This is a genomic window from Rhizobium beringeri (assembly GCF_004306515.1).
GTDB lineage: Bacteria > Pseudomonadota > Alphaproteobacteria > Rhizobiales > Rhizobiaceae > Rhizobium > Rhizobium beringeri.
Window position 1 is genome coordinate 3,156,276 of sequence record NZ_SILG01000001.1, and the last position, 113,793, is coordinate 3,270,068.

At 59.2% G+C, this 113,793-nt stretch carries 108 protein-coding genes and 4 pseudogenes (1 of these 112 cut by a window edge); 66 read left to right on the forward strand and 46 right to left on the reverse strand.

Annotated elements, in window-relative coordinates; all coding sequences use genetic code 11:
* The first annotated feature begins 138 nt into the window (after positions 1 to 138).
* A pseudogene (locus tag ELH03_RS15920) lies at positions 139 to 1,141 on the forward strand (tyrosine-type recombinase/integrase).
* A 250-nt stretch (positions 1,142 to 1,391) separates the two neighbouring features.
* Here the strand turns inward: ELH03_RS15920 and ELH03_RS15930 are convergent.
* Together ELH03_RS15930 and ELH03_RS15935 are read right to left on the reverse strand one after the other, a co-directional pair.
* Complete coding sequence (locus ELH03_RS15930; RefSeq protein ID WP_128401205.1) at positions 1,392 to 1,841, reverse strand: hypothetical protein; 450 nt, start codon at positions 1,839 to 1,841, stop codon at positions 1,392 to 1,394.
* A 202-nt stretch (positions 1,842 to 2,043) separates the two neighbouring features.
* Positions 2,044 to 2,232, reverse strand: a pseudogene (locus tag ELH03_RS15935) (IS481 family transposase); the annotation flags it as partial.
* Positions 2,233 to 2,416: 184 nt separating this feature from the next.
* Between ELH03_RS15935 and ELH03_RS15940 the strand changes: the two are divergent.
* The 7 genes from ELH03_RS15940 (at position 2,417) to ELH03_RS15975 (ending at position 13,936) form a co-directional block, all read left to right on the forward strand.
* A complete protein-coding gene (locus ELH03_RS15940) occupies positions 2,417 to 3,793 on the forward strand; it encodes a peptidoglycan L,D-endopeptidase MepK (protein WP_245504880.1) in 1,377 nt (458 codons plus the stop codon).
* Positions 3,794 to 4,776: 983 nt separating this feature from the next.
* The gene (locus ELH03_RS15950) at positions 4,777 to 5,733 is read left to right on the forward strand and encodes an NAD-dependent epimerase/dehydratase family protein (protein WP_128401202.1); all 957 of its coding nucleotides are present in this window, start codon (positions 4,777 to 4,779) and stop codon (positions 5,731 to 5,733) included.
* A gap of 31 nt (positions 5,734 to 5,764) precedes the next feature.
* Entirely contained in the window at positions 5,765 to 6,985 is a 1,221-nt protein-coding gene (locus ELH03_RS15955; RefSeq protein WP_128411219.1) for a glycosyltransferase family 2 protein, read from the forward strand.
* A complete protein-coding gene (locus ELH03_RS15960) occupies positions 6,979 to 9,981 on the forward strand; it encodes a trifunctional glycosyltransferase/class I SAM-dependent methyltransferase/polysaccharide deacetylase (protein ID WP_128411218.1) in 3,003 nt (1,000 codons plus the stop codon). Before ELH03_RS15955 ends, ELH03_RS15960 begins: the two co-directional genes overlap by 7 nt.
* A 7-nt stretch (positions 9,982 to 9,988) precedes the next feature.
* Complete coding sequence (locus ELH03_RS15965) at positions 9,989 to 11,068, forward strand: glycosyltransferase family 2 protein (RefSeq protein ID WP_128411217.1); 1,080 nt, start codon at positions 9,989 to 9,991, stop codon at positions 11,066 to 11,068.
* Complete coding sequence (locus ELH03_RS15970; RefSeq protein WP_128411216.1) at positions 11,061 to 12,815, forward strand: ABC transporter ATP-binding protein; 1,755 nt, start codon at positions 11,061 to 11,063, stop codon at positions 12,813 to 12,815. Before ELH03_RS15965 ends, ELH03_RS15970 begins: the two co-directional genes overlap by 8 nt.
* Complete coding sequence (locus tag ELH03_RS15975; protein WP_130766503.1) at positions 12,812 to 13,936, forward strand: glycosyltransferase family 2 protein; 1,125 nt, start codon at positions 12,812 to 12,814, stop codon at positions 13,934 to 13,936. Before ELH03_RS15970 ends, ELH03_RS15975 begins: the two co-directional genes overlap by 4 nt.
* Positions 13,937 to 14,692: 756 nt before the next feature.
* Here ELH03_RS15975 and ELH03_RS15980 read toward each other — a convergent pair.
* On the reverse strand, positions 14,693 to 14,992 hold the full coding sequence (locus ELH03_RS15980) for a hypothetical protein (RefSeq protein WP_130766504.1): 300 nt from the start codon (positions 14,990 to 14,992) through the stop codon (positions 14,693 to 14,695).
* A 237-nt stretch (positions 14,993 to 15,229) separates the two neighbouring features.
* On the opposite strand from ELH03_RS15980, the gene ELH03_RS15985 reads away from it, so the two are divergent.
* The gene (locus tag ELH03_RS15985; protein WP_032980530.1) at positions 15,230 to 15,436 is read left to right on the forward strand and encodes a hypothetical protein; all 207 of its coding nucleotides are present in this window, start codon (positions 15,230 to 15,232) and stop codon (positions 15,434 to 15,436) included.
* Positions 15,437 to 15,702: 266 nt separating this feature from the next.
* Here ELH03_RS15985 and ELH03_RS15990 read toward each other — a convergent pair whose 3' ends face one another.
* From ELH03_RS15990 to ELH03_RS16020, 7 genes are all read right to left on the reverse strand, one after another.
* A complete protein-coding gene (locus tag ELH03_RS15990) occupies positions 15,703 to 15,951 on the reverse strand; it encodes a hypothetical protein (protein ID WP_128401196.1) in 249 nt (82 codons plus the stop codon).
* A gap of 103 nt (positions 15,952 to 16,054) precedes the next feature.
* On the reverse strand, positions 16,055 to 16,762 hold the full coding sequence (locus ELH03_RS15995; protein ID WP_128411214.1) for a TfuA-like protein: 708 nt from the start codon (positions 16,760 to 16,762) through the stop codon (positions 16,055 to 16,057).
* Positions 16,759 to 17,952 (reverse strand): YcaO-like family protein, encoded by a 1,194-nt coding sequence (locus ELH03_RS16000; RefSeq protein ID WP_128411223.1) that lies wholly within the window; start codon positions 17,950 to 17,952, stop codon positions 16,759 to 16,761. Before ELH03_RS16000 ends, ELH03_RS15995 begins: the two co-directional genes overlap by 4 nt.
* 42 nt (positions 17,953 to 17,994) lie before the next feature.
* Positions 17,995 to 18,207 carry a hypothetical protein gene (locus ELH03_RS16005; RefSeq protein ID WP_128401193.1) on the reverse strand — a complete coding sequence of 71 codons (213 nt, stop codon included), beginning with the start codon at positions 18,205 to 18,207 and terminating at the stop codon, positions 17,995 to 17,997.
* Positions 18,208 to 18,227: 20 nt separating this feature from the next.
* Positions 18,228 to 20,075: a peptide antibiotic resistance protein gene (locus tag ELH03_RS16010; RefSeq protein WP_128401192.1), complete on the reverse strand. Its 1,848-nt coding sequence runs from the start codon at positions 20,073 to 20,075 to the stop codon at positions 18,228 to 18,230.
* A gap of 9 nt (positions 20,076 to 20,084) precedes the next feature.
* Positions 20,085 to 20,510: a helix-turn-helix domain-containing protein gene (locus tag ELH03_RS16015; RefSeq protein ID WP_105007079.1), complete on the reverse strand. Its 426-nt coding sequence runs from the start codon at positions 20,508 to 20,510 to the stop codon at positions 20,085 to 20,087.
* 171 nt (positions 20,511 to 20,681) lie between these two features.
* Positions 20,682 to 21,374, reverse strand: coding sequence for a class I SAM-dependent methyltransferase (locus tag ELH03_RS16020; protein WP_130766505.1), 693 nt, complete (start codon positions 21,372 to 21,374; stop codon positions 20,682 to 20,684).
* Positions 21,375 to 22,012: 638 nt separating this feature from the next.
* On the opposite strand from ELH03_RS16020, the gene ELH03_RS16025 reads away from it, so the two are divergent.
* Positions 22,013 to 22,903 carry a DUF6030 family protein gene (locus ELH03_RS16025; protein WP_128400032.1) on the forward strand — a complete coding sequence of 297 codons (891 nt, stop codon included), beginning with the start codon at positions 22,013 to 22,015 and terminating at the stop codon, positions 22,901 to 22,903.
* 114 nt (positions 22,904 to 23,017) lie between these two features.
* Here ELH03_RS16025 and ELH03_RS16030 read toward each other — a convergent pair whose 3' ends face one another.
* On the reverse strand, positions 23,018 to 23,395 hold the full coding sequence (locus tag ELH03_RS16030) for a hypothetical protein (RefSeq protein WP_233942475.1): 378 nt from the start codon (positions 23,393 to 23,395) through the stop codon (positions 23,018 to 23,020).
* A gap of 205 nt (positions 23,396 to 23,600) precedes the next feature.
* Between ELH03_RS16030 and ELH03_RS16035 the strand changes: the two genes are divergently transcribed.
* From ELH03_RS16035 to ELH03_RS16095, 13 genes are all read left to right on the forward strand, one after another.
* Positions 23,601 to 24,674 carry an endo-1,4-beta-xylanase gene (locus tag ELH03_RS16035; protein WP_128400031.1) on the forward strand — a complete coding sequence of 358 codons (1,074 nt, stop codon included), beginning with the start codon at positions 23,601 to 23,603 and terminating at the stop codon, positions 24,672 to 24,674.
* A gap of 31 nt (positions 24,675 to 24,705) precedes the next feature.
* Complete coding sequence (locus ELH03_RS16040; protein WP_128400030.1) at positions 24,706 to 25,857, forward strand: glycosyltransferase; 1,152 nt, start codon at positions 24,706 to 24,708, stop codon at positions 25,855 to 25,857.
* Positions 25,857 to 26,363, forward strand: coding sequence for an acyltransferase (locus tag ELH03_RS16045; protein ID WP_018481602.1), 507 nt, complete (start codon positions 25,857 to 25,859; stop codon positions 26,361 to 26,363). Before ELH03_RS16040 ends, ELH03_RS16045 begins: the two co-directional genes overlap by 1 nt.
* Positions 26,360 to 27,262, forward strand: coding sequence for an exopolysaccharide glucosyl ketal-pyruvate-transferase (gene pssM, locus ELH03_RS16050; protein ID WP_128400029.1), 903 nt, complete (start codon positions 26,360 to 26,362; stop codon positions 27,260 to 27,262). Before ELH03_RS16045 ends, pssM begins: the two co-directional genes overlap by 4 nt.
* A 150-nt stretch (positions 27,263 to 27,412) precedes the next feature.
* Positions 27,413 to 28,915, forward strand: coding sequence for a lipopolysaccharide biosynthesis protein (locus ELH03_RS16055; RefSeq protein ID WP_128400028.1), 1,503 nt, complete (start codon positions 27,413 to 27,415; stop codon positions 28,913 to 28,915).
* 30 nt (positions 28,916 to 28,945) lie between these two features.
* A complete protein-coding gene (locus ELH03_RS16060; protein ID WP_105007086.1) occupies positions 28,946 to 29,977 on the forward strand; it encodes a polysaccharide pyruvyl transferase family protein in 1,032 nt (343 codons plus the stop codon).
* Positions 29,978 to 29,988: 11 nt separating this feature from the next.
* Positions 29,989 to 30,810 (forward strand): galactosyl transferase, encoded by an 822-nt coding sequence (locus tag ELH03_RS16065; RefSeq protein ID WP_128400027.1) that lies wholly within the window; start codon positions 29,989 to 29,991, stop codon positions 30,808 to 30,810.
* A gap of 82 nt (positions 30,811 to 30,892) precedes the next feature.
* A complete protein-coding gene (locus ELH03_RS16070; protein ID WP_128400026.1) occupies positions 30,893 to 31,837 on the forward strand; it encodes a glycosyltransferase family 2 protein in 945 nt (314 codons plus the stop codon).
* A 24-nt stretch (positions 31,838 to 31,861) separates the two neighbouring features.
* Complete coding sequence (locus ELH03_RS16075) at positions 31,862 to 32,746, forward strand: glycosyltransferase family 2 protein (RefSeq protein WP_128400025.1); 885 nt, start codon at positions 31,862 to 31,864, stop codon at positions 32,744 to 32,746.
* Entirely contained in the window at positions 32,743 to 33,723 is a 981-nt protein-coding gene (locus ELH03_RS16080) for a glycosyltransferase family A protein (RefSeq protein ID WP_128400024.1), read from the forward strand. The genes ELH03_RS16075 and ELH03_RS16080 overlap by 4 nt, the downstream gene beginning before the upstream one ends.
* On the forward strand, positions 33,710 to 33,922 hold the full coding sequence (locus tag ELH03_RS16085) for a hypothetical protein (RefSeq protein ID WP_128400023.1): 213 nt from the start codon (positions 33,710 to 33,712) through the stop codon (positions 33,920 to 33,922). Before ELH03_RS16080 ends, ELH03_RS16085 begins: the two co-directional genes overlap by 14 nt.
* Before the next feature lie 13 nt (positions 33,923 to 33,935).
* Positions 33,936 to 34,394, forward strand: a complete 459-nt coding sequence (locus ELH03_RS16090; RefSeq protein WP_027683437.1) for a glycosyltransferase family protein — start codon at positions 33,936 to 33,938, stop codon at positions 34,392 to 34,394.
* Positions 34,391 to 34,867, forward strand: coding sequence for a glycosyltransferase (locus ELH03_RS16095; RefSeq protein WP_128400022.1), 477 nt, complete (start codon positions 34,391 to 34,393; stop codon positions 34,865 to 34,867). Before ELH03_RS16090 ends, ELH03_RS16095 begins: the two co-directional genes overlap by 4 nt.
* A 43-nt stretch (positions 34,868 to 34,910) precedes the next feature.
* Here the strand turns inward: ELH03_RS16095 and ELH03_RS16100 are convergent, their stop codons facing one another.
* The 4 genes from ELH03_RS16100 to ELH03_RS16115 all read right to left on the reverse strand — a co-directional run bounded on the left by ELH03_RS16100 (position 34,911) and on the right by ELH03_RS16115 (position 40,944).
* Entirely contained in the window at positions 34,911 to 35,606 is a 696-nt protein-coding gene (locus ELH03_RS16100; RefSeq protein WP_128400021.1) for an SGNH/GDSL hydrolase family protein, read from the reverse strand.
* 143 nt (positions 35,607 to 35,749) lie between these two features.
* A complete protein-coding gene (locus ELH03_RS16105) occupies positions 35,750 to 37,057 on the reverse strand; it encodes an HlyD family type I secretion periplasmic adaptor subunit (RefSeq protein WP_128400020.1) in 1,308 nt (435 codons plus the stop codon).
* Between the two features lie 15 nt (positions 37,058 to 37,072).
* A complete protein-coding gene (locus ELH03_RS16110; protein ID WP_128400019.1) occupies positions 37,073 to 38,839 on the reverse strand; it encodes a type I secretion system permease/ATPase in 1,767 nt (588 codons plus the stop codon).
* Between the two features lie 482 nt (positions 38,840 to 39,321).
* Positions 39,322 to 40,944, reverse strand: coding sequence for a right-handed parallel beta-helix repeat-containing protein (locus ELH03_RS16115; RefSeq protein WP_128400018.1), 1,623 nt, complete (start codon positions 40,942 to 40,944; stop codon positions 39,322 to 39,324).
* 689 nt (positions 40,945 to 41,633) lie between these two features.
* Here ELH03_RS16115 and rapA2 point away from each other — a divergent pair.
* Complete coding sequence (rapA2, locus tag ELH03_RS16120) at positions 41,634 to 42,332, forward strand: calcium-binding lectin RapA2 (protein ID WP_128400017.1); 699 nt, start codon at positions 41,634 to 41,636, stop codon at positions 42,330 to 42,332.
* A 234-nt stretch (positions 42,333 to 42,566) separates the two neighbouring features.
* On the opposite strand, the gene ELH03_RS16125 is transcribed toward rapA2, so the two are convergent.
* The 5 genes from ELH03_RS16125 to ELH03_RS16145 all read right to left on the reverse strand — a co-directional run bounded on the left by ELH03_RS16125 (position 42,567) and on the right by ELH03_RS16145 (position 49,257).
* The gene (locus ELH03_RS16125) at positions 42,567 to 43,271 is read right to left on the reverse strand and encodes a hypothetical protein (protein WP_128400016.1); all 705 of its coding nucleotides are present in this window, start codon (positions 43,269 to 43,271) and stop codon (positions 42,567 to 42,569) included.
* On the reverse strand, positions 43,271 to 45,547 hold the full coding sequence (locus ELH03_RS16130) for a polysaccharide biosynthesis tyrosine autokinase (RefSeq protein WP_128400015.1): 2,277 nt from the start codon (positions 45,545 to 45,547) through the stop codon (positions 43,271 to 43,273). Before ELH03_RS16130 ends, ELH03_RS16125 begins: the two co-directional genes overlap by 1 nt.
* A 54-nt stretch (positions 45,548 to 45,601) precedes the next feature.
* Positions 45,602 to 46,258 (reverse strand): sugar transporter, encoded by a 657-nt coding sequence (locus tag ELH03_RS16135; RefSeq protein ID WP_128400014.1) that lies wholly within the window; start codon positions 46,256 to 46,258, stop codon positions 45,602 to 45,604.
* Positions 46,259 to 46,331: 73 nt separating this feature from the next.
* Entirely contained in the window at positions 46,332 to 47,543 is a 1,212-nt protein-coding gene (locus tag ELH03_RS16140) for an SLBB domain-containing protein (protein WP_128412698.1), read from the reverse strand.
* 289 nt (positions 47,544 to 47,832) lie between these two features.
* The gene (locus tag ELH03_RS16145; protein ID WP_128412696.1) at positions 47,833 to 49,257 is read right to left on the reverse strand and encodes an O-antigen ligase family protein; all 1,425 of its coding nucleotides are present in this window, start codon (positions 49,255 to 49,257) and stop codon (positions 47,833 to 47,835) included.
* A 309-nt stretch (positions 49,258 to 49,566) separates the two neighbouring features.
* Here ELH03_RS16145 and ELH03_RS16150 point away from each other — a divergent pair, with 309 nt between their 5' ends.
* Positions 49,567 to 50,166: a transglutaminase-like cysteine peptidase gene (locus ELH03_RS16150; protein WP_128405630.1), complete on the forward strand. Its 600-nt coding sequence runs from the start codon at positions 49,567 to 49,569 to the stop codon at positions 50,164 to 50,166.
* Between the two features lie 267 nt (positions 50,167 to 50,433).
* Entirely contained in the window at positions 50,434 to 51,762 is a 1,329-nt protein-coding gene (locus ELH03_RS16155; protein ID WP_128412695.1) for a UDP-glucose dehydrogenase family protein, read from the forward strand.
* A gap of 126 nt (positions 51,763 to 51,888) precedes the next feature.
* Here the strand turns inward: ELH03_RS16155 and ELH03_RS16160 are convergent, their stop codons facing one another.
* Both ELH03_RS16160 and ELH03_RS16165 read right to left on the reverse strand, forming a co-directional pair.
* Positions 51,889 to 52,680 carry a metallophosphoesterase family protein gene (locus ELH03_RS16160; protein ID WP_128400973.1) on the reverse strand — a complete coding sequence of 264 codons (792 nt, stop codon included), beginning with the start codon at positions 52,678 to 52,680 and terminating at the stop codon, positions 51,889 to 51,891.
* A pseudogene (locus ELH03_RS16165) lies at positions 52,681 to 53,180 on the reverse strand (TolC family protein); the annotation flags it as partial.
* Positions 53,181 to 53,520: 340 nt separating this feature from the next.
* Here ELH03_RS16165 and ELH03_RS16170 point away from each other — a divergent pair.
* Positions 53,521 to 53,772, forward strand: a complete 252-nt coding sequence (locus ELH03_RS16170) for a KTSC domain-containing protein (RefSeq protein WP_128400972.1) — start codon at positions 53,521 to 53,523, stop codon at positions 53,770 to 53,772.
* A 103-nt stretch (positions 53,773 to 53,875) separates the two neighbouring features.
* On the opposite strand, the gene ELH03_RS16175 is transcribed toward ELH03_RS16170, so the two are convergent.
* From ELH03_RS16175 to ung, 3 genes are all read right to left on the reverse strand, one after another.
* Entirely contained in the window at positions 53,876 to 54,481 is a 606-nt protein-coding gene (locus tag ELH03_RS16175; protein WP_130766506.1) for an alpha/beta hydrolase, read from the reverse strand.
* 11 nt (positions 54,482 to 54,492) lie between these two features.
* A complete protein-coding gene (locus ELH03_RS16180) occupies positions 54,493 to 55,425 on the reverse strand; it encodes a VOC family protein (RefSeq protein WP_128400970.1) in 933 nt (310 codons plus the stop codon).
* A gap of 239 nt (positions 55,426 to 55,664) precedes the next feature.
* Positions 55,665 to 56,366, reverse strand: a complete 702-nt coding sequence (gene ung, locus ELH03_RS16185; RefSeq protein ID WP_128400969.1) for a uracil-DNA glycosylase — start codon at positions 56,364 to 56,366, stop codon at positions 55,665 to 55,667.
* 239 nt (positions 56,367 to 56,605) lie between these two features.
* Between ung and ELH03_RS37755 the strand changes: the two are divergent.
* The 3 genes and pseudogenes from ELH03_RS37755 to ELH03_RS16195 form a co-directional block, all read left to right on the forward strand.
* Positions 56,606 to 58,027, forward strand: a pseudogene (locus tag ELH03_RS37755) (phosphomannomutase); the annotation flags it as partial.
* Between the two features lie 42 nt (positions 58,028 to 58,069).
* Entirely contained in the window at positions 58,070 to 59,497 is a 1,428-nt protein-coding gene (locus tag ELH03_RS37760; protein WP_197727791.1) for a mannose-1-phosphate guanylyltransferase/mannose-6-phosphate isomerase, read from the forward strand.
* A 119-nt stretch (positions 59,498 to 59,616) separates the two neighbouring features.
* Entirely contained in the window at positions 59,617 to 59,922 is a 306-nt protein-coding gene (locus tag ELH03_RS16195; protein ID WP_128400976.1) for a hypothetical protein, read from the forward strand.
* A gap of 54 nt (positions 59,923 to 59,976) precedes the next feature.
* Here ELH03_RS16195 and ELH03_RS16200 read toward each other — a convergent pair whose 3' ends face one another.
* A complete protein-coding gene (locus ELH03_RS16200) occupies positions 59,977 to 60,933 on the reverse strand; it encodes an endonuclease/exonuclease/phosphatase family protein (protein ID WP_128412694.1) in 957 nt (318 codons plus the stop codon).
* 281 nt (positions 60,934 to 61,214) lie between these two features.
* Here ELH03_RS16200 and ELH03_RS16205 point away from each other — a divergent pair, with 281 nt between their 5' ends.
* The gene (locus tag ELH03_RS16205; protein ID WP_128400966.1) at positions 61,215 to 62,231 is read left to right on the forward strand and encodes an NAD-dependent epimerase/dehydratase family protein; all 1,017 of its coding nucleotides are present in this window, start codon (positions 61,215 to 61,217) and stop codon (positions 62,229 to 62,231) included.
* A 147-nt stretch (positions 62,232 to 62,378) separates the two neighbouring features.
* On the opposite strand, the gene ELH03_RS16210 is transcribed toward ELH03_RS16205, so the two are convergent.
* Together ELH03_RS16210 and ELH03_RS37440 are read right to left on the reverse strand one after the other, a co-directional pair.
* Complete coding sequence (locus ELH03_RS16210) at positions 62,379 to 62,765, reverse strand: hypothetical protein (RefSeq protein WP_128412693.1); 387 nt, start codon at positions 62,763 to 62,765, stop codon at positions 62,379 to 62,381.
* 193 nt (positions 62,766 to 62,958) lie between these two features.
* Positions 62,959 to 63,111, reverse strand: a complete 153-nt coding sequence (locus ELH03_RS37440; RefSeq protein WP_018243232.1) for a hypothetical protein — start codon at positions 63,109 to 63,111, stop codon at positions 62,959 to 62,961.
* Positions 63,112 to 63,630: 519 nt separating this feature from the next.
* On the opposite strand from ELH03_RS37440, the gene ELH03_RS16215 reads away from it, so the two are divergent.
* From ELH03_RS16215 to ELH03_RS16245, 7 genes are all read left to right on the forward strand, one after another.
* Positions 63,631 to 65,721: a phospholipase D-like domain-containing protein gene (locus ELH03_RS16215; protein WP_130806699.1), complete on the forward strand. Its 2,091-nt coding sequence runs from the start codon at positions 63,631 to 63,633 to the stop codon at positions 65,719 to 65,721.
* Between the two features lie 126 nt (positions 65,722 to 65,847).
* Positions 65,848 to 66,549: a CerR family C-terminal domain-containing protein gene (locus ELH03_RS16220; RefSeq protein ID WP_130766508.1), complete on the forward strand. Its 702-nt coding sequence runs from the start codon at positions 65,848 to 65,850 to the stop codon at positions 66,547 to 66,549.
* The gene (hlyD, locus tag ELH03_RS16225; protein WP_130766509.1) at positions 66,546 to 67,559 is read left to right on the forward strand and encodes a secretion protein HlyD; all 1,014 of its coding nucleotides are present in this window, start codon (positions 66,546 to 66,548) and stop codon (positions 67,557 to 67,559) included. The genes ELH03_RS16220 and hlyD overlap by 4 nt, the downstream gene beginning before the upstream one ends.
* Positions 67,556 to 69,301 carry an ATP-binding cassette domain-containing protein gene (locus ELH03_RS16230; protein ID WP_130766510.1) on the forward strand — a complete coding sequence of 582 codons (1,746 nt, stop codon included), beginning with the start codon at positions 67,556 to 67,558 and terminating at the stop codon, positions 69,299 to 69,301. Before hlyD ends, ELH03_RS16230 begins: the two co-directional genes overlap by 4 nt.
* A complete protein-coding gene (locus ELH03_RS16235) occupies positions 69,298 to 70,425 on the forward strand; it encodes an ABC transporter permease (protein WP_130659233.1) in 1,128 nt (375 codons plus the stop codon). Before ELH03_RS16230 ends, ELH03_RS16235 begins: the two co-directional genes overlap by 4 nt.
* Position 70,426: 1 nt before the next feature.
* On the forward strand, positions 70,427 to 71,536 hold the full coding sequence (locus ELH03_RS16240) for an ABC transporter permease (protein WP_128400959.1): 1,110 nt from the start codon (positions 70,427 to 70,429) through the stop codon (positions 71,534 to 71,536).
* Between the two features lie 129 nt (positions 71,537 to 71,665).
* On the forward strand, positions 71,666 to 72,061 hold the full coding sequence (locus ELH03_RS16245; RefSeq protein ID WP_028758591.1) for a DUF1236 domain-containing protein: 396 nt from the start codon (positions 71,666 to 71,668) through the stop codon (positions 72,059 to 72,061).
* Here ELH03_RS16245 and ELH03_RS16250 read toward each other — a convergent pair whose 3' ends face one another.
* The 6 genes from ELH03_RS16250 to ELH03_RS16275 all read right to left on the reverse strand — a co-directional run bounded on the left by ELH03_RS16250 (position 72,062) and on the right by ELH03_RS16275 (position 76,963).
* Entirely contained in the window at positions 72,062 to 72,274 is a 213-nt protein-coding gene (locus ELH03_RS16250; protein WP_128400958.1) for a hypothetical protein, read from the reverse strand.
* A gap of 98 nt (positions 72,275 to 72,372) precedes the next feature.
* Positions 72,373 to 73,908 carry a winged helix-turn-helix domain-containing protein gene (locus tag ELH03_RS16255; protein WP_130766511.1) on the reverse strand — a complete coding sequence of 512 codons (1,536 nt, stop codon included), beginning with the start codon at positions 73,906 to 73,908 and terminating at the stop codon, positions 72,373 to 72,375.
* 101 nt (positions 73,909 to 74,009) lie between these two features.
* The gene (locus ELH03_RS16260; RefSeq protein WP_018481653.1) at positions 74,010 to 75,053 is read right to left on the reverse strand and encodes a Gfo/Idh/MocA family protein; all 1,044 of its coding nucleotides are present in this window, start codon (positions 75,051 to 75,053) and stop codon (positions 74,010 to 74,012) included.
* 9 nt (positions 75,054 to 75,062) lie between these two features.
* On the reverse strand, positions 75,063 to 75,848 hold the full coding sequence (locus ELH03_RS16265; RefSeq protein WP_128400957.1) for a ThuA domain-containing protein: 786 nt from the start codon (positions 75,846 to 75,848) through the stop codon (positions 75,063 to 75,065).
* A 191-nt stretch (positions 75,849 to 76,039) separates the two neighbouring features.
* On the reverse strand, positions 76,040 to 76,381 hold the full coding sequence (locus tag ELH03_RS16270; RefSeq protein WP_128400956.1) for a DMT family transporter: 342 nt from the start codon (positions 76,379 to 76,381) through the stop codon (positions 76,040 to 76,042).
* A gap of 18 nt (positions 76,382 to 76,399) precedes the next feature.
* Positions 76,400 to 76,963 (reverse strand): TetR/AcrR family transcriptional regulator, encoded by a 564-nt coding sequence (locus tag ELH03_RS16275; protein WP_128412556.1) that lies wholly within the window; start codon positions 76,961 to 76,963, stop codon positions 76,400 to 76,402.
* Between the two features lie 165 nt (positions 76,964 to 77,128).
* Here ELH03_RS16275 and ELH03_RS16280 point away from each other — a divergent pair, with 165 nt between their 5' ends.
* Together ELH03_RS16280 and ELH03_RS16285 are read left to right on the forward strand one after the other, a co-directional pair.
* On the forward strand, positions 77,129 to 77,539 hold the full coding sequence (locus ELH03_RS16280) for a group II truncated hemoglobin (RefSeq protein ID WP_128400954.1): 411 nt from the start codon (positions 77,129 to 77,131) through the stop codon (positions 77,537 to 77,539).
* A complete protein-coding gene (locus tag ELH03_RS16285) occupies positions 77,536 to 77,907 on the forward strand; it encodes a DUF423 domain-containing protein (protein ID WP_130766512.1) in 372 nt (123 codons plus the stop codon). Before ELH03_RS16280 ends, ELH03_RS16285 begins: the two co-directional genes overlap by 4 nt.
* 95 nt (positions 77,908 to 78,002) lie before the next feature.
* Here the strand turns inward: ELH03_RS16285 and ELH03_RS16290 are convergent, their stop codons facing one another.
* From ELH03_RS16290 to ELH03_RS16315, 6 genes are all read right to left on the reverse strand, one after another.
* Positions 78,003 to 78,374: a bleomycin resistance protein gene (locus ELH03_RS16290; RefSeq protein ID WP_128400952.1), complete on the reverse strand. Its 372-nt coding sequence runs from the start codon at positions 78,372 to 78,374 to the stop codon at positions 78,003 to 78,005.
* Positions 78,371 to 78,685: a heme-degrading protein HmuQ gene (gene hmuQ / locus ELH03_RS16295; RefSeq protein WP_130766513.1), complete on the reverse strand. Its 315-nt coding sequence runs from the start codon at positions 78,683 to 78,685 to the stop codon at positions 78,371 to 78,373. The genes ELH03_RS16290 and hmuQ overlap by 4 nt, the downstream gene beginning before the upstream one ends.
* 9 nt (positions 78,686 to 78,694) lie before the next feature.
* Complete coding sequence (locus tag ELH03_RS16300) at positions 78,695 to 78,967, reverse strand: hypothetical protein (protein WP_128400951.1); 273 nt, start codon at positions 78,965 to 78,967, stop codon at positions 78,695 to 78,697.
* Positions 78,964 to 79,371, reverse strand: a complete 408-nt coding sequence (locus tag ELH03_RS16305) for a DUF2325 domain-containing protein (protein ID WP_128400950.1) — start codon at positions 79,369 to 79,371, stop codon at positions 78,964 to 78,966. Before ELH03_RS16305 ends, ELH03_RS16300 begins: the two co-directional genes overlap by 4 nt.
* A 108-nt stretch (positions 79,372 to 79,479) precedes the next feature.
* Positions 79,480 to 80,862, reverse strand: a complete 1,383-nt coding sequence (locus tag ELH03_RS16310) for a TonB family protein (protein WP_130766514.1) — start codon at positions 80,860 to 80,862, stop codon at positions 79,480 to 79,482.
* 56 nt (positions 80,863 to 80,918) lie between these two features.
* Complete coding sequence (locus ELH03_RS16315; protein ID WP_128400948.1) at positions 80,919 to 81,341, reverse strand: hypothetical protein; 423 nt, start codon at positions 81,339 to 81,341, stop codon at positions 80,919 to 80,921.
* Between the two features lie 176 nt (positions 81,342 to 81,517).
* Here ELH03_RS16315 and hemP point away from each other — a divergent pair, with 176 nt between their 5' ends.
* The 7 genes from hemP to ELH03_RS16350 all read left to right on the forward strand — a co-directional run bounded on the left by hemP (position 81,518) and on the right by ELH03_RS16350 (position 86,549).
* A complete protein-coding gene (gene hemP, locus ELH03_RS16320; RefSeq protein ID WP_012758649.1) occupies positions 81,518 to 81,700 on the forward strand; it encodes a hemin uptake protein HemP in 183 nt (60 codons plus the stop codon).
* Positions 81,701 to 81,708: 8 nt separating this feature from the next.
* Positions 81,709 to 82,758 (forward strand): hemin-degrading factor, encoded by a 1,050-nt coding sequence (locus ELH03_RS16325; protein ID WP_128400947.1) that lies wholly within the window; start codon positions 81,709 to 81,711, stop codon positions 82,756 to 82,758.
* An 11-nt stretch (positions 82,759 to 82,769) separates the two neighbouring features.
* Positions 82,770 to 83,699, forward strand: a complete 930-nt coding sequence (locus ELH03_RS16330) for a heme/hemin ABC transporter substrate-binding protein (RefSeq protein WP_130766515.1) — start codon at positions 82,770 to 82,772, stop codon at positions 83,697 to 83,699.
* Positions 83,700 to 83,701: 2 nt separating this feature from the next.
* Complete coding sequence (locus tag ELH03_RS16335) at positions 83,702 to 84,814, forward strand: FecCD family ABC transporter permease (protein WP_130766516.1); 1,113 nt, start codon at positions 83,702 to 83,704, stop codon at positions 84,812 to 84,814.
* Positions 84,815 to 84,851: 37 nt separating this feature from the next.
* On the forward strand, positions 84,852 to 85,646 hold the full coding sequence (locus tag ELH03_RS16340; protein ID WP_130766720.1) for a heme ABC transporter ATP-binding protein: 795 nt from the start codon (positions 84,852 to 84,854) through the stop codon (positions 85,644 to 85,646).
* 147 nt (positions 85,647 to 85,793) lie between these two features.
* A complete protein-coding gene (locus tag ELH03_RS16345) occupies positions 85,794 to 86,138 on the forward strand; it encodes a DUF883 family protein (protein WP_128400944.1) in 345 nt (114 codons plus the stop codon).
* A gap of 9 nt (positions 86,139 to 86,147) precedes the next feature.
* A complete protein-coding gene (locus ELH03_RS16350) occupies positions 86,148 to 86,549 on the forward strand; it encodes a hypothetical protein (RefSeq protein WP_128412562.1) in 402 nt (133 codons plus the stop codon).
* A gap of 259 nt (positions 86,550 to 86,808) precedes the next feature.
* Here the strand turns inward: ELH03_RS16350 and ELH03_RS16355 are convergent, their stop codons facing one another.
* Entirely contained in the window at positions 86,809 to 87,366 is a 558-nt protein-coding gene (locus tag ELH03_RS16355; protein ID WP_003542247.1) for an RNA polymerase sigma factor, read from the reverse strand.
* 9 nt (positions 87,367 to 87,375) lie between these two features.
* Positions 87,376 to 87,582, reverse strand: a complete 207-nt coding sequence (locus ELH03_RS16360; protein WP_024319398.1) for a NepR family anti-sigma factor — start codon at positions 87,580 to 87,582, stop codon at positions 87,376 to 87,378.
* 203 nt (positions 87,583 to 87,785) lie between these two features.
* Between ELH03_RS16360 and ELH03_RS38505 the strand changes: the two genes are divergently transcribed.
* The 5 genes from ELH03_RS38505 to preA all read left to right on the forward strand — a co-directional run bounded on the left by ELH03_RS38505 (position 87,786) and on the right by preA (position 93,033).
* Positions 87,786 to 87,920 (forward strand): hypothetical protein, encoded by a 135-nt coding sequence (locus tag ELH03_RS38505; protein WP_261319383.1) that lies wholly within the window; start codon positions 87,786 to 87,788, stop codon positions 87,918 to 87,920.
* 32 nt (positions 87,921 to 87,952) lie between these two features.
* Complete coding sequence (locus tag ELH03_RS16365) at positions 87,953 to 88,747, forward strand: response regulator (protein WP_128400942.1); 795 nt, start codon at positions 87,953 to 87,955, stop codon at positions 88,745 to 88,747.
* 192 nt (positions 88,748 to 88,939) lie between these two features.
* A complete protein-coding gene (locus tag ELH03_RS16370; RefSeq protein ID WP_197730009.1) occupies positions 88,940 to 89,935 on the forward strand; it encodes a sensor histidine kinase in 996 nt (331 codons plus the stop codon).
* Between the two features lie 407 nt (positions 89,936 to 90,342).
* Positions 90,343 to 91,704 (forward strand): NAD(P)-dependent oxidoreductase, encoded by a 1,362-nt coding sequence (locus ELH03_RS16375; RefSeq protein WP_128400941.1) that lies wholly within the window; start codon positions 90,343 to 90,345, stop codon positions 91,702 to 91,704.
* 15 nt (positions 91,705 to 91,719) lie between these two features.
* The gene (preA, locus tag ELH03_RS16380) at positions 91,720 to 93,033 is read left to right on the forward strand and encodes an NAD-dependent dihydropyrimidine dehydrogenase subunit PreA (protein WP_128400940.1); all 1,314 of its coding nucleotides are present in this window, start codon (positions 91,720 to 91,722) and stop codon (positions 93,031 to 93,033) included.
* A gap of 76 nt (positions 93,034 to 93,109) precedes the next feature.
* Here preA and ftrA read toward each other — a convergent pair whose 3' ends face one another.
* Positions 93,110 to 94,111 (reverse strand): transcriptional regulator FtrA, encoded by a 1,002-nt coding sequence (gene ftrA / locus ELH03_RS16385; protein ID WP_128400939.1) that lies wholly within the window; start codon positions 94,109 to 94,111, stop codon positions 93,110 to 93,112.
* Positions 94,112 to 94,178: 67 nt separating this feature from the next.
* Between ftrA and ELH03_RS16390 the strand changes: the two genes are divergently transcribed.
* Positions 94,179 to 94,589, forward strand: coding sequence for a rhodanese-like domain-containing protein (locus tag ELH03_RS16390; RefSeq protein ID WP_128400938.1), 411 nt, complete (start codon positions 94,179 to 94,181; stop codon positions 94,587 to 94,589).
* 82 nt (positions 94,590 to 94,671) lie between these two features.
* Here ELH03_RS16390 and ELH03_RS16395 read toward each other — a convergent pair whose 3' ends face one another.
* Entirely contained in the window at positions 94,672 to 95,694 is a 1,023-nt protein-coding gene (locus tag ELH03_RS16395) for a zinc-dependent alcohol dehydrogenase family protein (RefSeq protein ID WP_128405540.1), read from the reverse strand.
* Between the two features lie 102 nt (positions 95,695 to 95,796).
* Here ELH03_RS16395 and ELH03_RS16400 point away from each other — a divergent pair, with 102 nt between their 5' ends.
* From ELH03_RS16400 to ELH03_RS16410, 3 genes are all read left to right on the forward strand, one after another.
* Positions 95,797 to 96,696 (forward strand): LysR family transcriptional regulator, encoded by a 900-nt coding sequence (locus tag ELH03_RS16400; RefSeq protein ID WP_128405539.1) that lies wholly within the window; start codon positions 95,797 to 95,799, stop codon positions 96,694 to 96,696.
* Between the two features lie 141 nt (positions 96,697 to 96,837).
* On the forward strand, positions 96,838 to 97,374 hold the full coding sequence (locus tag ELH03_RS16405) for a biliverdin-producing heme oxygenase (RefSeq protein WP_128405491.1): 537 nt from the start codon (positions 96,838 to 96,840) through the stop codon (positions 97,372 to 97,374).
* A complete protein-coding gene (locus ELH03_RS16410) occupies positions 97,371 to 99,938 on the forward strand; it encodes an HWE histidine kinase domain-containing protein (RefSeq protein ID WP_128405492.1) in 2,568 nt (855 codons plus the stop codon). Before ELH03_RS16405 ends, ELH03_RS16410 begins: the two co-directional genes overlap by 4 nt.
* 5 nt (positions 99,939 to 99,943) lie before the next feature.
* On the opposite strand, the gene ELH03_RS16415 is transcribed toward ELH03_RS16410, so the two are convergent.
* On the reverse strand, positions 99,944 to 100,621 hold the full coding sequence (locus ELH03_RS16415; RefSeq protein ID WP_128405493.1) for a TetR family transcriptional regulator C-terminal domain-containing protein: 678 nt from the start codon (positions 100,619 to 100,621) through the stop codon (positions 99,944 to 99,946).
* 276 nt (positions 100,622 to 100,897) lie between these two features.
* Here ELH03_RS16415 and ELH03_RS16420 point away from each other — a divergent pair, with 276 nt between their 5' ends.
* The 3 genes from ELH03_RS16420 to hydA are packed head-to-tail and all read left to right on the forward strand — an operon-like array spanning position 100,898 to position 103,880.
* Positions 100,898 to 102,151 carry a Zn-dependent hydrolase gene (locus ELH03_RS16420; protein ID WP_128405494.1) on the forward strand — a complete coding sequence of 418 codons (1,254 nt, stop codon included), beginning with the start codon at positions 100,898 to 100,900 and terminating at the stop codon, positions 102,149 to 102,151.
* The gene (locus ELH03_RS16425) at positions 102,148 to 102,429 is read left to right on the forward strand and encodes a hypothetical protein (RefSeq protein WP_128405495.1); all 282 of its coding nucleotides are present in this window, start codon (positions 102,148 to 102,150) and stop codon (positions 102,427 to 102,429) included. The genes ELH03_RS16420 and ELH03_RS16425 overlap by 4 nt, the downstream gene beginning before the upstream one ends.
* Positions 102,426 to 103,880: a dihydropyrimidinase gene (hydA, locus tag ELH03_RS16430; protein WP_128405496.1), complete on the forward strand. Its 1,455-nt coding sequence runs from the start codon at positions 102,426 to 102,428 to the stop codon at positions 103,878 to 103,880. The genes ELH03_RS16425 and hydA overlap by 4 nt, the downstream gene beginning before the upstream one ends.
* A gap of 58 nt (positions 103,881 to 103,938) precedes the next feature.
* Here hydA and ELH03_RS16435 read toward each other — a convergent pair whose 3' ends face one another.
* Positions 103,939 to 104,352 carry a cupin domain-containing protein gene (locus ELH03_RS16435; RefSeq protein WP_128405497.1) on the reverse strand — a complete coding sequence of 138 codons (414 nt, stop codon included), beginning with the start codon at positions 104,350 to 104,352 and terminating at the stop codon, positions 103,939 to 103,941.
* A 94-nt stretch (positions 104,353 to 104,446) separates the two neighbouring features.
* Here ELH03_RS16435 and ELH03_RS16440 point away from each other — a divergent pair, with 94 nt between their 5' ends.
* The 7 genes from ELH03_RS16440 to ELH03_RS16475 form a co-directional block, all read left to right on the forward strand.
* The gene (locus ELH03_RS16440; protein WP_128405498.1) at positions 104,447 to 105,223 is read left to right on the forward strand and encodes an ABC transporter ATP-binding protein; all 777 of its coding nucleotides are present in this window, start codon (positions 104,447 to 104,449) and stop codon (positions 105,221 to 105,223) included.
* A 58-nt stretch (positions 105,224 to 105,281) separates the two neighbouring features.
* Complete coding sequence (locus ELH03_RS16445; protein ID WP_027683377.1) at positions 105,282 to 106,211, forward strand: ABC transporter permease; 930 nt, start codon at positions 105,282 to 105,284, stop codon at positions 106,209 to 106,211.
* Positions 106,208 to 107,335: an ABC transporter permease gene (locus ELH03_RS16450; RefSeq protein ID WP_128405499.1), complete on the forward strand. Its 1,128-nt coding sequence runs from the start codon at positions 106,208 to 106,210 to the stop codon at positions 107,333 to 107,335. Before ELH03_RS16445 ends, ELH03_RS16450 begins: the two co-directional genes overlap by 4 nt.
* Before the next feature lie 58 nt (positions 107,336 to 107,393).
* Complete coding sequence (locus ELH03_RS16455) at positions 107,394 to 108,365, forward strand: ABC transporter substrate-binding protein (protein ID WP_018243277.1); 972 nt, start codon at positions 107,394 to 107,396, stop codon at positions 108,363 to 108,365.
* 510 nt (positions 108,366 to 108,875) lie between these two features.
* Complete coding sequence (locus tag ELH03_RS16465) at positions 108,876 to 110,066, forward strand: efflux RND transporter periplasmic adaptor subunit (protein ID WP_130766517.1); 1,191 nt, start codon at positions 108,876 to 108,878, stop codon at positions 110,064 to 110,066.
* 12 nt (positions 110,067 to 110,078) lie between these two features.
* A complete protein-coding gene (locus ELH03_RS16470) occupies positions 110,079 to 113,402 on the forward strand; it encodes an efflux RND transporter permease subunit (protein WP_128405502.1) in 3,324 nt (1,107 codons plus the stop codon).
* Between the two features lie 167 nt (positions 113,403 to 113,569).
* Positions 113,570 to 113,793, forward strand: partial view of a Crp/Fnr family transcriptional regulator gene (locus ELH03_RS16475; RefSeq protein WP_128405503.1) — the start only. It continues 460 nt past the right edge of the window; only the first 224 of its 684 coding nucleotides appear in the window; it begins with the start codon at positions 113,570 to 113,572; its stop codon lies beyond the right edge, outside the window.

A 113,793-nucleotide genomic window follows, 5' to 3' on the forward strand; every position in this document is an offset into this window, starting at 1 on the left:
TGTGGAACGCGAGCTGCCCGTTCTCTCAACCTTCCTCGGCCATGCCAATGTTCGCGACACCTATTGGTATCTGTCGGCCACGCCGGAACTGATGAACCATGCCGTACGGCGATTGGATAAGCGTTGGGAGGTCCGGTCATGAGACACACGAACGACCTGCCCGTGCTAATCGAGCGGTGGTTTACGGATCGGCTTATGAAGCATCGAGGTGTAAGTTCCAATACCATCGCCTCCTATCGCGACACCTTCAGGCTCCTGTTTGCTTTCGCACAGACGCGCATTGGGAGATCCCCATCCCAGTTGACGCTGCGGGATTTGGACGCTCCTTTCATCGGCGCATTCCTGGAGGATCTTGAGACGCAGAGATCCGCCTCGGTGCGGACCCGGAATCTCCGCCTCACAGCCATCCGCTCTTTCTTCCGATATGCGGCGTTTGAGGAGCCGGCACACAGCGCCCACATTCAGCGTGTGCTCGCGATCCCCAGCAAGCGATGCGACAAGCGGCAGCTTCAGTTCCTAACCAGGCCCGAGATTGAAGCGATCCTGGACTGTACGGATCGAAACACGTGGCTGGGACGCCGCGATTACACTCTGCTATTGCTGGCCGCGCAAACGGGGCTGCGGGTCTCGGAGATCATCGACCTCGACCGAGACTCGGTAGTGCTCGGCCGCGGTGCGCATGTGCAATGCGTCGGCAAGGGCCGCAAAGAGCGAAGTACGCCGCTCACGAAGGTTGCACAGCAAGCCCTCCAGCGGTGGCTCAGGGAGCCAGGGAAGCGGGGGCGCAACGGCTCTCTTTCCGAATATGCACGGTGGCAGGCTCAGCGCGGACGGCGTGCAGGCGCTGCTGAACAAATATGTCGCCAAAGCACGTGAGCACTGCATCTCCCTTCGCTCAAAGCGGGTCTCGCCCCATGTCTTGCGGCACTCTGCTGCCATGGAGTTGCTGCAGGCGGGCGTCGACTGCTCCGTAATTGCCCTGTGGTTGGGCCACGAAGCGATGGAAACGACGTTGACCTATCTTCATGCACATCTCGAACTGAAGGAATCTGCACTCGCAAAGCTGAAGCCGTACGAACGCGCCAAGGCCGAGCGATTTCGACCAAGCGACCGGCTTCTGGAATTCCTGAACGCCCTCTGAGCATGAGAACTATGCCGAGTGCCAAACAACAGCGACCCGCCGAACGGGCCGGGAACGCACGGTTTGCTGCAAACAATAGAAGAGACACTCGGCATAGTTCGACGGTCGGCATAAACATGCTTATGCCGCGCGCGGCATAAGCAGGTCTCGATGAGCGAAGCGATGGTCGCCCTGTTCTCCTGCCCCTGCCCTCGCCTTCAAATCGAACGTAGAACGGTCGCGCGCGTGAGCAACACGTCTTCGAGCAAGGTCAATCCTGGTTTGGTAACGGCTTACCCTCGTAGCGCACGCGAAAATTCCTCCTGTGAAAATCCTGCTCGAAGCAGACGAAGACGAGTTCCAGGTCATTGGCGCTGTCGAGCTTCCCAAGGAGACTGAGCGTGACAACGATAACGCCGCTGTATCCGCGCGTCAGGCGGAATGCCGCGTTGCGGATGTCAGTCCCTTCTGGATCCTTCCGGTCTTCGCGGCGCTCATAGATGACCCAGAAGCGGGCAGCATCCCAAGTCTGCCGTAGGATTTGGCTGACCTCTGCCTTGAACTCTTCGGCATGCATTGCCGGACCCCAAGACAATGCCGTTTCGCCCACATCGCTAACGACATTGAGGTAACCGTCATATTGGTAGGCGCCTGACAGTGACCGTTCGATCATCTCGAATGCCGAGTTTTCGCTGATTGTTGTTTTGAAGAGAATGGCCATCGAATCGCTGCGTTCACTAACGACCTGTCGGTGAGACGCCGAGACTACAGGGCGTCGCCTGGGCGAGCAACGGCGACTTATTTGTCGGGTATCCGAGTCCGCCGCATCGTTCAGGAAATCTGCCTGTCCATACCGGAGACATAGGTAACAGAACGTCCCTAAGACATGGGTGACAACCTTGTGCCGAACGGTTGTCGATGGTTTACAAAGTCCTCTGCTCCAGATCGATATATCCGAGATCATAGCGCATGAAGCTGACGAGCCAAACGCCGTCATCGACCTCCTCGATGTCGAGCCTCTGGCCGGCCATGACTGTGAAGATATTGATCCTCTTGCGGTACATGCATATGTGGCTGCAATCGGTCACCAGTAAGTCACAGTCGTGGAAGCGGATTCGTGCTTGGCTCCCATGAATGGGCGCAGGGGCGCGATTTCGCCTCGGGTTGGGGCCTGCATCCTCAATTCGCCAAGCTTACGCATCCCCTCGTTAGCAATTTGTTGACCATAAGCTGGCTTTACTAAGCGTGATGGATGCGGAGTTCCCGCCCGTCGTCGAGTGTTTGGTGTGGGCGGGATTGTTCGTGTTGAAGTATCCAGTGCAAGGATTATCGGGCGGGGCCTTGGGCGGAATTGCCACGCTCCTGTCGCGTGCGGAACGGTTGGTCGCTCAGACCATTCTGCCGGCTCTGTTTGCGCTGCCGGCACTTGTCGGCTCTGCATCATTTGCCTCGGCGGAAGATCGTGCCCTGAAGCTGTTCTTTACCCATACGGGCGAGAGGGCCACGATTACCTATAAGCGCGACGGAAAGTTCGATCCAAAGGGCCTCGCCCAGATCAATCGGTTTCTGCGCGACTGGCGAAGGAACGAGCCGACCCGGATGGATCCCCGGCTGCTCGATCTGGTCTGGGAGGTGTACAAGCGCAGCGGCGGCAAGGACTACATCCACATCGTCTCCGCCTATCGTTCGCCAACCACCAATAACATGCTCCGCAACCGCTCGCGCAGCACCGGTGTCGCCAAGAAGAGCCAGCACATGCTGGGCAAGGCGATGGACTTCTACGTTCCCGGCGTGAAGCTTTCGACGCTGCGTGCGCTTGCAATGCAGATGCAGGTCGGCGGTGTCGGATATTATCCGACCTCGGGATCGCCCTTCGTGCATCTCGACGTCGGCAATGTCAGGGCCTGGCCCCGCATGTCCCGGCAAGAACTCGCTCGACTATTCCCGAATGGGCAGACGATGCATCTCCCGGCCGACGGCCGGCCGCTGCCGGGATACAATCAGGCGATTGCGAACTACAAGAAGCGCGTCGGCCCCACCTCGATCCAGATCGCCAGCACCGCTGGAGAAGACGAAGACGCAGGAGCCTCGACCAGGCCGAGCGGCAATACCGCTGACAGTAACCTCCTGACGGCGCTTCTGCCCCCATCCCGAAGCCGGGCATTAAATGCGCTGGCGCTGCAGACCGGCGCGGTCGAGCGGGATGACAAACGGTCCGCTCCAGATGTCTCATCTTTGCCAATTCCGATACCGGCTATGCGGCCGCCTGCCCGTGAGCACGACGCGGGCGCGGACGACAAACTGGAGACTGCATCGATCGGCCCAATTGATGTCCTTCCGGACAGGCCGGCGCCTGCATTGCCGGGCTACGCGCGCTTCGAACCCCTCCGTGTTGCACACCAGGCCTCCAAGCAGGGCGCTGATATGATCGCCTCCCTGCCAATGACCGCGTCCTGGGAGGAAGCATATTTCTTTGAATCGACGTCCGACGCGGCGCTGATGAAATGGGCGCTGCATTCTCCCGGCGAGGTGATGGAATTGAACGCGCCTCGCGTTTCCCCCCGCACGGTTCATCGGGAGGTCAATGCCGCGATAGCAGGTAAGGATATCATTCCGGTCGCCGCCACAGACCTGTTCGACGCGAGCCGGTTTGCGTCGCCCCCGGAGGGCTGACCTCAATGATCAAGGCCTGATGCGCAGCACGAAGCCGGTCAGAAGCGCCAGAACGACCGTATGATAACCGGGTTGGCGGTCCCGAGAAACCAGCGTCGCAGGCCAGTCCCAGAAGCCTTTCGGGGAAGACGGCGTTATCGCTCGATGCGACCATCGCGAGGCTGCGCGCCACCAATAGCCGAGCTCACCACGACGGCGGGAAATTCCATGTATCAGCGTTAGAATGGAGGACCGCACCGCGGCCGACCAGTATTTTTTAGAATCTCATAAATAATTGCCGCACCTTACAGGCGGTGCTCGCGCATCGGCCCGCAAATCGGAATCGATCCTCGGGAAAAGCAAGGTAGATCCAATGTGTTAAGGCCTTATCCATGAGCCTGAAAAGACGCGCAGGCGCCATAGGTTTGGGTAATCGAATGACGGCGGCGGTCGTTTTCCGCGCGCTCGACATTCAGACCAAAGTCCGATCAACCCTCGGACTTCGTGCCCATACAAAACCGTCGCTCACTGTAATAACAATAATATATTCTCAAGTAACGAGGCGAGACGATGTGAGAAACGGGGTCGACTTCATTGGATCGCATTTTTGTGACGCCTTCTACTTCGAAAATGATACCCAGAAACTGGTTGTTGTTGACAATATTTGCACCGGACCTTTCGAAAATATTGCACACATTCGGGATGCCCGTTTCCACCGCGCGACATGTTTTTCGATGAGGCAACCTCAGCTCTCTGGTCTCTTGGAACGGATAGTCGAGATTGGGCGGGGCGTGATGATGTGCAATGAGCATCTCTGTAGTATCCAGTCCGGCGCGACTATTCGTCATCGAGCGCGGCATCGGCAGAAACACCTTAAAGTAGGTACTTTTAACAATTAACATTAATAAGTGAGTATTTCTTAGAACTCTTCTAAGTAATTGTCATGCATTACAGGCGATGCTAATAAACAAGTAGCTTAATCTCAAGTCACGAGGCACGAAGCAATGAAAAGCGTATTGATTTCTGGCGGGGCTGGCTTCATCGGATCCCACATGTGTGATCGACTTTTGCTGAGGACGGACATTCAGAAGCTGGTCGTTGTCGACAACCTCTGGACCGGGCTTTTCGAAAATATCGCCCACATCAGGGACCCCCGTTTCCACTTCGTGAAATCCGACGTCGAGACGCTGCAGACCTCGGATAAATTCGACGAAATCTATCACCTTGCATCCCCCGCCTCACCGCCGTGGTACATGAAGGAGCCGAAGCGGACGATCTCCGCCAATCTTCTCGGGGCGTTCCGGTTGCTCGACTTGCTGAAGAAGGGCGGACGTTTCGGTTTCACCTCGTCTTCCGAAGTCTATGGCGATCCTCTAGTGTCGCCACAGCCGGAATCCTACAAAGGCCAGGTCGACTGCACCGGACCGCGCTCATCCTACGACGAGAGCAAAAGGTGCACGGAGTCGCTGCTGTTCGAGATGCAGCGCACCCAGGGGCTCGACGTCAAGATCGTTCGCCCCTTCAACATCTACGGTCCCCGGACACGTTCCGACGATGGTCGCGCGGTCTCCAACTTCATCACCCAGGCGCTTTCGGGCCGGCCGATTACCGTGTTCGGCGACGGCCTTCAGTCACGCAGCTGGGGCTATGTCGATGACGTTGTCGATGGTTTCGCACGATATTTCTGGATGAATAAAACCGACTATAAGGGGCCTCTGAACGTCGGCAATGATCGCGAGATTTCGGTTCTCGAGGTTGCGCAATATGTCTCCAGACTCGTTGGCGGCGTGCCGATCGTCTTCGAGCCGTCACCGCCGCAGGACCCGACGAACAGACGGCCGGATCTCACCAACGCGCACTACGTCATGCCGGAATGGTCGTGCAAAATCACCTACGAACAGGGTGTGGCAATGACGCTCGACTGGTTCAGGGACCAAATGAAGGCGCACGCTGCAGAATAAACCATAATGACTTTCGAGGCTCGCGTCCTGGGTGCAGTTGGCGTATGTTCACGGTGCGATTGAGAGAGTGATGATGCGAGACCCAATTCCGTCCGATCTGAAGGATATACGTTTTCCCATACCGATTCACTATCTCGATCTCGCCACCTCTCACCTCGATGCCGTTTCGCCCCCGGTCTCCGATGGGCTCGTGGTCTTTCTGTCGGATGGTCTTCCCGTAGGTCAAGCCTATATCGAAAGGCCCGAGACGGCGGCGGCACTCGCCGAGCGTGTCGTGCGGCCCGAGACGCTCGAGCATGCGCGCCAAGTCGCGCAAACTCCCATGCGCAACCGCGACGTCAGCATTCTGATTTGCACAAAGGACCGGCCGGAGGAACTACGCCGTTGCCTGGCCTCGATTCCCAAACAGTCGCTCAGCCCCGTCGCGATCATCGTGGTGGATAATGCCTCTGCAGGCGAGGCAACGCGTCGCGTGGTAGAGGAATCGGGCGCAACCTATGTCCGCGAAGATCGGGTCGGGCTGGATTATGCGCGTAATGCGGCGGTTCGTGCGGCGAGAACCGAATTCGTCGCATTTACGGACGATGACGTCGTCCTCCACGAGCGATGGCTGGAGAACCTGATGAAGGGGTTCGATCTGCCTGAGATCGCCTGCGTAACCGGGTTGGTCCTTCCCGGAGAACTCGCAACGCCGGCACAGTTTATCTTCGAAAAGCATTGGGGTTTCGGCCGGGGCTATCTGCGGCAGGATTTCAATCAGGACTTCTATACCAGGGATACACGTTACGGCGCTCCGGTCTGGACGATAGGAGCCGGCGCAAGTCAGGCCATCCGCCGCAAGGTCTTCGACGAGATCGGCCTGTTCGATGTCCGCCTGGACATGGGCGCTGCCGGATGCTCAGGCGATTCCGAATACTGGAACCGGCTCCTCCATCATGGCCATGTCTGCCGCTACGAGCCGACGGCGGTCGCCTGGCACTTTCATCGCAAGGATATGAAGGGGCTCGCCAAACAAATCTACCAATATATGAGTGGCCATGTCGCAGCCCTGCTGGTCCAGTATCAGAACACGGGAAATAACGCCAATCTGCGGCGCATCCTGCTCTCGTTTCCGAAATATTACGCCGGAAGACTCCGAAGACGGCTTCGCAAAGGCACGACGTCGCACGACGTCTTCCTGAAGCAGGAGATGCTCGGAAGCGTAAATGGCGCTCTCTACGTTCTGCGGCGATGGAAGAGGCCCGCATGGTGATCGCCGCAACGCCTGACATTTCATTCCTCATCCCCGCCTACAATGCAGCCGATACGCTAGCCGAATGTCTTGCCAGCCTGCAGCAGCAGTCGCGATCGAACTGGCAGGCCGTCGTTGTCGATGACGGCTCGACCGACCGCACCTGGGAGGTTCTCGAGAGCATCGCAAACACGGACAGCCGCATTCTCCCCGCCCGTCAGCCGAATGCGGGTGCGGCCGCGGCGCGAAACCACGCCGCACGCCTCGCGGTCACTCCCCTGCTCTGCATGCTGGATGCCGACGACTGGCTGGATCCGACCTTCATCGAAAACATGCAGCCAGTGGCGGAGAATTCATCTCCAGCAGTTATCGCCTATTGCGCCTTCCGCCGCGTCGCCCCGGACGGCAGGCTTATGCAGGTAGAACAACCTCCCATCTTGACGGGAGACGTCGCCAAGCGTGAGTTCTCCTCTTTTTGTGCACTCGCCATCCATACGGTTGTCTTTCCCAGAAGCCTTTTTGAGCTCGTGGGAGGCATGGATGAGACCTTGCAGACCTGCGAGGACTGGGATCTCTGGCTTCGCATGGCCTTTTCCGGCGCCGAATTTCGTCGCGTCGACCAATGCCTCGCTTTCTATCGCATGAAGGTGGACTCGCTCTCCGGCGATCCGACCAAAATGGTGCGTGACGCCATTCGCGTGACATCGAAGGCGCAAGCGCTGCAGACGCAGCAAGGCTTGTCGGCCGAGGGGCCGGAGACAGGCTGGATCACGCCCCCCGTCAGCCAGCTGCGCATGCTCGCCTGGGTCGTGTCGGCCGGGCTCGACCCGAAGGTGGATATTGCAGCCCTTGCAGCGCTTCTGCCTGAGATGCCGGACGCTGGGGGCTACGAAAACTTTCTTGCCGGTGTAATCCTGCATGGCCTGCAGACCGGGCTCTCTATGGATCGCGCCGACGATCTCGTTGATGTGCTCGACAAATGGCGGCCGGCGTTCCTTTTGCTCATCCAGCTGATTGAGAAAAATTCCCTGCCTGGCACTGGGCGCAAGATCATTGAGGCCGTGTCTTGGCACATATCCGCCGCAAACCCTTTGCGATCATTCGCGCTTGGCAATGTCCAAGTGGTCAGTGCCGCGCTCGAAACGCTTTCGCGAATCCCCAAGGCCGAGCCAGCCGACACGCTCGTCATGCACGCCCTGTCCGGCGGACAGCACGTCGGCACCTTTGTCGGGCCGCTCTGGGGCGATCTATCGATCCGGGCGCAGATCAGGCTGATCATGCATGAGATGCAGGCCGAAGAGCATCTGCAAACCCCGCCCACGCTCGCCTATATCAGTTCCTGGACAAGGGAGGCGCTACGCGGATACAGAGCCTTCGGCGGCCTCATCATCCGGAATGGCCGTCGGCGAGGACGTCTCGAACGGCTTTTGGCGCATCTCGGACGCAAGGCTCTCCTTGCCTCCGCGCCAAGCGACAAACAAGACAACGACGCCCGACTGTCCGACATCCTCCGGAATCTCGAGCGAGATCCAGCCCCACTGTTTTCAGACCCCTCTGGCCCGCAGCCGGAGGAAAGAAACGCCACTCCCCCCGTTCGCTCGGAAGAAGAGTACTGGGAACATATCTTCGAACGTCCCGATCCATGGAACTACGTCTCGGTCTATGAGCAGGTTAAATATGAGCAGACGTTGAACCTGATCCCGGAAGGGATCGAGAAGGCCCTGGAACTCGCCTGCGCCGAAGGGATTTTCACCGAAAAGCTGGCGCGAAGGGTCGGCCGGCTGACGGCCACCGATATTTCCCAGCGGGCAATAGACAGGGCGGTCGAGCGCTGCCGTGACCATCGAAACGTCGAGCTTCGCGTTCTCGATTTCGTCAGACAAGATCTCCCGCCCGAACAGGATCTCGTCGTCTGCTCCGAAGTCCTTTATTACATGAAGGACGAGGAGATGCTTGCGGCCGCCTGCCTGAAGATGGCGGCAGCGTTGAAGCCAAACGGCTATCTGATTACCGCTCATGCGCATATCCGAGAGGACGAACCCGCCCGGACGGGCTTCGACTGGGGCAATCCCTTCGGTGTCGGGACGATCAAACAGGTTCTGGCCGCACAAGCTGATCTGGCCCTGGAAGAGACGATCGAGACCGAACTCTACGCCATCCACCGGTTCCGAAAGGGGCCCGTTGCCGATCCCGTCCTGCGCATCGAGGGTCATGGAACCCCACTGGACGCGGATGTGGCGAAACACATCATCTGGGGGCCGGCTGGCGTCAACCGCGAGGTAGCATGGACGACGGAAGTCACGACCTCGGTTCCCATCCTCATGTATCACAGGATCGCAGAGCAAGGACCCGCGGCACTCCGACGCTTCCGCACCCCGCCGGAAATCTTCCGCAAGCAGATGCAGTTCCTTCGGCGACAGGGTTTTTATACCCTAACGGCGCAGACCCTGGCGGATCTTCTGCGCAGCGGCAAGCCGATCCAGGGCCGGCCTGTCATGCTGACCTTCGACGACGCTTACCTGGATTTCCTGACGGACGCCTTCCCGATCCTTGCCGAGAATGATTTCAGCGCCGAGGTGTTCGTCGTGACCGACAAAACCGGCGGCCGGTCGGACTGGGATTCGGCCTATGGAGAGCCTGCGCCACTGATGTCGTGGTCGAACATTCAGGAGCTGCAGAAGAAGGGCATCTGCTTTGGCTCCCACCTCGCATCCCACACACCAGCCAGTGCGATGGACAACGAAGTCTTTCTGGCCGAAGCCATGCTGTCGCGCAATGCGCTGCAGAGCCGACTGGGCACCGCCGTGGAATCAATAGCGCTTCCCTATGGCGCGACGGACTTCAGGGTTCCAGGTATTCTGGCGCATGCCGGCTACGGGGTCGGCTTCACCACACGGCCGGCGAAAGCCACCTTCTCCGATAATCTTTTCGGTCTGCCACGCCTCGAAGTCCGCGGCGATCACCCTCTTGAAGCCTTCCCTGAACTTATGGGCCTCCCGGGAGCTTATATCGGATGACAATACCATGACTGGCGTTGCGGCCCCTCTCATCACCGTCGTCATACCGGCTTACAACGCCGAGAATACGCTTGCCGAAACATTGCAAAGCGTCTCCAGCCAGTCCTACGACAAGCTCGAAATCCTTGTGGTCGACGACGGGTCGCGGGATAGTACGTTCGAACTTGCCAGCGACTATGGCCTGACCGATCGCCGTGTACGGGTTCTCCGCCAGGAGAATGGAGGGGTTGCGCGCGCGCGCAACCGCGGCATCCAGGAGGCCCGCGGCCCCTACATCGCCCCGGTTGATGCCGATGACACATGGCATCCCAGCAAGATCGAGCTCCAGCTTCAGGCGCTGCGGAAATTTCCCGACGGACAGGGGGTCGCCTACAACTGGTATGCGGCGATCGACGAGAACGGAATCATTTTCGGCCATTCACGGCCGGTGATGCATCAAGGAAACATCTTCGAACCCCTGCTGAGGGAAAACTTCATCGGCAATGGCAGCACACCCCTGATGCCGCGCGTGGAGATTCTTCGCTGCGGCGGCTACGATGCCGGCCTGCGCGACAACGGCGCCGAGGGATGTGAAGATCTGAAACTTTATCTGGCCTTGGCCGAGACGCTGCCCTTCGCATTGGTCCCCGATTTCCTGACCGGTTATCGCTTCACCAAGGGAAACATGTCCAGCAACGCCTACCGGATGCTGAAGTCCCACGCCCTGGTGATGGCCCCGATCATCGAACGCTATCCGCAGCTTGCGCGCGATATCCGGACAGCGGAATTCAACACGGCGAGCTGGTATTTCAAGAAGGCGTTTCTTGGCAACGATTATGCGCAAGTCAACAAGCTGGCGCCGATGATGGTAAGAAAATACTCCTTACAGCTAATCGTCCATGGCGTGCAGCAAGGCTGGCGCCAGGCGAAACGCAACGCCAGGGGTATAGCAAAGCGCGCGCTCGGCAAACCTCCGGCCCGGCCAAAAACCCGCTTCGCCGGCGCGATCATTCCGCAACCCGGAACAGCATTTAGCGATCGTTTCACGGCCATGCCTGCCAGGGAAGCAACTGGCCTGACCTCTTCGCGGATGGTCAACAATGAATAGGTTTCGAAAGCCGCCTTCCGCCATGCCCGCAAGAGCCTACAACCTGGTCGTTGCGTCTCGATTTCGCGAGCTTCTGCAACTCGTACCGGCGCTGCGGCTCAAGATGACGGTGATGATCGTCCTGGGAATTCTCACAGGGTTCTCGGAAATGGTCGGCATCACCTTTCTGGTCAGCCTCGTCTTTCTTCTCGGGCAGCAAGGTCCCGTTTCCGGCTCCGCCGTCGCATGGCTTCCAGCGATTTTTGGCGGCATCGACCTCAGTCTTTCGAAGCCTGTCCTGATCGGCATCCTCATCGGCTCCATCCTGTTCCGGATTTTATTGGGATGCGCCAATTCGCTCATTGCAAGCGCAGTGAACCACCGAATTAGCGACCGCATGCGAGACCGCCTCTACGCCAAGGTCTTGACCATGCCCTTCCAGCGCTTTCAAGACTATGAGCGCAGCGACCTGATCAACGTCATCGCGACCGAATCCTATGCGGTATCGTCGGCGCATGCCAGTCTGGTACGGCTGGGGGTGAATTTCGGTACGATTGTGATTTTCGGCGTCGGCATGCTGATAATGGCCTGGCCGATCGCGTTGCTGGCACTCGCCTTCGGCTTCATCCATAATTTTGTATTGGGTTTCTTTGCTGGTGCCTACCGCCGTCTCGGTGCCTCTGCTCTGGCTGCGGTGGAAGCCTTGACACAGTTGAGCTGGACAACGCTGCAGACTTTGAAGGCCGTCAAAAGCTTCGGCATGGAAAAGCGCCACCAACAACTCTTCGAGGCGCTTTCCAACGACGTCGGCCAGACCTGGCGCCGGTCGGACGGGATGGGAGCGATAACCTCGCTTCTCAGCGAAATGCTGACTTTCGGGGTCATCCTGACGATCATTCTGTCCTCCGAATTCCTTCCGGTCGATTTCAAGGCGGCGCTCTCGGCCACGATCCTTCTCTACAGGCTTCAGCCGCATATCAAGGGATTTGATTCCCAGATTCTCAGCCTTTACGAGATGGAAGCGTCCCTGCAAAACGTCCTGGCCCTGCTTGCGGAGAAGGATGACATCAAGCAGGCATCGCAAGGGGAGAAGGTAAGCCGCCTGGCGGAGGCGATTGTCTTCCACAACGTCTCATTCGCCTATGAGCGATCGAACGCCCCGGCGGTTCACCATCTCAGCTTCGCAATCAGAGCAGGCGAGACGACGGCTCTGACGGGGCCGAGTGGCTCCGGCAAAACCACGATCCTCAATATGATTCTCGATCTCAACCCGCCGACCCAGGGGCTGATCACAGTCGACGGCAGGGATCTGACAACCATCGACCGTTCCAGCTGGCTGCAACTGCTCTCCGTGTCGGGCCAGGACGTTGAACTGATGGAAGGCACGGTCCTCGACAACATCCGGTTTCGTCGCGATATCTCGGAGCAGGATATCCGCTGGGCGGCCGATGTGGCCTGCGCAACGGAATTCATCAAAGATCTGCCGTATGGCTTTGATGAATGGCTGGGCGACGAGGCGATCCGGCTTTCGGGCGGACAAAGGCAGCGCATAGGTCTGGCGCGTGCGCTCGCCGGCCGGCCTCAGATCCTGCTGCTGGACGAAGCAACAAGCGCACTCGACGAAGAGACAGAAATGCGGGTGTTTTCGGCGATGAAAGAAGACACCGGCAGAACGCTGATCGTCGTTAGCCATCGGCCCGCTGTGGCCAGGCTGATGAAGAACCGGATCGATCTCCGCCCCCCCACCCCCACATCCAAGCTCGGGTGACAGCGATGGAGATGCCAACCACATCCCGCATTCAAGTGGCCGTCATTATCCCTGCTTATAACGCCAGCCGCTACCTTGCCCACACGCTTCAGTCGGTCAGCAACCAGACCCACAAGGCACTGGAAATCGTCATCATCGACGACGGTTCGACGGACGACACGGTCTCGATCTGTCGCCGCTTCGCCGCGGGCGACCCAAGGATGCGGATTCTGTCGACCGAAAACCGTGGCGTCGCTGCGGCCCGCAATACCGGAATAAAAGCATCGAAATCCGCCTATATCGCCTTCCTCGATGCGGACGACATATGGCATCCGACTTATGTCGAAAGAATGCTTGCGGCGCTCCATCCCCTGCCGGACGCCTGGGGCGCGGTCTATGCCCTTCACCGCTTCATCGATACCGAAGGATATTGCACGAGATCCGGTTCGTCGCTGAACGCCCGCGACAGCATTCTCAACCGTCATCTCGTATTCCGCTTCGTCGGCAATGGCAGCGGCTTCATGGTTCGCCGCGCTGTCGTCGACAAGATCGGCGGCTACGATTCAAGCTATGCCAGAAAGGGGATTGGAGGATGCGAGGATTTCGATTTCGAACTGCGCACCGCTGAACATTTCAAGATCGAGACGGTGCCGTTGGGTCTGGTGGGCTATCGCTCACATTCCGCAGCCATGTCTTCAGACAGGTCGCGGATGGCGCGATCGCTTCTGGCGGTGACCGAACGATGTATCGCTCGCAATCCCCAGCTTCCGGCATTTGTCGTCAGCTGCGCCCGCGCGTCGGCGCATCTTTATGCATTTTCAAAATTTGCCGCTTTGAAAGATTGGCCCAGCGCTGCGACCTCGCTCAAACACATTTATCATCATAGCCCTATGGTCGCCTCCGGCGTCCTCGCCAGATTGATCTTTACAAAATCTGACAGAGCCGCACGCAGGGCGTTGTCGAAAATCTGGCCAGCGAGGGAGCAAAAGCAAAAGAATCTGAGGAAATTCGAAGAGATAGACCCGCTTCTGCCCTTGGTCGGCGGTTGGTCTCGCTTCAGAACGAAGACATTGCTCAGCCGCTTATCTGAGATCGATCGGTCTGACGAATGCGCTGCGGCGACCTCATTGCAGGGGGCTTGAATCTGTCGGCTGAACGGCTGTCGACGGCGTTTTTCGCTCGGCCGCTATTGTCGCGCCGAAGAGATCGAGCGCCGTCAAACATCCAAAGGTTTGACACCCCTTCCTCTCCATCAGCCTGGTGACTATCTCACTATTTTGTACTATGAAATTTTATATTGACGTAGAATAGTAATTGCTAAAAAAGAGAGTAATCTAAAAGAAAAAAAGAACTACCCCAATAATGATCTTCGACAATGTCGAATTTAACTGCAATCATACCGACGTACTGCGCAGGCATTCCGACTGGAGGACCCGTCACCCACCCCGGCGGGTCCTCAACTTTCCTTCTCGGCTGGTTGCACAAATGCGGTCGCCGTTATCGCTGCATCAGCATGGATAGACCTTACTTCGGATGACAATATTACGCTGTTGAGATCGGCTTGATGAGAAACCCGCATCATCGGCAAGTGACGGTCGAAGTACCGCCTCTGCCTGCTTAATATTTCGATCAAAATTTCAATTGATCGCCGGATATTTTGAGATCCGCAATGAAATTGCGGAGACGTCGCAATCGTCATAAAGTTGATATTGCTTTCCAATAGAAATTTATGATTATCTCTGCCGTTCCCAAGAAGAAGACATCCAATGATTATTGTTTCATATAATTTCTATCGTCTTATAATCGATATATAAATACAACCATTATCTGAAAGTCATTATTTTACCTTTTGATAAATTTTAGTTGCTCTACTCCATTATCGATACTGGTTTAATTAGTTACCTCATTTCACAAGCATCGGCGTTTATCTTTCGCGCGAGGGCTGGAAATTTCCCGAAAGCTGTTTCCCTCCCCCGGTTCTCAACGATCCGACAACCGGCCGGCACACTGGCGGTGTTGTTACGGCTGATGGCCCAATAGTCCTGGGCTGGCCGCGCGTGGAAAAGTTGCCGATGCAATTCAACACCGCCGCATGAAACATTAACACTTTGATAAATAAAGATATTATACAATTCAATACGATCTGGACTGGCCAATTCAGCCAACAGCATTCGGTCTGTCATTTCAAACACCGGCATATGAGGCTGTCCTTGCCAATGGGAATACCGACGCAAAACCCGCGGTGTAAGAAATGCCGATTCTCTTGGCGAGATATGCTTGGGCGAAGTTGGACAGTCCTGATTCATTACATCGGCAGCCCCGACCTGTGTCGAAATGGTCGCACCTCGCCCGCGAATTAACCCTTCATAAAGCATTTGCTTGCTCAACTTATAATTTGTGTCATGGTCACTGTAAGTAGCGAGGGAGCCGACCTGATGAGTGATATGGCATCGCAGATTCCGGAATTTGGTTACGATGAGCGCGTGATGATCTGCCGCAAGCAGATCGAAAAGGCGGTCTATCAGTTCATTACAAATACGAAGGTCGAGGGATGCGATCCGGCCGAAGTCGCAATGGCCATCGCAGACATTGCCGACGATTACATTCTGCTGCTGGCCCAGAAGCGCAATTTGACCCATTGAGGTCAATGGATCGGCCGTCAATCGGCCGATCGTCCGCACGATGTGTGAGACCCAAAATCGCCGCCGCTTCCGCGCGCGCCCGGCCCAGAACGAGGCGGGCTTCTCCCAACCTACAATTCGCGCCAGCTCATAGATGGATTTCGATTGACCGCTAACTTGCACAGCAACACATGCATAACCCCGAAAATCGATGCCGATTTTCGGGGTTATGCATGTGTTTGAAGTGGTAGAGCGTTTCCAGCGCGTCCGATCGAACGCATGCCGGCCTAATGGCTTCTCACGCTCACTTGCGGAACCGGGGAGCTCAATTCGGCCAATTCCTTGGTCAAGCCCTCCCCGACCTCCTGCTTCACCGCCTCAAGCGCAAGGTCGAGGCAATTCGTTGCAAACTGCAGTTTGACATCCTGAGCGACCTGTCGCGCATAGGCAATCATCCGCGCCAATGCAACGAGTTCGTCCAGACCGTCTTCTGCCCCTTGGTCTGCTTTTATCTTGACAACCGATGTCACGCCCATGCCCCATTTCTCCAATGAATTGAGGGAATGATACGCGTGTGGACGTGATCCAGGCCGTGAAAAAAGCGTGACACAACCCTCGGTGACAATTGCCGAATTCGCATTACAATGCAGGACGCGTGGTGAATGAGGTTTCGTGCAGTTTCCACGGCAGATCGGCATTCGAGCGAATGTCGCGGGCGTCCTGCACGGCTTTCAATAATTCCAAGGCATCAATGCGTTTTTGATCGACGGCATTCGACAAAAGGGCCGCGAGCAGTCGCGGACGATCCGGCTCGGCGAGCCCTGCACATTGCTCGACGACCGCCCGCCACGTTCGCTTCTTGAAGAATATCGCGTTTGCGGCATCTTCGAGCTCTTGGCGCAATCCGCTCGCCAGCTGTCCGCTATCCTCCATCGCATCGAGCGTTGCGCTGACATTGACGAGCGGTACCGTCAGCGGCTTGCTGCCCAGCGCGCTCGGCGCGTGAGTGAGTGCGACGGCAGCATCGTCGACCAGCCGGCCGATGCGATAGTCTTCGAAAATGCGACCGATCCCGATCATGCCGAACGGATGGCATTCGGCAGCGCGCAACGCGCCCATGCTTGCCGCCCCGAGAACCGCGACGCCCAGCGAAAGAGCATGGAGAATTTCCTTGTGCCAGACCGGTGCGGCATATTCGAAGCCGCCGTCGATCAGGCCGATGACATTGGCGCCCTGTTCCACCGCGGCCAAGACATCGCCCTGCGTGGCAGGCGGCAGGACGCATATCCCCTCGCCGGCCAGCGACGCCGCATCGGGAAGACTGGGACCTGCGAAAATGATCTTCAAAACCCTATTGCCCTGGCAAGCGCCCTCGTTCCGAACCGCTGGGCGCGCTCCCCTTCCGGATTTTCGAGCTCGGGAATGACAATCTTGACGACACTGAAGGGAAGCGTGTCGTCGCTGAGGCGCACCGCGATCACCGAAGCGATCCGCCTGTTGCGTAGCCGGTCGAGCACATGCTGCAGCAAGTGGGGCAGATCCTGCTGCCCATGTCGTGCCACCCCGTCACGGCCGATGGCGGCAGCGGGCGGTGCGGCAACCGCAGCGAAGGCCTGCCGCATCAGCGGCGGCAAGCATCGTGAGAAAGTTGCGGAAGAAATATCGTCCCTGGCTCCGCTGATATAGGTCAGCCGGGATTGCACGGCCTCCGTCACCGCCCGAATGGCCGCGCGCACGGGAGACGGATGCGCGCCGGTCCCGCCGGTTACCTCGACGAGGCGAATGTCCCTGTCGCCGTGAAGAGCCCGACAGCCCGGAATGAGGTCCTCAGGGCCTAGCATGGCGGTGAAACAGGGGATCCCGATGTCGCTGGTGATATCGAAAAGCCTGAGCGCCAATCCCGAGGTTTCGATCTTGTCGGCCAGCCCGCCCAAAGCGCCGTCCTGGAAGCCGCGGGGATCGACGCAGCCGGCATAACGATCCGCTTCCGCGCCCACCTGCCACAGCACATGGGCGTCACGCTCGATACGCTCCAGGACGCCATGAAAGATCGCCTCCTCGGCATTGTTTCCCGACGCCAGGCCGTCCGAAGACATCCAGTATCGCGCGTCCCGTGTGCGGTCGAGCACCACCGCTTCAAAGGGGACATAAACCTCGTCGCCGTTAAGGATATTGACGCCGGCAACCCATTCCGTCTCCTCGTCCGGTCCGAGATCGGGTTTATGAAGAGCGGTCAGGCAGTTCAGCATGTCGGTCTTGCGTCCCATCGCCTGCAGACGGGAAGAGGTGTCGTGGACGAGATCGACGGAGGGTTCGCCGGCAACCGCCCGTTCGAGGGCTTCCATGACAGTGGATACTTTGGCGTCGATATCAGTCAGGCCCTTTCCCTGTGCAATCACGATCGAGCGGGAATTCGGGGCGTATGCGCACCAGACGGGGATTCCGATGTCGTCCAGTCCGGTATGTCGCGCAACCCTGGTAATGCCGAACCCGGCCAAAAGAGGTTCGACGCGGGAAAGAGTTTCCCGCGGCGACATAACCCTCTCGGAATATACGGACCAGTCCGTCAGAATACCGGCTCAGCCGTCGACGTGACCGGAGAGGGCAACCTGCGCCGACGAAACGGCGACGGCGAGGTCGACGCCCTTCACAAATGTGCCGCCGGCTTTGCGCAGGTCGTTCGCGGTCCCCAAATCCCCCGTCGGATTGAGAGGCTTGACCGTACCCGCGCCGAGATCAGCAAGCCAAAGACCCGCCTCACCGGGTATACCTATAATGACAGCTTTCGCCATGTAATGCCCCTAAGTTATTGTTAAAAACCGGCCTTCAATAGGCCCTCCCGATATAGCTCTTTTTGCCAATGTTCCTTGAAGGGGACGATGGCGAGCCACTTCTCGACGTCGAAAACCGGGTTGATGCTTTCGGCCCGTTGCCGATGGAAGAGCGCCCGTTTTCGATCGCCGATCATTGCGCAACTGGCCGCGGCGATGCGATGGGCCGGCGCTTTGTCTTTCATCGCCTCGACATAGGCGATGGCCTCCTCGTACTGTTCCAGGAAAAAACTCGCTCCCGCAGCACACCAGAGATAGGCGTCAGGCGCTATCGGATTGAGCGAAATCGCCTTTTTGATCTTGGCGAGCGCATCGCCGGGGCGGGATGCATGCACCAGCGTATCGGCATGGCTATAGATGACATCGGCAAAATGCGGGCTGAGTTCTTCCGCCAGATGAAGTGCGGCGACACTGGCATCGACATCGCCGAGATAGAGTTTGGTGACGCCAAGCTCGCGATGGCCCGCCGCCGATGCTGGATCCCGTTCGATGGCCCGAAGTGCATTCTGTTCCGCCAGATGCAGCAGCTCATTGTTTCCCTGCGCCGTCACGAGCCACTCGCTGGTGAAGGTTCTCGCCAGCCCGGTAAATGACGGAGAAAAATCCGCCTTATGCGACAATGACTGCTTGAATGCCTTCCGTGCCCGGCGGATGTGCGGCAATGTCAACTTGCTCATCAGGCTCGAGCCGACCAGATAGGCGTGATAGGCCTCGGGATTGGCTTCGAAGCGTAGGCGCTCTTCCTCGTTTTCAGCCAGCTGGCGGGCCACCGACATGGTCAGCTGCTGCGCGATCAGCCGTCTCTGACGCGGCAATATATCGGGCGTCATCGCAAAGCGATTGGCCCAGATAATCTCGTCGGTGGGAAAATAAACCAGCTGGGCGAATAATCCCTCCTCGGAAAGCCTTGTATCCAGAAGATAGGCGATCGAATGACGGGCGACCACGGCAGCCTTCTCGGAGTCGCGGCGGATCTGGCCGGCCGTATGCGGCGCGACGATGGAAATGTTTCTGAGCGCGCAGAGTTCGATCGTGACGTCTTCGATCAGGGCGTTGGCAAGCGCAAGTCCGGCATCGGCATGTTTCGATGTCGGGGGAAGCAGCACCAGCCGAGGCAAGATCAGCGGCATCGGCGATATGCGTTCGATGTCGGCAGGTGTCTCACCACCCGCCTCTGACCGCTTCACCTGTACCCGGGCATGGTCGTCGCCGTTCGGCAATCTCTCATTGAGGGACGAACCGCCAGATAGCCGGTGCAGTAAGGCTCTGACCTGCTCGTCATTCGGATCCCGTTCGAGGATCTGCAGGGCGGCGCTGGAAATGGTGCGCGCCGCGCCGGGCTTTTGCGCATCCGGCAGCGCATCCAGCAATGCCTGCCGCAATTGCAGCGCCTGCGCGTCCCGTTGCGCCCTGATCCACGCATCTATCAACTTTGTCGCTGGTTTGATATTTCCGATGAACCCACGCTGGGTCAGTTCGGCGATCGCGTTCAGCCGCTCCAGTGGCGAACCGCCGGCGCGAAAAATATCCAGATCGCTGGAAACTGCCTGTGTGTTGAGACGAACCGTGGTGGCGGTGAAATCGAAGGGCACTTCGGCGCGTCCGCCGTCTGTCTCGCGGATGCGGGAAAGCAACTTGCGCAGATTGAGCCGCGCCAGATCAGCTTCGACGTCATTCCACAGAAACTGCGCCAATTCATAGCGGCTGAGTTCATGGCTCGCGCCGGCATAGATATGGGCCATCATCAACAGGCCCTTGATCGGATAGCGAACCGGATCGCCATTCGTCTCGATCAACCGCAGATCGCCGAATGTCTGCAGATGGAGCACAATCCGTCCTCAGCTGTTCATAACCGAATCGTGCAACTCACTGTCGCTTTCAGGCAACCCCGCGGCTGCCAGGCTTTTGGCCAACGCCACCAGCTTTTGCCTGATATTCGGATCCTCGATGGCGATGAATGCCTTGTTGAGCGCCAGCCCCTCTTTCGAGGACAGAAAGCTGTTCAATTCACTCGTCTGGCCGTCGATCGGCCCGGCGCCGCCGTTCTCAAAGAAAAAGCCGACGGGCACGCGAAGAATCTCGGATATGCGCTGAAGACGGCTGGCGCCTATTCTATTCGTTCCTTTTTCGTATTTCTGGATCTGCTGGAAGGTAATACCCAGAAGTTCGGCCAAGCCGTTCTGGGTCATCCCGAGCGTCTTCCGCCGAACTCTCACGCGGTTGCCAACATAGACATCGATCGAATTCGGCGATTTAGCCTTCATGTGAATAAGTCTCCCGCGTTATCAGCACGCCCAGCTGTATAATGGAGAGATTAAGCAAGAATGCAACTAAAAGTAAATATTTCCTAAGGGTTTTTTTCAGCAGTGCACACAGTAAAAGCAACCTGTGGATTATCGCAACGGGCGCCATTTGGCGCGGGTGCGCATCCTGCTCTATGGCGCAAGTCGCAGCGGACGAATGCCGTCCGAAATCAGTGCCGCTCCGACGCCGTGTCTAAGAGGCTTTTGCGCAACGGCGATCATCGACTTGGCGAAGACGGGAATCCTTCCGACATATTCAAAACGAACATTGTCGAAGCCGGCATCCAGCAGCAGCGTACTCAGCGTGTTTTTCGACCAGAACTTGATATGCCCATGATCCGTCAACGGCATGAAATGGTCGTCCATTTTCCCCACCACAGCCAGGGCAAGGTTCTTCAGATAACCATGATAGGGCGTCGAAATCACGGCGATACCGCCCGGCTTGACGAGATCGTACATCGTCGAGGTGAAAGCCTTCGGATCGTAGACATGCTCGACGACCTCCAGGCTGATGACGGCGTTGAATGTGCCGTATTCCCTGGAAAGGTCGTCATAGGCCGAGCCAACATTCAGCGGCAGTTCGGGATAATTGACATTGGCCTTCGCGATACCATCGCTGGAAGGATCAACGCCGACGACATAATATCCCTTTCCCGCAAGAGCCGCAGCTGCCCCGCCGGTACCGCATCCCAAATCAAAGACGTCGTTCCCAAGAGAACCGTCGAAATGGCCCTCCAGCATATCGAGCACGGCGGGCAAGATATAGGAGTGCGCTGTTGTCGGTTTGGCGTGAACATAGCTGGTTGCGTCTAGCTCGACGGACATATCCCTTCCCCTCGGCGATTGCGCGGCAAACCCTATCGAAGAATACGTCGAAAATTTGATGAAAATCGCTAAAACCGGCTCAATTCCAAGGATGGCCAAAATATAATCTATAGTTTTATAATAAAAAACAAAACTTCTGCGCGAAAATATGCTGCAGCCACAATATAAATAAATACATATAGATAATATCTTTATGTATCTTCGGAAAGAAGATAGAAAATTCTGTCGGTATCATAATAGTAATAACAATAATCTGTCGAAATCACGCGGAAGCCGAGATAACGGTGATCGATTCATAGACCGAATGGTGAGATCATTCGCCATCTGCCACCGCGATTGCCCCTAGCTGTATTGGAGATTCCCAACCGACATAGGGTTGAAGCGCCTACGCCGAAATCTGCAGCGCGCCCTTGCTGACGACGAGGCACAAAGGTGCCCAATTGCCGACACGAAGCCAAAGATATTTAACGGCTAAATGTATATGCTGGATCTAGAGCAATTCCAGCAAAAGTGCACAGCGGTTTGCGTCCGGAGTTGCGCAAAAAACAAAAAGATAGAGGGTTCCGTGGCTTGGAGAAAAACGGAAATGCTCTAGACCGCCCGATCGAAACCCTTCTCGCACGCCGGAGAAGACAAGCTTGCCCGATACTTCGTCGTCCGCATATGCGAAACAGCCGGTGAGAAAACCGCGGATTCCCGTTGTCTTCTGGTTGCTGCTGACGATTTCCCTCTCGCTGGTCATGGGAACGGTGCTGCTTTCCAACGACATGAAACACTTAAAGACGGTCAGCCATTATTTTGGCTTCGATCTCTTTCCCCCTGAGGTTAGGCCGCTGCCGCCCAAAGCTCTTCCCCGCCCGGCGCCTCCGGCCGCCTTCGCGCTTCCCTTGCATGTCATTGAACCGCCGGCGGCACAGACCGCGTCGACTTTTCTACGGACATGGCGGATATCCGGCGCCGCAATGTGTGCGGCGCTGCGCAATGCCGGCATCGAAACCAGCGACTGGGCGGCGGCGAGCTTCAACGCCGATACGTTCGAATGCTTTTTCGAGCAGAGCGGCAAGCGGGAAAAGGATCAGCTCCCGAACTCCGTCTTCGTCATCGTTCGCGGCGACGCCGCAGGCACGATCGACAATATGCGCGTGAAGATCGTCAATCCCGAGACCGATCAAAATGGCCAGCTCGATCCCGGCATTCTGCGAATTTTCCAAATCATGCTGCGGCAACCGCAATGGCTCGATTTTCACGAGACCCTGAACGCCATCAAGAACCTGAGGGATATCAAAGAAGACGGCTTCGGAGCTAGTATCAGCTTCACCCGCGAGGTGCTCAATCCCGGGAATTACAATTTCACACTCTCGCTGGATGCGACTTCAGGACCACAGAAAAGAACGAGAAATTATTTTTCCGGCAGAATATGGCTGCCTTTGCCCGACCCTGCGGTCGACATCAACAGCGCGCAGCCGGGATCAGTCTCCGAGCCCTCCGACACCGAGGCCCCGGCAGAAAGTCAGGAACATCGGCATTAGAGCAATTCCAGTAAAGGTACGCAGATGCTTCAAATAAATTGTGTAAAAACAAATGGATAGAGCACTAAAAAGTCGGACATGTTCTAGATTTCTGACTTCCCGCCGCGCGCCGACTTATCTCGCCATGTAACTTGCATCGTCGTGATCTCTGGCCAGAATCTTGTAAAGCTCTTTCAAACTGTCCGCACTCGGCCGTTCGGTGCTGTCCCCGCCCGCCAGGCGCCAGACACGCTCGACATTGAGGTCCTGCGTGACTTGCGCAAGGTCTTCGTTCAGCGAGCGAATGACGATCTCCGATTGACGCAGCCGCCACGACATTCTGACGAGCGCTGCGAATGGGAGGAAAATGACGCCGATGATGCCGAGAACAAGGGCTGCGAACTGCCGGTCACCGAGAAGAGATAGATCGTTTCGAACAGTCGCCATAAAAAAAACGGCATTTTGAAATGCCATATAAAAATAGCTCATCAGATAGCTAGACCAATCTTCCATCACGAGCGCCCTCCCCGAGCGGTTTATATCTTGGAATATGCTGAAAAGTCTAGCAGACACTGACAATATCCCCTGCGGCGAAAGTATATTTGAGGTTGCATTACTCTGCTGAATTGAACGCGAATCCCGTGATGGATCGGTGCCGACGAGCATGGCCCTTCAAATTCCACCGCGGACATGAAAAAAGCTAACAGTGAGAGATAGAATGAATAGAAGACGTTTCCTCGCCTCGGTTCCGCTCGCTCTGTTGTATGTTCGTGCGGGCCAGGCCCTGGCACAGGTGCCCGCCTCTGCAGGGCTGCGCGCCCTTGCCGACAGGAAGTCGTTCCGATTCGGATCGGCAATCGACCTGCAAAACGTCAACGATCCAATCGCTTCCGAGATCTACATCGACAACGTCAATTCAATAACGCCGCGAAACGAGCTGAAGTGGAATGCGACGGAAAAGAGACCGGGTGTTTTCAGCTTCGGCAGCGCCGACCGCATGGTTGCATTTGCACGTAAAAACAACATGAGGGTTTATGGCCATACGCTGATCTGGTATCGCGTCCCGGGCTGGGTGTCTGATATCACGGACGCCAAGACCATTCAGGCGACCATGAACCGTCATATAAAACAGGTTGTCACTCGCTATAAGAACTCGATCGATGCTTGGGATGTGGTGAACGAGCCGTTGGAGTATGATGCAGCGGATCTGCGGGATTGTGTTTTCCGACGCCTTCTTGGCGACGACTATATCCGTATGAGTTTCGACATGGCGCACCAAGCCAATCCCGGCGCGACGCTGGTCCTCAACGAAACGCATCTGGAGAAAAAATCCGACGTGTTCGAACAGAAGCGCGCACGCATCCTGAAAATTGTCGAGGATCTCGTCGCCAAAAAAACGCCGATCAATGCGGTGGGGCTGCAGGCGCATTTCCGCCCCGGACTCGACCGGATCGATCCAGAAGGAATGGGGCGCTTCAGCGCGGCGCTGAAGGACATGGGTGTCGGCGTTTTCATCACCGAACTGGACGCGTCCTGCCACTTCCTGAACCGCGACAAAGCCTTCACGCCGGCATCCTACGCCGATATTTTCAGTGACGTGATCACCGTGGCGGCCGAACATGGCGACTTGAAAGGCGTGACAGTATGGGGCATGTCGGAAAAATACGGCGAGCGCGATGAGAAAGCGGCCGATCCCGCTGCGGCTTGCACGAAGCGCGTTAATCTTTACGACGAAAATAATGCGCCAAGAAGTGCGATCGACGGTATCCGGCGGGCAATAGAGGCGATGTGATGCACAAGACAACGGAGACGCGAACAGATTCATGAAAAAAGCCGTTATTTACGTGGAAAAATTTTTGCCTGCCAGCCAGGCATTTGTTCTCAACCAGGCGGTAGCGTTTCGTTCTTTCGAAGCTGAAATTCTTGCCGGCTCGCGAATTTCTTCGGCGCATACAAAAAAATCCACTGTTCCGGTTCATGACATCCGTCGGTCTCCCATTGCGCGGGCCGGTGAACTGCTACTGAAAATCCCGCAGATCGGCCTTCCCTTCCTCTTTCCTGCGATCGGCAAAGCCGATCTTGTTCACGCCCATTTTGGAAAGAACGGGTATGTCATCGGCCCGTTGGCCCGGGCCGCCGGCAAGCCGCTGATCACGACGTTTCACGGCTTTGACGCGACCTATGGCGGCGATCCGAAAAAGCCGGGCGGCTTCAATCAGGTGCGTTTCTTCGCCAAGGGCCGGAGCGAGATGGCCGGATGGAATAGCTGGAACATCGCCGTTTCCGATTTCATCCGAGACCGGCTGCTGGCACTTGGCTTTCCAGCCGAACGCGTCTATCGCCATCATATCGGCATCGATCTCGATCTCTTCAAAATGGAACCCCGTCCCCGAAAAAAAGGGCGCGTGGTTTCAATTGCCCGCTTCGTCGACTATAAGGGCCATCGTTTCATGATCGATGCGCTTTCACGTGTGGCCGCTGCCGGCACCCCGGTCGAATTCGTCATGGTCGGCCAGGGTCCCTTGAAGGAGGAAATCGAAGCACGGGCGCGTCGTTCCTTGCCAAGCGTCACGATCCATGAAAATCTGTCGCAGACTGAGATAAGAGATCTGCTCGCCAGTGCGGAGCTTTATCTCCATGGAAGCGTGACCCTCGACAATGGTCACGCCGAAGCTTTCGGCCTCGCAAATCTCGAGGCGGAAGCCGTCGGTACTCCGGTCGTCGCATTTCGCTCGGGAGGCGTCGGCGAAGCGATCGAAGAGGGGAAAACTGGTTATCTCGTGGAGGAGCGGGATGTCGCAGGAATGGCGGAGGCGGTCGGAAGACTGCTCAACGACCAAGCTCTGTGGACAGCCTTTAGCGCGCGGGCACCGCTTCTGGTGGCCGAGCGCTTCGACTTACGTCGTCAGACGGGGACGCTCGAGGACTATTACAGTTCCGTGCTAGACGAATTTTCCAGCCGGGGTCGGACTTGATGGTGCAGACAGGAAAAAAGCCGAAGTGGGGACTGAACGTATTTCGGCCACTGCGGAACGGATTTGTGAAGGCCAAGTGGCTCTACTATACGAAATTCTGGGGAATGGACATTGATCCGACGGCCAGCTTTTCCTTGAGCGTGCGTTTCGACAAGACCAACCCCAGGGGATTGCACATCGGCGCGGAAACTTACGTCGCCTTTGAGGCGGCGATTCTGACCCACGATCTCACGCGCGGGCTCTATCTTCACACAAGGATCGGCAAGCGCTGCTTCATTGGCGCCCGCAGCATCATTCTGCCCGGAGTCGAGATCGGCGACGAATGCGTCATCGGCTCTGGCTCAGTGGTGACCAAGAGCGTGCCGCCGCGCTCGCTCGTCGCTGGCAATCCGGCAAAGATAATCCGCAGCGACATCAAGATCATTTCGCGTTACGGACGCATGGCACGCGAAGACGAGATGGTCTCGCAGATCGTGACGCACTTGCCGACTGGAGAAGCACGATGAAGATGTTTGCCTACCGGGGGAAACACGAGAATTTTGGCGACGAACTGAATCATTGGCTTTGGGAGCGCTTGCTGCCCGGCTTCTTCGACGACGACGAAAGCCAGCTCTTTCTCGGCATCGGTTCGATCCTCTACGACAATTTCGACCCGAATATGCAGAAGATTGTCTTCGGCTCGGGCTATGGCGGCTACACCAACCCGCCGAAAGTCGATCGCAACTGGACATTCTATTTCGTGCGCGGAAAGAAGACTGCCGAAGTCCTCGGCATCGATCCGAGCTACGCCATCGGCGATTCGGGTATCCTCACGCGCAGCTGCTGGGATGCGAAAAGCATCGAGAAGCGCTACCCGGTCTCTTTCATGCCGCATTACGAAAGCGCGATGTATGGCAGTTGGGATAAGGCCTGCGAGCTCGCAGGGATTCACTATATCGATCCCCGCTGGTCTGTGGAAAAGGTTCTGACCGAAATCAGCGCATCGCATAAAGTGGTCTCCGAGGCGATGCATGGCTGCATTATCTCAGACGCGCTGCGCGTTCCCTGGCGGGCTATCCGGCCGATCGCGCCGGGGAATCGAGCCAAGTGGTACGATTGGGCAAGTGCGCTTGATCTCGAGATCGACTTCGACGCAATTGGCCCGTCAAATATCGTCGAAGCTGGAGCATCGCTGGTACGGAAAAACACCTACCTTTTGAAGAACATAACGTTCCGCCACCGCCGCATCCGACAGCTCACCGGCAACTATGTCTTTGGATCGACGGTCAAGACGTTGCAACGGGTAGCAGAGAAGCCGGGCCAGCTCAGCACAGATGAGTCTATTATAAAGGCGCACGACAGAATGCTGCTTGAGCTAAACCGATTGAAGCAAGATTTTTCCAAGAAAACGGCAAGCGTCCTGTGATGTCGCAAACCGGGTTCGTGACGAGGCAATAGGCATGATCCTTTCTAACTCCATCAATCCGCTCTGCCCCGACAAAGGGGAGAAGCACTTTGGACGGGTGTGCAGCCCACTTAAATGGTCGATGTCCTGGTCGTGCGGAGCCGTTCATCTATGAGCAGTGTTACCGACCGACTGATCCAGGGCAGCATATGGCTGAGTCTGTCCCGCGCCATCGTCAACGGGCTTTCCGCACTCAGCACCTTTGTCCTGGCCTGGTATCTCGTGCCAGCCGACTTTGGTCTCGTTGCTATCGCAACGACGATCCAGGTCATTTTGAGCTCCGTCACCGAACTCTCGCTGAATCAGGCGCTTATCCGCCACGAATCTCCGAGCGAAGTTCACTTCAGTGCGGTGTGGACGTTGAGCGTGACGCGAAGCGCGGTTTTGGCGCTGCTGTTTGCCGCCAGTGCCTATCCGATCGCCGAGTTTTACAACGAGCCCCGGCTGACGAGCGTCATGCTTGCTTTGAGTTTCAGCCTGCTCCTGAGTGGTCTTGCCAATCCACGCCGCGTCATGCTCCAGCGTGATCTGATCTTCTGGCAGGAGTTCGTACTCAACGTCTCGCAAAAGCTGGTCGGCTTCGTCGTGACGGTGGCAATTGCTGCCATCTACCAGAGTTATTGGGCGCTCGTTGTCGGCACCCTCGCCTATCAGGTCACGAATATCATCGTTTCCTATACCGTACTGCCGTTCTGGCCGCGCATAACCTTCCGGCATGCACGGGAATTGTTTTCGTTCTCGCTCTGGCTGACGGCTGGACAGATCGTCAACACGCTGAACTGGCGGGTCGAGTATCTGTTAATCGGCAAGATGCTGGGCGCCACGCAGCTTGGCCATTATACCGTCGGCAACACTCTTGCGACCCTGCCGACGCGCGAGGCGACGGCGCCGTTGAACCAGACGATTTATCCGGGCTTTTCGAAGGTCCGCAACGACCCGGTCCGGCTTGTCGCAGCCTATCAGCGTGCACAGGCGCTTCTGGCGGCGGTGGCGCTTCCGGCCGGAATCGGCATGGCAGTCGTAGCTGATCCGATGATGCGGCTTGCCTTGGGAGAAAAGTGGGTTCCCGCCATCTTCATCGTACAGGCACTCGCATCGGTCTTCGCTCTGCAGACCCTCGGTTCGCTCGTCCAACCGCTGGGCATGGCAAAGGGCCATACCAAGATGCTGTTCATCCGCGACACGCAGATGCTGGTGGTCCGCGTGCCCATCATTATCGCTGGTCTCATGATGGCCGGGCTTCCGGGCGTCGTTTATGCACGCGTGTTGACGGGCCTGATTTCCACCGTAGTCAACATGCTTCTCGTCAAGCGCTTGATCAATCTGCCATTCTTCCAGCAGCTCGCGGCAAACTTCCGCGCGCTTGCCAGTGTCGCCGTGATGGCTGCCGGCGTCTGGGGATTGTCGCATGTCCTGAACACTCCCACCGACAAGTTGGCGCTGGCCCTTCACCTGGCCATCCTCGTCGTCACCGGCGGTATCCTCTATGTCGGTTCCAGCTTTGTCCTTTGGCTCGCGATGAAAAAGCCAAACGGCCCGGAAACCGAAGTTCAGCGTATCGTTGTCAAGTTCCTGTCAAAAGCCAAACGTATTGCCGTACCCAAGTCGGCCTGAAATTGAACGAACATAAACAAGAGAGGTAGAATGACCAGCCAATCCAGATCGGAGCTGATCGCAAAACTCAATGGCATGATCCATGATTGCCTGAAGGACTATGTCTCGCGCGACGAGCCGCTTGCGATTCTCGACTTTCCCGACATCCGCAATTGCGGCGACTCGGCAATCTGGCTGGGTGAGATGGCCTATCTCAAGGATCGCTTCGGCAAGCGCCCGGACTATGTTTCCAGACTGTACGACTTCTCCGCCGACGAACTGAAACGGCGGGTACCGACCGGCCCGATCTTCATTCACGGCGGCGGCAATTTTGGCGATATCTGGGTTGCCCACCAGGATTTCCGCGAATCGATCATGGAGCGTTTCCCGGATCGGCAGATCATCCAGTTCCCGCAGTCGATCCACTACAGTTCGCCTGAGCGCATCGAGCAATCCAAACGGGCAATCGGGCGCCACAAGAATTTCGTGCTGCTCGTGCGCGACGAAGAATCGAAGGAGTTTTCCGAAAAACACTTCGACTGCACCGTACGACTATGCCCCGACATGGCTTTTGCCATCGGTCCGCTTCCGGAAAGGGCGACACAGATTCCCGTCCTCGCCATGTTGCGGGAGGATGCGGAACGGGTTGGCGGTACCGATCGCAAAATTCCTTCCGATATTCCTGTGGAAGACTGGATTACCGAGTCGAAACGGAAGGTCGATATCGCCAAGAAGTTGGGGGTAGCTTCGGCTTATCTCGCATTGAAGCCGAGCGAAGTTGCATTGCGCAGACTGGACGCTGCGGCACACAACCGTTTCGAGCGCGGCATCAGTCAGATTTCGCGTGCCCGCGCAATCGTGACCGATCGCCTGCACGTCCATATCTGCTCGCTGCTGCTCGGCCGCCCGCATGCCGTGCTGGACAACAGCTATGGAAAGATCCGCCGCTTCATGAATGCTTTCTCCGGCGGAACCGACCTTTCATACAAGGCAACCTCGCTCGAGGACGGAATAGAGTGGGCGCGTCGTCAGGCGGCAAAGGGGCGTGTCGATGAAAAAGAAGCTGTGAGCTTGCGGGCTTAAGGGGGCATTCGATGACGCTTGTCACCTTCATTATCCCGGTCCGGCATCAGGACAATGCCCGCGATTGGAGCAGGCTGAAGGCAAACCTGACCCAGACCGTGGCCTCCATTTCCAACCAGACCAATGGAGACTGGCGCGGAATCATCGTGGCAAACGAAGGCGCTGATCTGCCTGACCTGCCGGAAAAATTCTCCGCCGTGCGTGTCACCTTTCCGCCGAACGACCTGCATGAGCTCGGAAAGGGCAGCAAGGAAGACTTCCTTGATGCCTTCCGGGCAGACAAAGGCCGTCGCGTTCTGAGCGGCATGCTGAATGCCACCGACAGCCGCTTCTTCATGATTGTCGATGACGACGATTTCGTCAGCTCTCGGATCGTTCAACACGTATCCGACAATCGGGACGCCAACGGATGGACGATCGATCATGGTTATATCTGGGACGATGGCGGTAGTTTCTTGTTTGGCCACGACGACTTCAGCCATCTTTGCGGTACCTCGTTGATCATTCGTGCCGATCTCTACCAACTGCCGGAACGCTTCGAGGAGGCTTCGCTCGACTGGATCAAGTCGATGCTGGGCAGCCATGTCCGCATAGCAAGCATCCTGGCCCAACGGGGCGCGCCGCTTACGAAACTGCCGTTTCGCGGGGCGGTCTATCGGGTCGCCCATGGCGGATCGCATAGTCAGGCACCGAGCCTGCTGCGGCAGTATTTCCTCAACCGCGGTATGCTCACCAAACCGCGGCGGTGGTTACGCAATCTTCGCAAGCTGAGGGTACTCGGCGAGGGTCACAGGCGCGAGTTTTTCGGCAAGACACGGTCAAACCCCGCGTAGGCGCCGAACTGCTCGAACATCGCACAGGCAGTCAAAATATGAAGCTCTTCTCTTTCGACTTCACCAAGAGGGTTGGTAACTGATGTCGGATATCTTCGTCAGCGTGCTCTTTTCATCTTACAATGGCGCCAGCCGCCGGTTGCGCCATATGTTGGAATCCTTGATGAACCAAGGACTTCCCCATGATCGATGGGAATTGGTTGCTGTCGACAACAATAGCAATGACGATACGTTTGAGCTTTTGAAATCGTACAGCGAGAAGCTTCCCATCACCATCCTGCAGCAGCGCAAGCCGGGAAAGTCTGGCGCGCTGAATTTGGCTTTGGATCGAGTAAAGGGAGATCTCATTGTCTTTACGGACGACGACATACGTGCCGAACCGAACTGGCTGAAAGCGATTGTCGATTGCGCCATCGCCCATCCGGGCTATGGCGTGTTCGGAGGCAGGATCGTCCCCGATTGGGAAAAGGAGCCGAAGGGCCGCTTTATCGATTGGATTCCAATGGGCTCGACTTTCGCGATCGTCGATGAAACGCAAAGCGGACCTTGTGACCCGACGAAAGTCTGGGGTCCCAACACGATCATTCGGCGAGAGTTGCTCGGAACGAGCGTGCGCTACCGGGAAGATATCGGCCCTCTTCCAGGGAAGATATTTGCCATGGGTGAAGATGCGGAAATCATCATTAGACTGGCGGCAAATGGCGCCAAGTCCTATCGATGCGCAGAGGCCGTGGTTCATCACTGGATACCGGCATCAAGTGTCACAGAGGATTGGGTACAGAAACGAGGAGAACGGCTTGGTTATGGCATGCCGGCGCTCTTCCCTGACGAGGTACCTGGAGGGGTGAGGCTCAGCGGAGTTCCACTACCGATCTGGATCGAAAGCGCGCAATGGGCATTTCGGGCAGCCATGCTTTATCTCTTGCCGCAATCGAAAAAGCGTTTCTGGGCTATCTGGAAATATTACTACATGCGTGGATATCGTGCTGGAATTCGCCGATATGCGCCCCAGACACTCGCGCGGTGATCGATTGGCCCAGGAGGCAGTAATTTGAAACTCTCGGTGCTCATCAACAATTTCAATTATGGTCGCTTTTTGCGTCCATGCATCGACAGTGTTTTGTCGCAGGCCTACCCCGACTTCGAAGTGGTGGTGGTCGACGACGGATCGACGGACGATTCCCGTCAGATCCTTGCCTCCTACAGTGAACAGATCCTGACGGTATTGAAGGAAAATGGTGGCCAGGCCTCGAGCTTCAACGCGGGTTTTGCGGCCGCAAGTGGTGATATCCTGTTTCTCCTCGATGCCGATGATGCATTTTTGCCCGGCAAGCTCGCTCGCATAGCCGAGATCTACGACCGCAGCGAGATCGACTGGTGCTTCGACCGGGTGACGACCGAGGAAAGCGACCAGCCTCCAGCAGAGCTGCAAGTGACACTGTTCGATAAGCGGGACACGCTTCGCAGGGGCGGCTTTCCCTCGCTTCCGGTTCCGACATCCGGCCTGAGCTTCCGCCGCAACCTGCTGTCCCAGATACTGCCGATGTCCGTCGCGACAGACGTCGTCCTCAGCGACAATTATATCAAGTTTGCGGCTGCCTTTCTCGGCCGCGGCGCGATCGTCGAAACACCGCTGACGTTTCAGCGCATTCATGCGTCGAACCGCTACACGGGCACAAGCAGGGCAAAGACGCTGCGCCCGCGGATCATGATCGCGACAGGGCTGGAACTGGCACGCCGCTATAACGGGCTGCAGGCACTCGGCAAGAGCCTGGTGGCTGGCGGCATTGCCGAAACGACATCGCTGCTGAAGCTTCGGAGCGAAGCTCGCAATACGGTGGCCGGCGGTCCGTTCGGCGATGCTGCCGCGACCGAAGTGGCCTTGATGGCGGCGCGCAAGCGTTTGGGAAATATGCTGCGGAGAGGACAGTCATGAATCAGCAAGAAACTTTCCCGCATTCATCCGTAGGCACAGAAGTAGGCGCCGCGCCGCTGAAGATCGCCGTCGGCGTGCTGACCTATCGCCGCCTCGACGGGATCGCCAAGCTGCTTGACGTCATGACACGCCAGGTCAGGCACCCAGCTCGCCCCTATCATCTCACCATGGTGATCGTGGATAATGATGCGGCCGGCAGCGCAAGGGCCACGGTAGAGAGCTTTGGTCAAACAGGTGCCTACGACCTGATCTACGTCATCGAACAAAACCAGGGCATACCCTTTGCACGCAATCGCGCGCTGGATTCAGCGCCTCCCGGCACTGACCTCTTCTGCTTTCTCGACGATGACGAATGGCCGGTCGACGGCTGGCTGGACGCAATGCTGGAGACACGGGAGAAAAACCGCGCCGATTGCGTCTACGGCCCGGTCCAACCGGTCTATCCCGAAAACCCGCCGGAATATTTCATCAAGGCAAGGGTGTTCGAGCGCAAGAAGAACAAGGACGGTCAACGCATTTCTTATGCGGCCTCGAACAACGTCATGTTCGACTATCCCCTGATCCGCTCATGGAATCTGCGTTTTGAAGAGAAGATGCGCTTCACCGGGGGCACGGACTACCTTTTCTTCAACCAAGCCATCCGCCGTGGCATGCAGGTCTTCTGGGCTGACAAGGCGCTTGTCCATGATATCGTTCCGGCCAGCCGGATGACCTGGAAATGGGTATTGCAAAGACAATACCGGCTCGGCAATACCTTCGCAGTCAGCGAGGTTCTGCATGGCAACCTCAAGCGCCGGATCTATCGCGCGACCTATGGCGCTACGAGAGTCATCCTTGGACTGGTCATGCTGCCGGCGATCTTGATTTCACCCTATTGGGGCATGCGAGCCCTCACCCATGTTCTGCGCGGCGCGGGCATGGTTAACGGGATTCTCGGCCATGCATACCAGGAATACAAGCCCAATGCCGCTCTCTGATATTTGTTTGCGCGAGCGCCCTTGGAAGAGTTTTGACCCTTATTATGTTCCAATTGAAAATATCATGAGTGATTGGCTGTCCATGAACTTCAAGGCTTCAATCAACCGGGCCAAAAATGGTACACTTCTATTGAACTATCGTGACACAATCGCTGTTCGTACAGAACGTTTTTTCGCCCCTATCATCGGTCAAATATAGGAGATGCCTGTCTATGACTGAGAAAAAATTGAAGGTTCTCGCTGCCTCGTCAGGAGGCGGCCACTGGGAGCAGCTGATGGCCATGCGCGGCGCATTCGAGGGCTGCGATATCGTCTTTGCAACGACCATCCCGGGACTGCTTGCAAAATACGACATTCGGGACGGACTAGTGCTTCCCGATTGCAGCCGCGACTCGATTACCATGTCGATCCGGTGCTTTTTCAGCGCCTTTTCCATCGTCATCAAACAGAGGCCCGACGTCGTCATCTCGACCGGTGCCGCGCCCGGGCTTTTTTGCCTGCTTGCCGGCAAATTGACGGGCAAGCGGACGATCTGGATCGATAGCGTCGCCAATGTCGAGAAGCTCTCCCTATCAGGAAAACTGGCTGGCCATATTGCGACGCTCTGGCTCACACAATGGCAGCATCTTTCACGGCCGGATGGCCCCCACTACGCAGGAGCTGTCCTTTGATCCTTGTCACCGTCGGAACGCAGCTGCCGTTTGATCGCCTCGTCAAATCTGTCGACACCTTCGCAAAGGAACTGTCCAAACCGGTTCTGGCGCAAATCGGCAAGGGCACCTACACGCCACAGAACATGAAATGGATCAAGAATATCGAGCCCGCGGACTTCGATAGAGTCTTTTTCGATGCGAGTGTCATCGTCTCTCACGCGGGAATTGGCACTGTGCTTACGGCGAAACGTTTTGGAAAGCCGATCATTCTCGTTCCCCGGCAGGCATCCCTCGGCGAGCATCGAAACGATCATCAGCTTGCCACGGTAGGACAGCTCGCAGGCCGACCGGGTATCTATGTTGCACATACCGACGACGATCTCAGGAACTATCTGCTCGAAGACCTGGATAGCCCGTCTCACGAGGATTCGTCGGAAGCCGGCCGGGCTTCACTGGTCACCTACCTGAAAAACTATATTGCAGCAGTCTGAACCCTGAGAGCCGTCAGGGACTGTGACGGCATGAGAGAATTTTTCATTCTCCGCAATTGTTGCCGGCGATACGTTTGACGAGTTCAGGCGCGATGATTTTGGAGGCCACGTCGGGCAAAGGATGCACGCCATCAGGAATTGCCGCCGCCAGATCATGGGCTTTAAGACGCTCCCAGTTGGGCCGGTGGTCGACAAACTCCAGACCACGTTTTTCCGCCTCCGCCTGATGGGCAGAGACATAGCTATCGGCAAAAGGGCGGATTAGCCCACGCAATCCTGAAAACGGATTCATGGCCATGACGATGATCCGCGCTTGCGGCAGGCGCTGGCGGAGCTGGTCGAGGATGTCGCCGATATTCTTTCGGCTTTGCGCAAGCGACACGAACCGATGCAATGTCGCATCGTTAGCGTAGAGTTCAATCAGGATGATATCCGGTTGCGCGGCAACGACGCGATCAACTTGGGTAAGCGCCCATAGTGACGTCTCGCCGCTCTTTGCAACGCTCTCGACTTTCACGGGCCTTCGCAGGCAGGCTGAAAGCCCTGTCTCGAGAGCGGGCTGCCACCCCCCGCGGGCCGTCAAGGATGTTCCGAAAGCCACTATTTTCAGCGGCTGAGGGCCATCGGCATGGCCGTTTTTGACCGCTGAAAACATCACCAGACACGCCAGAAACAGAACCAGTCCATAAGCCGGTCGCCTCTCAGTCGGCGCCGCTCGCCAAAGCAGCAAACACATCATGGGGAGACCTTGCAGCAGGCTTGAGACAATTTCGTGAAATGGCCGATCATGCCCGTTCGAGCAAGGCGAAACTATCCAACCTCACCCTGGCGGATGGCTGCTTTGAGACGTCGGGGCTCTCAACGACGCGAAACAGCCGCCAATCACTCCTGGCGAAATACGTGCTGCATCTGATCGGTCAGCGGCTTCGTGAGATAGGATATGACGGTCCGATCGCCGATCTTGATAAAGACCTCGGCCGGCATGCCGGGATAGAGCTTTATCGTCTTCATCCTGGCAATGCTTTCAGCTTTCGGCTTGACGCGCAGGGGATAGTAGCTGATGCCCGTGCGCTCATCCTTGACGATATCAGGGGCGATTGAGGTAATCTCACCGCTCACATCAGGCGTCGTGCGTTGATCGAAAGCACTGAAACGCACATCGACGGACTGGCCGACATGAACCTGGTCAATATCGCGGGTGGCGACTTTCGCCTCGACCGTAAGTTCGTTATTTTCGGGAACGACGAGCATCAACGTCTGACCGGGATCGATGACACCATTGACGGTGTGAACCGAAAGTTCGTGAACTCGCCCAGTCAGCGGCGCGGTAATGTCGAGACGGTGCAGCTGATCGAGTGCGGTTCCGCGGCGCTCTTCATATTCGGCGATCTGTGCCTCGACGTCGGTCAGGTCCTTTGCGATCTCCGAACGACGATCCTCATCCAGCTGGATTGACTGGCGATCGATCTCGATTGCCTTACCCTCGGCCTCCGCCTTTGCTGCGATTTCCTGGCCGCTATTGCCCTGGAGATCGGCGCGTGCGCGCTTGAGCGTATTCAAACGCTGAAGCGTGACGAGCCCCTTCTTGTAGAGCGTATCAATGCCCTCAAGCTCCTGTTCGATCAAACCCAAGGCATCGTTGGTGGCATTGATCTGAACGACCAACCCCTTTACCTGCTCGCCCAGCTGATCCTTGCGCGATGCCAACTGGCTCTTCATTCCGATAAGCGCCGTCCTGCGACTGTCGAACAACTTCTGCTCACCGTCGAGAAGCTTCTCCGCGGAGGTGCTGGATGTCAGATCACTGATGTTTTCCTCGACCTCGAACGACTCGGCGCCGATTCGCTCCGCCTTCAGACGGGCGCGGCGCGCATAAAGCTGAGCGAGCGTGCTTTCGACAATCGAGAGGTTCGCTCTTGTCGTCGTCCCGTCGAGTCGTATCAGCACCTGCCCTGCCGTCACATGGTCGTTTTCGGCGACCAGCAGTTCCGACACGATACCGCCTGTCAGGTGCTGGACCTTCTTGACATCGCCGTCGACGACGATCACGCCCTCGCCGATGACTGCGCTCGAAAGCTCTGTCGTCGCCGCCCAACCGCCGATGCCGCAAACGAGGGCTATCGACAGCACACCGACAACGGCAACATGCCGATTGAGGGAACGTTTCGATTCACTGATAACTTTACTCACAATCTTCCCTCTGGCCTATTCGGCCGCATTCATGCCGTCGACGACGACTTTAAGCTGAGCCACGCGCTCGGCAATCGGCGTGCGCGCCGCTTCCGGACGGCTGACCCTTGCCAGAACTTCCTCTTTGGGACCGAACGCGATCATGCGGCCATCCTGCATCATCAACACGAAGTCGCAGACCGCCAGAACGCCGGACCGATGTGCGATGACAACGACAATGCCGCCGCGCGCCCGCACGCTCATGATCGCGGCACTCAGCGCCCGCTCGCCTTCTTCATCGAGATTGGAGTTCGGCTCGTCGAGCACGACGAGGAATGGTTCGCCGTAAAGCGCTCTTGCAAGCGCGATACGCTGCCTCTGGCCGGCTGAAAGCGCGGCACCGCCTTCTCCGATTTCGGTTTCGTAACCGTTCGGCAGACGAAGGATAAGATCGTGAACACGCGCCGCCCTCGCTGCGGCAACCACTGCCTCGGGCGACATCTCCTTCGCGAAGCGGCAGATATTCTGAGCGACGGTGCCCGAGAAAAGCTCCACATCCTGCGGAAGATACCCGATATGCCGGCCAAGTGCGTCGCCGTCCCACTGGTCGAGTGCTGCGCCATCAAGGCGAATGGATCCTCTGACCGTCGGCCAGATGCCCATCATCGCCCGCGCCAGCGACGACTTACCCGATGCACTGTAACCAATGACCCCAAGCGCACTCCCTGCCCTTAAGCCGAAGCTGACATCGGAGATGACCAGGCGCTGGCCCGCCGGCGGTCCGCTCGCCAGGCCCTCGACAGTGACTTGCTTGGTAGGCGCCGCGAGCGCGAGAGGGGCTGGAATTTCAGGAATGGTCTTCAGCAGGCTAGAAAGCCGCGCCCAACTCTGCTGAGCAGAAACGAAACCACGCCAATTTCCGATCGCCGCTTCGACAGGCGCCAGGGCGCGAGAGGTCAATATCGAGCCGGCGATGATAATTCCCGAAGAGGCCTGCCCTTGAATGACCAGGATTGCGCCGGTCGCGAGCGTTCCCGATTGCAAAGCAATACGGAAAATCTTCGACAAGGTCGCATATCCATTGCCGACATCCGATGCCTGCCGGGTGATCGTCCGGTATTCGCTGTTCTTGCGGTCCCAGATTTCGGCCATCGTGCCTGCCATGCCCATGGCGTGAATGACCTCGGAGTTGCGGATCGAGGTCTGCGCGAAGGCATTCCGCATATTGGCGGAGTCAGACTGCTTTTTCGAGAGCGTACGCGTTCCCTGATTGGTCATGAACGTCAGGATGGCGAGAACCAGCGATCCACCGATCGCGATATATCCGATCGCCGGATGGAACAGGAAGCAGATCACGATATAGAACGGCAACCACGGCAGATCGAACATCGCCGTCGGGCCCATACCGGACAGGAAGGTTCTGATCTGGTCGAAGTCGCGCAACGGCTGAAGCCCGTCGCCGCCGATTTTGACCTTCAGCGGAGCCTTGATAAGCGCCCGGAAGACACGTCCGTTCACCATCTCGTCAAGTGAACCGGCAACACGCACGAGCATCCTGCTTCGCAGAACCTCGAACGCTCCTTGAAAGGCATAAAGCATTAACGCAAGTATTGCCAGGGCAGCCAGCGAGGGTATGCTTTTGCTGGGGATGACCCGGTCATACACCTCAAGCATAAAAAATGAACTTGTAAGATAGAGGATATTGATAAGCGCGCTTGCTATTCCAATGAAAACAAGCCCCCCCTTGCATTTCCTCAATGCTTTGGACGGCTCGCTCACATCAGCTGTTGAACTCTGAAACACCAAGTAATCCCTCTCTTACCGCATAACCCACAGGCATACATGCCAGCGCACCGCGGCTACGGGTCCATCAAGCCCGATCAATGACACAACCGCATCTGGATCGTCAGCACCGGTGCCGATCCTCCGCTTGCAAGCTCACTACTTATTATATGAATCCCACCAAAAAATGACCAAATAATTCCAATTTATAGCACGCGATTTCAGGGGTTCTTAACTTAACGCTACGCTAAATATACCGGCCTAAGCAAGTGAAAATCGCAACCCGCCCAATAACGGTTCAAAGGGATGGCCGCGCCGCGTGCATAAACACGATGTTTACTCGGGTATTAACTATATATTCAGTCTATAGTTCGCTCTGACGATGAACGGCTGAAATATTCTGTCAGCGGCCATCCCCTCGACCGCCGGCGAGCACCCATCATCGAGCTTTGACGTCGAGAGAAACGGCTTGCAAGGCGCCCCGCCGACCCGTCCCGTCAGGCTCAGACCAGCGAATGTGAGCTATGAAATGCATCCACGTTGATGGAGACGCTCAACGAGTCCGTATCGATGTGCGAAGCACCGTCAGAGATCTTGTACTGGAAGGATTCGCTGACGTTTCCGCTAATGCCGGCGAGTTTGGCCGCATCGACCGTATAGGTATAGTCGCCATCGCCGTCGACATGGATGACGCCGTATTTCCCGGTCAGCGTCAGCCCATGCTTGTCCACCGCACTGTCACCGAAGCGGCGGAGCAGCACGGTCCCGTTGGAGGCACTGTCGTTTTCGAGAAGATTGCCGTGATAGGCGCTGCCGGTGTCGGTCGAGATCTTCAGATTGTCATGAACCGCGACGATTCTTGGCGTCACAGCCAGCGGCGCGGTGGATACAAGCTTTTCTGTCACTACCGCGGTGGTCTGCTGCTGTGGCGAAACCTCCACATGCACTTCGGAAGCCGCAGCGGTAGACACGTGCTCGGCAGTCGACGCCGAACTGACGTTTGTATCGCCAGCAACGAGACTATCCTGGCTTTCCAACGCGGTCTGGGCTTGTTCAAGCGTCTGGTTATCGCTGACGGGAAAGGTATTCGCGGCGATGATGGCAGGCGATATACTGTACGGCGTGACATCGCTGTCTATGATATTGTCATGAAACGAGCCCGATGCAGGCCTGTCGACCTTCAGCGCCGCCGAGGAGAGGTCCTCGAAAACGTTGTCGTGGACGTCGATATTTTCACGAACGTAAATTGGAGTGCCGGCGGCGCTGATCGACACGCCCCATACGCCATCATGGATGTAATTGCCTGAGATGTCGTAGTTCTTCGTGTCGCCCTGGTCGCCGAGACCGATGGCGTAGGACCAGCTATAGCCGCCGTAACCGGAGATATCGTTGTCGTGGATGGCAATATTGGTGCCCGCCTGCGCGCTGACCCCGAAGCCGCCGCCAACCAGCGTGTTGTCCTCAACGACGGCATTCACGGGCCGAACGAGCGCGATGACGCCCTTCGGCGTAGCTGCGCCCGTCTGGTCGAGGTAATTGCCGCTGATCAGGATATTGCTGCTGTCATTCAACTGGATGGCATCTGCCGTGGTACCGTGGCTGTTGGCGACGGTGTTGTTGAGAAGGGTGACGCCTTTAACCTTTTCCATCCAGATGCCATCACCGTTCACGCCGGTGATCGTGCTGTTCTCGATCGTGATGTTCTGGCTGCTCTTGAAATTGACCGAACCGGCCTTGGTGGAGCTTCCCGTATTTTCCACTTCGACGTTGCGGACTGTCCAGTTCCAGACGTTTGCTGCGTATATCGCCGCGCCTGATGTGTCTGATATCTTGATGTTTTCGATAACGATATTCGACGCATTTGAAGTGTGAATGCCGTCACCGCTGCTATGAATAACGGGCGCATCGCCAACGCCATAACTGCCGATCGTAATCGGAGCGGCGATGCTGCCAGAGTACTTCAAATCGAACTGTTCGTTGAAAACGCTTCCGGCAGCCAGGAGCACGCTATCACCGGGATTGAGCTTAAGCGCCTCGACAGCGGAAAGCGTCGCGAAAGGCGACTGCTCGCTCACTCCACTATTCTGATTGGACCCTGTTGCCGAATTTACATAGTAGACGGTCACGCCGTGATCTCCCAAAGATACTGGAAAATCTATTAACCGCGGACCTCTCTCTGCCTGCTAAAATGGAACACTAAAATGCGTTCTATCTCGCGATAATTCTTACGCTCCCCCAAAAATACCTTCATATCTTGAATATTTTGCATTGCAAAAAAAGTTGCGCTGCACAATTATGGAATCCGTTACCTAATATCCGTAGTGGAAATAAGACTATCTTCCAGACTAGGCATATTAATTTTTGAAAATTGCGACCCGAAAGAAATATTACTTGATAAACATATATGACAAGAACGCGACATCAGTTACTTCGGCAAAAAGCAGGCACTAGAGCACGCAACGAAACAAAACGGCGACGTCACGCTATAGCCCGTAGTGGTTATATGAAAATCTCATCTGCACATAAGCACCTCCTGGTATTCTTATAAATTGCCCCTGAATAAACATTCTTCCCTTCTGAAGAAATATGAATCCGTATCTGTCGTTTGGCATTTTCACTTATTATTAACGTAATAATCCCCAAGCGTTTCATTGTCTTATGCGAGTTGTATGTGTGTCATTATTGTACAATACACCCGAAAATGTTCACTTGCCGTTAATTACACCCTTGACTCTCTGTATTAAGATATCCTTAATCGGGCAGCTCGCTAAAGGTCAGAATTGACCTAGCAAAGAACAATTCAAGGAGAGAACTGATGGCTGTTCACGCAACCGACGATAGTGCAACATTCCTGGAAACCGACGCCATTTCAGGAAATCTGCTTTCCAACGATTCATCTGATAACGGACACCTGTTCCTGCGTGCCTTCGACGGCGCAAGCGTTGGCGCCAAGAGCGGCAACAGCCAGATCACAGAGATCCAGGGCGACTACGGCACCTTCTTCGTCAAGCCCGATGGCAGCTACACCTATGTGCTAAGCGATGCTGCCAAGGTCAACTTCACCAATGGTGAGTTGCTCCAGGAGAAAGTCGCGTACAAGATTTCCGACGGCAGCGGTCATACCGATGTCGGCCTGTTCACCCTGAACATCCAGGGCGTAACCCAGGTAAAGCCGATCGCGGTCGACGACCACTACAGCTTCACCGAAGGCGACGCCATCGGCGGCAACGCTCTGGACAACGACATTGCCGGCGACAATGGTCATCTCTTCCTCCGTCAGTTCGGCACCACGAACGTAAATGGCGACCCGAGCGCAACGACCGATGTCGCCGGCACGTATGGCACGTTCCATGTCAAGGCGGATGGAACGTTCACCTATGATCTGGCAGTAGATGTCGCTCCGGGCGATCACGTCACGGAAACCATCCAGTTCTACAAGATCTCCGACGGCGAAGGCCACACCGACGCCGGCGTTCTGACACTCAACATCACTGGCGCGGACGCAGAAGTCTGATCGTCAATAGCCAATCAAAAACAAAGCCCGCCGCGTAAGCAGCGGGCTTTGTTTTATGCAAGTTGAGCTCCGCTCAAGAGAATGAGCCGTGGTGCGCAGCTGCCGGCAACCAGATGGACCGCTAACTTCAGCGGTGTTCGGAACGGCCTCCAGACAGCACGATTATATTCCATCCGGCGTTGGTTCAGTGCCGTTTTGGAGTTCGGAACTGTCTTTGAAAACGGCCTCGGTAATTTACTTGCTGCAACGCTGCCGGAACCGCGCCGTCGCAGCGTCTCCGACGCTCGTCCAGGTTCGATCGAAGATTGGACGAAGCTGCGGGCTGATCTCTTTTATCGTGGCGTTGACCCTGCAACGATCGCCCAGTTTCAGCATGGTCATGAGATCACTGTCGAGCGCGTTCCTTGCCGCCGCAAGTGTTGCATCGGTGAAATCATTCCAGAAATAAAATCGCGTCAGGATCATCACCTGGTCGTACGGCGCGAGCACAACCGAACGCTTCATCATTCCCGCAACCGCAGCCGGCTCCTCCGCAATTATCGACTGCACGGCCGCAAGGCGAAGCCAAAAATTGCTATTCGTCGGCATGCACGAAAGCGCATACCGCAGATACTGGCGCGCACTCGACGCCGCAGCGGCCCAGGCGTCGTAGTTGATATTGACATTCTGCCGATCGAGTTGCGCCAGAACGAGGGTTACGCCGGCAGCCACAATGTCGGATCGGCAATAATGACCGTCAACGACGTCGACACTACGCGACGCGTATTTGGTCACGACATCGTCCGCGACGGTCTCTCCACGCTCGATCCTTTCGGCGACGATCGAGATGCTGGCCGTTCTTATCGAAGCGTACAGCTCTCGACCGGCCAGCACCACAAAGACGACGGTGACGATAACGAAAGCGATCCTGGTAACCGAAACGAACTGGCCGCGGAACATCAGCTTTCGGTATAGTATCGCGAATAACGCTTATAATAATACTCGCTCGAACCGAATGTCCGGTAAAGTTTCATCTGCGACGGGTCGACCTTGGTCAATATAGTACCGACGCATTTCGCATAGAGTTCCGGCTCGGACAGCAGGGTCGACTGCACGACCTTGCGCGATGTCTTTCCCCACTCGATAACGAAAACCACCGCATCCAGCTTCGAATTGATGGCGCGTGCATCCACAACCGGCGCCAAGGGCGGCAGGTCGACGATAATATAATCGAAGCTTTGACGTGCCGTTTGAAGAAGCTGATCCATGCCGCGTGACGCAAGCAGCTCCGACGAATGCGGAACACGATACCGTGCCACCGTCGGCAAAAATGCGAGCTTTGTTTTGGGATCGAGAAGGATCAGATCCTTGAGCGGACGGCTGTCGACGATCGCCTCGAGCAAGCCGGCCTCGGCATGGCGGCCGATCGCCCGGGTGGCACCAGGATTGCGCATGTCGCCGTCGATAAGCAGGCAACGCGCACCCTGCATTGCCAGGAGTTTGGCAAAATTGATGGATGTCGTCGACTTCCCCTCGCCGGGCAAGCTCGACACGACGCCGATGACCTTGCAGCGCTGATCGGCAGCACTGAGGTCGATGGCAATCTTGGCGCTTCGAAGCGTCTCGGCAAATGCCGAGAGCGGATGCTCCTCGACATAGGTCGTGGTCTTCCCGCCCCTGGCGATGCTTCGCGGATTGCTGGGATCAACGAGCGTCGGATCGTCGACGTTATTTTCAATCAGCGGCATGACACCGAGAGACTCGACATCAAGCACGTCCCGGACATCATCGCCGGTGCGGAAGAACCGATCCCGGAATTCGCGGAAGGCCGCTATACCACTCCCAAATGCACATCCCACGAACATCGCGAAAGCAACGACGAGAGCTCTCTTCGGAGCGCTCGGCTTCGTCGGCGTCTCCGCCGTCGTGATGATGCGCGCAGCGGTAATCGGAAAGCTCTGCTGTTGAATTGCTTCCTGATAACGCGTCAAGAAGCTCTGATAGAGATTCTTATAGGTATCACGCGTGCGCTCGAGTTCGCGAAGCTCCACCTGCGTTTCGCCAGCCGTTGCGGCTACGCCCGTCGCCTGTGTAACACTGTCGCGCAAAGAGTTTTCCCGCGATTTCGCGACCTGCAGCTCGCTTTGGTAGCTCTCGGCGATACGGTTCAACTCATCGAACATGAGCCTCTTATATTCTTCCATTTCCGCACGAAGCCGAACCGCCTGGACGTGATCGGGACCGAGCCGCGCCTCAATTTCAGTTTCGAGCTTGGAAGCCTCCAGATATTTCTTGCGCAGGTCATTCGAAATGGAGCTGTCGAGCACATCGGTGACGATCGCATCGGTCTGCTTGGCGTCGATAATCGACTTGACGCGCGCATACCTAGCCTCGGCCTTCGCTGTCTCGGCCTGCGCATTGATCAATTGGGTATTGATCTCGGAAAGCTGCTGATCGCTAATCAGCGTACCGGATCCGGCTTCAACAAGCCCATGCTCACTGCGGAATTTCTGAACCGCAAGGTCGGTGTCCAGCGCCTGCTGCCTGAGCTCTTCGATACGCTCCTGCAGCCATTGGCCGGCCCGGCGCGTCGCCTCGTATTTCGAATTGAGTTTGTCGACCAGATAGACGTCTGCGATAGCAGCCGCGATATCACGCGCCAGATCGGGTGACTGCGCGGTATAACTGACATCGAGGACGTAAGAGCGGCCGACGCGTTCGACGTCGATGTTACCTGCGACGGTCTCCGCAGCGCCTCGCCGCCTCATTTCCGGATCAGGTGCGACGGCTGCGTCATCGGCAAACCACGACCGAAAATTCATGAAGGATTTCAACGTTGAGACAGAAAAAAGCGAGCTTTTCGGTCCCATGAACTCCGGATTGTCGACGAGTTTCAGCTTGTCGACAACGGCATAGGCGATGGTGTCGGACTTCAAAAGCTCGACCTGACTGAGGACAGTACCTTCGTCATCGTCCATCTGGCCGAAAGCCGCCAGCTGGTTGATCACCTGACTGTCGCTTCGGTCGATCAACACGCTCGTGTCGGCGGTGTAGACAGGCACCGAGGTCAGGACATACACAATGCCCAGAATGGCGAAGGCGAAGCCGCACGCCGCAACCATCCGCCACTGTCGGCGGGCGATTGCGATGAGCTTGTCGAAATCGATGAAATCAGCTTCGTTTCCTGTATCGCGGGAGGGGTCGATACGCGGCGTAAGTTTATCTGGCGATAGCAATTTCGATCTCCAACAAATGCGTCAAGCGCTAAGATCTAAGGGCGATTCCAGCTATTATATGACCGGGATACTAACACTAGTCGATTCCGCCGAGTCAGACGACTGCCCTGCCCCAGCATTCGAAACCTTCAGCGTACCGGCGGTTGTCTCGCTGCCCTCAAACGGCGTACCGTCGTCCGCTCCCGGCCCCGTCCGGCCAATCGATCCATTGTTGCCGATGCCGGATGCGGCGGCTGAAGCACTTCCACCCGGGCCGAGCGCCGCGGTTCCGCCTTCGGCGAGAACCTTCGCAAAGGCGGCAAGGAGCGGCGCAAGATTCGGATCGGCGCTCGCTGCCTCGGCGACGGCTTTTTCGATGGCCAGCTTGAATAGCGGATCCGTTACCTGGCAGCTGTTTGCGGCCCGCCCAAGACCGGAACCGATAGCAGCCATCTGCGCGGCATCGGCTTTCTTGGCCTGCTCGATCACCGGCGACAGCGCGTCATTGCTGCTTCCAACCAGCGCGCGGACGCTCGATGACAAAACGAGCGGATCGGACATATCAAGCAGAACGGCGGGGTTGGCCGTAAATCCACTGATATCGACTGAAGTCAGATTTGAAAGCCTCACGCAAGTTGCCGCAAAAGCGCTTGAATTCATCCCGGTAAACATCGCGACGACAATTCCGCTATACGCAAGCTTACGATAAACACCAGACCTTGCCATAACCATAGTCCTTCATCAAATCCGCTATATAGGCCGCTGTCATCGATCATTCGCGATCAATGACAGCGGCCTATTTCAATCAATTTCCAAGATCCTGTACCGCGTTACGGGTATCATTCGCATCGTCGGTTACGCCGGAAACAGTGGACGATACCGAGTTTACGATGTCAAGGAACTTGACCAATTCAACAGAGTCCGAATTGGAAATATAGATAATATCCTTGTCTTCCATCTTGAATTGCTGAACAGCAAACAAGGTTGCCGGATCGCGAAGATTCGCGCGGATGATCACCGGAACCGTTTCACCCGTAAATCTGGTCGCGTCCACATGCATCGCTGCAACCGTTTTCTTGGGGACAAGGCGGTAGAGCAGGACCTGAGCCGGATCGGCGCGATCATCGCGCAGGCCGCCCGCCTTGGCGATTGCCTCTCCAAGGGTCAGGTCGGATTCTTCGAAATCGAAGCGGCCACTGGTGCCTGCGGCGCCGAGCATAAGATAGGTACGGCGCTCATGATCGATCGAGATCGTATCATCCGGTGCGACATAGATATTTTCGGCCGGGTTCTTCAACAGCGTCGTGTAGGCGACCGTTGCCGTCTTGCCGCGACGCTGCAGCGTCACATTCGTTTCGATATTGTTGGTCGTCAAACCGCCCGCGGCGGAAATGACATCGAGAACACGCTCACCGGCCGGGCTGATCTCGATGCGCTGGGGATTATTGACATCACCGAGCACGGCAACCTGACTGGAGCGGCTCGTCGTGGTCGTAATAACCACCTGCGGCTCGATCGCGCGGCTCGCCAGGCGATCTTCGACGTCCTGCTCCACGGTCTCCTTCAGGCGACCGGCAGCCGGAACCCGACCCGCATAGGGAATTGTGATCGTCCCGTTTCTATCGATGGTCTGCTCTGGCAGCGAGATGTAGTTGCCAGGTCGGCTACCAGCATCGGACGGAATGAACAGACCGCCGGACTGAGCTTCGAAGATGGCGACCTGAACGACGTCACCGAAACCGAGCGGAATTTCAGGCGCCCCGCCTCGACCACCGCCAAACCCCTTGAAGGAGGTCGGCTGGGGAGCGGAAAAATACGACAGGACGTTCTTGCTGAGATCAATCAGGGCGTAGTCGATACCGACGCGACGCTCCTTCGTTGTCACTTTCACTGAAGCATCCCGATCAACATCTTTGTGATCGGGGCCGGATCTTGGCAACGATGTGCAGCTTGCCAATATAGTCGTTAGCGCTACAACAATGGCGACGCGTGTACTACCGATACGAGAACAACCCATAGAATACCCTGTGTTGACGCCCCTGAAGCTACTGCTCCGCAATCTGACAAAATACAAGACGATCCCCGATCAATAACACTGAAAGCCGATTAACATTCCCCTAACTGTGGCAGGCTGGCAACGCCGAGCCCTTAGCAAGCGAAAAACGACTTCGGTCCGACTTTTCTGGCGTCGCAACAAATCCGAAGGCTGCACCCGCTATAAAATTTCTTGGGTTTCAGAGTCAACCGTTCGCACCTGCACAATCGATCTTTTCCGAAAATCTTATTAAAATCCATCCATTTAAACTTTAAGTGGTTAACAGCCGCTCATATGCCGTGTCCGCCTCTCCGTTGCTGCGCCCGAGGCTTATCGCGACAACCGCACTGAGGAAGGCCGAGTAAAACACCGCAAAACCCGGTATCTGCAGCGAAAAATCGACCGCCGCATGAAGGGCGACCAAAACAGTCGCCGCCAGGCCAAGAACAACATAGTGCCTCAGACGCCGTCTTTGGGCGAGCCCGCGCCAGAACACCCTGGCAAGCACTGAGAAGGTAAGGACCGCCGTAATCGGGAACAATATTCCGAGGCCCAGAAATCCTTCCAGATAGAAATTGTGTGCGCGGTCGAAGATCCCGAAAATTCCGCAGGCCGGATCGCGGTAGGCAGAAAACACCGTCCGAAAGGTTCCGAGCCCCGTCCCCGTCCACCAATGATCCGAAATGGCACGCCATATGCCCGGCAGGATGCAGAACCGATCATCATCCTCGAGCCGCCGCTCTTGCGCGCGCAAAATTGCCTGGCCTGCAAACATCATCAGTAACACTACGATGAAAGCAATCGCCGAGAGGAGCTTCAGCATCGAACGCCATCTTGGCGCCGGTCTCAGCTGACGTCTCGAGCCTTTCCAATTGATGACAAGCCATGGAAAATAGATGAGAGCGGCAACAAAGGTCGCAAATATCCCGGCGCGAGAGCGGCTCAGCATCAGCGCGGTGAAGCATGCGCACAAGAGCAGGATATAGATCCACGATCTCAAGAGAAGCGCGTTTCGGCCCGGCTCGCCGGGCGGATAGTTCGAATAGGCTCGGGCAACGTCCCTGACCAGGGTCAGCATGAGCAGCGTTCCAAGCCCAAGGAAGGTCGCTGCGGTATTGCGGTTGACGAAGACCGCGGTCAGGCTGTCGAGGTAAGCGTGTTTCTCGACGACGATCAGGATGTTGGGAAACAGCAAAAACTGAAGCAGGCCGAAAACAGCGATGATGCCCGCCGAAAGCCCGAGGCCGGCAAGCACTTTCCTCGCGCGCTGATCGGTATCGCATAAGAGGAGCCCGGTCAGGAACGTGACGAAAGGCAGAGCGACCCAGAGGATCGACGCGAACGTGTCAGCCGGTTCAACCGAGATCGCCGCATATTGGACATCTGCCAGGTCCCGCGCAGCATCCCAGGCAGGATTTGCCAGCCAGTTCGAAGGCAGTTCGATGGTCTGGACGAACGTCCAGCCTGTCAGCACGACGAGTAGAAACAAAACGATACCGAAAACCCATCTGCTTTGTCTTGGCTCTCCGAACAGCAGTGCCGAAATGATCGCGAGGGCAAACATTCCAATGGCGGCGAAGGCGAAGGCAAAGGGTGTGACGCTTCCGAATGGAATGAGTATCAGTATAACAAGACCAATAAAGACGGAGAGAAAAACCTCCCGCAAGGCCAGCCTGTTGATCAGATTGGATAACATCAGATTTCGTTTACCAAAACAGGCGGCGATCAAAACCATGAGGCGGCCGCGATCATCCATTTGTTGATTCTAATTTAAATTGCAGATCAAGCGCTTGGATGTTAAAGTCTGACAGAAATCCATATCGTTTAAAATTGTCACGAAAGGCTTAAGCCAATCGAGACAAGCCCCGGCTATGCTCCTTCAAGCAGCAGGAACGGGACAGACGTTCTGCAGCCAATACTTGGCAGATCACTAAATCGCCATGCCATTGACTGAGACAAAAGGCAAGCCTGATCTCAATCGGTTGTCCTGACGGGGATTTAAGAGATGAAGAAAACATTCGTTACACTTCTGGCACTGGCTCTTACAGCAGGTAATGCGTGCTCGGCATTTGCCGCCGGTCCCGCAGGTTTTGCCCGAGGCCTGACCGGCAGTTCGGCGGTCAGTTATATCTCTGAAAAAGGCACGATCATTCCCCCCTTCGCCCAAGTGCTGTTCTGCGCCCGTAATCCGGCCGAATGCCGCGACAACAATGGCCCTGCAGTCATAGCGCTGGCAGACGAGCAAATGCTGCAGCTGAAGAATGTGAATACGTCGGTCAATCGCACGATGATCGGTCGAAACGACCCGAGCAACGAACTGAACGGCGATGTCTGGAAGGTGAATGTTCGCAGCGGCGACTGTGAAGATTTCGCGTTGACCAAGCGCAGTCGGCTGATCGCGATGGGCTGGTCGTCGCGCGCTTTGCGAATCGCAACGGCATATACGCCCTCCGGTGAAGGACATGCGGTCCTCGTGGTCAGAACCGACAAGGGCGACCTCGTGCTCGACAACAGGAAAAGCAGCATCAAGAATTGGCAGGATACCGATCTGCGCTGGGACAAGATTCAATCGGGCACAGACCCCTATGTCTGGTACCGGCTGTAACAGCCAAGCAGCGACATAGACCGATTGGTCCTGTTTCTGGATTGAAGTCGAGCCGGCTCTGACGAGCGGCTCGACTTGTCATATTGCCCACACAAACCTATGTTTTTGCTGTCGACGGGCAGCTGACAACGAACCGCGGTGCCCGAAGTTCGATTTCCGATGTGGGTATCAAGCGATCTTCGATATTGTCTTTTCGCCCAGATTAAGTATGACGGGCGTCATGCTGCGACGCAGCATGACGTTCTACTCTAATGATTTGAGGGAAATATGCGCATCACGATGATTGGATCAGGCTATGTCGGCCTCGTTTCAGGCGTTTGCTTTGCGGATTTCGGCCACGACGTCATCTGCGTCGACAAGGATCTGAGTAAGATCGAAGCCCTTCGCGAAGGCCGCATTCCGATCTACGAGCCGGGTCTGGAGCAACTGGTCGCCGAAAACACCAGCACCGGCCGGCTGTCATTTTCGACGGATGTCGGCGAAAGTGTCCGCAGCGCTGACGTCGTGTTCATCGCAGTCGGCACGCCCTCCAGGCGCGGCGACGGCCACGCGGATCTCTCCTATGTCTACGCCGCTGCGCGCGAGATTGCCACCTATGTGGAAGGCTTCACCGTCATCGTCACCAAGTCGACGGTGCCGGTCGGCACGGGAGACGAAGTCGAGCGCATCATGCGCGAAACCAATCCTGCGGCGGATGTCGCCGTCGTTTCCAATCCCGAATTTCTGCGCGAAGGCGCCGCCATCGAGGATTTCAAGCGTCCTGACCGCATCGTCGTCGGGCTGAACGACGACCGGGCACGCGAAACCATGACCGAGGTCTATCGCCCGCTTTACCTCAACCAGGCACCCCTGGTCTTCACCACCCGCCGCACCTCGGAACTGATCAAATATGCGGCCAATGCTTTTCTCGCGATGAAGATCACCTTCATCAACGAGATCGCCGATCTCTGCGAACGGGTCGACGCAAACGTTCAGGACGTTTCGCGCGGGATCGGTCTCGATGGCCGTATCGGCTCCAAGTTCCTGCATGCCGGGCCGGGTTACGGCGGCTCGTGCTTCCCCAAAGATACGCTTGCTCTTGCCAAGACGGCGCAGGATTACGATGCGCCGATGCGTCTCATCGAGACGACCATCTCGATCAATGACAACCGCAAGCGGGCGATGGGACGTAAAGTCATTTCGGCCGTCGGCGGAGACATTCGCGGCAAGAAGATCGCGATCCTCGGCCTGACCTTCAAGCCGAACACCGATGACATGCGCGACAGCCCGGCAATCGCAGTCATCCAGACCCTGCAGGACAACGGCGCGCAAGTGGTCGGCTACGATCCCGAGGGCATGGAAAACGCCCGCAAGGTGATCGAGAACATCGAATATGCGAGCGGACCCTACGAAGCGGCCGCCGGTGCGGATGCGCTTGTCATCGTCACCGAATGGAACCAGTTCCGCGCGCTCGATTTCAACCGCCTGAAGCAGTCGATGCGCGCTCCGATCCTGGTCGATCTGCGCAATATCTACCGCAGCGACGAGGTCCGCAAATACGGCTTTACCTATACCGGCATCGGCACCAATCTCTATCAGGACGTGACCAACACCTGAAATAGCCTGCTGAATATCTGATCGTCCTGACGCCGCGGAGCACAATCCGCGGCGTTTGATTTTACAGCGTCGTTGTCTTTTCAGACGCGCAAAGGACGCTCTAACTCTTTCAATCCTCGCATCGTGCTAGAGGATCCCGACCCGTGTTCCCTTTATTGTCAGCACGGTCAGCCGGCCCGTAGCCGAAACCGCAGTGTCGATACCGATGCGTTGCGGCCCGAATGTCGGGGTTCGCGCCGGGGTATGCCCGTGGATCACGAGGACAGGAAGCTGCGGTCCTTCATCCAGGAAGGGCTGACGGATCCACATGAGGTCGCTGTCTTTCTGCTTTTTGAGGTCGATGCCCGGCTTGATGCCAGCATGAACAAAGAGGACCCTTCCTATCCGCAGCATGATCGGCAGCGATTCCAGGAATTGGATATGCCGTTCGGGTATCATGTTGCGAATGACGCGGGCAATTGTTTCGTTTCCAGCCGCCGACTGCAGCAGATGCTCGATATCGATACCGTATGAGTGCAGCGTCTCCGGTCCGGCAAAGCCGAGCCACTCGAGAATGCGCGCCGGTTTGCGATAGAGCTTCACCAGCTCCGCGTCGTGATTGCCGCACAGGACGAAACGTTGAAATCCCGGCGGCGGGGTCTTGCTCAGGAACTCCAGCACCGCGCTCGAATCAGGCCCGCGATCGACATAATCGCCGAGCATGACGATGAGTTTCGGCCCCGGAATGCGCGCGGCATCCTCCTCGATGCGGCGATGCGCCTTGACGAGCTCATTATAACATCCGTGAACATCGCTCATCGCGTAGACCGCAGCGAATTCGCCTTCGGCAAACGTCAACCGAGCGCGTCCTTTGCGGTTGCCAGCCAGTATCGGTATCTGTTGTCGCCACGGCCCTAGATAGTTAAACATGTAACCCATTTATGAGACCCGACCGAATGGCGGGTTGTCTGAAATAATCCATCTCTTATCCATCGCTGCAACGGCATGAGGCTCAGTATTCATAAGAAGTTGGCCTGATCGCGGCCCCACCGAAGTTGTAACCGGAACCACCACGTTGAGCGCGACATAGTCCTTCGCCATTTGCTGCACCGCTTGCGCCAGGTTCGCCTGGCTGGTCGCCACCGAACGCTGCGCATCCAGCACATCAAGCAAGGATAATTGTCCATCCTTGTAGCTCCCGATTGAAAGCGCAAGAGTCTCCTGCGTGGTCTTCACCTGAGCGCGCAGCACCTGAACGGTTTGCGTGTCGCGGTGAACGGACGACAATCCATTCTCGACGTCTTCGATGGCGGTCAGAACGCTCTGCTGCCACGCGAGATACTGCACCTTCGCATCGGATCCCGTAATCTCCACATTCGCGCGCAGCCGTCCGCCATCAAAAATCGGCACGGTGGCCCGAACGACCAGGTGGTCAGGCCAGCTCACGCAACTCGCCAACGATAGTAAAACGACTGTCGCGAGAAACGGCAATTTGTAATCATTCATACTTGGGAGGGTGCTGCGGTTAATATTACGCTATAATTTGCTATATGATGGTTAATCCCGCGTTAAACCGGCGATTATTGCGTTTCTCGCGACGTTATCGGCCAATATTCCCCAAATGGAGGAGCCGCAGATATCGGATTTCCACAGGCGAGGCGTCTGAATAAGCTGTAAAAATCAACTATAACGAGAGCCATCAGGAAAAAATGAACGTTAAAGAAGATGATGCTTGACGCCCTTGCGGCGCAGCATAATGATGGCGCGTTGCGAGTGTGAATGACATTTCTTGATCAGAATCTCAGATCCAAAACTGCGGGGTGCAAAGTGGAAACTGCGGTTGATTCGAAACTTATCGAGGCGATCACCTACGACGAAGACAGCCGGCATCTACGGGTCTATCTGACCAACGGTCAGAGGCGAGAATATGAAGGCGTTCCCAAGGGCGTCGTCGTCGGGTTGACGATGGCGGAATCACCGGGAAATTTCTACATGAAGGCAATCAGGGGCAAATATCCTCCTCGCCCCTAATGTCCTATCGATCACGACGATAGGATCCTTGTTCCAGCAAAGATGCGGGACCGGCCTTCGCCGGTCCCGTAAACCGTTTCCCGCCGACCGACGGTGCACGCCGTCAATAACCACCGAGCAAATCGCGAACCGCATCGATCTCGAGCGGCGCAATCTCGTGACCGCCGGGATGCCAGACCGTTCTGACCTCCGCCCCTCGGTTTTTCAGATGTTCGGACAGCGCCTCGGTCATGGAGACAGGCGCGATCGGATCTCGCTGCCCGGCCGTCATCAGCACCTTTCTTCCCGCCAGCGTCGACTGGGCTTCGGGTTGAAACGGAATGAGCGGGTGCATCAGAACCGCGGCATCGAAGATACCCTTCTCGATCAGCACATTGGCAAGAATGTTTGCGCCATTCGAAAAACCCAGGCCGAGAATATCGGAAGCCTGGTACTCGTCCGCGAATGCCTTGACGTAGGCGGCCATCTTCTCCGTCGCCCGGGAAAGGTCGTCCATGTCGTAGACCCCCTCCCCGGTGCGGCGGAAGAACCGCGCCGCGCCATGTTCGGAAACGTCGCCGCGCGGCGAGAGAATCGTCGCTTCGGGCAGCAGGCGCCGACCGAAGTCGAAAAACTGGTTCTCGTCGCCACCCGTGCCGTGCAGCAGCACCAGTATGGGTTTATCAGGTGCACCGGCATGCAGCCGGTGCACATATCCAGTTTCGGTCATATCGCCTCTCCCTACGCTTCGAGCGGCTGCAGGTGCTGCTCGAGCAGCGCGCGAAGATGGGCGTGCTGCTGCGGCAGTTTCAGGGCTTCGCCGAGATGGGCCGTATCCTCGTCACGGTCGAAGCCGGGCTCATTGGTCGCGACCTCGAACAGCACGCCGCCCGGAGTGCGGAAATAGATCGCCCAGAAATAATCGCGGTCGATCACCGGCGTGACCTGATAGCCGGTGTCCATCAGCGCCTTGCGCACTTCGAGCTGCTTCTCGCGGTTTTCGACGGCAAAGGCGACATGGTGGACCGAGCCGGCGCCGGGAAGCGCGCGGGCAATGTTCGGCATGGTCTCGAGATCGATGCGATGCGCGCCATTGCCGGAGGGCATGATCAGCCGCTTGACGCCGTCCCTCTCCTCGGCAACCTCATAGCCCATGAACTTCAGGAGTTCGGCCGTGGCGCCCTCGTCCCTCAGCCGCATGGCGACGGAGTGGAAGCCGCGAATGGCATGGTCTTCGCTGATGCCGCCATGTGTCCAGGCCTGGCGGGCATCATCCTTGACCTCGACGAGCGCAAAGCCGTCGCCATCGGGCCCGGAGAAGTTCAGCCGCTTTTCGCCGAAACTTTCCTCGGTCTTCAGGCCGCCGACACCAAGCGTGGCAAACCGATCGCTCCAGAAGCCGATCGAGCCTTGCGGAACGGAAAACACCGTCGTGCCGACTTCGCCGGTACCGGGACGGCCCTGCGCCATCTTCGGGAACGGGAAATAGGTCATGACCGTGCCGGGTGCACCGGTCTCGTCACCATAATAGAGGTGATAGACATCAGGCGCGTCGAAGTTCACCGTCTTCTTGACGCGGCGCAGGCCGAGCGCATTGGTGAAAAACTGGTTGTTGGTGCGGGCGTCCTCCGCCATCGACGTGACGTGGTGCAGACCCTTGATCTGATCGAGCATGTGAGACCCCTTTCATGCCCGCCGTTGCGGGCTTTCGATGAGGCTAAGATGCGCGCTGAAGCGCCCACAGAACAGACCCGCAGACCAAAACGCATTGTCTTCTTTTAGTGAACGAACACCAACTTGCGTTCACATCTAAAGCATGTCGCGCAAAACTGTGCAGTGGTTTTGCGATAACGACATGCATAAAAACAAAGAGCTAAAGCGCGTGGAGCGAATCTGAACGATTTCGACGCGCTTTAAGCATCATCGGGATTGGCCGGCAATTGCCAGTCGATCGGCGCGCGCCCGCGCGATTGCAGGAAGGAATTCGCCTTCGAAAAATGCCCGCAGCCGAAAAAGCCGTTATGGGCCGAAAGCGGCGAGGGATGCGGCGCCCTGAGCACAAGATGGCGCGTCGTATCGACGAAGGCGGCCTTGCGCTGAGCATAGGAGCCCCAGAGCATGAAGACGACGGATTCGCATTCATCGTTGACCTTGCGGATGACGGCGTCGGTGAAGCGTTCCCACCCCTTGCCCTGATGGGCAGCCGCCTGCCCTTCCTCGACGGTCAGCACGCTGTTCAGCAGGAGCACGCCCTGTCTTGCCCAATGTTCGAGAAAACCGTGACGTGCCGGTGCTATGCCGAGATCCGTCTCCATTTCCTTGTAGATATTGACGAGGGAGGGCGGTATGCGCACGCCCGGCCGGACACTGAAGCACAGCCCATGGGCTTGCCCGAGTCCATGATAGGGGTCCTGGCCGAGGATGACGGCCTTGACGTTGGAGATCGGCGTCAGATCAAGAGCGCGGAAATATTCGCTGCCCTTGGGGAAAATCCGCTTGCCGACTTGCTTCTGCGCGACGAGGAAGGATTTGAGCTGTTGCATGTAGGGGCTTGAAAACTCCCCCTCCAGCGCAGCCTTCCAGCTCTCCTCGAGACTGACGGATGTATCGCTCATCTAGGAAAATCCTTCGCATAGGACGAAACAACGGACACACGGTTCTAACAAAATCGATCTACGCTGCAATGCCTGTCGGGTCGGCAATGGGTCTACACCTTCAGAATTCGGTGAGAGATAATTGCTTGAGGCTGTCCGAGGCACCGTCGTCCGTGTTTAACTATATGATGGCTTCGGTATTTACGTCGGCGGGCGGCCTGAGTAGAACCTTGATTGTGAAATCGGAGCCATGTCTTCCTATGAAATTCGGCACGAGCGGCCTTCGCGGACTTTCAGTCGATCTCAAGGGACGCTCCTCTGCCCTCTACGCCACCGCGTTCGGCAAATATCTGCTGCAGACCGGCAAGGCGCGGGCCGGCGACGTCATTCTGATCGGCCGCGATTTTCGTGATTCAAGCCCTGAAATCTCGGGAAATTGTGCCGGCGCGCTTGCCGCGCTCGGCTTCCGGATATTTGACTGCGGCAATGTCCCCACGCCCGCCCTTGCCCTCTATGGTCTCGAGAGCAACGCCGCATGCCTGATGATTACGGGCTCGCATATTCCGGCCGACCGCAACGGCATCAAGTTTTATCGCCCGGATGGCGAGATCGACAAATCGGACGAGGCGGCAATTACCGCATTGGCGACAGAGATCGAGCGGACTGGCGAAGCGGTGGTTCAGGCGCCGGCCGGGACGGAGGAGCATGAAGCGATCTGCCGGCAGCTCTTTTTCGAACGCAATGCCGCCCTGCTTCCGCAAGGCGCGCTGTCCGGCCTGAAGATTGGCGTCTACCAGCACAGCACCGTCGCCCGCGACCTCCTGGTTGACGTTCTCGCCCATTACGGCGCCGAGATCACCGCTCTCGGACGTTCGGAGAGCTTCATTCCCGTCGACACCGAAGCCGTTTCCGACGAGACGATCACGCTGATGAAGCGCTGGGTGTCCGAGCACAAGTTCGATGCGATCGTCTCGACTGATGGCGACGGCGACCGGCCGCTGGTCGCAGACGAAACCGGCACACCGCTGCGCGGTGACCTTCTCGGCCTTGTGGCAGCCAATTTCCTCGGCGCCGGCACGGTGGTGACACCGGTTACCTCCAATTCGGGCATCGAGGCCGCGGGCTCTTTCGCCGTCAGGCGCACCCGCGTCGGCTCGCCCTTCGTCATCGCTGGCATGGAAGAGGCCGTAGCGGCCGGCGAAGATCATGTCATGGGCTTTGAAGCCAATGGCGGGCTGCTGACTGCAACCCCCTTCGATATCAACGACAGAGCCGTGCGAGCCCTGCCGACGCGCGATTGCTTTATCCCGATGCTCGCGATCCTGTCGCTCGCTGCCATTCGCAGGCAGCCGCTTTCTGCCGTTGCCGCCTCCTATCACCTGCCCTTTGCCGCGGCCGATCGCCTGGAGAATTTTCCGCTGGAGACGAGTGCCGCGCTGATGGCGCATCTGCGCGCTTCGGAAGAAAATCTCTCGGCTTTCCTGCAGCCGATCGGCGAGGTGGCGACAAAATCCGACATCGACGGACTTCGCGTGACGCTAAGGGATGGCGGGATCATTCATTTCCGCCCGTCCGGCAATGCGCCGGAAATGCGCTGCTACACGGAGGCCGGCAGCGAAGCTGCAGCCCTGGACCTGCTGAATACAGGGCTCAATCGAATAAGAGACTGGGCAGGCGCCCGGCAACATGCGACGAACAAGCCGTTTATTTCAAGGAACCCGCCTATGACGCAGAAAATCATTCCCGTGATCATGGCCGGCGGCAAAGGCACGCGGCTCTGGCCGCTTTCCCGTGCCACCGCACCGAAACAATTCATCCAGTTCGTCGGCGACAAGACGTTGTTTCAGGAAACTCTCGAACGCGTTTCCGATCCCGAGCTCTATGAAGCCCCGATCGTCGTCACCAATGAGGAATTCCGCTTCCTGGTCGCCGAACAGGCTCGCGAGCGCGCCATCCCGCTCGCAGCGATCCTGCTCGAACCGGTCGCCCGCAACACAGCCGCAGCGGTAGCCGCGGCCGCAACGCTTGCCGCCGACCTGTTCGGCAAGCACACCATCATCCAGATGCTCGCCTCGGATCACGAGATCCTTGCCGACAAGAGCTATTTCGATTGCATCCGCATCGCCCGCGATGCCGCTGCCGACGGCAAGCTCGTAACCTTCGGCATCACCCCGACGGAGCCGGCGACGGGTTACGGCTATATCGAGATCGGCGATGCCCTCGAAAACGGTGCACACAAGGTCAAGCGGTTTGTCGAAAAGCCGGCACTTGAGAAGGCCGAGCAGATGCTCGCCGACGGCGGCTTCTACTGGAATTCAGGCATCTTCATGTTCCCGGTGCCGGAACTCATCGCCGAACTGCAGGAATATGCGCCCGATGTGCTGAAGGCGGCCAGCAAGGCCGTTTCGAAAGCAAGCCGCGACCTCGATTTCACCCGCCTCGACGCCGACCATTTCGCCAAGAGCCCCGATATCTCCATCGACTATGCGATCATGGAAAAAACGTCCAAGGCCGCAATCGTCCCCTCGCCGTTCAAATGGTCGGACATGGGCAGCTGGGATGCCGTCTGGAAATCAGGCGCACGCGACGAAAACGGCAATGTCGCCGCCTCAAACACCACCGTCGTCAATACCCGCAACTCGCTCGTCATGACCCATGGTGTGCATCTTGCCGTCCAGGGCATGGATGATGTCGCCGTCATCGCCAGCGAAGACGCCGTCTATGTCGGACCGCTCAAAGACAGCCAGAATGTCGGACAATTGGTCAAGATGCTGGCCTCTACGTCCGCCACGGCGAAATTCGCCGAAACCCATCCGACATCCTATCGCCCCTGGGGCGGCTATACCTCCATCTTCAACGGCGATCGTTTCCAGGTGAAGCGCATCTTCGTCACGCCGGGCAAGAAGCTATCGCTGCAAAAACACCACCATCGCTCCGAACACTGGATCGTCGTCAAGGGAACGGCTGAGGTGACGGTCGGCGAAACCGTGCGGATGCTGCGCGAGAACGAAAGCGTCTATATTCCGCTCGGCGAAGTCCACCGCCTCGCCAACCCCGGCAAGATTCTTCTCGAGCTCATCGAGGTTCAGACAGGCTCCTATCTCGGCGAGGACGACATCATTCGCATCGTCGATGAGTTCGGAAGAACGTAAAGTGCAGCCAGAGCCGATAGGCGGGCCTTTTTCTGGCGCGCCATCCTCGCTGTTGAATTTCCTCTTGGGGTTCTCGTAGAATGGACGTACCGACAAACATGACCGGAGATATCCCCCTGATGCGTACCCTGCCCGCCCTTGCCGGATTTCTTTCCATCATGGTGCCGGGAATGGCGTTTGCCGAAACGGCGAACATGCGAACTGCAAGCGAGACTGAAATTCGCCAGCACTTGCCCGGCACGTCGGAACTGAAAGAAAGCAGCAACGGCTACGAATATCGCAAGGGCAACGCGAACGGCTATAAAATAAACAATGGCCAGGTGTGTGTCCTGTTTCCCAGCAAGAAGACCGACTGCGTCAACGTGAAGACCGACGGCAAGACCTTTCAGATGATCGATAAGAAAGGCGGCCGAACCAGATTCTGATTTGCGCCCCCGGCGAGGTCATCCTGCCCGGCAAGATATCTTGCCCCGGCAAATTCATTTTGCCGGTGACGTTTCGCCGCCCCTGTCGAGAACAAAATCGGCTATCAGGCCCGAATGGTTCGAGCCAAGGCTGGAATCCAGACGTTTCAGCGATGTCAGATGAAGCGGCGCGCGCGCAAATATGTGATCGATGGCGATTCCGAGCGCGCCGGCGCTGACCGGCCATGTTGCCGGTTCTGGCGTGATCGTCTTCAGCTTCTGTTCGCGCAGGAAACCTTGGATGCTCGGGGCGATCACCGAGGAGTTGAAATCGCCTGACAGTACCAGAGGGCCGTCGATCGAGCCCACCGCTTTGGCGAGATCTTCCAATTCAGCCATCTGGAAATCGTCGAAGTATGGTTTGGTCAGATGCGCTGACACCAGATTGATGGTCTCACCGCCGAAGTCGACGCTTGCTATAACAAGCCTGTTTTTTCGCAGACTGCCCATACTTGCGACCTGCCGGCTGACGAACGGGCGTTTGGAGAGCACCAGCGTATCGCATGTATCCTTCCCGGCATCGCAACCGATATGATAGGGATAGGCCTTGAACAATTGCTGCAGGTGGAACGTCAGCGGCTTGGCTTCGAGCAGATTGACGACGTCGGCATTCGACGCGATCACCATGTCGGTGATCTCAGTCGAGTTTCTCCAGTTGTCGATCGCGATGTTGAACGACATCAGACGAAAAAGCGGCGGCTTGTTCGTCGCTTTGTCATCCTGCGAGAACTCGCGCAGCATGATCACCCCGTGAACGACGAGAAAGAGCGAGACAAGCAGAAGGATAAAGCCGTAAATCTGCCTTTTGATAGTCAAAACGACGAGACTGGCGGCGACGAACACGACGCCGAGGTGAACCTGAAAGCTGTAGACGAAGGACAGAAGCCAGAAGTTCGTGACATAGCGTAACGACACGATCGCGATGGCAACGGTCAGAAACGCGCAGAGAATCCAATAAATTATATCTCTCATCGATCCTGACCTGCTTGCAGACGACCGGCCGGCCATAACATGCAAGCAATGATGTTGCAACGCAGCATAACGGCCGAGAGGCGAGGCTGATCGGCAGACGATATCGATGATCTCGCCCTCATCCGGCAAGGCAGCGGCGGACAGGCCGCCGACAGTAGAGACAGAGCTGCGACCTTCTCTTTCAAAGACCTATCGACTCGGCCTCTTCTTATCTTGTAAGTGGGGTCACTTGATACGGAATCGGCTCTTTGCCGTCGGCAGGGAGCCGAGAAAAGGTGGGAATGCGCTACTTCATTACAGGGACTGCCGGTTTTATCGGTTTTCATCTGGCCAGGCGCCTGCTGCAAGAAGGGCATGACGTCACAGGCTTCGACGGCCTGACTCCCTATTACAACGTCAAGCTCAAGGAGATGCGCCATGCGGCACTCTCCCAGTTTCCTGCCTTCAAACCCGTCATCGCGATGCTCGAGGACCGCCCAGCGCTGGAAGCGGCCGTTCTGGAAGCCAAGCCCGACATTCTGATCCACCTCGCCGCACAGGCCGGTGTGCGATACAGCCTGGAAAATCCAGAGGCCTATCTTCGTTCGAATGTCGAAGGCTCGTGGAACATCATGGAAATCGCGCGGCGCGTCGAAATCCGCCATCTGATGCTGGCCTCGACATCATCGATCTATGGCGCCAATGCGACCGTCCCCTTTCGCGAAACCGATCGCGCCGACGAGCCGCTGACCATCTATGCGGCAACGAAGAAATCGATGGAGCTGATGGCGCATAGCTATGCCCATCTTCACAAGATTCCGACCACGGCTTTTCGTTTCTTCACCGTGTATGGCCCATGGGGCCGACCCGACATGGCGCTGTTCAAATTCACCAAGAACATGCTTGAAGGCCAGCCGATCGAGATCTACGGCGAAGGCAACATGAGCCGTGACTTCACCTATATCGACGATCTTATTGAAGCGATCGTCAGACTGTCGGCAATCGGCCCGAGCGAGGAAAACCGTCTCGACGACGTGGCTGTCGAAACGCTTTCGCGCCAGGCGCCCTTTCGCGTCGTCAATATCGGCGGAGGCCAGCCGGTCAGCCTGATGGATTTCGTCGAAACGGTGGAAAAGGCGCTCGGCCGTCCTGCCATTCGCAAGATGCTGGCGATGCAGAAGGGTGATGTGCCGCGTACCTTCGCGGCCCCCGATCTGCTCGTCGCGCTGACGGACTACAAACCGGATACGACCTTGGAGGTCGGCGTCAAGGCCTTCGTCGACTGGTATCTCGACGTGCGCGGTGAACTCGACACCTAGAGTATTTCCGTTTTTCTTCGAATCACGGAAATGCTCTATCTCTCTGTTTTCACGCAATTCCGGACGCAAAACCGCTGCGCACTTTTGCTGAAATTGCTCTAGGTGCGGACGATCTTTGGCCGGATCGGCCTAGGATCTGGCTAAGTGTCAGCGAAGAAACGCAACTGCCTGCATGGCCTCGACCGCCGTCGAAAACACGTAACCGACGACAATGGTGAGGCTCTGCGAATAGGTCTTGAGCCGGTAGCCCTCGCCCTCGACGGTCGCGGGGCTGCGCAGGACGAAAGGAACGCCTGGGCGCACGAAACCGGCGCGTGTCGTCAACGGAACTTCCGGTGAATGGCCGATGGCGGAGGTGTACATCAGGTCGCGGGCAAGGCTGGCTGGGCCGATGGCGAAGGCCGGCTCGGCAGCGGCGGTGATGGTCAGAGTCAAGGCGATGGCGGCAAGAGTTCTGTGCATGTCGAAGTCCCCGTTTGCGGATCGGCGGGCTTTCGGTTTGCCCGGCTCCAAACGATCGATGCGTCTGTCCACGCCTCGGTCGCTTTCATGAGACCACTCTACACATCAGTATTTTCAGGGCTTTTAAGCGGATCGGTCAAATTTTACGAAATTTGACTTTCTGTCCGGAAGGGCTCGGGACGCACAAGGAAATATGTCTGCCGGACTGCAGGCCAACAACGCAACATCAGAAAACGTGTCGATGACCTGGACGCTGCATCGCAGTCTACAGAATGCGATCCAGCTTCTTGTTGAGGTGTAGGTTCGGCATCAATCCTGCGCTTTGCGCAGCGTGATAGGATTCTCGCGCCGCATCGAACGAGATCGACCACATGATGGCGCTGAGCAGCAGCGCGATGATATAAATCTGAATACGCATCGAACCGGCGATACGGAAAGAGCAAGGCAGTTTTGTGTCAAAACATAGCCACAGGTATCACAAAAAGTGGCACTTCTTTTGTTTCGCGGCCGGCGGGCGCCAGACATATTAGTGTCGTGAAAATTAGCGATATTGTATCGCTACCTGTTAGCAGCCGACCCCGAGGCTTGGTTCCTCTTCACACTCCGAGAACCCTGAGAGGTCCGTTCTCCACGGGCCTCTTTGCCTTCTTTCCGGAACAGCTGAGATCGCCCGATCCGATAGACGCTGAACGGCGCATCTCGATCCCAATCAGGCACGCGTCCCGCCATGAGCGATGTCACGTTACTTTAGTATCGTTAGCCTATATGTGTTGAACTTGGCGCAACCGACGATAGAGTTGGTTCACTCGAGATCTGGGGCTGCGCATGCGTGCAGAGCCAATTGCCCCGGCAACGGGCGGCATGGCCGGTGCATGCGATCTTCATCGTCATCGCGGATGCAATCATGGTCTGAGCAAACAACGGGCGGGAGGCAGGCATGGGAAGGATTACCAAGGCAGGCGCATGGTGCAACGGCGAAGTCGCCTACCTCGCCTGGATGGCTGACGGCCCGATTGCCGATTGCCTCGGCTTCATGATCAGCCGCATACACGAGACCGGGCCGGAGGCCGGAGCCCGGCGCATCCTGCCGACCTGGATCGCTTTTACCGACCAGTCGAATCCCGACTGGCTGGAGCAGGACAGTTCGGTCTGGCCGATCCAGCAATATCAATGGCGCGACCTGACGCTGCGCCGCTCCCGCGACGAGGCGACCGTTCGGCCGATCGATTTCAGGATTCACTACGAAATTACGCCGGTCGGCCTCGCAGGCCCCGGCCGGAAACCGGTTCCCGCCTCCGACACCGCCCCCTATCGCGATGAAAACGGCAAGCCGCCTTATGTGGGGCCACCACGGCCGCTCTTTTTTCTGGACGCGCCCTTCAAGACCGAGAGCATCGACGTCACCCATGATTTCCCGGGCGGCGGCGCCATCAAGGCGACCTATACCAACGGCATCCTTTCGACGCAGAACCTGCTGCGCCAGCTGGAAAAGGTTCAGGGCGTCAAGCCGGAGAATATTGCCCCCGGCCCGGCGATGCGTGTTACCGAAGGCCTGCTGAAGACGCTGAAGGCGCACATCCCGAAGAAGGGCGATCCGATCCGCCTGTTCCTGACCGCCGATGTGCTGAGCTTCCTGACAGTGCTGATCGACCGCGCCGAGACGGGCAACGGCGAGCTCTATCTCGCGCTCTACGAGCTGCACGATCCCGAACTGATCCAGCGGCTGACGGCACTGGTCAAGGCCGGCAAGGCGCATGTGATCCTTTCCACCTCGGGCTCGACCGATCTCAACAAGAAGGGCGACCCGCTGCCGAGGAAAGCGGTCGTCCGGGACACCGGCAACCATGATGCACGCATCGGCCTCCATGCCGCTGCTCCCTCGGCAGAGCGCATGCAGGATCGCCTCTTCAACAACAACAGCCATATCGGCCACAACAAGTTCGCCGTCTATGTCGAGGGTGGCGTCGCGCGAGCCGTGATGACCGGCAGTACCAACTGGACCGAAACCGGCCTCTGCACCCAGTCGAACAACGTCATCCTGATCGAGGACAAGAATGTCGCCGCCCGTTTCCTCGCCTATTGGAAACTTTTGCGGGACGACCCGCAGCCTGTGGGCGTTCCGCTGACGGCTTCCAACCATGGTGAGACCGCCGAGGGCTTTGCCCCGAGCAAGGGCGTGCAGGGCACCGCCCTGCGCCAGGCGAATGCCGCGCCGACCGGACCGATGAAGCTGAAGGACGGGAAGACCACCGTCGAAATCCTGTTTTCACCCAACACCAAGGCGCAGACCAAGAACAAGACTTCGCCGACACCCGTCGATCTCAGCCGCGTCTATTCGCTGATGGAGCATGCCGACAGCGCCATCCTGTTCCTCACCTTCTATCCTGGTGTGCGCGGCGAACAGAACGTCATCGGCCAGGCAGCGGAGCTTGCCGTCAAGCGGCCGGACCTGCTCGTCCAGGGCGCGATCAGCAATCCGGCGGCACTGCCGCCGGCAAGACCCGGTGAACCCACAACCTATGTCCATCAGCCGGATGGCGAGGTCAGGGACCTGCCGCAGCGGGCGATCTGGTGGCCGGACGGCGATACCGGCCGTGTCGTCATGGTGCGCGCAGCGGCCATCTCCGCCCAGTTCGGCGATCTTCGTCCCGAATTGCTGAGCGCAGGCCACGCGATCATCCACGACAAGATCGTCGTCATCGACCCGCTCCATCCCGACAATTGCACCGTCATCACTGGCAGCCACAACTTGGGTTACAAGGCCTCCTACCAGAACGACGAGAACCTGCTGATCGTCCGCGGCAACCAGTCGCTCGCCGTCGCCTATGCGATCCACATTCTCGACGTCTATGACCACTACGTCCTGCGCGCCAAGCTGCAGGAGGAATTGCGCCAGTCGCTGATCGCCACGGGCCGGGCGCCCAAGACGGAATCGGGTGGCTTCCTCAACGCCAAGGCAAGCTGGCAAGGGCGATGGTTTGCCCCCGCCAAGGCTCCGTCGAGCCGGGATTACTTCCTCGGCCTCTGATCGCCACCCAAGCATTGCGTCCATCGAATTGGTTCATGCCTTCGCATCAGCGAAGGCATTATAACAGCTACTCTCAAAATATATCAATCGATTGACTTATTTTGGTGTCAATGTTATAAAATTGCCATGACCCAAGAACACGACAACCAGCCACCGGCCTCCGCCCGTGCAGAGATCGCACGCCAGAAGATGCTGTCCGCCGCCCTCGACGTCTTCGGCCGTTATGGCTTCGACGGCGCCTCGACGCGCCAGCTCACGGAAGCGGCCGGCGTCAACCTGCAGGCCATCCCCTATTACTTCGGCAGCAAGGAAGGCCTCTACATAGCCACGGCCGAATATCTGATGATGCGGATCAATACGCATGTCGGTGACATGAGGGCGCGCGTCGGCGCGCATCTGCTGGCGCTCGATGCTGCGGGTGAACAGCTGAGCGAAGCTGAGGCCCGCCATTTCCTGACCGAGATTTTGCAGACCATGGTGACGCTGTTTGTCGGCAGGGAATCCGAATCCTGGGCGCGCTTTCTGATCCGCGAGCAGATGGAGCCGACAGAAGCCTTCACACGGGTCTATCAGGGCCTCATGCGTCCGATGATCGAGATGGGCCGGCGGCTGATCGGCGCCATCCTTCGTGAGGATCCCGCCTCGGAACATGTGCGCCTGCGCACCTTCACCCTTCTCGGCAGCATCCTCGTCTTTCGCGTCGCCCATGCAGCCGTGCTCGCCCAGATGGAGTGGGATGGCGTCGGCCCGGAACAGGTGGAAACGGTGCGCGGCCTGGCCGCAGAGCTGGTCGATGCCATCGGCCCGCTGAAAGGAAGTGCCGCATGAAACGCATCCTTCCGATCGCCATCCTTCTTCTCGTTGCAGCCGGTGCCGCCGCCTGGTGGTACGCCCTGCCCGAAAAGCTCGGCTGGTGGCCTGAGGCTAGCCGCGAATTCGTCCTTTACGGCAATGTTGATATCCGCCAGGTCTCGCTCGGCTTCCGCGTCAGCGGCCGCCTCGCCGAACTCCATGCCGACGAGGGCGACGTCATCAAAAGCGGTACGGTTCTGGCAAAGCTCGATGCAGCTCCTTATGAATTCGCGGTCCGCTCGGGCGAGGCCAATGCCGCAGCCCTTCAGGCGACGCTCGACAAGCTGAAGGCCGGTCCGCGGCCGACCGAGATCGCCCAGGCGCGCGCCGCCTATGACGAAAGCATCGCCGATCTCCGCAATGCCAACCTCGCCTATGACCGCGCCCGCCAGCTGCGCCCGCAGGGCACGATCTCCGAGGCGAGCCTCGACCAGGCGACCGCCGCAAGGGCGATGGCCGCGGCACGCTCCGATTCTGCCAACGAGGCACTGAAACTGCTGCTGGAAGGCTCCCGTGTCGAGGACATCGCCGCCGCCGACGCCCAGCTGAAGGCGGCTCAGGCAACACTCGCCTCCGCCCGCACTTCGCTCGATGATACCGAGCTGCGCGCCCCGAACGACGGCGTCATCCTCTCGCGCGTGCGGGAAAATGGCGCGATCGTCTCGCCGGCGGACACCGTCTTCGTGTTGTCTCTGACCGAACCTGTCTGGGTGCGCAGCTATGTCGCCGAGCCTGATCTCGGCCGCATCCATCCCGGCATGAAGGTTTCTGTCGCCTCCGATACGGCGTCCGACAAGCCCTATGAAGGCACGATCGGCTTCATCTCGCCGGTCGCCGAATTCACCCCGAAATCGGTGGAGACGCCGGAGCTCCGGACCGACCTCGTCTATCGCCTGAGGATCGTCATCGACAAGCCCGGCCCGGATCTGCGCCAGGGCATGCCGGTCACCGTGCGCTTTTCCACGCCGACGGCGAGCGGACAATGACTGCCGCCGAGACCGGCCGGGACGACAAGCCGCTCGTCCGGATCGACGGCGTCACCAAGCGCTTCGGCACCGCGCCGGCCGCCCTTGACGCCGTCTCCGGCGTTATCGGCAGCGGCGCAATCACCGGCCTCGTCGGCCCTGATGGCGCCGGCAAGACAACGCTGATCCGCCTGATGACCGGTCTGATGCTGCCCGATACGGGAACGGTGGAGGTTCTCGGCTTCGATACCAGGAAGAATGCCGCCGGCATCCAGGCGGCGATCGGCTACATGCCCCAGCGCTTCGGTCTCTATGAGGACCTTTCGGTACAGGAAAACCTCAATCTTTACGCTGATCTGCGCGGCTTGCCGAAGAGCGAACGTGCCAGTGCTTTCGACGAGCTGCTCACCTTCACCGATCTCAAGCGTTTCACCGGCAGACTGGCGGGCAAGCTCTCCGGCGGCATGAAGCAGAAGCTCGGCCTTGCCTGCGCGCTTCTGAAAAAGCCGCGCCTGTTGCTGCTCGACGAGCCGGGCGTCGGCGTCGATCCGATCTCGCGCCGCGACCTCTGGCAGATGGTTGAGAACCTGACGAAGGAAGGCATCGGCGTGCTTTGGTCGACCGCCTACCTGGACGAAGCGGAAGCCTGCGACCATGTGCTGCTGCTCAACCAAGGAAAGCTGCTGTTTTCGGGAAAACCGGCTGACATGACCGGCCGCGTCAACGACAGGGTCTTCCGGGTCACGGGCATTACAGGGCGCCGCCGTCAGGTGCTCGCCGGACTTCTGCAAGCCGATGGCGTCATCGACGGCGTGATCCAGGGCGAGGCGATCCGCCTCGTCGCCGCCAAGGACAAGAAACCGGATATCGGTTCGGTCGGCGATGGCGCGACGCTCACCCCTGCCCCCCCGCGTTTCGAGGATGCCTTCATCGACATGCTGGGCGGTGGTCCTGGTGGCCGCTCGAGGCTGGCAGAGGCGCAGGAGCCGACGAAGGGCGATGACGACCGGCCGGTGATCGAGGCCAAGGGACTGACCAAGCGCTTCGGCGATTTCACCGCAGCCGATAGTATCAGCTTCGAAATCCGCCGCGGCGAGATCTTCGGCCTGCTCGGCCCGAACGGCGCCGGCAAGTCCACCACCTTCAAGATGCTCTGTGGCCTGCTGAAGCCGACCGGCGGCGAAGGCCGTGTTGCTGGTTTCGATCTTCGCCGAGATGCCGCCGGAGCCCGCAACCAGCTCGGCTACATGGCGCAGAAATTCTCGCTCTACGGCGATCTGACCGTCATGCAGAACCTCGAATTCTTCTCTGGTGTCTATGGGCTTCGCGGAAAACATCGGCGCGAACGCATCGATCTCATGGCCGGCATCTTCGATTTCGGCCGCCATCTCGGCCAGCCGGCCAAGGACCTGCCACTCGGCCTGAAGCAGCGGTTGGCGCTCGCCTGCGCCGTCATGCACGAGCCGCGCGCCCTCTTCCTCGACGAACCGACATCAGGCGTCGATCCCATCACCCGGCGCGAATTCTGGACGCATATCAATGCGCTGGTCGAAAAGGGCGTCACCGTGCTCGTCACCACCCATTTCATGGACGAGGCGGAATATTGCGACCGCATCTCGCTGATCTACCGCGGCCGCTCGATTGCGCTCGGCTCGCCCGATGAATTGAAGGCCCGGGTCGCGACCAAGGAGCAGCCGGACCCAACGATGGAGGATGCTTTCATCGCCCTCGTGCAGCAATCGGAAGCGGAGGATGCCGCATGAGCGCCTCTTCCGGCAGGCTTCGGCGTCTTTCAGCCCTGGTGCGCAAGGAAAGCTTCCAGGCGATCCGCGATCCGAGCAGCATCCTCATCGCCTTCGTGCTGCCGTTGATCCTGCTCTTTCTCTTCGGCTACGGCGTCTCGCTCGATACCACCCGCACGCGCATCGGCCTCGTGACCGAGGAGATGACGCCGCTGACGCAGGATCTGTCGGCCAGTTTCCAAGCCTCGCGCTATTTTGATGTCGCCATGGGACGCGACCGCCGTCTGTTCGAGGAAGACCTCGTGCTCGGCAAGGTGCGCGGCATCGTCGTCATTCCGGCCGACTTCACCACGCGCTACACCGCCGGCAACCGCCCCGATATCCAGGTGATCGTCGACGGCTCCGATCCGAACACCGCGAATTTCGTGCAGAATTATGCCCAGGGCGCCGTCGCCAACTGGGAGCGGCAGAGGCAGGCGGACGTCGCCTTACATAGTCCTGCCATCTCGGTCGAGCAACGCTTCTGGTTCAATCCCGAACTGACCAGCCGCAATTTCCTCGTGCCGGGCTCGATCGCCATCGTCATGACGCTGGTCGGCACGCTTTTGACCTCGCTCGTCGTCGCTCGCGAATGGGAGCGCGGCACAATGGAGGCGATGATGGCGACGCCGGTGACGGCGGTCGAATTGCTCGCAGGCAAGATCCTGCCCTATTTCTTGCTCGGCCTCACCTCGATGACGCTCTGCGTGCTGCTTGCGGTCTTCCTCTTCGGCGTGCCGTTCCGCGGCTCCGTCGCCGCCCTTTATGCACTGTCGGCCGCCTTCCTGGTCCCGGCGCTCGGCCAGGGCCTGTTGATCTCGACGGCAACGAAGAACCAGTTCCTCGCCTCGCAGCTGGCACTGATCTCGGCCTTCCTCCCAGCCTTCCTGCTTTCTGGATTCCTCTTCGAGATCAATTCCATGCCGGTAGTGATCCAGTGGATCACCTTCATTGTTCCGGCGCGTTACCTGATCCCCAGCCTGCAGACGGTGTTCCTCGCCGGCGACATTTGGCCGATGTTCGCAAAGGCAATCGGCGTGATGCTGACGATCGGCGCTATCATGTTCGTGCTTGCGGCCCGCAGCACCAGAAAGAGGATCGGCTGAGATGTGGACAAGGCTTTACGCCCTGATCGTCAAGGAACTGCTCGCCGTGCTGCGCGACCCCAAGGGCCGCGCTATCCTGATCGGCCCGCCGATCATGCAGCTTCTCGTTTTCTCCTATGCGGCGACACTCGAGGTTCGCAATGTCGACGTCCTGATCCTCAACCGCGACAGCGGCCACTGGGGCCAGGAACTGATCGAGCGCATCGATGGCTCGCCGACTTTCCGGAAGATCGAGATCGCCTCCAGCCAAGCGGAGGTCCGCGTGGCGATCGACAACCAGACGGCCATTGCCGCCGTCGAGATCGGCCCTGACTTTTCGCGCAATATCGAGGCGGGAGCGCCGGCCGACCTGCAGATGGTGCTTGATGGCCGTCGCTCCAACGCCTCGCAGATCGTCGCGGGCTATCTCTCGCAGATCGGTGCAGCGCTCGCTGCCGAGACCCCGGCAGGCAAACGCGCCGGCGCCGATATCGTCTCGACCGTGCCGCGCAACTGGTTCAACCCGAACCTCACCTATCAATGGTTCATGGTGCCAAACCTGATCGCTAGCATTGCGCTGCTGATCGGCCTGATCGTCACGGCGCTGTCGATCGCCCGCGAACGCGAGCTCGGCACCTTCGACCAGTTAATGGTCTCGCCGCTCCGCATCCACGAGATCCTGATCGGCAAACTGATCCCGCCGATGATGATCGGCCTCTTCCACATCACCGTCTATATCCTGGCCGCCGTCTTCCTCTTTGAGGTGCCGCTGCGCGGCTCGCTCTTCCTGCTTTACGGCAGCGCAATCTTCTATCTCGGCTCGGTCGCCGGCCTTGGCCTCTTCATCTCGGCGCTGTCGATGACGCAGCAGCAGGCGATCCTCGGCGCCTTCCTTTTCATGGTTCCGGCCATGCTGCTCTCAGGCTTTGCGACGCCGATCGAGAACATGCCGGGGTGGTTGCAGCCGGTGACCCTGATCAATCCGCTGCGCTATTTCCTGGTGATCGTCAAAGGCGTCTTCCTTAAGGATATTCCGCTGAGCGAGGTGGTGAACCAGACGATTCCGCTGGCGCTGATCGCCACTGTTACGCTCAGCGCCGCCGCCTGGCTCTTCCGCCGGCGGCTGGAATAACGGCCCCAACCCCGGCTTCCGCCGCCTCACATAATGTGAACCGGCCTTCCAAAGCGTGACTCTCCCCTGCTGGAACCTCGGATTGGCGTGGTCGTTACCCAAACGCAACCCCAGCAAAGGAGAAGCAAAATGTACAAGGTCCTACTTGTCTCCAGCGCCCTTGCGCTGTCGTCACTTGCAACCAATGCGCTCGCTGATGGAGCCGTGACCGGTGCAGCCGGTGGTGCCATCACCGGCGCAATCGTCGGCGGACCCGTGGGTGCTGCCATTGGCGGTGTGGCCGGCGGTGTCGCCGGTGCCGTTGTCGATCCGCCGCCGCGCGAGGTCGTCACCTATGTCCAGCAGCAGCCGGCCCCGACCGCCTCCGTGGTGGTCCAGGAACCGATCGTCGTCGGTAAGCCGCTTCCGGCAGACGTCGTCGTGACGCCGGTGCCTGACAATCCGAAATATGCCTATACGGTCATCAACAATCAACGCGTGATTGTCGAACCCCGCACCCACCGTGTGGTGCAGGTCATAGAATAATCAGGCAACCGAAGCCGCCTGTTGCGGCTCGGCAACTTCCGGCCCCGCTTCGGCGGGGCTTTTTTTCGTGCGCTCGCGCCACCTGCCGATCAGCGAGAACAGTACAACAAGTTGCCGTGGCAACGTAAACCCCTGTGGCAGCGCCTCTATGGGAATTCGGTCGCCGTAAAGCTTGCCCTGTTTGAGCGATAGAATATGCATGCTGGAAAGCACGAGCCGATCCTCCATCCTGATTGATGGGATCAACGTGGCCGAAGTGACGAGGCTGGGTCCTTAAAGTCCGACTAAAAGCTGCAAAAACTTGCAAAAGCCTATGGCCGCGGACGCATCCCGGCGCGCGCCAGCCCTTCCAGAACCGGCGCAAAACGCTGGGGATTCTTGGCCGGCTGACCCGCCAGAATGCCTTCCAGCGTCACATCAGGTGCAATCGCCTCGAGCGCATGCAGGAATTGCCACGCCTGCTCCATATTGCCGAGATGCGCGTGTGCGGCGATCAGCATCCAATAGGTCGGGTCGAAATGGGCGTTCAGCGCCAGCGAACGTGACGCGTGTGAAATTGCAGCCTCGTAATTGCCGCGGAAGATTTCGGCCATGGCGATGCCCGTCAGCGAAAAACGCGCATCCGGATCGCGGGGTCCCAATCTCACGGCACGATGTAGGCGCTCGAGCGCCTGATCGATATCGCCACAGTGCAAGGCTGCAATTCCCGAGCATGCCGCGACCATAAGATCGTTGGGATTGGCGGCTGCGGCGGCCTCCAGCACAGCCATGCCGCCTTCATAATCCTTGCCCGTCTGCAGCAATGCCATGCCGCAATGGACCATCACGCGGGGATCGCCTGCCGAATGCTGAAGTCCACGACGGGCAAGACTGATGCATTCCGCCTTGTCGTCCTTCCCGAGTCGCGGCCAACCCATGGTAATGCGATGTTCGAGCGCCCATGCGGCATGCGAAAGCAGCATCGCATTTTCCGGCTCCATGGCGAGCGCCTCCTGCAGCAAGGCATAGGCGACGGCGTTGTTTTCGATCGACTCGTCGATGATCGCGGCAAGGGCACGCAGATCGAGATCGTAAACTGCCGGACTGTTCGGCCTGTCGCGTCGTGACCTCTGGATTTCGGCGATCTCGATCGCCGGCTCGACGATCGAGGCGACGCGTTCCGTGATACGGTCCTGGAAGGCGAAGATGTGGCTTATGCCGTCTTCAAAATGATCGGCCCAGAGATTGGTCGCCGCCACGCCATCGACCAGCTGCACATTGATACGCACCTGCGCGCCTTCCCGCCGGATGCTGCCTTCGAGCACGTAGCGTACTCCCAGCTCCGCCGCCACCTGTCGCACATCGATGCTGCGTCCTTTGTAAATAAAGGCGGAATGGCGCGAGACGACCGAAAAGGAGCGGAAGCGCGCAAGGGCCGTGATGATCTCCGTCACCACGCCATCGGCAAAATAATCCTGGTCGACTTCGCCCCCGAGATTGACGAAGGGAAGAACCGCGACGGAAGGCGGCTGCGGCGCCACGGGCGCCATCCCGGCATCGTCCTGGCGCGGCAGGCGATAACCAACCCTGGGAACCGTGACGATCCACTCCGTGCCATCGGGCCTTGCGCCGAGAATCTTCCTGAGCGCGGCAATCTGAACCGTGAGGTTGCCTTCCTCCACGGCAAGCCCCGTCCAGGCCCTGTCCATCAGATCCGCCTTGGTGACGACGCGGCCCTCAGCCTCCAGCAGCATGCCGAGCAGAGCTGCCGGCCGTGGTCCCGTCGCAACGGACTTCCCTTCCCGCCACAGGCTTCCTGTCACGGGATCGTAAACGAACGGACCGAAGGAGAGCCTCGAGCTGCCCATGCAGAAGCATAGCGTGAAATTCTCGCAAACTGAAAGCGGATCGACGCGCTGATGCGTTGCAAAAGCCGCCGTCGGAACGGCGGCTTGGCAGTGAAGCAGGATCAGACCTTCAGCTCGCGCCGTTCGCGCTCGGTCACCATTGCAAGATCGAGCACCTTCTGCAGGTTGGCAGCGTGACGGAAGTTCGGATCCGGCTGGACGCCGCTTGCCACGGCCTCGGCAAAACGCTCGTAGTTGGTCGCCACCGGTTCAACCTCGATCTTCGTCCAGGTGGCAGTTTCGACATCCTCGCCGAGGCAGCCATGCAGCTCGGAACCGGTGGGACGATGGATGACCTCAAGGCTGCCCCGCTCGCCATAGATACGCAGCTTCAACTCGTTCAGATGCCCTGTCGCCCAGCGGCTGGCATGGATGACACCAAGCGCGCCATTGGCGAAGTCGACAGACATGGTGAAGCTGTCATTGGCATCGAGCAGATATTCGCCGATCTGGCCGCCCGGCGCCTTGTTGAAGGTCTTCAGCCGCGCAAAGACGTGGTCGATGTCGGTCGCCGCACCATAGGCGGCGAAATCCAGAATATGGATGCCGACGTCGCCGAGCACGCCGTTCGAACCATGGCCGGTGGAAAGCCGCCACAGCCAGGTGGATTCCGTGCGCCAGTCGCCCCAGGCGCGTGACACCAGCCAGCTCTGGAGATAGGAGGCTTCCACATGTCTGATCGTGCCGAGCTCACCGGCGAGCACCATCTCACGGGCGCGCTGCAGCGGCGCGACGTTGCGATAGGTGAGGTTCACCATGTTGATGACGCCGGCCTTTTCGGCCGCCTCCGTCATCTCCAGCGCTTTCGCATAGTTCTCCGCCAGCGGCTTTTCGCAGAAGACGTGCTTGCCCGCAGCAATCAGCGCCATCGTCGTCGGGTGATGGATGCGGTCGGGCGTGACATTTGTCGCCGCATCGAATTCACCCCAGGCGATCGCCTCTTCCAGCGAAAGAAACCGCTTTTCGATGTTGAACTTGTCCGCGAAGGCCGAAAGCCGCTCGGGATCGGTGTCGACGGCGCCGACCACAGTCACGCCGTCGATGAGAGGGAAGCGGGCGAGCTGGTTTTTCGCCATCACGCCCGTGCCAAGAACGAGTAGTCGCATGGGTGCTCCTCAGCGGTAACCGGCTTCGCCGGCCTGGTGCAGTCTCGGGCCGCGTTCGACGATTGGCTCCAGTGCTTTTTCTACCGGCACATTTGGAGCATCGGTAATGCCAGTCAACGACCCCTCAGGGTTATAGGCCCACTTCACGCCGTTGATCAGCACCTTCTGGACATTGACGTCGTGATAGGTCGGATAGGTCTCGTGGCCGGGGCGGAAATAGAAGATGTTACCGGCGCCGCGCCGCCAGGTCAGGCCCGATCGGAATACTTCGCCGCCCTGGAACCAGGAGATGAACACCGTTTCGAGCGGTTCCGGCACCGAGAACTGCTCGCCGTACATTTCCTCGTTCTCGAGCTCGAAATGCTCGCCGATACCGGCGGCGATCGGATGGCGCTGGTTGATTGTCCACAGACGCTCGCGTTCGCCCGCCTCGCGCCATTTCAGCGCGCAGGGTGTGCCCATCAGCCGCTTGAAGATCTTGGAGAAATGGCCGGAATGCAGCACCAGCAGGCCCATGCCTTCCCAGACGCGCTTGGCAACCCGCTCGACAACGACGTCGGAGACCGCGCCGTGATCCTTGTGGCCCCACCAGGTCAGCACATCGGTTTCGGCAAGGCGGGCTTCGCTGAGGCCGTGTTCCGGCTCCTGCAGCGTCGCTGTCGTCGCCGAGATACTTGGATCGGCATTCAGTGCGTTGGCGATCGTCGTGTGCATGCCTTCGGGATAGATGCCCCGGACGACGTCATTGGTATTCTCGTGGATATTCTCTCCCCAGACGACGGTGCGAATGGCCATGATGTGCTCCTGTAGAACCTGGAAATATCGATAGGCGGGAAGGCAGGATTCAAAGCGCTTTGGAAAACGGCGCTGGCTGCGCCTCGTCTCCTCCACGTTCAAAGAACACATAGACCTTTGTCAGTATTTTGACAAAGGGGAAAATTTGCCGGCCGGAGACGGAGAATCCGCCTGCCAATATTACAGCAATATCAATGCGAAACGGATTTCGAGAATAGATTGACGACCACAACGCCTGTTATGATCAGCCCGAGCCCGACGATTGCCGGCAGGTCGAGGCGCTGCTTGAAGAGGACCAGGCCGACCGAGGAAATCAGCACGATTCCCAAAGCGCTCCAAATCGCGTAGGCGATACCGACCGGAATGCTTTTCAAGGTCAGCGACAGGCAATAGAAGGCAGCCGCATAACAGGCGACGACGAGTACCGTCGGCCCGATGCGGGTGAATTGCTGCGACAGCTGCAGCGCGGTCGTACCGATGACTTCGAGCACGATGGCTGCAAACAGCAGCCCGTAGACGGCGGCCTGGCTCATGGCGAATTCCTTTTCGAATTACTTGCCGGTCAGTTCGACAAGGCGATCGATGAGATCCCGCCTCAGAGCGCCGTTGATATCATGGCTTTCCAACGTATCTGCGAACCAAAGTCCGTCGGCGGCGAAACGCACGACGTGTGCGTCGAGGGAGGAGTCGGTGCCGATATATTCCTCAGCCCGCGCCTGCACCCATTGGCGCCAGCGAAGACGCAGCCGGGGTTCGGCAAGAAGCGCGATCGTCACCTGCGTCCAATTCCGGGATTCGTCGGGACGTTCCTTGAGACCGGATACGGCCCTGAGATAGGCGCGGGTGAAGCGGCCCTGCGGTAGCGGATCGCCGCGCATCAGTTCTTCGATATCGGCGTCGAACTTTTCGAGCAGGCTCTCGAACAGGGCGTCGAGCAGCGCATTCTTCGTCGGGAAGTGATGCAGCAGCCCACCCTTGCTGACGCTGGACGCGGCGGAAACCGCATCGAGCGTGACGGCGGCCATGCCTTCGCTGGCAGCAAGGCGCGCTGCGACCTCCAGCAACTGCTGGCGCACGAGGACGGGCTGCTTCTTGCGATGATGAGCGTTCGACATGAAAGTAAAAGATACCGTCCGGACGGTTTTGTCAAGGAGAATCGGCCGCAACCCCTACGTTGCCAGCATTATGCGCGAAATGCCGCGGCACCTTGATGACAGTTGCGATCATTTTCCGCCCGGTGCATGAAGGGCCTGGGGATTAGGATGGTATGGGATGGTTTCGTGACGGAGAAGGTCATCACACTCTATGAGGCGATCGGCGGCGATCCTGTCGTACGGGCGCTGACGCACCGCTTCTACGAGCTGATGGACAGGCTGCCGGAGGCGAGAAACGTGCGCGCCTTGCATCCGCCGAGCCTTACCGGCAGTGAAGAGAAATTCTACGAATATATGAGCGGTTATCTCGGCGGCCCGCCGCTCTATACCGATAAGCGCGGTCATCCGCGCCTGCGCAGCCGCCATTTCGTCGCCGAGATCGGTCCTGTCGAGCGCGACGAATGGCTGCTCTGCTTCCGCCGCGCCCTGGACGAGACGATCGCAAGCCAAGCGCTGTGCGATCTCATCTGGGCGCCGGTCGAACGGCTCGCCTACCATATGCAGAACAGGGCCCCTGACAACAAGGAACAACCATGAGCTTGAACGCGCGTCTGGAACCGGTGCTCTATCTCTTTGCCGGCCTGTTGGGCGTAGCCGGCGTGGCGCTTGCCGCCCTTGCTGCCCATGGCGGCGGCGAGACCAATCTTGCGGCATCCGCATCTGCCATGTGCCTTGCCCATGCCCCTGCCCTGCTGGCATTGGCTCTCGGCAGTGCCAGGCTCGGAACCGCCTGGCTGGCCGGTTTTCTGATGATTGTCGGAACGCTGCTTTTTGCGGGCGATCTCGTCACCCTGCGCTTTACCGGCTCCGGCCTCTTCCCCTATGCCGCGCCGACCGGCGGCTGGGCGATGATGCTTGGCTGGCTGGCCGTTGCGGCAGGCGCTGTCTTCCGCGTCAGGGCATAGAGCATTTCCGTTTTCTCCGAGTCACGGAATTGCTCAATGTTTTGTTTTGCGCAATTCCGGGTGCAAAATCGCTGCGCAGTTTTGCCGGAGTTGCTCTAATTACCCGGCTGCGGCACACGGCCGAAGCGCAGGAGATTGCCGTGCGGATCATGGATGTAGAACTCCTCCATGTTCCATGGTCGCACCTCGATATCGCTCAGGCGCTCGACGCCTCTTTCGCGATATTCCGCATGAAGAGCGCCGATGCCGCCGCCACGGAGATAGACGGAGCTGTTCTGGCAAAGCGTGACATCCTGCGTCCGCCAGAAGTGCAGCTCCATGTCGTCGCGCCGCAGGATGAGATAATCGGCCGCCTGATAGACGATCTCGGCAAAGCCGAGCGCATCGCGGTAGAAGGCAAGCGTCTCATCGATATCGAGCGACGGCAGGACCGGCAGAACCTCGATGCGATCCGGCCCTTCGTTCATATGCTGTCGACGACGTTGAAGCCTTCGAAGACCGGCGGTCCCTTGTAGATCGCCTTATGATCGCCGGCATTGCGGTGCGCTGCGCGAAAACTCTCGGACTTCGTCCAGTTCTGGAAATCCGCTTCGCTTTTCCAGACCGTATGCGAGGAATAGAGCGTATAGCCTTCCTCGTCGTTGACCTTGCCGCGCAGCAGGCGGAATTCGACGAAACCGGGCACCTCGGGCAGGCTTGAATCGCGGTTGCGCCAGACCGCCTCGAAATCACCTTCGCCCCCGGTTGCCACCTTGAAGCGGTTCATTGCGATATACATGAAATCTCCTTACGCCTTCCTTTTGCCCGCCCTTGCCACACGCGAGGGAAAGGCGAGAACATTATCGCCGTTTGCCGCCGCCGGGCCAAGCGGTCTTGTTGCCGCCTCTCCGGGCATGCGCGCTTCCCAGGTCGGAAAGAACATCACATTCTGGTAGATCTGCTGGCGTTCGGCATGCTGCTGGAAAAGCTCGTAGAGTTCGGGCACGAGGCCCTCGCCTGTCTGGGCGGCAAGCTTGTGCAGGCCGATCATGGTGAAGCCGTCGGGGCGCTGGTCGTTCATCGGGAATTGTCTCGTTCGTTCATCGTCTGCAGCGCACGCTCCAGGCTGGACTTGCTGCCGTTGCGAAGCGGGATGAAGGCCTTGCCGAACTTCTTGCAGCCGGTCTTCACGCGCAGGCAGGCATCGTGGCTGATACAGTCGATCGGGCAGAACACGCAGTCGACCGAGGGAAGGACGGTATCGATGCGGGAAACCGCTTCGCGTAAGCCGCCGTCGTGATGAATGAGCTCGGCACCGAAATTGCTGCAGATCTGGCGAAGATGCGCCACCTGGCAGTCGCGGCCGCCGACATAGAGGAAACTGCGGCCATCCAGTTTGGATCGCCCGGAGGATGCCTGACCGGCGCCCTCGCCCGCGCTGTCGCGGACCTCCCGGTTCGAACCCTTCTTGCCCTTGCGAGCCATATACCACCCGTTCGCTCGTTGATCGTCACACGATTCCTGCGTGTGCGGGTGGACCTTATTAAACTTGATTTTTAGAGTAAAGTATAAAGTTGATTATTTTTATCATATTTAATTCCTCCCGATCTCGAAGACCTGCGTGAAGCTCATCGAGATTCCGCCTGGAGGCGGACTGAAGGGCGATGCTCGCCGCACAGCGTCGGCAGCCGCCTGATCGATCTCCGGAACGCCCGAACTTCTGGAGATGACAGCAGAGACAAGATTACCGCTTCCAGCGATGGTCAGCGTCACTCCGGCCGTCCCACTAACATTCTTCGGCTCGCGAAGGGCGCGCCGGATGCGTGCACGAACCTTTCCGCCATAGTTGGCGCGGGCGGCTGTGCCTACCCCGTTATTATTACTGGCGGCTTGCGAATTGCGGTCTGACTGGGCTGACGGATCGCCTTCAGCAACGCCCCGCTGTGAATCCTGCTGCCCTTCGCCCTGCGAACCTGCCGCCTTCCGTGGCGGACGCTTCTTCTCGACCGGTTTCGGCTTTTCCTGCGTCACCTTCGGCTTCGGCGCAGGCGTAACGACCTTCTGAGGCTGCTCCGGCTCCGGCTGAACTTCAGTGGTTTCGACATGCTTCACCTCCTCAGGCGTCTCTGCGACCTCTGGCAGGGTCTCCGTTGGCTGGACCTCCATCGGCTGTACTTCCGATGGCTGAACCACCGCGGTCGGGTGCGTCTCGGATGGCTGCACCTCAGGGGAGACCGTATCAACCGTCACCTGTTGTTCAGGAACGACCGTCGACATCGGCTGCACGACGGACTCCTCCGCGGGCACCTCGGACACCAGGATTTCCGGCTCGGCAGCCGCAGCGGTCTCAGGCGAAACGCGCGTCACTTCCGGTGCCGGCGCCTGCTGAATAGGATCCTGCGTCTCGACGGGCGAGACTTCGGTCGGCTGCACGGCTTCCGGCTGAACTTCCGCCGTTTCTGTCGGCTGGATCGTGTCGGGCTGCACAGGCTCCGGAATGATTTCTTCCTGGACGGTCGTTTCGGTCTCGCCGGCGGCGGTCTGATCAACGTCCGAATTGCCGTACATGACAACGCTCATCGCCTGACCGGCTTCTTCGATCGCCTCCTCCGGCGCCGTTGGAAGGGCAACGATCAGCACGGTCGCCAGCGTCGCATGGAAGATCAGCGAACTAACGCAGGCAAGCGCCACCCGTCGGCGCACCGGCGCCTTCTCGTCCTCCTGCTTTTCCACCGCCGCATCCATCGGCGGTGCAGGAACGGAGGCTATCGGCTCGGCTTCCCGATGATCGGGAAAGGAGGGTATCTGCGCGAAACGCGCATAGTGGACCACGGCCTCGCCAGCCGGCTGTCGCTGCACATTGCGCAGGTCGGAAAGCTCGTGGCCGGGATGCATGTTATTGTCGTTCAGACTGCCGTCAGCGTCCGGCTCCCCGATGAGCACCTGTCTCGATCTGGACTTCGCTGAAATTGCCATTTGTATGCCTCGGACTGCCTGAAACATGTCCGCCGGGAATCATTCCCGGCGTATCCTTAGCCCTCGAAGGGAACGGAAATCTGTGAACGAGTGACGAGACGCTTCATGCATTCGCCCGTCGCCGGGCCGTCGCAGACCGGCGTGTCGTTGATGATGATGCGCGTGACCGTCTCGCACTTCACATTCGGCATATCGAACTGGCGCACACGCTTCTTGCCCTGCGGCAGATCGCGGAAATCGAGCACGGTGATGCGGTCGACGGCATTCTTGTCGTTGAAGAAAGCGAGCTCGAAGGAGATCTTGTTGATCGGCGCCTGAAGATTGTTCTCGGCGACGAAGGTCATCATGCAGCCCTTTTGTGACGGCGCCAAAGCGTTGAGTTCGACATCCAGCTTGGCGGTTGACGCATCCTGCGCCTGGCATACGCTTGAAACCGCCATCACCATGCCGGCTGCAACAGCCGCAAACCTAACCGTCATCATCTTCTCCGCCATTGTCGCGAACCGCCGCCAGGCGGCCTCATATCAGCAATCTCAAAAACTTGACTCTATTAGTCTCCTATTGCGTCTTTAAAAAACTATGAGTAAGAAAGTCAAGATAATTGTCATCACAACCGGGGACCCTGATCACCGGTCTCACGGAATTGCCAACTGAAATGATGGTTGAAAAGCCAGATAACTTTAAGCACGTGCCGCTGCAGAGCGAGCCTGCGGCACAGCACCGGATCGTCGAAAGCGCGGATCTCTTCCGCGGCACGAACGAGATCATGATTAGACATGACGGCTTGGTCTATCGCCTGAAGATCACTCGTCAGGGCAAGCTCATTCTCAATAAGTAGGGTAGGACATGACCGAACAGACAAGACCGGCACCAGCCGAAATCCGTGCGTTTCGCGCCGAGAATCCGAAAATGCGCGAGCGCGATATGGCCGCCCAGCTGAAGATTTCCGAGGCAGCCCTCGTCGCCGCCGAAACCGGCATCAGCGTGACCCGCATCGATGGCAGCGCACTGAAGCTTCTCGAACGCGTGGCCGGCCTCGGCGAAGTGATGGCGCTGTCGCGCAACGAAAGTGCCGTGCACGAGAAGATCGGCGTCTTCGAAAACATCAAGAGCGGTGCCCAGGCCGCGATCGTTCTCGGCGAGAATATCGACCTGCGCATTTTCCCGAGCCGCTGGGAGCATGGTTTCGCCGTATCCAAGAGGGATGGCGATCAGGAGCGCCTCAGCCTGCAATATTTCGACAAGGCCGGCAACGCCTTGCACAAGGTGCACCTGCGCCCGAGCTCGAATGTCGAGGCCTATCACGCGATCGTCGCCGAGCTGAAGCTGGAAGACCAGTCGCAGGAATTTGTCGAGGCTGAAACCTCGAACGCCGCCGATGATTCCGCCGACGTCAGCCGCGACGAACTGCGCGACAACTGGAGCAAGCTCACCGATACGCACCAGTTCTTCGGCATGCTGAAGCGCCTGAAGATCGGCCGCCAGGCGGCCGTGCGCACTGTCGGCGACGACTATGCCTGGAAGCTCGACAACACAGCGACGGCAGAGATGATGCATGCCTCTGTGAAATCTGGCCTGCCGATCATGTGCTTTGTCGCCAATGACGGCATCGTCCAGATCCATTCCGGCCCGATCTTCAACGTGCAGTCGATGGGACCGTGGATCAATATCATGGACCCGACCTTCCACCTGCATCTGCGCCAGGATCACATCGCCGAGACCTGGGCCGTGCGCAAGCCGACCACGGACGGCCACGTCACCTCGCTGGAGGCTTACAATGCCGAAGGCGAGATGATCATCCAGTTCTTCGGCAAGCGGCAGGAAGGTTCCGACGAACGCGCCGCATGGCGCGAGATCATGGAAAACCTGCCGCGGGCGGCAAGCGTGGCCGCATAAGGATCGCAACGATGACGATGCGTAACAATCTGCGCCGGATCCGCCCTTGCAAACTGGCCCTGACGGCGGCCGTCATGGCGCTGCCGTTGATCCCGACGGCGCGCCCAATCGAAGGCTTTGCCTTCGTCCGCGCCGCCCACGCTGACGAAAAGAAGCTCGATACGTCGCGCCTGGTTTCGGTCGGCGGCGACATCACCGAGATCATCTATGCGCTCGGCGAGGAAAGCCGGCTGATTGCCCGCGACACCACGAGCATCTATCCGGAGGCGGCGCTGAAGCTGCCCAACGTCGGTTACATGCGGGCTCTCTCGCCGGAAGGCATCCTCGCCATGAACCCGACGGCGATCATCGCCGTCGAAGGTTCAGGCCCGCAGGAGGCGCTGACCGTGCTGAAGAATGCCAGCGTACCCTTCGAGACCGTGCCGAGCGCCTTTACCCGCGACGGCATCATCGCCAAGATCGACCGTGTCGGCACGCTGCTTGGCGTGCCTGACAAGGCGAAGGCGCTTGAAGAAAAGGTCGCAGCCGATCTCGACGCGGCAATCACCGATGCCGAAAAGCACCCGGAGGCCGAGCGCAAGCGCGTTCTCTTCATCCTCAGCGCCCAGAACGGCCGGATCATGGCATCGGGCACCGGCACGGCCGCCGATGGCATCGTCAAGCTCGCCGGCGCCATCAACGCCGTCGGCGCATTCCCGGGCTACAAACCGCTGACGGACGAGGCGATCATCGAAGCCAAGCCCGACATCATCCTGATGATGAACCGCGGCGACGGCGCCGGCACCAAGAACGAGGACCTGCTGGCTCAGCCGGCGATCGCGCTGACGCCGGCAGGCGAGAAAAAGGCGATCATCCGAATGGACGGCGTCTACCTGCTCGGCTTCGGCCCGCGCACCGCTGCCGCCGCGCGTGAGCTCAACACGGCGATCTACGGAGGCTGATCATGGCCCTGCCGCAAGCCATGACGGAACGAAGGCGACCATTCCCGATGGCGGACATTCGCGAAACCAGGCAGGCGGGCGACAGGACGCGGCTCGCCTTGCTGGCGATCGCGCTGCTCGTCGTCGGCTCGGTCTTCTCGATGCTGTTTTCGGTGACGACAGGCGCCTCGGATGCCTCGATCCTCGACGTCATCAGCAACATGGCCGGCTCTGAGACGGCGCTGAGCACGCGTGACCGGATCATCATCTTCGATATCCGCCTGCCCAGGGCGATCCTCGGCTTCCTGATCGGCGCCTCGCTGGCCGTCTCCGGCACGGTGATGCAGGGCCTGTTCCGCAATCCGCTGGCCGATCCCGGCCTCGTCGGCGTTTCCTCCGGTGCAAGCCTCGGCGCGGTCGCGATGATCGTGCTCGGCAGCGGCCTTGCAGCTCCGCTCCAGGCGCTTCTCGGCATCTACGCTCTGCCGGCGGCCGCTTTCGGCGGCGGCCTCGTCACGACGCTGCTGCTCTACAGGATCGCCACCCGTCATGGCCAGACCTCGGTGGCGACGATGCTGCTTGCCGGCATCGCGCTCGGTGCGCTCGCCCTCGCCATAACTGGCTTGCTGATCTACATGGCCAACGACCAGCAGCTGCGCGACCTGACCTTCTGGAGCATGGGCTCGCTTGCCGGCGCCACATGGACGAAGATCGCCGCCGCCAGCCCGATCATCCTGTTGTCCTTCACCGCCCTGCCCTTCATGGCCCGCGGCCTCAATGCCATCACGCTCGGCGAAGCGGCCGCCTTTCATATGGGCGTGCCGGTGCAGCGGCTGAAGAATGTCGTGATCGTCGGCGTCGCCGCGGCGACCGGCGCGTCCGTCGCCGTCAGCGGCGGCATCGGTTTCGTCGGGATCGTCGTGCCGCATATCCTGCGTATGGCGATCGGTCCCGACCATCGTTTCCTGCTGCCGGCCGCAGCTCTGCTCGGCGGCTCTCTGCTGATCTTCGCGGATGTCCTGGCGCGCACCCTGGTCGCCCCGGCCGAGCTGCCGATCGGCATCATCACCGCAGCGGTCGGCGGCCCGTTCTTCCTGTGGATCCTGCTGAGACAGCGTTCGCGCCTTGCCCTGTGAGTGACCCCTGTGAGTGACCCCCGTGAGTGACATTGCGATGATCGAAGTTTCCGGCGTCTCCGTGCGCCTTTCCGGCAAGACCATCATCAGCGACGTCGCCTTCACGGCAAAGGCCGGCGAGCTGACGGCGATTGCCGGGCCGAACGGCTCGGGCAAGACGACGACGATGAAAGCCATCTCCGGCGAACTTGCCTATGGCGGCTCGGTGCGCATCGGCGGTGAAGAGGTGAAGGGGCTGAAACCCTGGCAGCTTGCCGCCGTTCGTGGTGTGCTGCCGCAGGCAAGCACCATCTCCTTTCCCTTTACCGTACGCGAGATCGTCCGTATGGGCCTGACGACAGGCCTCAACCTGCATCCTGACAAGGCCGAGCAGACGGCCGCCGCAGCACTTGCCTCCGTCGACTTGACCGGCTTCGAAGGCCGTTTCTATCAGGAACTCTCCGGCGGCGAGCAGCAGCGTGTGCAGCTTGCCCGCGTGCTCTGCCAGATCGCCGAGCCCGTCGTCGACGGCAAGCCCTGCTGGCTGCTGCTCGACGAACCGGTCTCGAGCCTCGACATCAGCCACCAGCTGACCATCATGACGCTCGCCCGCAATTTCTGCGAACGCGGCGGCGGTGTCATCGCCGTCATGCACGATCTCAACCTGACGGCGCTCTTTGCCGACCGCGTCGTGCTGATGAAATCCGGCCGGCTCGCGGCCGCCGGCAGCATCGGTGAAGTGCTGACGGACGAAACGATGCTCTCGGTGTTCGGTTGCGCGCTGCGCATCAACCAGGTGCCGGCCGACGGCACGCCCTTCGTGCTCGCCCACAGCGCCGTTTCCCGCCCCTGAGCACTGCTCCGGCGGAACTTTTGATCGCCCGGCACGTTTTCGGCATGATCTGGGTCAATGCCGGGCGATATCATTCATGCAACGGACGGTGGTGACCCTCGTGCGAAACAGGCGGGCTTGCGCGCGCCCCAGCCAATGGAGACAGCCATGAGCTATTCTATCTTCCAGTCCGGCCGCAGCCGCCGCAACGGCACCTTCCACAATCTGGAATCCGGCATCGAGGAGCAGATCGAGGCGCTGCGCGACGAACTCGCGGAACTGACGCGCCTCGTCGGCAAGAGCTCGCGCCACCAGGGTGAGAAAATCCGCAGCCAGGCCGGCGCCGGTTATGAGGAACTGCTTGGCCGCAGCGAGGATCTGCTGCGCGAATTGCAGCACGGCTATGAACGCGGCGCGACGGAAATGCGCGAGACGGTGCGCAAGCATCCGCTGGCAACCATCGGCGCCGCAGCCGCTTTCGGCCTTGCCATCGCCTTCTTCGCCCGGCGCTGAGGAAGCGCGATGCTCTTCCCGATCCTCAGCCTGCTGACGGGCGCAAGCGTGCACCGGACCGTTGCACGAGCCAAGCGCAGTGGCATCTTCATTGCGCTTGCCGTGCTCTTCCTCCTCACCGCCTACGCGCTGGCTGTTACCGCCGGCGCCATCTGGCTCGCCGGCATCTACGGCCCGGTCGGCGCTGCCCTCTTCCTGGCCGCCTGCGCGCTGCTGATCGCCATCATCGCACTGGTGGCGATGTCGATCATCAACGCCCGGGAAGCGCGCCGGGCCCGTGAACGACGCGCGGCGCTGGAATCATTGGCAACGGTCGGGCTCGGCCTTATCCGCGCCCAGCCGCTCCTGACCGCCGGTGTTCTGGCGGCAATCGTCGCAGCCAATCTGGTGGGATCGAAACGCGAGGATTGATGATTGGGGCATGCGGCAAGCGGCTGCCCCTCACCCTAACCCTCTCCCCGTAAAAAAACGGGGAGAGGGGACGTGCCCTGCGAGAGCGAGGTGGGAACGGTGAGGGTGCGACATGTCCCTTCGCCCCGCTTGCGGGGAGAAGGTGGCGGCAGCCGGATGAGGGGCGAATACATACAATCATATCAATGGTATAACCGACAACGCAAAAAAAACCGGCGCCCCGAGGGGCGACCGGCTTTCCTCCCAGATATAACTCTTGTCAGAACGCGAAGGCCTTTGACGTCAGCGGCGCCGAGGTGGCGTCGGGGCCGAAATCAGCCTCGCCTGATATCTGCAGCAACTCCTGCAGCCGCTGGCGGGCCCGGTTGACGCGGCTCTTGATGGTGCCCACGGCACAGCCGCAGATTTCGGCCGCCTCCTCGTAGGAGAAACCCGAGGCGCCGACGAGGATGATCGCCTCGCGTTGATCCGGCGGCAGCTGGTCGAGCGCCTTCTTGAAGTCCTGCAGATCGAGCGCGCCATATTGCGAGGGGTGCATCGCCATCGATTCGGTGAACAGCCCGTCGCTGTCCTGCACTTCGCGGCCGCTCTTGCGCATCTGGCTGTAGAGTTCGTTGCGCAGGATCGTAAAGAGCCAGGCCTTCATATTGGTGCCCATCTCGAAATGATCCTGTTTGGCCCAGGCTTTCATGATGGTGTCCTGGACGAGATCGTCGGCACGGTCGTGCCGCCCGATGAGCGAGATCGCGAAGGCGCGAAGACTTGGGAGTGCCGCCAGCAGTTCCCGCTTGAAGCTGGGTTGCGATTTGTCTTCCATGCGGCGATCCTATTCGGCCATCTTGGCAGAAGCCATCATTTCAGCATGGTCGAGCTTTTCGAGAAGGTCGAGAAAACGATCGGGGATCGCCTCATCCTGTGCAGCCGCATAAAGCGACCGCAGCCTGACGCCGATCTGATTGTTCGGGTCCAGGATGTCGCTTGCCCGCAGCTCCAGCTTTCGCTGATCGGCTGCTTCTTTCTTGCGTGTAGTCATCAATTCGTCTTCTCGCCGGTTGTCTGTTCCAGAGCATGATGCCGAAAAGTGTGAGCGGTTTTCGGACGACATCATGCTCTAACTTTTTAATTTAGAACAGGATTCAGATTTTAGGCCGGCCCGGCCTAAAATCATCCTGTTCTAGGGGGCGTGGATGGGATCAATCACGATTTCAATCATCGACATCGAACGTTCGATTGTCGATGTCGCTGGTATTTGCCGCTGCATGGGTCAAAACGCTACGCCCTTTCTTCGTCGGCTGGAATAATGCGGCGCGACGAAAAAAGTTCCTGCCGATCCGGAACTTTTTTATCAAGGCGGCGTTAACCGCTCATTGAAGCCAATGCCGGCCTGTATGCAGGAGCCATGAATGACACTTTCTACTCGGATTGCGCCGCACCTTCCTTATCTGCGCCGCTATTCCCGCGCCCTTACCGGCACTCAGACTTCGGGCGACGCCTATGTCGCCGCCGTTCTCGAAGCCATCATCGCCGATCTGTCGATTTTCCCGGATACGGCGAATGACCGGGCCGCACTCTACAAACTGTTCACGCAACTGTTTGGTTCCACCGCAGTCCAGATTCCAGAACCGACCTCGCCCTATGCCTGGGAGCAACGCGCCACGCTGAACCTTTCCAAGGTTTCGCCGCGCGCCCGTCAGGCCTTCCTGCTCGCCTCCGTAGAGAATTTCCGCGTCGCTGAAATCGCCGAAATCCTGGAAACCGAGGAACAGGATGTCATGCATCTGCTCGACGTGGCGTCGCAGGAGATTTCCCGTCAGGTCGCAACCGATATCATGATCATCGAGGACGAACCGCTGATCGCCATGGATATCGAGCAGATGGTCGAGAGCCTCGGCCATCGCGTCACCGGCATTGCCCGTACGCATGCCGAGGCCGTGGCGCTCTACAATAAGACCAAGCCGAGCATGGTGCTGGCCGACATCCAGCTTGCCGACGGCAGCTCCGGTATCGACGCAGTCAACGACATCCTCAAGACGTCGAGCGTGCCGGTGATCTTCATCACCGCTTTCCCGGAACGGCTTCTGACCGGCGAGCGCCCGGAACCGACTTTCCTTGTGACCAAGCCCTTCAATCCCGACATGGTCAAGGCACTGATCAGCCAGGCTCTTTTCTTCAATGAATCGACCAGAGTAGCCGCCTGAGACGCAATTTTCCGGCCTTCGGAACCAAATCGCCAAAGCAGGCGTTCCGGTGCTACCGGGACGCTCCGGTAGCTTTAACGGTTTTTGCAGCGCTTTGTTCTAAAGTTGGCAGGCGGTGTCTGTAAGGGCGCTCCCTTCAGCGACGTTCAAGATGTCACAAGGAAAGGCGGCCGCGTGAATACGACTGAACCATTGTCCGGCATGCCTTTCACCTTCGAAGGCAAAGCCGCAATGATGGAACGCGCGCTCGGCAGCGCCGGGATTTCGATCCTCTGCCAGGACGCCCGACTGTCGATCTTCTACGCCGAAAATCTGCCACCGCATTTCGCAGCGCTCTTTATGCCCGGCGGCAGCGACGCCGCCCTTTTCGGCGACGCCCATGGGCGATATCTGACAGCGCTGAAACACAAGGTGCTGGAAACCGGCATCCCTAACAATGCCGAGGTCGAGATCGACGTTGACGGCGAAAGGCGCACTTATGAACTGAAGATCCAGCGCACCGGCGAACGCGGCGCACATGGACTTCTGTCCGTCATGACTGAAGTCACCGAAAGCCGGCATCGCGAAAAAGTTCTGAAATCGCTGCTGCGCGAACTCTCTCACCGCTCGAAGAACCTTCTCGCCATCATCCAGGGCATTGCCACGCAGACGGCGCGCAATACGCTCTCTCTCGACAGCTTCCTCCTCAAGTTCCGCGGACGGCTGCAATCGCTTTCCAATTCGCAGGACCTGATCACGGATTCGAGCTGGCGCGGCGCCTACCTCTTCGAACTCGCCGAAAAGCAGTTCGCCCCCTATTGGCCGGAGACGGCCGGCTCCATGCCGATCTATGGCATCAACGCTCACCTGACACCGAATGCCGCCGTGCACCTCGGGCTCGCCCTCCACGAACTCATCGTCAACTCCGCCTCCTTTGGCGCGATATCAGGCGGCGCCGCCTCCATCACGCTGAATTGCCGCGAAGCCATGATCAACGACAGGAAGGCGATCGAGGTCGCCTGGGCGGAAGTTCTGCATGATCAGTCGGAAGTCCACGAATTCAGCGACAACAGCTTCGGCCGCACCGTGCTGGAGCGTGTCGTGCCTTCGTCGGTCAACGGCAGGGCGGAGTTGAACCTCGTTCCCGGCCGCATTGAATATCGTCTGACCATTCCGGAAACAGAATTCGAGATCTTCAAGCGGGTGTGAAAGCCCTGGAGACTGCCGAGTACGAAAAACAGCCGGTGCGAGGGCGGCGCACCGGCTGTCTTCACTCACCGGGAGGGGACCGTGAGTACGTCCGGATAGTGGGTTGGGGGCGCGCATGTTGGGTCGATGCGATCACCATCCGGATATCGCAATAACGACGACATCAAACTTTGGTTCCCTGCCATCCGAAAAAAATTCGACTTTTTTGAATCTTTTTTCGGATGCCCTTCCCTCGTCCCGTGCTCAGCTATTTCATCGATGCGGGCCGAATAAATTCTTCCAGCAAAAACAGCGGATTACTGGTGTGACAGCAAGCGAAAATCTTCAAAATTTTACCGTTTGATAAATTTTTAAACCTGAGTTACGCTTTCCCTCACAGGCCGTTTACCAATAATGAGGGAACTTCAATGGAACGACTGGAAACTGGGATTCATGCCGGCCGGCTTTCGCCCGCCGAGTATGAGGCTAATTTTTCCGATCTGCATCCGCGCCTCGACAATCACGAGGCGCTGGTCGCTGCCGACCGCTGTTATTTCTGTTATGACGCGCCGTGCATGACGGCCTGTCCCACCTCGATCGACATTCCGCTGTTCATCCGCCAGATTTCGACCGGCAATCCGATCGGCTCGGCAAAGACGATCTTCGACCAGAACATCCTCGGCGGCATGTGCGCCCGCGTCTGTCCCACCGAAGAACTCTGTGAACAGGCCTGTGTGCGCAACACGGCGGAAGAGCGGCCCGTCGAGATCGGTCGCTTGCAGCGTTATGCGACCGATGCCGCCATGCAGGCCGGCAAGCAGTTCTATTCCCGGGCCGAACCGACCGGAAAGACGATTGCCGTTGTCGGCGCAGGCCCAGCCGGCCTTGCCGCTGCCCATCGCCTGGCCGTGAAAGGCCATTTCGTGACTATCTATGATGCCAGGGAAAAGTCCGGTGGCCTCAACGAATACGGCATCGCCACCTACAAGACGGTCGACGATTTCGCCCAGAAGGAAGTCGACTACGTCCTCTCCATCGGCGGCATCGAGGTCCGGCATGGACAGCTTCTCGGCCGCGATTTCTCGCTTTCCGATCTGCAGGCCCAATATGACGGCGTCTTCCTCGGTATCGGCCTTGCCGGCGTCAACGCGCTGCGCATCGAGGGCGAGAACCTCGCAGGCGTCGACGACGCCGTCGATTTCATCGCGGCACTCCGCCAGGCCGAAGACAAGAGCGAAATCGCCGTCGGCCGCCGCGTCGTCGTCCTTGGCGGTGGCATGACGGCGATCGACGCTGCCGTGCAGGCAAAGCTGCTCGGCGCCGAGGAGGTGACGATCTGTTACCGCCGTGGCAAGGAGCACATGAATGCCTCCGAATTCGAGCAGGATCTGGCAAGCTCCAAGGGCGTCATCATCCGCCACTGGCTGGCGCCGAAATCGATCCTGTCGCAGGACGGCAAAGTCGCCGCCATCGAGGTAGAATATACGAGGATTCTCGAAGGCCGCCTGGTCGGCACCGGCGAAACCGGTGTCATTGCCGCCGACCAGATCTTCAAGGCGATCGGTCAGACCTTTGACGCCTCTGGTCTCGGTTCGTTGCGCATGGAATCTGGCCGTATCGCCGTCGATGGTGAAGGCCATACCTCGCTCGACGGTGTCTGGGCCGGTGGCGACTGCGTCTTCGGCGGTGACGATCTCACGGTTTCCGCCGTCGCCCACGGTCGCGATGCGGCTGAATCCATCCATCGCACCCTGTCCGCAGCAGCCGCTCCGGCTGTTGCGGTCGCTTGAAGGGGAGAATGAACAATGGCTGATCTCCGCAATAATTTCGTCGGCATCAAATCCCCGAACCCGTTCTGGCTGGCGTCTGCGCCGCCGACCGACAAGGCCTACAACGTCGAGCGCGCCTTCAAGGCCGGCTGGGGCGGCGTGGTCTGGAAGACGCTGGGCGAGGAAGGCCCGCCCGTCGTCAACGTCAATGGCCCGCGCTACGGCGCGATCTGGGGCGCCGACCGCCGCCTGCTCGGTCTGAACAACATCGAACTCATCACCGACCGCGACCTCTACACCAACCTGCGCGAAATGAAGCAGGTGAAGATGAATTGGCCGGACCGGGCACTGATCGCCTCGATCATGGTACCCTGCGAAGAGCAAGCCTGGAAGGCGATCCTGCCGCTGGTCGAAGAGACCGGCGCCGACGGCATCGAGCTCAATTTCGGCTGTCCGCATGGCATGTCGGAGCGCGGCATGGGTTCGGCGGTCGGCCAGGTGCCGGAATATATCGAAATGGTCGTGCGCTGGTGCAAGCAGTACACCCGCATGCCTGTTATCACCAAGCTGACGCCCAACATCACCGATGTCCGCCGCCCCGCCCGCGCCGCCAAGGCCGGCGGCACCGATGCCGTCTCGCTGATCAACACGATCAATTCGATCGTCTCCGTCGATCTCGACAACTTCGCCCCCAACCCGACGGTGGGCGGCAAGGGCAGCCATGGCGGTTATTGCGGCCCGGCAGTGAAGCCGATCGCGCTCAACATGGTGGCCGAGATCGCCCGTGATCCCGAAACCTACGGTCTGCCGATCTCCGGCATCGGCGGCATCACCACCTGGCGGGACGCGGCCGAATTCCTCGTGCTCGGCGCCGGCAACGTCCAGGTCTGCACGGCGGCGATGACCTACGGCTTCAAGATTGTCGAGGAGATGATCACTGGCCTCTCCGACTGGATGGACGAAAAAGGCCACCGCAGCCTCGACGACATTACCGGCCGCGCCGTGCCCAACGTCACCGACTGGCAATATCTGAACCTCAACTACATCGCCAAGGCGAAGATCGACCAGGACGCCTGCATCAAATGCGGCCGCTGCTACATCGCCTGCGAGGATACTTCGCACCAGGCAATCACCAACTTCGTCGACGGCGCTCGCCATTTCGAGGTGATGGACGAGGAATGCGTCGGCTGCAATCTCTGCGTCAGCGTCTGTCCGGTCGAGAACTGCATCACCATGGAGCAGCTTCCCGCCGGCACTCTCGACAAGCGCACCGGCCGCGTCGTCGACCCCAACTACGCCAACTGGACGACGCACCCGAACAACCCGATGGCGCGCCAGGCGGCGGAGTAAGGATCTGCAACGCCGCGGAGAAGATCGATCCGCGGCGTTGCAATCTTGCCGGCAACGTTCAAAGCACCAGGCCAGTCTACCCGCCGAATGACTTTCGGTAGGCATTGGGGCTCGTCCCCAGTCGCCTGCGGAAATGATGCCGCATGGTCGCCAGTGTTCCAAACCCGCTGGCGGCGGCGATGTCATCGAGCGAAACAGCAAGTTCCTTCTCCAGCAGATCGCGGGCATGCCGCAGCCTCTCTTTCAGCAGCCATTCGCCGACGCTGAGGCCCGTCGTCGCTTCGAAGCGCCGCTGGAAGGTGCGCATGCTCATGCCCGCTCTTTTCGCAAGCAGGCTGATCGGCTGGTCCTCGGAAAGGCTTTCGCGCATCCATTCGATCAGCGGCCCCAAGCGGATGCCCTCGCGTTCCTCGGGAACCGGCGCGTGAATGAACTGCGCCTGTCCGCCTTCGCGGTGCGGCGGCACGACGAGGCGTCTTGCCACGCTGTTTGCAGCTTCCGAACCGAAATCGCCGCGCACCACATGCAGGCAAAGATCGATGCCGGCCGCACTGCCCGCCGCCGTCAGCAGGCTGCCTTCGTCCATGTAGAGAACGTCGGCATCGAGCGTGATGTCGGGATAACGTGCGGCGATCGAGGCGACATAGCGCCAATGTGTCGTCGCCCTGCGGTTGGCAAGCAGCCCCGATCCGGCAAGAACGGCAACGCCGGAGCAGAGCGACATGATGCGCGCGCCGCGCTGATGCGCTGCCTTGAGTGCTACGGCGAGCGGTGCCGGCACCGGCGCATCGATTGCCCGCCAGCCGGGCACGACGATCAGGTCCGCCTCATCAAGCACCTCCAGCCCCTTGTCGACCGCAACCGTCAGCCCTCCCGCAGCGCGAAGCGGTCCTGGTTCGATCCCGCAGACCGAGAAGCGATACCAATCCTCACCCATCTCCGGGCGTGGCAGGCCGAAGACCTCGTAGGCGATGCCGAACTCGAAGGTGCAGAGCCCGTCATAGGCAAGCGCTGCGACCAGCGGTCCTTTCGTCTGCTGCGGCGATGAGTTTGGCATGATCTTTACGCTGTCAGTCATGATGGCCAATTTCGCAAAGCTGTAGCATCGGCGATACCAGGCGGCAACTTCAGAAAAAGGAAGCCCGATGCCAAGCCCCGTTTCCCAAATACCTACTGCAGCTCCGGATGCCGCTGTCACCCACTTTGCCGCCAAACTCGCTGTCGAAACCGATTGCTCGGACGTGCATGCCGCCTTTGCGGCCGGTCAAGTCGATTTCGTTCTCCTCGACGTGCGCTCGCCGCAGCTCTTCGCAGAATCCCACATTCCCGGAGCCATCAACCTGCCGCACGGCAAGATGACGGCGCACCGAATGTCGGCATGGGCAAGCGATACATTGTTCGTCGTCTATTGCGCCGGCCCGCATTGCAACGGCGCCGACAAGGCTGCCTTCCGCCTCGCCAATCTCGGTCTGTCGGTGAAACTGGTGATCGGCGGCATGACCGGCTGGGCCGATGAAGGCTTCGCCTTCGAAAAGGGCGTTCCCACTGCGGCCTGATCAGCCTCCCTTCTCCGCCTACAGCGCCGCGCGTCCTCTCAGACGCGCGGCGCTGTAGGCGGGGTAGGGAAAATCGCGACCGTCAGAACTCGACGACCACCTTGCCGAAAGGCCCGCGATAGAGATGATCGAGCGCCTCAGGGAATTCGTCGAAGGCGTAACGCTTGTCGATCACGGGCTTCAGCCCGGTCTGGTCGATTGCCCGCATGAAATCTTCAAGCGCACGGCGATGGCCGACGGAAATGCCCTGCACAACAGGCGCCTTGAGCAGCAACGGGCCGGCCGGGCCCGAAACCTCGAACCCCTCGAACACGCCGATGACGGAAATGCGGCCATTGATCGCCACCGCCTTCAGCGCCTGGCCGAGATGCGGGCCACCGACGATCTCAAGCACGTGATCGGCGCCATAGCCGCCGGTCAACTGATAGAGTTGCTCAACCCAGTCGCCCTCATGACGGTTGATCGCGTGATCGGCGCCCAGCGCAACGGCGCGCTCGAGTTTCTCGGCACTGCCTGATGTGATGAAGACCTCCGCGCCATGCGCCTTGGCGATCTGCAGACCGAAGAGCGCCACACCGCCGGTGCCTTGCACCAGAACCTTGTCGCCGGCCTTCAGGCCGCCGCGTTCGATCAGTGCGAACCAGGCAGTCAGTCCGGCGCAGGGCAAGGTGCTCGCCTGCGCCGCGTCGAGCGTGTCAGGCGCACGTGAATACCACTCCTCCGACAGCACGGTATATTGCGAGAGGACGCCGGGATAGAAGCCGCCGCGTGTCTTGTAAGGTGGGGTGCGCGCATCGCCCAATCCACGTCCGTCGATCCAGTCGGGTGAAAAGGTCGAGATGACCCGATCGCCCGGCTTGAAACGGCTGACCTCGGGTCCGACCGCCTCGACGACCCCTGCCATGTCGGAAGCTGGTACGAAGGGAAATTGCAGCGGCAACCCCATGCCGCTCTCCATCACCAGCCGGTCGCGGAAATTGAGCGAGACGGCTTCCGTCCGGACCAGAATCCTGTTTCCGGAAACCGGTTCGAGCCTCCGCTCGCCGATCGTCAGCTGGCGCTCCGGTCCAACCGCGTCGATCTGCCATTGCCGTGTTGTCTGCATTGTCTTGCTCCTTGTCCATTGCAGGGAGCCGAAACCATATCGTTGAATATTTTGCACCAGTTGCGATATTAATTCTCCAGAATGGTTCCAAAGAGGAAACAAATGGAACGGCTGAAGGGTATCTCGATCTTTGTCGAAGCCGTCGAGGCAGGTGGCTTTTCGGCTGCTGCCGAGCGGCTCCATCTCACCCGTTCGGCGGTCGGCAAGACCATCGCACGGCTGGAACAGCGTCTCGGCGTGCGGCTTTTCAACCGTACGACGCGCATGCAGAGCCTTACCGAGGAAGGCCGCTTCTTCTACGAGCGCTGCCTGCGGGCGGTTGAGGAAATCCGTCTCGGGGAAGCCATGTTGGAATCCGGCCGGCGTGACGTGCGCGGCCGATTGCGCATCTCGATGCCCGTGCTTTTCGGCCGCCACTGCATCGCGCCGATCCTCGCACGCCTGCTCGATGAACATCCGAACCTCGAACTCGACCTTTCCTTCAACGACCGTATCGTCGACCTGCTCGAGGACGGGTTCGATCTTGTCATCCGCAACGGGCCGCTGAAGGACAATCCGGATCTGATGGCCCGGGCGATCGCCCGCCAGCGCATGACCGTCTGCGCGTCGCCCGCCTATCTGGAAAAACATGGCGCGCCGCAGACAGTCTTCGATATTCCCCAGCATGAAGGCATCGTCTACAGACGGGGCGATGATGACAAGGGTTGGATCTTTCCGACTGCAGCCGATCCCGGGCGGCGGCTGGCGCCAAAGGCGCGATTGCGGCTCGACGACCTCGCTTCGATTTCCGATGCGGCCGTCGCCGGGCGCGGTCTTGCCTGGCTGCCCTGCTGGCTGGTCCGCGAGGAAGTGCTGGCAGGCCGGCTCATCCAGGTGTTGAAGCACGAACCGGCCAATGTCTTCGATGCCCATGCCGTTTGGCTGCGCTCCCCGGTCATGCTGCCGAAGGTGCGGCTCGCGATCGATACGCTCGCCGCGGGACTGCCGGCAATGATGGGCTGAAGCGCTCGCCGCGCGTCTGCGAGCGACGAGAAACCCATGTTATTCCTAGGCGTTTCTCTGGAAATAACGCGATGCCGCAGTATATCCGCTAGTTCGTCGTCCCTTTTGGGCGGCCGCCATATCACTCGGAAAAACCTCAGCATGTCACTTCGCAGCGCCCTCCGCGCACAAACTGCAGATTGCCACGCCGCGGTCGACACCCTCTTCGGCAGTTTCAACCTCTCACGCATCCAGGATTATAAGGCTTTCCTGCGCGCGCATGCGCGGGTCGTACCGGCCATCGAATATGCACTTGAGAATGGAGGAATCGGCCGTCTGCTGCCAGACTGGCCGGAACGAAGGCGCGCGCACCTGCTGGCTGCCGACATAGGGGAACTCGATGATCGATTGCCCGTACCGCTTCCGCAACCGGCATTGCGCTGCGAAGCAGCGGTCTGGGGCGCCGCCTATGTCCTTGAAGGCTCCAAGCTCGGCGGCGCGCTGCTCGCCAAGACCGTGCCTGACGACTTGCCCAGCAGCTATCTGAGCCCGCAAGGCCCGAAGGGCGCCATACGGCTTTTCATGGATCGTCTTGACGCGAGCAAGGTGGACGATCCCGGTGCGGCTGTCACCGCAGCCCGCGATGTCTTCGATCTCTTCCTCCAAGCGGGGCAAGTCGAACTGGAAGCCGTCCCATGAGCGGCACGCACGAACCCGTCGATCTCACCAATTGCGACCGTGAGCCGATCCACCAGCTCGGCTCGGTCCAGCCCTTCGGCTTTCTGTTGGCGGTATCCTCAGACTGGATTGTCATGCGCGCCTCCGCAAATCTGGCGGAGTTTCTTGGAGTGACAGAGGCCAACGCGATCGGCCGCCCCGTTCTCTCTCTAATCACCCCCGAAGCACTCCACACAATCCGCAACAAGCTCACCACGTTGCGCGGTTCGGACGTCGTCGAGCGCATTTTCGGCATTGCTCTGACGTCCGATCAAAACAGGTTCGACCTTGCCGTGCACCTGAACGAAGGTCAGGTCATCATCGAAGGCGAGCGCTGCCAGGAAGACAGGCGCGACACCGCTTCGCTCTCGATGCGCAGCATGATGTCCCGCCTCGATCACACGGAAACAATGGAGGCCTTCTTCCGCGAGGGGGCAAGACAGGCGCGCGCCCTCACCGGCTTCGATCGGGTCATGGTCTATCGTTTCGATGAAAGCGGTTCCGGCGAAGTCGTGGCGGAAGCCGCCCGGGCCGGCATCGGCTCCTTCCTCGGGCTGCACTATCCGGCTTCCGATATTCCGGTACAGGCGCGCGCCCTCTATCTGCGCAACCTGTTCCGTATCATTGCTGATGTCGATGCCGTCCCGGTGCCGATCCTCCCGCCGCTCGACGAGCACGGTCAGCCGCTTGACCTCTCCATGTCGGTATTGCGTTCAGTCTCGCCGATCCATATCGAATATCTGAAAAACATGGGCGTTGGCGCCTCGCTTTCCATATCGATCGTCGTCGACGGCAAGCTCTGGGGCCTGTTTGCCTGCCATCACTACGGCCCGCGTCTGCCTTCGGCCCAAAGCCGCTCCACCGCCGAACTCTTCGGCCAGATGTTTGCTTCCCGCCTCGAAAGCCGCGAACGGCGACAGGCTCTCGACTACGAGACCAAGGCGCGCCGCATCGCCGACCGGCTTCTCACCTCCGTTGCAGACAATGCCAGCCTGCTCGACGATCCGGCCTGGCTGATCGAGGCGCTCGCCGACGCCATTCCCGCCGACGGCATCGGTGTCTGGATCAACGGCCGGCCGGCACTTGCCGGCATCGGACCGGATGAGAGAAGTTTCGCAGCTCTCGTCCGCCATCTCAACCGCAACGCCGCCGGTCGCATCTATGCCGTGGACAGGCTCGCAGAAACCTATCCGGATCTTGAGGTCGACGATGCGGTGGCAGGCATGCTCGCCATCCCGATCTCGCGTTCGCCGCGCGATTATGTCGTGCTTTTCCGTCAGGAATTGGTGCGCACTGTTCGCTGGGGCGGCGACCCGCACAAGCCGGTGGAATACGGCCCGAATGGCCCGCGGCTGACGCCGCGCAAGAGTTTCGAAGCCTGGTCGGAACTGGTGCGTGGCCGCTCCCTCCCCTTCACCGAGGCCGAGCGCCGTGTCGCCGAAACCATCCGCGTCACATTGATCGAGGTGGTGTTGCGTCTCACCGACGAGGTCAGCATGGCGCGCCAGACGGCAAACGAGCGCCAGGAGCTGCTGATCGCCGAGCTGAACCACCGCGTCCGCAACATATTGAGCCTCATCACCGGTATCATCCGGCAGTCCCAGGCAACGTCGGTCGGTCTTGGCGACTACATCCGCCAGCTCGAGGGCCGCATCCAGTCACTCGCCCGCGCCCATGACCAGATCACCCGCGATCACTGGGCGCCCGCTTCGCTCCGGCAATTGCTGCTGGCAGAGACCGCCGCCTATCTTGGGAAAAATGCGCAACGCATCCAGATGAGCGGCGAGGACGTGCTGCTGGAACCGCAGGCTTTTTCCACCGCCGCCCTTGTCTTCCATGAGCTGATGACCAACAGCGCCAAATATGGCAGCCTTTCCGGCACCGGCAGCGGCACGGTCCAACTCGGCTGGCACCCCGACGACGAGGGCAATCTGCACATTGGCTGGCGCGAAAAGGATGGTCCGCCCGTCGTCGAACCCAAACGCCATGGCTTCGGTTCGACCATCATCCGCCGCTCGATCCCCTATGACCTCGGCGGTAAGGCGGAGGTCCGCTACCTCAGGGATGGGCTCGAGGCCGATTTCTGCATTCCGGCGCGACATGTCGTCAGCCCGACGAGCGAACGGTCAAATCCGCCTGCGGTGGGGGCGACCGGACGCAAGATGATTCCCGACGATCAGCCGCTCTCCGGCCTCAACGTGCTGTTGGTGGAAAACAATTTGATCATAGCCATGGATGGCGAGGACATCCTGCGCCGCCTGGGCGCCGACGTCGCAACGGCACCAAGTGTCACTGAGGCGATAGAAATTCTGGCCGGCCAGTCCTTCGATCTGGCGCTTCTCGATGTCAATCTTGGCGAGGAGACGAGTTTCGGGATTGCCGACCGGCTGGCAGCTGATGGCGTGCCCTTCGTTTTTGCCACGGGCTATGGGGAAGGCATCGCCCAGGCAAACAGCCACTCGGACGCGCCCGTGCTGCAGAAGCCTTATACGATGGAAGGCGTGACGGATATTCTTGCCCGGGTGCCGCTTTCGAGGAGAGGGTAAAACCCTCACTCCCCAAGAGGATCCGGTCGTAGCCCGCCGATGAAGAGCTGTTCCAGAAACCGCGCCGCATCCTCGAAGCGCCCCTCGCCCGAATGTTCCTGCCCCAGCACGGCACGCACCTGGACGTCGAAATCGGCGTAATGCTGTGTCGTCGACCAGATGGAGAAGATCAGATGGTAGGGATCGCATTTGACGATCTTGCCGGCTTTTGCCCAGGCGCGGATGACCTCCGCCTTCTCGTCGACCAGTTCCTTCAGCGGCCCCTTCAACTCGTCCTCTATATGCGGCGCACCCTGCAGCACCTCGTTGGCGAAGAGCCGGCTCTCGCGGGGGAAATCACGGGCCATCTCCAGCTTTCGGCGGATGTAACTGCGGATTTCCGTCTCCGGATTGCCTTCGGCGTCGAAAGCCCGTAACGGCTCCAGCCAGGTGTAGAGCACCCGGTCGATCAGCGCCCGGTGCATGGCTTCCTTGGTGCGGAAATAATAGAGCAGATTGGGTTTCGACATGCCGGCCACTTCGGCAATCTGGTCGATGGTCGAGCCGCGAAAGCCGCTTGCCGAAAACACATCGAGCGCAGCTTCCAGGATCTGCTCTTCCTTCTCTTCCTGGATTCGCGTCCGCCTCAGGGTTTTCGCTGCTCTCGGTATGGTCACAGGCTGTCGTTTCCCCTTGAAATTCAACTTCTTCGCTCAAGTTTGGGTTGGGGACGACCCTCGCCGCTTCCTTGAGCAACTGCCCGCATTTTTATCGGCGATTTTCGTGATTTTCGTCTTGAGCCCGGCGGTGGAAGTTGTAATGTTTACCAATCGGTCAAATTATCCGTCAGATGTAAAACAAAGGCAACTGGCGATTTTCCGGCGCTCGACAAAACCAATAAGGGGGCGCAGGAAAGGACCACGGGAACAGGCGGGCATGCCTCTTTGCATGACTGCCGCAAACAGGTGAGGGCGTAAAGAATGGTGGCAGCACCAGGCGAGAACATGCGCGTCAATGGCGACCGTCTCTGGGACAGTCTCATGGACATGGCGAAGATCGGCCCCGGCATAGCAGGCGGCAACAATCGCCAGACGCTGACGGATGCCGATGCGCAGGGCCGCAGCCTTTTCAAAAAATGGTGTGACGATGCCGGTTTGACCATGGGTGTCGACCGGATGGGCACGATGTTCGCCACCCGCCCCGGCACCGATCCGGATGCCTTGCCCGTCTATGTCGGCTCGCATCTCGACACCCAGCCGACCGGCGGCAAATATGACGGTGTGCTCGGCGTACTTGCGGCCCTCGAAGTCGTGCGCACCATGAACGATCTCGGCATCAAGACCAAACATCCGATCGTCGTTACCAATTGGACGAATGAGGAAGGCGCGCGTTTTGCCCCTGCCATGCTGGCATCAGGCGTCTTCGCCGGGGTGCACAGCCTGGAGTTTGCCTATAATCGCAGGGACCCCGAGGGCAATCTGTTCGGCGACGAATTGAAGCGCATCGGCTGGGTCGGCGACGAACAGGTCGGCGCTCGCAAGATGCACGCCTATTTCGAATATCACATCGAGCAGGGGCCGATTCTCGAAGCCGAGGAAAAGCAGATCGGCGTCGTCACCCATTGCCAGGGCCTCTGGTGGCTGGAATTCACGCTGACCGGCAAGGAAGCCCACACCGGCTCGACGCCGATGAACCTGCGCGTCAATGCCGGCCTGGCCATGGCCCGCATCCTGGAGATGGTCCAGGGCGTGGCGATGGGCGAACAGCCGGGCGCCGTCGGCGGCGTCGGCCAGGTGTTTTTCTCGCCGAACTCCCGCAACGTGCTGCCGGGCAAGGTGGTCTTCACCGTCGACATCCGCTCGCCCGACAAGGAGAAGCTCGACCGCATGCGGGCAAAGATCGAGGCGAAGGCGCCGGAGATCACCGATGCACTCGGCGTCGGCTGTTCCATCGAAGCGATCGGCCACTTCGAGCCGATCACCTTCGATCCGAAACTGGTCACGTCGGTGCGCGAAGCCGCCGAGCGGCTCGGGTACAGCCACATGAACATCATCTCCGGCGCCGGCCACGACGCCTGCTGGGCCGCCAAGGTCGCACCTGCAACGATGGTCATGTGCCCCTGCGTCGGCGGGCTCTCGCACAACGAGGCTGAGGAAATCTCCAAGGAATGGGCGATGGCGGGAGCCGATGTGCTGTTCCATGCGGTGGTCGAGACGGCGGAGATCGTTACGTGACAACCGATCCGGACGCAGATCTGGACAGCATGAGCCACACCGACCTGTTGTCGGCGGCACGCGCCATGCGCCAGGCAATCCGCATCCATCGAGATACATCGGGACACGAACTCTGTTGGCATCATCCCGATCTGTGGGCGCTCCTGCCTGATACGCAGATTGGTGGTCAGATCGTGCCCGATTGGCCTCAGTTCATGCGCGGTTGCATCCGCTACCGCCAGTCATTGGATAAACAGCTTGCGCAGGCACCGCGCAGCGACAGGGAGTTCGGAGAATGACCACAGTCATCAAAAACGGCACCATCGTCACCGCCGATCTGACCTATAAGGCTGACGTGAAAATCGACGGCGGCAAGATCATCGAGATCGGGCAGAACCTCTCGGGCGACGAGACGCTGGATGCCACCGGCTGTTATATCATGCCGGGCGGCATCGATCCGCACACCCACCTCGAAATGCCCTTCATGGGCACCTATTCCTCCGACGATTTCGAGAGCGGCACCCGTGCCGCCCTTTCCGGCGGCACGACGATGGTGGTCGATTTCGCCCTGCCTGCCCCCGGCCAGTCGCTGCTCGAGGCGCTGACCATGTGGGACAACAAATCGACCCGCGCCAATTGCGATTATTCCTTCCACATGGCGGTCACCTGGTGGAGCGAGCAGGTCTTCAAGGAGATGGAGACCATCGTCCGCGACAAGGGAATCAACACCTTCAAGCACTTCATGGCCTATAAGGGCGCGCTGATGGTGGACGATGACGAGATGTTCGCCTCCTTCCAGCGCTGCGCCGAACTCGGCGCCCTGCCGCTGGTGCACGCCGAAAACGGCGACGTCGTCGCCTCGATGTCGGCAAAGCTGCTCGCCGAAGGCAATAACGGCCCCGAGGCGCATGCCTATTCCCGCCCGGCCGAAGTCGAGGGCGAGGCCACCAACCGCGCCATCATGATCGCCGACATGGCCGGCTGCCCGGTCTATATCGTCCACACCTCCTGCGAACAGGCGCACGAGGCGATCCGCCGCGCCCGTGCCAAAGGCATGCGCGTCTATGGCGAACCGCTGATCCAGCACCTGACGCTCGACGAGAGCGAATATTCCAATCCCGACTGGGATCATGCGGCCCGCCGGGTGATGTCGCCGCCCTTCCGCAACAAGCAGCATCAGGACTCGCTTTGGGCAGGCCTTGCCTCCGGCTCGCTGCAGGTCGTCGCTACCGACCATTGCGCCTTCACCACGGCGCAGAAGCGCTTCGGCGTCGGCGACTTCACCAAGATCCCGAACGGCACCGGCGGCCTCGAAGACCGCATGCCGATGCTCTGGACGCATGGCGTCAACACCGGCCGGCTGACGATGAACGAATTCGTCGCCGTCACCTCGACCAACATCGCCAAGATCCTCAACATCTATCCGAAGAAGGGCGCGATCCTTGTCGGCGCCGATGCCGACATCGTCGTCTGGGACCCGCAGCGTTCCAAGACCATTTCGTCCAAAGCCCAGCAGTCGGCGATCGACTACAACGTCTTCGAAGGCAAGGAAGTGATCGGCCTGCCCCGCTACACACTGACACGCGGCGTCGTCGCGATCGAGGAAAACACCATCAAGACCCGCGAGGGCCACGGCGAATTCGTCAGGCGCGAACCTGTCACGGCTGTCAGCAAGGCGCTTTCCCAGTGGAAGGACATCACCGCGCCGCGCAAGGTGACACGTAGCGGCATTCCGGCAAGCGGCGTATGACGATGGCGCATGACGATACGGCCATCAACCGGGGACCGCTGCCTCTATGCCAATGACCTCACGCCGGCACCAAAGCGTCCAACTCCGGCAGAAGCACGACGCTTTCCTGCTCGTTCGGATCGGTGCGGGCGATGATCGCCGTGCACGGCGTGCTGCTGAGGTTCGCCGGCAGGTGCGGCACACCGGCCGGGATATAGAAAAGTTCGCCGGCATGGACGATGACGTGATGCTCGAGCCGGTCTCCGTACCAGGTATGGGCTTCGCCGGAGAGCACGTAGATCGCCGTCTCGTGCGCCTCGTGCAGATGCGCCTTGGCGCGTACGCCCGGCGGGATCGTCAGGAGGTGCATGCAGATGCCCTTAGCGCCGACCGTCTCGGCCGCGACCCCTTGGAAATAGCTGAGCCCCTGCTTGCCGTCATAGGCATGATTGGGGCGAACGATGTGGCAGGTGGGCTTTGATGTCACGTCCATCCTCATCCTCCATGGAGTGTGTCGTCGATAAAACCGGCGATAATGATACCACGCAAACCGCGTTCCCGCGGCGAAAACAAGACTGGTCGCATTGATGCAAGCACCCTCCGTCGTATCCGCCAAGGATCTCTGTCTCACCTACCAGGCGAATGACGGCCCGGTGCGTGCACTGAGCAATGTCAATCTCGACGTCCGCAAGGGCGATTTCGTCTCTTTCATCGGTCCATCGGGCTGCGGCAAGACCACTTTCCTGCGTGTCATCGCCGATCTCGAAAAGAGCACCTCGGGCGAGATCTCGATCAACGGCATGACGCCGGAGGAAGCGCGCAAGGCCCGCGCCTATGGCTATGTCTTCCAGGCGCCGGCGCTCTATCCCTGGCGCACCATCGAAAACAACATCGCCCTGCCACTGGAAATAATGGGGTATTCCAACGTTGACCGGACGAGGCGCATCGCCGAAGCGCTCGATCTCGTCAGTCTTTCGGGCTTCGAGAAGAAATTCCCCTGGCAGCTTTCCGGCGGCATGCAGCAGCGCGCCTCGATCGCCCGCGCGCTCGCCTTCGACGCCGATTTGCTGTTGATGGATGAGCCCTTCGGCGCCCTGGACGAGATCGTCCGCGACCATCTGAACGAAGAGCTGCTGAAACTCTGGACCCGCACCAACAAGACGATCTGCTTCGTCACCCATTCCATCCCCGAGGCGGTCTATCTCTCGACCAAGATCGTGGTGATGTCTCCGCGCCCGGGCCGCGTGACCGATGTGATCGACTCGACCCTCCCGGCCGAGCGCCCGCTCGACATCCGCGAAACCCCCGAGTTCCTGGAGATTGCCCACCGCGTCCGCGAAGGGCTTAGGACGGGGCACGCATGAGGAATAGAGGTTTGATTTCCGGGCTCTGCAGCCTCAACACCAGATGGGAACGAATCCCATGAAACCCGACACCCTCAAGGACAAGATCGTCCCCGTCACCACCATACTGCTGGCGCTCGTCGTCATCTGGTATGTCGCCGCCATCCTCATGAACGCGCCCTTCCAGCGCGACATGGACGGCCGCGCCGGCGCCACACCTTCGACCCTCGAATTCATCGGCAAGACGCTCGCCCAGCCGAAGCCGATCCTGCCGGCGCCGCATCAGGTGGCGCAGAACGTCTACGAGAACACCTTCCTGCGCAGCCTTTCGAGCAACCGCAGCCTCGTCTATCACAGCTGGGTAACGCTCTCTTCCACCCTGCTCGGCTTCGGCTTCGGCATGCTGCTCGGCATCCTTCTCGCCGTGCTGATCGTCCATAACCGCGCCATGGACCGCTCGCTGATGCCCTGGCTGGTGGCGAGCCAGACCATACCGATCCTCGCCATTGCGCCCATGATCGTCATCATCTCCTATAATGTACTGACCGGCGACAATGCCGTTGCACATCTCCTCAATCTCGATTCCGACGCCTCCCGTCTTGTCTCGAAGGCGCTGATCTCCACCTACCTCTCCTTCTTTCCGGTCGCCGTCGGCATGGTGAAGGGGCTGCGTTCGCCTGAAATCATGCATCTCGACCTGATGCGCACCTATTATGCCAGCCCGATGCAGACTTTCTGGAAGCTGCGCGTTCCCGCCTCGATCCCTTTCCTCTTCACCTCGATGAAGGTCGCGATCGCCGCCAGCCTCGTCGGCGCCATCGTCGGCGAGTTGCCCACGGGTGCTGTCGCCGGCATCGGCTCGAAGCTGCTCGCCGGCTCCTATTACAGCCAGACCATCGATATCTGGGCCGCCCTCGTCGCCGGATCGCTGCTGGCGGGCATCCTGGTTGCGATTGTCGGCGTTGCGGCGAAGATCGTCGACCGCGCCATGGGCGGGAGGCCGGCATGAGACATCTGACCTTCTCCTGGCAAGGCGTGGTCGCCCTCCTCCTCTGCGTCGGAGCGCTGACGGCCCTGCCGCTTCTGGCCGACGGCGCGGCGCGACCCCTCACCGACGGCACGGCAAGCCTCATTTTCATCATCGTCATCGCGGCAGCCCTGCTGTCCCTGGCGCCGCAGCCGCCGGCCTATCGTGCCACCGTGCTGTTTATCGGCGCGCATGGCGCCGCCTGGATGCTGCTTTCCGCTCTTTCCGGCAACGAGGGCGCAGCGACACGGGCTTTCTTCCTGCTGCTCTTCGCCTGCTGGCTGCTTGCCTGGCGATGCGTCACCGAGCTGTCGAAACTGCAGCCCGTCACCACTTTCAGCAAGTCGGCGCTCCAGCTGCTGATCCCGGCGATCTTCGGCGCCTGGATCCTCATTCTCTGGGAGGCGGTCACACGTGGCGCCGGCGTTCCCTTCATCCTGCTGCCGCCGCCGAGCGCCATCGGCGCGCGATTCATGGCATCGCTGCCGATCCTCGGCGCGGACGTCAGGCAGACGATCTTCAAGGCGGTGCTGATCGGTTATATCGTCGGCTGCCTCAGCGGCTTCGTCGTCGCGGTGCTCGCCGACCGCATCGCCTTCCTGCGCCGCGGCCTTCTGCCGATCGGCAACATGGTTTCGGCCCTGCCGATCATCGGCGTCGCTCCTGTCATGGTCATGTGGTTCGGCTTCGACTGGCCGTCGAAGGCCGCCGTCGTCATCATCATGACCTTCTTCCCGATGCTGGTGAATACCGTCGCCGGCCTTGCCGCCTCCGGCAGCATGGAGCGCGACCTGATGCGCACCTATGCCTCCGGCTATTGGCAGACGCTGCTGAAGCTCAGGCTTCCCGCGGCAATGCCCTTCATTTTCAACGCACTGAAGATCAACTCGACGCTGGCGCTGATTGGTGCCATCGTTGCGGAATTCTTCGGAACACCGATCGTCGGCATGGGCTTCCGCATCTCCACCGAGATCGGCCGCATGAATGTCGACATGGTCTGGGCGGAAATCGCCGTCGCGGCGCTGGCCGGCTCGATCTTCTATGGCATCATCGCCCTGACCGAACGGGCGGTGACGTTCTGGCATCCGTCTATCCGTGGTGGCTAGGCGCGCACGGGCTCCAGAAACGGGTCCGGGCATAACTTCAGAGGGTAAGGATAAGAAAATGAGAAAGTTGATGGTTGCAATGATGGCGAGCGCGATGTCGCTTGCATCGGCCCATGCCATGGCCGCCGACAAGGTGGTGCTGCAGCTGAAATGGGTCACGCAGAGCCAGTTCGGCGGTTATTACGTCGCCAAGGACAAGGGCTTCTATAAGGAAGAAGGCCTCGACGTCGACATTAAGCCGGGCGGCCCCGATATCGCCCCCGAGCAGGTGATCGCCGGCGGCGGCGCCGATGTCATCGTCGACTGGATGGGCGGCGCCCTGGTTGCCCGCGAAAAGGGCGTTCCGCTCGTCAACATCGCCCAGCCCTACCAGAAGGCGGGCCTGGAAATGGTTTGCCGCAAGGACGGCCCGATCAAGACCGAAGCCGATTTCAAGGGCCACACGCTCGGCGTCTGGTTCTTCGGCAACGAATATCCCTTCTTCGCCTGGATGAACAAGCTCGGCCTGTCCACAGAAGGCGGTCCGAACGGCGTCACCGTGCTGAAGCAGAGCTTCGATGTGCAGCCGCTTGTCCAGAAGCAGGCCGACTGCATCTCCGTCATGACCTATAACGAATACTGGCAGGCGATCGATGCCGGCTTCAAGCCGGAAGAACTGACGGTCTTCAACTACACTGAAATGGGCAACGACCTTCTTGAAGACGGCCTCTATGCGATGGAAGACAAGCTGAAAGACCCGGCCTTCAAGGAGAAGATGGTCAAGTTCGTCCGCGCCTCGATGAAGGGCTGGAAATATGCCACCGAGAATCCCGACGAAGCCGCCGAGATCGTCATGGACAATGGCGGCCAGGACGACAACCATCAAAAGCGCATGATGGGTGAAGTCGCCAAGCTGGTCGGCGACAGCTCCGGCAAGCTGGACGAGGCCCTCTATGCCCGCACGGCAAAGGCGCTGCTCGACCAGAAGATCATCAGCAAGGAGCCGTCAGGCGCCTGGACGCACGACATCACCGACGCCGCTTCCAAGTAATTTCGGTAACATTGCGAAGCGAAACGCGCGGGAGTTTTCCTGCGCGTTTCGTCTTTTTCTAGAGCATGATGCCGAAAAGTGTGCGCAGCTTTCGGACGGCACCATGCTCTATTTATTTGATTTGGATGCTGATTCAGATTTTAGGCCAGTCGGCCTAAATCATCAGCATCTCGCAACCGAAAAAAATGCCTTGCAACTGTCGCATTTATCGGGCGTCAAACGTCTTAGAGATAGAGGCGCGATCAATCTTCGTAATGTTGACATAACCTTGCGGTGATTGATTGACGTCAGAATGGTAATTATTATCGCCTAATGGGGAATTGTTTTCTGCCGGACTTGTAGATCGAGCAAATCGATACCACCTACAAGCCGAATTTGCCGGCGAGGGATGAAGACGGCAAAGGATCGGCGGATACCTCTGAGAATGCAGGAAGGGCAGTGGCCTGATCGCGCGCTGAGTGGCAGACGCTCGAGTTCGGCCAACCTTATCATAAGATTGGACGAAGACGCATGGCACGCAAGCCGATTGGAATTCTAGGCGCCTCTACTCTTTTTGCAGCGGCACTTGCTGCATCCACCGCATTTTCGCAGGAAAAACCGGTCGAAAAACCGCAGCAGAACCTGCCGGCGATCGTCGTCACCAAGGCGACGAACCGGACGCTCGTCGATCGAGTCATCGGCACGGGAACGGTCAAGCCCGTCGAGGAAGTCTATATTCAGCCGCAGGTCGAAGGCCTCTCGATTCGCACGCTGAAAGCCGATGTCGGCGACAAGGTTCAGGCGGAAAGCACGCTGGCGACGCTCAACGATGACGCGCTGGTCTTGGAAAAGAGCCAGATGATGGCGACGAAGGCCAAGGGCGAAGCAAGCCTCGCCCAGCTGCGCGCCCAGCTCATCGAGGCGCAGGCCAATGCCGAACAGGCAAGGCAGCAGCAGGCCCGCGCCCAGGAAATGGGTAAGAAGGGCACGGTTTCCACCGCCCAAGTCGAACAGGCCGATGCGACTGCCGCCGCAGCCAATGCCCGCGTCGTCTCCGCCGAACAGGCGATCGAGGTCTCCGAAGCGGATCTCAAGGTCTTCGACAGCCAGATTGCCGATGCGGATTTGAAGCTGGCGCGCACCGATGTGAAGACGCCGGTCGCCGGCACGGTCTCGGCGAAGAACGCCAAGGTCGGCGCCATTGCCGCCGGCAACGGCGATCCGCTGTTCACCCTCATCCGCGACGGCGATATCGAGCTTGTCGCTGAGGTCGCCGAAGGCGATGTCGTCAGAGTCATGGCCGGCCAAAAGGCAACGATTTCGCTTTCCGGCAGCCGTGACAAGCTTTCCGGCGCCGTACGCCTGGTTTCGCCGACTGTCGATCCGGTCACCCGCCTTGGCCTCGTCCATATCTCCATCGATGATGACAGCAAGGCACGTTCCGGCATGTATGGCAGCGCCGAAATCATCGTGCGCGAGACTGAAGGCGTAGCGCTTCCCCTGACCGCGGTACTCACCGGCAACGAAGGCTCCTCCGCCCGCAAAGTCGAGGACGGCGTGGTGAAATTCGCCAAGATCGAGACCGGCATCCAGGACGGCGCCTATGTCGAGGTCATCAATGGATTGAAGACCGGCGACGAGGTCGTGGCCAAGGCGGGCGCATACGTCCGCGATGGCGACCACATCACGCCGGTGCGTGAACAGCTCCCGGCTTCCAACTAAAGAGACCATCCGATGAATTTTTCAGCCTGGTCCATTCGAAATCCCATTGCGCCGCTGCTGGCCTTCTGCCTGCTGGTGTTCATCGGCATGCAGTCCTTTAATTCGCTGCCGATCACGCGTTTTCCAAATATCGACGTGCCGCTCGTTTCGATCAGCGTGACGCAGAGCGGCGCTTCGCCGGCTGAGCTCGAAATGCAGGTGACGAAGGAGATCGAAGACGCGGTCGCCTCCATCACCGGCATTGACGAAATCCAGTCGACGGTGACCGACGGCAGCTCGCAAACCAACGTCATGTTCCGGATGGAAGTGCCGACCGAACAGGCCGTACAGGACACCAAGGATGCGATCGACCGCATCCGCAGCGATCTGCCGGCCACGGCCGAAGCACCGATCGTCTCCAAGGTCGATGTCGAGGGGCAGGCGATCCAGACCTTCGCCGTTTCCTCGCCTGCCATGTCGCTGGAAGAACTTTCCTGGTTCGTCGACGATACGATCAAGCGTTCGCTGCAGGGTCAGGCCGGCATCGGCCGTGTCGACCGTTACGGCGGCGCAGAGCGCGAAGTGCGCATCGAGCTCACCCCTGACAAGCTCAATGCCTACGGCATCACCGCCGCGAGCGTGAACCAGCAGCTGCGCGGCACCAACATCGACCTCGGCTCAGGCCGCGGTCAGGTGGCGGGCAGCGAACAGGCGATCCGCGTTCTCGGCGACGCCCGCAACGTCGCCGACCTCGCGAACACGACGATCGGCCTGCCGAACGGCCGCTTCGTCAAACTGTCCGATCTCGGCGTCATCAAGGACACCTATGAGGAGCCGAAATCCTTCTCGCGCTTCAACGATACGCCGGTCGTTACCTTCGGCGTTTTCCGCTCCAAGGGCGCCAGTGAGGTCAGCGTCGCCGAAACCGTGGCGCAGAACCTCGACAAGGTGCGGGCCGAAAACCCGAATGTGAAGATCGAACTGATCGACGATTCGGTCTATTTCACCTACGGCAACTACGAAGCCGCCATTCATACGCTCCTCGAAGGTGCGCTGCTCGCGGTCATCGTCGTCCTCCTGTTCCTCAGGAACTGGCGTGCGACCCTGATCTCTGCAATCGCCCTTCCGCTGTCTGCGATCCCGACCTTCTGGGTCATGGACATGATGGGCTTCTCGCTGAACCTCGTCAGCTTCCTCGCTCTGACGCTTGCCACCGGTATCCTTGTCGACGATGCGATCGTCGAAATCGAAAACATTGCCCGCCACATCAAGATGGGCAAGACGCCCTATCGAGCGGCGATCGAGGCGGCTGACGAAATCGGCCTTGCCGTTATCGCCACCACCTTCACCATCATCGCCGTTTTCGTGCCTGTTTCCTTCATGCCGGGCATTCCGGGCCAGTACTTCATCCAGTTCGGTCTGACCGTCGCCTTCTCCGTCTTCTTCTCGCTGATGGTCGCGCGACTGATCACCCCGATGATGGCCGCTTATCTGATGCGCGCCGAAGACGGCATAGAAGACCATCACGACAATGACGGCCTGCTGATGCGGGGATACACCCGTCTCATACGTGGCACGACCGGCCGCTGGTACACGCGTTATGCGACGCTGATTGTCGCGTTCGCTTTCCTGGTCGGCTCCGTTTTGCTGCTGATGCAGGTTCCCGGCAGCTTCCTGCCGCCGGAAGATGCCTCACGCATCGTTCTCTCCGTCGAGCTGCCGCCCAATGCGCGCCTTGACGACACCGAGAAGACGACGGATGCGATCTATGACAGGGTCAAGGACATCAATGGCGTCGAAAGCGTCTTCGTTCTCGGCGGTGCGTCGCCGAAGGGCGATCTCGAACTGCGCCGGGCGACCATCACGCTGGCACTCGACAAGCTCGACCAATCGCTGGTCAAGAAGATGGTCAACGACGTGCTCGGCCATATCCCCGTCATTGGCCCGAAACTGCCGAAGGTGGAGGTCCACGGCCGTGAACGCCCGCAGTGGGATATCGAAAAGGAAGTCTTCGCCAAGCTGCGCGATATTCCCGACGTCCGGATCCTGAAGCTCAATGACCGCGGCGAACGCGACCTCTCCTTCAACTTCCTTTCCAAGAACGACAAGGACCTGAACGACGCCGTCGGCATTCTGGAATCCAAGCTGCGCGCCGATCCGCTGCTTGCCAATGTCAGCGCCGACGGCTCCCTGCCCCGCCCGGAACTGCAGGTTCACCCGCGCATGGATGAGGCCGCCCGCCTCGGCATTACGCCGCAGCAGATCTCCGAGACGATCCGCGTCGCCACCATCGGCGATGTCGATGCCGCCCTTGCCAAGATCTCGCTCGACGATCGCCAGATCCCAATCCGCGTTCAGGCCGCACTCGACATGCGTCGCGATCTCGCAGCCATCCGGACATTGAAGATCCAGACCGCCAGCGGCGGCACCGTTCCGCTCGCGAGCGTCGCCAATATCGACTATTCGGAAGGCGTAAGCTCGATCAAGCGCAACAACCGCTACCGCGTCGTCTCGATCGGTTCCGACCTGCCGCAGGGCGTAGCACTCGACACGGCCTCCGCCCGGTTCCGTCAGATCGTCAACGACGCCAATATCCCGGCCACGGTGCACCTTGCCGAAAGCGGCGACACCAAGGTGCAGACCGAGATGCAGCAGAGTTTCGTCAACGCCATGTTGATGGGCCTGCTACTGGTGCTGACGGTGCTGATCCTGCTCTTCAAGGACGTGATCCAGCCCTTCACCATCCTGTTCTCACTGCCGCTCGCCATTGGCGGCGTCGCAGCCGCCCTGATCCTCACCAGCAATCCGTTGTCGATGCCTGTCATGATCGGCATCCTGATGCTGATGGGTGTCGTCACCAAGAACGCCATCCTGCTCGTCGATTTCGCAATCGAGATGCGCCATCAGGGCATGCCTCGCGTCGAGGCCATGGTCGAAGCCGGCCGCAAGCGCGCCCGGCCGATCATCATGACCTCGATCGCCATGTCGGCGGGCATGCTGCCTTCCGCGCTTGGTGTCGGCGAAGGCGGCTCGTTCCGCGCGCCGATGGCAATTGCGGTGATCGGAGGCATCATCGTCTCGACCGTACTCTCGCTCGTCGTCGTGCCCTCCTTCTTCCTGATCATGGACGATCTATCCCGCCTGCTCGGCTGGGCTTTCGGCCGCCTGGTCGGCCGGAAGGACGAGGAGGAGCTGCCGCTCTCGCGCGAGGATCTCACCCGTGTCACCCGGGAGAACCGCAGCGAAATCGACTCGCTGGAGGAGCGCCTGACCGCAATCGAAAAGCCGGAAGGCAAGCGCAAGAGCGCCAAAGGCGACACCAACGTGCTGCGCCTGCCGCCCTTCGCGGCGGAATAAGCAAAGCCCAGGAAATGAACGGGCCGGGAGCGATCTCCCGGCCCGTTTCATTTTTGCTGTTCACTTCTGGCGATTGACCGAAATCAAATCCACCGACATCTCCTTCCCGTATTTTGCCCGGCATGCACATGGAATTGGAAAGGCTGGCCATATCAGGAGACCGGGAGATGAACAGGACGCTGACATTCATCGGCCATGAGGCCGCTGTGCTCGCCAAGGCCACCGTCATGGCCGGGCTCGACCACAACGAGGCCGAAGCCCTCCGCGCCCACGCCACCGTTCGCCTCTGCGACCCGCATGACGTTCTCTTCGAGGAGGGCGACAAGGCGGCCTATTTCTATTGCGTGCTCAGCGGTTATGTCAGGCTCTATCGCCACAACAGCGACGGCAG

What these genes read in the sequence shown, in the direction of transcription:
- ELH03_RS16445 (WP_027683377.1), top strand. Translation starts at nt 105,282, where the DNA reads ATGAAACCCGACACCCTCAAGGACAAGATCGTCCCCGTCACCACCATA.
- rapA2 (WP_128400017.1), top strand. Translation starts at nt 41,634, where the DNA reads ATGGCTGTTCACGCAACCGACGATAGTGCAACATTCCTGGAAACCGAC.
- ELH03_RS16160 (WP_128400973.1), bottom strand. Translation starts at nt 52,680, where the DNA reads ATGGGTTACATGTTTAACTATCTAGGGCCGTGGCGACAACAGATACCG.
- ELH03_RS15980 (WP_130766504.1), bottom strand. Translation starts at nt 14,992, where the DNA reads ATGCCGGTGTTTGAAATGACAGACCGAATGCTGTTGGCTGAATTGGCC.
- hmuQ (WP_130766513.1), bottom strand. Translation starts at nt 78,685, where the DNA reads ATGTATATCGCAATGAACCGCTTCAAGGTGGCAACCGGGGGCGAAGGT.
- ELH03_RS38505 (WP_261319383.1), top strand. Translation starts at nt 87,786, where the DNA reads ATGTCGCTGGTATTTGCCGCTGCATGGGTCAAAACGCTACGCCCTTTC.
- hemP (WP_012758649.1), top strand. Translation starts at nt 81,518, where the DNA reads ATGATGGTTGAAAAGCCAGATAACTTTAAGCACGTGCCGCTGCAGAGC.
- ELH03_RS16030 (WP_233942475.1), bottom strand. Translation starts at nt 23,395, where the DNA reads ATGGAAGATTGGTCTAGCTATCTGATGAGCTATTTTTATATGGCATTT.
- ELH03_RS16290 (WP_128400952.1), bottom strand. Translation starts at nt 78,374, where the DNA reads ATGAACGAAGGGCCGGATCGCATCGAGGTTCTGCCGGTCCTGCCGTCG.
- ELH03_RS16135 (WP_128400014.1), bottom strand. Translation starts at nt 46,258, where the DNA reads ATGGTTATGGCAAGGTCTGGTGTTTATCGTAAGCTTGCGTATAGCGGA.
- hlyD (WP_130766509.1), top strand. Translation starts at nt 66,546, where the DNA reads ATGAAACGCATCCTTCCGATCGCCATCCTTCTTCTCGTTGCAGCCGGT.
- ELH03_RS15965 (WP_128411217.1), top strand. Translation starts at nt 9,989, where the DNA reads ATGACTGGCGTTGCGGCCCCTCTCATCACCGTCGTCATACCGGCTTAC.
- ELH03_RS16355 (WP_003542247.1), bottom strand. Translation starts at nt 87,366, where the DNA reads ATGGAAGACAAATCGCAACCCAGCTTCAAGCGGGAACTGCTGGCGGCA.
- ELH03_RS15930 (WP_128401205.1), bottom strand. Translation starts at nt 1,841, where the DNA reads ATGGCCATTCTCTTCAAAACAACAATCAGCGAAAACTCGGCATTCGAG.
- ELH03_RS16275 (WP_128412556.1), bottom strand. Translation starts at nt 76,963, where the DNA reads ATGTCGAACGCTCATCATCGCAAGAAGCAGCCCGTCCTCGTGCGCCAG.
- ELH03_RS16070 (WP_128400026.1), top strand. Translation starts at nt 30,893, where the DNA reads ATGTCGGATATCTTCGTCAGCGTGCTCTTTTCATCTTACAATGGCGCC.
- ELH03_RS16145 (WP_128412696.1), bottom strand. Translation starts at nt 49,257, where the DNA reads ATGTTATCCAATCTGATCAACAGGCTGGCCTTGCGGGAGGTTTTTCTC.
- ELH03_RS16455 (WP_018243277.1), top strand. Translation starts at nt 107,394, where the DNA reads ATGAGAAAGTTGATGGTTGCAATGATGGCGAGCGCGATGTCGCTTGCA.
- ELH03_RS16055 (WP_128400028.1), top strand. Translation starts at nt 27,413, where the DNA reads ATGAGCAGTGTTACCGACCGACTGATCCAGGGCAGCATATGGCTGAGT.
- ung (WP_128400969.1), bottom strand. Translation starts at nt 56,366, where the DNA reads ATGAGCGATACATCCGTCAGTCTCGAGGAGAGCTGGAAGGCTGCGCTG.
- pssM (WP_128400029.1), top strand. Translation starts at nt 26,360, where the DNA reads ATGAAGATGTTTGCCTACCGGGGGAAACACGAGAATTTTGGCGACGAA.
- ELH03_RS37760 (WP_197727791.1), top strand. Translation starts at nt 58,070, where the DNA reads ATGACGCAGAAAATCATTCCCGTGATCATGGCCGGCGGCAAAGGCACG.
- ELH03_RS16350 (WP_128412562.1), top strand. Translation starts at nt 86,148, where the DNA reads ATGCTCTTCCCGATCCTCAGCCTGCTGACGGGCGCAAGCGTGCACCGG.
- ELH03_RS16175 (WP_130766506.1), bottom strand. Translation starts at nt 54,481, where the DNA reads ATGACCGAAACTGGATATGTGCACCGGCTGCATGCCGGTGCACCTGAT.
- ELH03_RS16405 (WP_128405491.1), top strand. Translation starts at nt 96,838, where the DNA reads ATGTCACTTCGCAGCGCCCTCCGCGCACAAACTGCAGATTGCCACGCC.
- ELH03_RS16375 (WP_128400941.1), top strand. Translation starts at nt 90,343, where the DNA reads ATGGAACGACTGGAAACTGGGATTCATGCCGGCCGGCTTTCGCCCGCC.
- ELH03_RS16310 (WP_130766514.1), bottom strand. Translation starts at nt 80,862, where the DNA reads ATGGCAATTTCAGCGAAGTCCAGATCGAGACAGGTGCTCATCGGGGAG.
- ELH03_RS16230 (WP_130766510.1), top strand. Translation starts at nt 67,556, where the DNA reads ATGACTGCCGCCGAGACCGGCCGGGACGACAAGCCGCTCGTCCGGATC.
- ELH03_RS16300 (WP_128400951.1), bottom strand. Translation starts at nt 78,967, where the DNA reads ATGAACGACCAGCGCCCCGACGGCTTCACCATGATCGGCCTGCACAAG.
- ELH03_RS16035 (WP_128400031.1), top strand. Translation starts at nt 23,601, where the DNA reads ATGAATAGAAGACGTTTCCTCGCCTCGGTTCCGCTCGCTCTGTTGTAT.
- ELH03_RS16015 (WP_105007079.1), bottom strand. Translation starts at nt 20,510, where the DNA reads ATGAAGGCTAAATCGCCGAATTCGATCGATGTCTATGTTGGCAACCGC.
- ELH03_RS16330 (WP_130766515.1), top strand. Translation starts at nt 82,770, where the DNA reads ATGACGATGCGTAACAATCTGCGCCGGATCCGCCCTTGCAAACTGGCC.
- ELH03_RS16270 (WP_128400956.1), bottom strand. Translation starts at nt 76,381, where the DNA reads ATGAGCCAGGCCGCCGTCTACGGGCTGCTGTTTGCAGCCATCGTGCTC.
- ELH03_RS16195 (WP_128400976.1), top strand. Translation starts at nt 59,617, where the DNA reads ATGCGTACCCTGCCCGCCCTTGCCGGATTTCTTTCCATCATGGTGCCG.
- ELH03_RS16085 (WP_128400023.1), top strand. Translation starts at nt 33,710, where the DNA reads ATGCCGCTCTCTGATATTTGTTTGCGCGAGCGCCCTTGGAAGAGTTTT.
- ftrA (WP_128400939.1), bottom strand. Translation starts at nt 94,111, where the DNA reads ATGACTGACAGCGTAAAGATCATGCCAAACTCATCGCCGCAGCAGACG.
- ELH03_RS37440 (WP_018243232.1), bottom strand. Translation starts at nt 63,111, where the DNA reads ATGCGTATTCAGATTTATATCATCGCGCTGCTGCTCAGCGCCATCATG.
- ELH03_RS16000 (WP_128411223.1), bottom strand. Translation starts at nt 17,952, where the DNA reads ATGTCGCCGCGGGAAACTCTTTCCCGCGTCGAACCTCTTTTGGCCGGG.
- ELH03_RS16180 (WP_128400970.1), bottom strand. Translation starts at nt 55,425, where the DNA reads ATGCTCGATCAGATCAAGGGTCTGCACCACGTCACGTCGATGGCGGAG.
- ELH03_RS16265 (WP_128400957.1), bottom strand. Translation starts at nt 75,848, where the DNA reads ATGGCCATTCGCACCGTCGTCTGGGGAGAGAATATCCACGAGAATACC.
- ELH03_RS16155 (WP_128412695.1), top strand. Translation starts at nt 50,434, where the DNA reads ATGCGCATCACGATGATTGGATCAGGCTATGTCGGCCTCGTTTCAGGC.
- ELH03_RS16080 (WP_128400024.1), top strand. Translation starts at nt 32,743, where the DNA reads ATGAATCAGCAAGAAACTTTCCCGCATTCATCCGTAGGCACAGAAGTA.
- ELH03_RS15990 (WP_128401196.1), bottom strand. Translation starts at nt 15,951, where the DNA reads ATGGGCGTGACATCGGTTGTCAAGATAAAAGCAGACCAAGGGGCAGAA.
- ELH03_RS16450 (WP_128405499.1), top strand. Translation starts at nt 106,208, where the DNA reads ATGAGACATCTGACCTTCTCCTGGCAAGGCGTGGTCGCCCTCCTCCTC.
- ELH03_RS16020 (WP_130766505.1), bottom strand. Translation starts at nt 21,374, where the DNA reads ATGTCCGTCGAGCTAGACGCAACCAGCTATGTTCACGCCAAACCGACA.
- ELH03_RS16285 (WP_130766512.1), top strand. Translation starts at nt 77,536, where the DNA reads ATGAGCTTGAACGCGCGTCTGGAACCGGTGCTCTATCTCTTTGCCGGC.
- ELH03_RS16255 (WP_130766511.1), bottom strand. Translation starts at nt 73,908, where the DNA reads ATGGGCAGCTCGAGGCTCTCCTTCGGTCCGTTCGTTTACGATCCCGTG.
- ELH03_RS16410 (WP_128405492.1), top strand. Translation starts at nt 97,371, where the DNA reads ATGAGCGGCACGCACGAACCCGTCGATCTCACCAATTGCGACCGTGAG.
- ELH03_RS16065 (WP_128400027.1), top strand. Translation starts at nt 29,989, where the DNA reads ATGACGCTTGTCACCTTCATTATCCCGGTCCGGCATCAGGACAATGCC.
- ELH03_RS16045 (WP_018481602.1), top strand. Translation starts at nt 25,857, where the DNA reads ATGGTGCAGACAGGAAAAAAGCCGAAGTGGGGACTGAACGTATTTCGG.
- ELH03_RS16100 (WP_128400021.1), bottom strand. Translation starts at nt 35,606, where the DNA reads ATGATGTGTTTGCTGCTTTGGCGAGCGGCGCCGACTGAGAGGCGACCG.
- ELH03_RS16440 (WP_128405498.1), top strand. Translation starts at nt 104,447, where the DNA reads ATGCAAGCACCCTCCGTCGTATCCGCCAAGGATCTCTGTCTCACCTAC.
- ELH03_RS16240 (WP_128400959.1), top strand. Translation starts at nt 70,427, where the DNA reads ATGTGGACAAGGCTTTACGCCCTGATCGTCAAGGAACTGCTCGCCGTG.
- ELH03_RS16325 (WP_128400947.1), top strand. Translation starts at nt 81,709, where the DNA reads ATGACCGAACAGACAAGACCGGCACCAGCCGAAATCCGTGCGTTTCGC.
- ELH03_RS16245 (WP_028758591.1), top strand. Translation starts at nt 71,666, where the DNA reads ATGTACAAGGTCCTACTTGTCTCCAGCGCCCTTGCGCTGTCGTCACTT.
- ELH03_RS16345 (WP_128400944.1), top strand. Translation starts at nt 85,794, where the DNA reads ATGAGCTATTCTATCTTCCAGTCCGGCCGCAGCCGCCGCAACGGCACC.
- ELH03_RS16395 (WP_128405540.1), bottom strand. Translation starts at nt 95,694, where the DNA reads ATGCAGACAACACGGCAATGGCAGATCGACGCGGTTGGACCGGAGCGC.
- ELH03_RS16215 (WP_130806699.1), top strand. Translation starts at nt 63,631, where the DNA reads ATGGGAAGGATTACCAAGGCAGGCGCATGGTGCAACGGCGAAGTCGCC.
- hydA (WP_128405496.1), top strand. Translation starts at nt 102,426, where the DNA reads ATGACCACAGTCATCAAAAACGGCACCATCGTCACCGCCGATCTGACC.
- ELH03_RS16365 (WP_128400942.1), top strand. Translation starts at nt 87,953, where the DNA reads ATGACACTTTCTACTCGGATTGCGCCGCACCTTCCTTATCTGCGCCGC.
- ELH03_RS15960 (WP_128411218.1), top strand. Translation starts at nt 6,979, where the DNA reads ATGGTGATCGCCGCAACGCCTGACATTTCATTCCTCATCCCCGCCTAC.
- ELH03_RS16040 (WP_128400030.1), top strand. Translation starts at nt 24,706, where the DNA reads ATGAAAAAAGCCGTTATTTACGTGGAAAAATTTTTGCCTGCCAGCCAG.
- ELH03_RS16005 (WP_128401193.1), bottom strand. Translation starts at nt 18,207, where the DNA reads ATGGCGAAAGCTGTCATTATAGGTATACCCGGTGAGGCGGGTCTTTGG.
- ELH03_RS16200 (WP_128412694.1), bottom strand. Translation starts at nt 60,933, where the DNA reads ATGAGAGATATAATTTATTGGATTCTCTGCGCGTTTCTGACCGTTGCC.
- ELH03_RS16305 (WP_128400950.1), bottom strand. Translation starts at nt 79,371, where the DNA reads ATGGCTCGCAAGGGCAAGAAGGGTTCGAACCGGGAGGTCCGCGACAGC.
- ELH03_RS16090 (WP_027683437.1), top strand. Translation starts at nt 33,936, where the DNA reads ATGACTGAGAAAAAATTGAAGGTTCTCGCTGCCTCGTCAGGAGGCGGC.
- ELH03_RS16060 (WP_105007086.1), top strand. Translation starts at nt 28,946, where the DNA reads ATGACCAGCCAATCCAGATCGGAGCTGATCGCAAAACTCAATGGCATG.
- ELH03_RS16340 (WP_130766720.1), top strand. Translation starts at nt 84,852, where the DNA reads ATGATCGAAGTTTCCGGCGTCTCCGTGCGCCTTTCCGGCAAGACCATC.
- ELH03_RS16360 (WP_024319398.1), bottom strand. Translation starts at nt 87,582, where the DNA reads ATGACTACACGCAAGAAAGAAGCAGCCGATCAGCGAAAGCTGGAGCTG.
- ELH03_RS16335 (WP_130766516.1), top strand. Translation starts at nt 83,702, where the DNA reads ATGGCCCTGCCGCAAGCCATGACGGAACGAAGGCGACCATTCCCGATG.
- ELH03_RS16170 (WP_128400972.1), top strand. Translation starts at nt 53,521, where the DNA reads ATGACATTTCTTGATCAGAATCTCAGATCCAAAACTGCGGGGTGCAAA.
- preA (WP_128400940.1), top strand. Translation starts at nt 91,720, where the DNA reads ATGGCTGATCTCCGCAATAATTTCGTCGGCATCAAATCCCCGAACCCG.
- ELH03_RS16390 (WP_128400938.1), top strand. Translation starts at nt 94,179, where the DNA reads ATGCCAAGCCCCGTTTCCCAAATACCTACTGCAGCTCCGGATGCCGCT.
- ELH03_RS16465 (WP_130766517.1), top strand. Translation starts at nt 108,876, where the DNA reads ATGGCACGCAAGCCGATTGGAATTCTAGGCGCCTCTACTCTTTTTGCA.
- ELH03_RS15950 (WP_128401202.1), top strand. Translation starts at nt 4,777, where the DNA reads ATGAAAAGCGTATTGATTTCTGGCGGGGCTGGCTTCATCGGATCCCAC.
- ELH03_RS15970 (WP_128411216.1), top strand. Translation starts at nt 11,061, where the DNA reads ATGAATAGGTTTCGAAAGCCGCCTTCCGCCATGCCCGCAAGAGCCTAC.
- ELH03_RS16235 (WP_130659233.1), top strand. Translation starts at nt 69,298, where the DNA reads ATGAGCGCCTCTTCCGGCAGGCTTCGGCGTCTTTCAGCCCTGGTGCGC.
- ELH03_RS16420 (WP_128405494.1), top strand. Translation starts at nt 100,898, where the DNA reads ATGGTGGCAGCACCAGGCGAGAACATGCGCGTCAATGGCGACCGTCTC.
- ELH03_RS16220 (WP_130766508.1), top strand. Translation starts at nt 65,848, where the DNA reads ATGACCCAAGAACACGACAACCAGCCACCGGCCTCCGCCCGTGCAGAG.
- ELH03_RS16400 (WP_128405539.1), top strand. Translation starts at nt 95,797, where the DNA reads ATGGAACGGCTGAAGGGTATCTCGATCTTTGTCGAAGCCGTCGAGGCA.
- ELH03_RS16470 (WP_128405502.1), top strand. Translation starts at nt 110,079, where the DNA reads ATGAATTTTTCAGCCTGGTCCATTCGAAATCCCATTGCGCCGCTGCTG.
- ELH03_RS16315 (WP_128400948.1), bottom strand. Translation starts at nt 81,341, where the DNA reads ATGACGGTTAGGTTTGCGGCTGTTGCAGCCGGCATGGTGATGGCGGTT.
- ELH03_RS15985 (WP_032980530.1), top strand. Translation starts at nt 15,230, where the DNA reads ATGAGTGATATGGCATCGCAGATTCCGGAATTTGGTTACGATGAGCGC.
- ELH03_RS16150 (WP_128405630.1), top strand. Translation starts at nt 49,567, where the DNA reads ATGAAGAAAACATTCGTTACACTTCTGGCACTGGCTCTTACAGCAGGT.
- ELH03_RS16260 (WP_018481653.1), bottom strand. Translation starts at nt 75,053, where the DNA reads ATGCGACTACTCGTTCTTGGCACGGGCGTGATGGCGAAAAACCAGCTC.
- ELH03_RS16205 (WP_128400966.1), top strand. Translation starts at nt 61,215, where the DNA reads ATGCGCTACTTCATTACAGGGACTGCCGGTTTTATCGGTTTTCATCTG.
- ELH03_RS16125 (WP_128400016.1), bottom strand. Translation starts at nt 43,271, where the DNA reads ATGTTCCGCGGCCAGTTCGTTTCGGTTACCAGGATCGCTTTCGTTATC.
- ELH03_RS16140 (WP_128412698.1), bottom strand. Translation starts at nt 47,543, where the DNA reads ATGGGTTGTTCTCGTATCGGTAGTACACGCGTCGCCATTGTTGTAGCG.
- ELH03_RS16435 (WP_128405497.1), bottom strand. Translation starts at nt 104,352, where the DNA reads ATGGACGTGACATCAAAGCCCACCTGCCACATCGTTCGCCCCAATCAT.